This window comes from Pseudomonas sp. MPFS, assembly GCF_022537035.1.
Taxonomy (GTDB): Bacteria; Pseudomonadota; Gammaproteobacteria; order Pseudomonadales; family Pseudomonadaceae; genus Aquipseudomonas; species Aquipseudomonas sessilinigenes.
Map to the genome: position 1 here is coordinate 454,967 of NZ_CP066123.1, position 115,343 is coordinate 570,309.

Consider the following 115,343-nt stretch of genomic DNA (forward strand, 5'->3'; position numbering starts at 1 on the left):
TGCTTGCCTGCGCTGCCGTCCCCTGGAGGCGGCGGGGGGCCAGGAACCCTGGGTCAAGACCTTGCTCGAACAACTGCACAGCGATGGCGAGCGCCGTTGGTACGAAGAGGATCTGGTGCGCCAGGGGCTGGATCCATCCACGGTCCGCCGAGCATTCAAGCGCCATTTCGGGGTGACCTTCCTGGAAATGGCCCGGCTGCGGCGTATCGGCCGGGGCATGCAGCAGTTGGCTTCAGGGGAGCCGGTGATCGAGGCGCAGATCAGTGCCGGCTTCGATTCCGACAGTGGCTTTCGCCATGCGTTTGCCCGGCTTGCGGGCCAACCACCGTCGAACCTGCGTGGGCGTGAACTGCTCAAGGCCGATTGGTTGCAGACGCCTATCGGTGTGATGCTGGCCGTGGCCGATGCCCAGGTCCTGCATGTGCTGGAGTTTTTCGACCGCCCGGCCCTGGCGGGGGAGCTGCGCAAGTTGCAGGACAACAGTGGCTCGAGCATCGGCTTCGGACGCTTTGCCCCCATCGACCAGATCGAGGCCGAACTGCGCCGTTACTTTGCCGGTGAGCCGGTGTCTTTCCAGACACCATTGGCGATGCAGGCCTCGGCCTTCACCCGCACGGTATGGCAGGCCCTGCGGGCCATTCCCCTGGGCAGCACCTGCAGTTATGCCGGGTTGGCGCGGGATATCGGCTCGCCGACGGCGGCGCGCGCCGTGGCCCGGGCCAACGGTGCCAACCAGATCGCCATCGTCATCGCCTGCCATCGGGTGATCGGCGCCGATGGTTCGCTGACCGGTTATGGCGGAGGCCTGTGGCGCAAGCGCTGGCTGCTGGAGCACGAGCGACGGATGCATCTGGCTGGACGGGAACAGCCGGTGCTGGCCCAGGAGCCATTCAACGATGGGCGCGCAGCAGGAAGAAACTGATTTCCGGGCTTTGCTGCAGGACTTGCTCGCCCTCAAGGACCTGCACCGCCAGGCGATGAAGGCCGCGGTCGAGGTTCGACAGATGCAAACGCGGGCCACGGCCAGGGGCGCCGTGGGGTTCGCCATCCAGCAGCAGGCGCAGGCGATGGGGCGGTTGTAGCGGCGGGTGCAGGTCTACCCGGACGCTGAAGCTGCCGTTATTGGCCCGCAGCGCGCCCTGCTCCTGCACTCCGTTGAGCTGCAGGCGTTGGTAGGCCTGCCTTTGGCTGGTCTGGCAGGCGACCGGTGCCCTGTTCGAGGGCGGCCAGTCGCTGGATCCTCGGTCGCTGCTGGGGCGATGGCCGTCGGTGGGGTGATTGGGGGCCGCATCAGCTGGCAGCAGGGTTATCCACAGCAGCCACAAGGCAGCGATACGCATGGTCCGGATCCTCCTGGAGAGCCCTCAGCATAGGGGCGCACCGGGCAGGCGACAGGCCTGGTTAACCTTTGAACACACATAACTCGGCAGTGGCGCGGATCATCGCCAACTGACGCAGCGGCGCCATGTCGCCGGTGTGGTTGGCCCGGGCCAACCACTGCGGGCAGCGCGGGTCGGTACGGGAGGGGCTGAAGTCGGCCAGTTGCTGCAGCAGGCGTTCTTGTAACCGATCGAGTTGCGGGCGGATTTGCCCGGCCAGGTCCTGGCGTGGAGTATCCGGTGCCTGGCCTTGCAGGTGCCAGGTTGAAAGCCTGGCGTATTGCACCAGTTTGTTGGCCTCGATCTGCGCTGCGAAGAACTGCCCTACCGTGGTTTCATCCAGGCCGTGGCCGTTGGCCAGGGCCGAGGCCGCTGCGATCACCTGCTGTTCGCGAGGCCGGTCCTCCACAGCCTTGTGACTGTCCCATTTGCTCAGGGCCACTTGCTCGGCGATGTCCAGGCGTGCGGCGATGCTGCCCAGCAATGGAGCAAGGCTGGCCGGAGCATCGTCGGCCCGGGCCAGGCTGGCGAGCAGGGTGCAGGCCAGGGCGAGACACAGGTTCAAGGAAGATTTCATCGGCGGGCTCAAGGTTGGGAGGGGGAGGTTCATGATGCCCGCAAGCTGGCCGGAGGCACACGGAAAATCCCCGGGTATTTTCTACCGGGCATGAAAAAGGCCTCCCGAAGGAGGCCTTTCGATCACGCCGCTTGTGCGAGCGCTACCGGATCAGCAGCTGTAGTACAGCTCGTATTCCAGTGGGTGCACGAAGGTGCGAACCTTGATTTCTTCTTCGCTTTTCAGGGCGATGTAGGCGTCGATGAAGTCGTCGCTGAACACGCCGCCCTTGGTCAGGAACGCACGGCCCTTGTCCAGCTCTTCCAGGGCTTCTTTCAGGCTGCCGCAAACTTGTGGGATCTCTTTGGCCTCTTCAGGCGGCAGGTCGTACAGGTTCTTGTCGGCAGCATCGCCAGGGTGGATCTTGTTCTGGATACCATCCAGGCCGGCCATCAGCAGTGCCGCGAAGCACAGGTACGGGTTGGCAGCCGGGTCTGGGAAGCGTGCTTCGATACGGCGGGCTTTCGGGCTCGACACGTAAGGAATGCGGATCGAAGCGGAACGGTTGCGAGCCGAGTAGGCCAGCATTACCGGAGCTTCGAAGCCTGGAACCAGGCGCTTGTAGGAGTTGGTGGCCGGGTTGGTGAAGCCGTTCAGAGCCTTGCCGTGCTTGATGATGCCGCCGATGAAGTACAGGGCGGTGTCGGACAGGCCGGCATAACCTTCACCTGCGAAGGTGTTCTTGCCGTCTTTCCAGATCGACATGTGCACGTGCATGCCCGAGCCGTTGTCGCCGTACAGTGGCTTTGGCATGAAGGTGGCGGTACGGCCGTAGGCGTCGGCCACGTTGTGCACCACGTACTTCAGGGTCTGGGTTTCGTCGGCCTTCTTCACCAGGGTGTTGAACTTGACGCCGATTTCGTTCTGGCCGGCAGTCGCCACTTCGTGGTGGTGGACTTCGACGGTCAGGCCCATTTCTTCCAGTGCGTTGCACATGGAGGTACGGATTTCGTGGTCATGGTCGAACGGCGGAACCGGGAAGTAGCCGCCCTTGATGCCTGGACGGTGGCCCTTGTTGCCGCCTTCCACGTCCTGGTCGGACATCCACGAGCCTTGCTCGGAGTAGATCTTGAACATCGAGCCGGAGATGTCGGACTTGAACTTTACCTGGTCGAAGATGAAGAACTCAGGCTCCGGACCTGCGAATACGGTGTCGCCGATGCCGGTGGCCTTCAGGTGCTCTTCGGCGCGCTTGGCGATCGCGCGAGGGTCGCGGTCGTAGCCTTGCATGCTCGAAGGTTCGATGATGTCGCACACCAGGATCAGGGTCGGCTCTTCGGTGAACGGGTCCAGCACGGCGGTTTCGTCGTCCGGCATCAGGATCATGTCGGAGGCTTCGATGCCTTTCCAGCCAGCGATGGAGGAGCCGTCGAACATCTTGCCAGCTTCGAAGAAGTCTTCATCCAGCGCATCACGGGCCGGCATGGTCACGTGATGTTGAGTGCCCTTGGTGTCAGTGAAGCGCAGATCAATCCATTTGACGTCATGATCTTTGATGAGTTGAACCGACTTCGACATAGTGTCCTCCGGATGGCTTCGGGCTTGATGTTGGAGTGCCCTTAGAATGTGGGTAATGCCGGCGCGAATACTCTGCCATGGCAACCTGCCTCACAAGGGAGCAAATTGCATGCCAGTGCCCTGGGATGGGTTTTTTGCCCCAAAATCACGCTTTCTCCGCTTCAGGGGCAAGAGTGCCGGCATTTTGCGCACTGCAATGTAGCGCTTATTTGAATAAATGACCCGTTTTGGTGCATCGAAAACCTTCTGCACATTAACTGGTTAAACCTTGAGCAATTTCCGCTATAATCCGCGCCCCCCTTTTTCGGCTGACCCGGCGCACGCTGTTTTCATGAAACTAATCGTTAAAGTTTTCCCGGAAATCACCATCAAGAGCCGCCCGGTTCGGACGCGTTTCATCCGTCAGTTGGCCAAGAACATCCGTGCCGTGCTCCGTGACCTGGACCCGGCTGTGGTGGTCGATGGTGTGTGGGACAACCTCGAGCTGGAAACCGCCGTCACCGAGCCCAAGGTGCTCAAGGACATGACCGAGCGCCTGAGCTGCATGCCCGGCATCGCGCATTTCCTGCAGGTCGACGAGTACCCCCTGGGGGACTTCGACGACATCGTCGCCAAGTGCAAGCAGCACTTCGGCGAAGTCTTGGCGGGGAAGATTTTCGCTGTGCGCTGCAAGCGCGCCGGCAAGCATGAATTCAGTTCCATGGACGTGGAAAAGTACGTCGGTAGCCAGTTGCGCCGACAGTGCGGTGCCGCGGGAATCGACCTGAAAGCGCCGCAAATCGAAGTGCGGATGGAAATTCGCGACCAACGGTTGTTCGTGATCCACAGCCAGCACAATGGCATCGGCGGCTACCCGCTGGGCGCCCTGGAACAGACCCTGGTGCTGATGTCCGGTGGCTTCGACTCCACCGTGGCGGCCTACCAGATCATGCGTCGCGGCCTGATGGGGCATTTCTGCTTCTTCAACCTGGGCGGTCGTGCCCACGAATTGGGCGTGATGGAAGTCGCGCACTATATTTGGAAGAAGTACGGCAGCTCCCAGCGCGTGCTGTTCGTCAGCGTGCCATTCGAGGAAGTGCTGGGCGAGATCCTCGGCAAGGTCGACGACAGTCATATGGGCGTCATCTTGAAGCGTATGATGTTGCGTGCCGCCTCGAGCATCGCCGAGCGCCTGCATATCGATGCGCTGGTCACCGGCGAGGCGATTTCCCAGGTGTCCAGCCAGACCCTGCCGAACCTGTCGGTGATCGACTGCGTGACCGACAAGCTGGTGCTGCGGCCGCTGATCGCCAGCCACAAGCAGGACATCATCGACCTGGCCAACCAGATTGGCACCGCGGACTTCGCCAAGCACATGCCGGAGTACTGCGGGGTCATCTCGGTGAACCCCAAGACCAATGCCAAGCGCCATCGCGTCGAGCATGAAGAGAAAGAATTCGACATGGCCGTGCTCGAGCGTGCGATCGAGCGGGCCAAACTGGTGCCGATCGATCGAGTGATCGACGAGCTGGGCCAGGATGTTCAAGTTGAAGAGGTCAGCGAAGCGCTGGCCGGCCAGATCGTCATCGACATCCGTCACCCGGATGTCCAGGAAGATGAACCGCTGGAGCTGGCTGGCATCGAAGTCAAGGCGTTGCCGTTCTATGCGGTGAACGCACGCTTCAAGGAACTGGACCCTAACCGCCAGTACCTGCTGTATTGCGACAAAGGCGTCATGAGTCGCCTGCATGCTCACCATCTGCTCAGTGAGGGACATGCCAATGTGCGCGTTTATAGACCGAGCTAAATGCCCGGGGCTGTTCGCCTGTGGCTTGCGTCACCGGCCCCCCGACGCCGCCGTCAAGCTGTAACGGCAAGGCCTGAATCTATTGTTAATCGCTGCCAGCATTTGTCAGCACACCGAATCCTCTGATCGAGATACACAAGTGATCGAAAATCTACGCAACATCGCCATCATCGCCCACGTTGACCACGGTAAAACCACCCTGGTAGACAAACTCCTGCGTCAATCCGGCACCCTGGAGCGCAACGAGCTCAACGACGAGCGCGTGATGGACTCCAACGACCAGGAAAAAGAACGCGGCATTACCATCCTGGCCAAAAACACCGCCATCAACTGGAACGGCTACCACATCAACATCGTGGACACCCCCGGCCACGCCGACTTCGGCGGCGAAGTTGAGCGCGTAATGTCCATGGTCGACTCCGTGCTGCTGCTGGTCGATGCCCAGGACGGCCCGATGCCACAAACCCGCTTCGTGACCAAGAAGGCTTTCGAAGCCGGCCTGCGTCCGATCGTGGTGATCAACAAGGTCGACCGTCCGGGCGCGCGTCCTGACTGGGTTCTGGACCAGATCTTCGACCTGTTCGACAACCTGGGCGCCACCGAAGAACAGCTGGACTTCAAAGTCGTCTACGCCTCGGCCCTGAACGGCATCGCCGGTCTGGACCACACCGACATGGCCGAAGACATGACCCCGCTGTACCAGTCGATCATCGACAACGTGCCAGCGCCAAGCGTCGATCGTGACGGTCCGTTCCAGATGCAGATCTCTGCCCTGGATTACAACAGCTTCCTGGGTGTGATCGGCGTTGGCCGTATCGCCCGTGGTCGCGTCAAGCCGAACACCCCGGTCACTGCCATCGATACCGAAGGCAAGAAGCGCAACGGCCGTATCCTCAAGCTGATGGGTCACCACGGCCTGCACCGCGTGGACGTTGAAGAAGCCGCCGCTGGCGACATCGTCTGCATCAGCGGTTTCGACGAGCTGTTCATTTCCGACACCCTGTGCGACCCGACTGCTGTTGAAGCAATGAAGCCGCTGACCGTCGACGAGCCGACCGTATCCATGACCTTCCAGGTCAACGATTCGCCGTTCTGCGGTAAGGAAGGCAAGTTCGTGACCTCCCGTAACATCAAGGAGCGTCTGGACAAGGAGCTGCTGTACAACGTAGCCCTGCGTGTTGAAGAAGGCGACTCGGCCGACAAGTTCAAGGTTTCCGGCCGTGGTGAGCTGCACCTGTCGGTTCTGATCGAAACCATGCGTCGCGAAGGCTTCGAGATGGGCGTTGGCCGTCCTGAAGTGATCATCCGTGAAGTTGACGGCGTGAAGCAGGAACCGTTCGAGAACGTGACCATCGACATCCCTGAAGAATCCCAGGGCAAGGTGATGGAAGAAATGGGTCTGCGTAAGGGCGACCTGAGCAACATGGTTCCGGATGGCAAGGGCCGTGTACGCCTGGAATACAACATTCCAGCCCGTGGCCTGATCGGTTTCCGTAACCAGTTCCTGACCCTGACCAACGGTGCAGGCATCCTGACCTCGATCTTCGATCGCTACGCTCCGATGAAGTCCGGCCATATGTCCGGTCGTCAGAACGGCGTACTGGTATCGGTTGAGACCGGCAAGGCCCTGACCTACTCCCTGGAAACCCTGCAGGCGCGCGGCAAGCTGTTCGTCGAGCACGGCCAGGAAATCTACAACGGTCAGATCGTTGGTCTGAACAGCCGTGACAACGACCTGGGTGTGAACCCGACTAAAGGCAAGAAGCTCGACAACATGCGTGCTTCGGGCAAGGACGAGACCATCGCCCTGGTTCCGCCAGTTCGTTTCACCCTGGAACAGGCCCTGGAATTCATCCAGGACGACGAACTGTGCGAAGTGACTCCTAAGTCCATCCGTCTGCGTAAGAAGATCCTGGACGAAGGCGAGCGTACCCGCGCTGCCAAGAAAGCCAAGAACTGAGTCTTTAGTTCCGGCTGAATGAAAACGCCCCCGGCCTTGCGGCCGGGGGCGTTTTTTTATGCCTGGAGAAAACCTGTAGCCGCTGCCGGGTCCGCGAGGCTACGACTGGCCGCGCAGGGGCCATCAACCCAGGAGCCGCGTAACACGGCCGCAGTGGCTAATGCCAGTCAGTTGAGCGAGGTGATCCCCTGTAGGAGCAGCCGATCGCGGCCTCGCAAGCTCGGCGTCGGCTAGGACGGCGGTGGTGGCAGAGTTGTAGAGGGCGGGGGATCAGAAGCGTTCGAGGGTCCGGCTGCTGGTGTTGGTCGGACGCTCCAGGGGCTTTGGCTTGTAGGCGCAGTAGCCTGGGCGTGGGCCGACCTTGGGATGGTTGCGGCAGGTATCGGGGCGCTTGTCATAAATGGTGCACAGGCGGCTCTTGCGGTCCAGATACAGGCAATCGTTGTTGCTCATGCGCTGCAGGGTGAAGATTTCCGACTTCTGGTTGTAGCGCTCGACGATGCCTTCCTTTTGCAGGCGCTTGGCGATGTTCTTCGCCGGCTCGCCGCGTTCGAACTCATCGACCACGCCGATGCGGATCAGGTCCTTGATCTTCACTTCCACCGGCAGGGTGCAGCAGCTGGACATGCAGGAACCGCACATGGGCGCGGAATACTTGGCCCAGGTATCGAGACGGTCGATTTCCGCGGCGGCGATCAGGTTGGACTTCATCATCGAGGTGGTTTCCAGCATGTTTTCGGGGGCGCGCGATCATACCGGGACTGCTGGATTTTTGAACAACTTTGTGTCGGATTTTTCTTGGCATACGGCCGGCCAGTGCATGACGGCACAGGCCCTGCATCTTTTTTCCTATCGGTGCAGCCGCTCCTCTCGTTTGGTCGAGCCGTTTGCAATAGCGCCGAACCAGGGCCTTCGCTCCGTGTCAGACCGACTAGGCTCAGTCAATTCCATGCTCACTGTGTATCTCGTCAGAGGTCGTAACGATGACTCAGGAATCCCATGTTCGCGACACGCAGGTGGCGGCTTTTCGTGAAGCCGTCCTGACCAAACTCACCTACGCGGTCGGCAAGGACCCGGACCATGCCTTCGACCATGACTGGTTCGAAGCCATTGCCCTGGCTGCGCGGGACCACATGGTCGATCACTGGATGGATCACACCCGGCAGATCTATCGCCGGGGGCAGAAGCGGGTGTACTACCTGTCCCTCGAGTTCCTGATCGGTCGATTGCTGATCGATAGCCTGAGCAACCTCGGCTTGCTGGAAGTGGCGCAAGAGGCCCTGACGGACCTGGGGGTAGACCTGCAGCGCATCCGCCTGCTGGAGCCCGATGCGGCCCTGGGCAACGGTGGGCTGGGGCGCCTGGCGGCATGCTTCATGGAAAGCATGTCGAGCCTGGGTATCGCCGGCCATGGCTATGGCATTCGCTATGAGCACGGGCTGTTCCGCCAGGCCATCGTCGATGGCTGGCAACAGGAGCAGACCGAGCACTGGCTGGATTTCGGCAACCCCTGGGAGTTCGAGCGTCCCGAGGTGATCTACTCCATAGGTTTCGGCGGCGGTGTCGAGACCGTGGTCGACGAGAGCGGCGCGACCCGCCAGGTCTGGTGGCCGGCGGAAACCGTGCGGGCGGTGGCCTACGACACCCCGGTGGTGGGTTGGCGCGGTGCCAGCGTCAACACCTTGCGCCTGTGGCGTGCCCGGGCCATGGAGGAGTTGCACCTGGAGCGCTTCAATGCCGGCGACCACCTGGGGGCGGTCGCGGAGGTGGCCCGGGCCGAGAGCATCTCGCGGGTGCTGTACCCGGCCGACAGCACCGAAGCCGGGCAGGAACTGCGCCTGCGCCAGGAGTACTTCTTCGTCTCGGCGTCGTTGCAGGACCTGTTGCGCCGGCACAAGAACATGCATGACTCGGTGCTCAGCCTCGGCGAACACGCGGCTATCCAGCTCAACGACACCCACCCATCGATCGCCGTGGCCGAGCTGATGCGCCAGTTGGTGGACCTGCACGGCATCGCCTGGGACGCGGCCTGGCAGATCACCGTGGAAACCCTGGCCTACACCAACCACACCCTGCTGCCCGAGGCGCTGGAGACCTGGCCGGTGGGGTTGATGGAGCGCCTGCTGCCGCGGCACATGCAGATCATCTACCTGATCAATGCCCAGCACATCGACTCGTTGCGGGCCAAGGGCATGCACGATTTCGACGTGCTGCGGGCGGTGTCGCTGATCGAGGAGGACAACGGCCGCCGGGTACGCATGGGCAACCTGGCATTCCTCGGTTCCCACAGCGTCAACGGCGTATCCGGCCTGCATACCCAACTGATGCGCAGCACGGTGTTCTCCGAGTTGCACAAGTTGTATCCGGAGCGGATCAACAACAAGACCAACGGCATCACCTTTCGCCGCTGGCTGTACCAGGCCAACCCGCAATTGACCCAGATGATGCTGGAGGCCGTGGGCCCCGAGCTGCTGGACAATCCCGAGGAGCTGCTGCTGGGGATCGAGCCCTTTGCCGAGAAAGCGGCCTTTCGCAAGCAGTTCGCCGAGCAGCGCTTGCACAGCAAGCGGGCCCTGGCGGCGATCATCCACGAGCGCCTGGGTATTGCCGTCAACCCGGCGGCGATGTTCGATGTCCAGGTCAAGCGCATCCATGAGTACAAGCGCCAGTTGCTCAATCTGTTGCACACCGTGGCCTTGTACCAGGCGATCCGCGCCGAGCCGGAAACCGACTGGGTGCCGCGGGTGAAGATCTTCGCCGGCAAGGCCGCCGCCAGCTACCACCAGGCCAAGCTGATCATCAAGCTGACCAACGACATCGCCCGTACGGTGAACAACGACCCTACGGTGCGGGGCCTGCTCAAGGTGGTGTTCCTGCCCAATTACAACGTCAGCCTGGCGGAAAGCATCATTCCCGCGGCGGACCTGTCGGAGCAGATTTCCACTGCCGGCTTCGAAGCCTCGGGTACCAGCAACATGAAGTTCGGCCTCAATGGCGCCTTGACCATCGGCACCCTGGATGGCGCCAACGTCGAGATGTGCGAGCGGGTCGGCGCCGAGCACATGTTCATCTTCGGCCTCAGCGCCCAGCAGGTGGAGGCCCGCAAGCGCAATGGCGAATTCAGTGCCGGGCCGGACATCGCCGCCTCCCATCGCCTCAACGATGTGTTGCAGGCGATCCGTGGTGGCGTGTTCTCCCCGGACGATCCGTCGCGCTATACCGGCCTGGTCGACTCGCTGGTGGACTACGATCGATTCCTGGTCTGTGCCGACTTCGATGCCTATTGGAGTGCCCAGGCCCGGGTCGAGGAGCGCTGGCATGACTCCAAGGAGTGGTGGCGCTCTGCGGTGCTCAACAGTGCGCGGATGGGCTGGTTCTCATCGGACCGGACCATTCGTGAGTACGCCACGCAGATCTGGAAGGCCTTGGAGTGAGCCCCGGGGAATATCCGGAACTGTGAGCGAGGCCCAGCGTGCGCTGGGCCTTGTCGATATACTTGGCGGCGTTTTTTCCCCGGCTCGTGCCTTGGCGTTCGTGCCTGGCTTCCAAAGGGAATGGCGAGCCTTGCCGGCGCTGGTGCGAAGGCCGCATAAAAAGAAAGGCTGGATCTGTCCGTCAACGGGCTGTTTAGGGATGTCGACACATGCAATGGATGTTCATGTTGTTGGGGGTGGTGCTGGGGTGGGTAGTCGATGAGTCTTTCGGCGATGCCCTGATCGGTGCCTTTATCGGCCTGGCCATTGGCTTGGCTTTTCGCCTGGGCCTCCTGCACAAGCAGGTTGGCGAGCAGCAGCGCGAGCTGGAACGGGCCAAGGAGGCGCTGTCGAGTTTGGGCCAGCGCCTGGCGCTATTGGAGGCCGGCTCCAGCCCGCCCGCCGAGCCCGTGGTGCAGCCCGAGGCCAGCGCCAGCAGCGCGCCAGCTGCCGAGGCCACGAGCGATCTCGGCTTTGTGCCAGCCCCCGAGCCGACCCCGGAATTTGTTCTCGATGAGGTCCAGCCTGTGCAGCCATTGCCTGCTGCCGCGGACCTGGTCTGGGAGTTGCCTGCGACCGCCAAGCCAGCCACTTCCATGGCCAGCGAACCCTTGCCGGATTCGGTGTGGCAGCCACAACCGCAAGCGCGTGAGGCGCGTCCATCGACTGTGCCCGAGACCCATGAGCCCAACCTGATCGAGCGCGCCATCAGCGGCGCCCGCAATTGGCTATTTGGCGGCAATACCGTGCTGCGGGTCGGAGTCGTGCTGTTGTTCCTCGGCTTGGCATTCCTCCTGCGCTATGCCACCGAAGGCGTGGTGGTGCCCATCGAGTTGCGCTATGCCGGGGTCGCGGCCTGTTCCCTGGGCCTGCTGGGCCTGGGGTGGTGGCTGCGCCGACGTAACGGTGCCTATGCCCTGATGCTCCAGGGCACAGGGATCGCGGTGCTGTACCTGACGGTGTTCGCGGCCATGCGCCTGCACCCACTGCTCGATCCTTCCGCGGCGCTGGGGCTGTTGGTGGCGGTGACACTGTTCTCGGCGATCCTGGCCATCACCCAGGATGCCCTGGGGCTGGCCGCTGCGGCGGCCCTGGGCGGGTTTGCCGCACCGATCCTCACCTCCACCGGCGCGGGCAGCCATGTGGCCCTGTTCAGCTATTTCGCCCTGCTCAACGCCGGCATCCTGGCCATCGCCTGGTTCAAGGCCTGGCGCCTGCTCAACCTGATCGGTTTCGTGGGTACCTTCGGTATCGGCTTCGCCTGGGGCATGCGCTCCTACACTCCGGAACTGCTGTGGAGCACCGAGCCGTTCCTGATCCTGTTCTTCATCATGTACCTGGCTATTGGCCTGCTGTTCACCCGGCGCAAGTTGCTGGACATGAGCGATGCGCCGGCCGACGGCGATCGCCAGGCGCTGCTGCAATGGTCCGTGCGCAAGGGCGACTATGTCGATGGCAGCCTGCTCTTCGGCCCGCCATTGGTGGGTTTCGGCCTGCAGCTGGCGCTGGTCCAGCACCTGGAATTTGCCGCCTCCTTCAGCGCCCTGGCCCTGGGCCTGGTCTACATGGTGCTGGCACGCCTGCTGCTGGGGGGCCGGGCGGTGTTGCTGGGCGAGACCTGCCTGGCCCTGGGCGTGATTTTCGCCAGCCTGGCGATTCCCCTGGGGCTGGATGCGCGCTGGACCGCTGCGGCCTGGGCGGTCGAGGGCGCCGGGATCTTCTGGCTTGGCATGCGCCAGCAGCGTTCGCTGGCCCAGGCCTTCGCCCTGCTGCTGCAAGCAGGTTCGGCCGCGGCCTTCCTCGATTCAGTGCGTTTTGCCAGCACCAGCCTGCTGTCCGGTGCGCCCCTGGGGGCGCTGCTGCTGGGCGGGGCCTTGCTGTTCAGCTACGACCAGTTGCGGCGCACGCCGAAGGCCCTGTTGCCGAACTGGCTGAAGGAGGGTATCCGGCCGCTACTGGCGGTGGCGGGCCTGGGGTTCCTGTACCTGCTGGCGCCGCTGTTCTTCCTCACCCAGGGTACGGCCATCAGTTGGGCCCTGGCGGGGCTGGCGACCCTGTTCGTCGGCCTGCGCCTGCAGTCGCGGACGTTCCTGTTCAGCGCATTCGCCATCCAGTTGCTCGGTGGGGCATTGTTCCTGACGGGCCTCAAAGGTGCGGATGCCGGGGCCAATGGGGTGTTCGGTAGTGGCTGGAGCGGATTGATGAGCGCTTCGCTGATTGGCCTGGCGCTGATCGGCGGCATGCTGGTGGCATCGCGCGATGCCATGGTGCGCGACGATCCGCGCCTGTTGCGCGGCCTGTCGCTGGTGCTGCTGGCGGGGCTGGTGCTGATCAACCTGGCGGTGCTGTTCGTCCTGCCGTGGCGTACCGCCAGCGGTGTGTGGGCCGCCAGCGGCTTGCTGATCATCTGGCTGAGCCTGTACCTGCAGCAGCGGGTGAGCTTTGTCTTCGGCCTGGCCCTGCAGGTAATCGGTGGCAGCGCTTTCCTGTTGGCCGGTTCGGACTGGTTCCATGGCGCAGTGGCCGAAGGCGTGCGCCCCCTGGCCAATGGCGACTTCTGGACGCCGATGGTCCTGGCACTGGCAGCGCTGTTGGGCGCTTGGCGCCTGCAACGCGGCAACCATGGTTCGGCGTTCGACACCCTGGGCCTGGGGTACCTGGCCGACTTGCTGCTGGCCTGGGGCGCGTGCTGGTGGGCGTTCACCTGGACCAAGGAAGTGCTGCGCTTCGCTCCGGATCATTTGCAGCCGGCCCTGCTGTTGGCACTCGCCACGGCCAGCGTAGCGCTCGCGGCCTTGCTGGCGGTGCGCCTGCAATGGAAGTCCCTGGGCCTGTTGGGCAGCCTGCTGATCCCGGCTGGGGCCCTGGTGCTGATGGCTTCCTGGACCTTACGCTACCATCCGGCGGCGAACTTCGGCTGGCTGGCTTGGGCACTGCTGTTCGTCGTGCACTTCTTCAGCCTGCGGCGCTTGGCGAGTTTGCTGCCGGCCCGAGTGGCAAGCGTCGCTCATGTGCTGGGTTGCTGGCTGTTGATCGGCGTGCTGGCACTGGAGTTGCGTTATGGCCTGCTGTTGTTGTCCGAGCAGTACAACGCCTGGCGCTGGTTGGGCTGGGCGATCCTGCCGAGCCTGTATCTGGTGGCGATGGCGGTACCTCGCAACTGGCCATGGCCGGTGGGCAGTTACTCCCGGGAGTATCGCCTGTATGCCGCACTACCCCTGGCGGTGCTGATGCTTGGCTGGTTCTGGCTGGCCAACGTGTTCAGCGACGGGCGCGCCGAGCCATTGCCGTACCTGCCATTGATCAACCCGTTGGAGCTGGGGCTGCTGTTCGCCCTGTTCGGGGTCTATGTCTGGTCGCGCAGTGCGGTCCGGGAGCTGGCGATTCGCGGCGATTACGCCGAGCGTGGTGCGCAACTGGTGGCCGGGGTGTCGCTGTTCGCCTTCTTCACCGTGCTGGTCATGCGCGCGGCCCATCACTGGAGCGGGGTACCGTTCCATCCTGATGCGTTGTTGGAGTCGATGATGGTCCAGGCCGGGCTGTCCATTGTCTGGACCTTGATCGCCTTGAGCCTGATGATCGGCGGACATTTGCGTCATCGTCGCGAGGTCTGGCTGATCGGTGCGGCGCTGATTGCCGTGGTGGTGGCCAAGCTGTTCCTGGTGGAGTTGAGTAACCGTGGCGGGCTGGCACGCATTGTCTCGTTCATCGGTGTTGGAGTGCTGTTGCTGGTCGTGGGCTATTTCGCCCCGTTGCCGCCCAAGCGGGCGGAGGTCGAGCCTGAGGCTGGCAAATCGTTGAATGAAGGAGTGTCGTCTTGAGTCGTAAGTTGAGCCTGCGCTGGTGGGGGGCCATGGGCCTGTGTGTGGCGTTGTCCGCGATGGCCCAGGAGCGACCGGCGGACTTCAAGTCCCTGGTACCCTTGAGCCTGAGTGGCGAAGGCCCCTGGTATCGCCTGGAGCTGCCCCTGGGCGTGCAGTTGCGTGCCAGCCAGGCCGACTTGCGGGATGTGCGGGTGTTCAATGCCGCCGGTGAGCCCCAGGCCTATGCCCTGGCTCGCCAGCAGGCGCAGTCCACCGAGCAGCGCAACCTCAGTGCGGTGAAATGGTTCCCGCTGTACAACTCGGCGCAGGCCGGTGACAGCCCGCCCAGCGTGCGGGTGCAATCCAATGCCAATGGCACCCTGGTGCAAGTCCAGCCTTCGACCCAGCTGGAGGCGGGAGAGGAAGTGCTGCGCGGATGGCTATTGGATGCCAGCGCGATCAAGGCGCCGTTGCAGCAGTTGGTCCTGGACTGGGTCAGCGAACACGATGGTTTCCAGCGTTTCAGCATTGAAGCCAGCGACGATTTGCAGCATTGGCAGCCCTGGGGGGACGGCCAGGTGGCACGCCTGTCGTTCGCCGATGAACGGATCGAACAGCATGAAGTAGCCTTGCCCGGGCAGACGGCGCGCTACCTGCGCTTGTTGTGGCAGTCGCCGCAGGCAGCGCCGACGCTGACAGCCGCGCAGTTGCAAAGCAGCACTACCAGTAGCCAGCCATCGCCGCTGGCGTGGTCGCAACCGTTGGCAGGCAGTGTGGCCAAGCCGGGGGAGTACAGTTGGCAGTTGCCCATGGGGCTGAATGTCGAACGGGTACGAATCGAGCTCAAACAGGCCAACAGCCTGGCTCCGGCCAGGCTTTATGGGCGGCGTGAAAGCAGCTTGCCCTGGCAGCCCCTGGGTAATGGCTTGCTGTATCGCCTGACCCAGAATGGCCAGGATGTGCAGCACAATGAGCTGCAACTGCCAGGACAAACCGTGCAGCAACTCAAGCTGGTGGTGGACGAGCGGGGCGGTGGCCTGGGGGCCGAGGCGCCCAACCTGGAATTTGCCGTGCGCGGTGTGCAGCTGGTGTTCCTGGCTCGTGGCGACGGGCCTTTTACCCTGGCACTGGGCAATTCCGCGGCGAGTGCAGCCAACTTGCCGTTGTCCACCCTGATTCCCGACTACAGCCCGCAGCGCCTCAAGGACCTGGGCCAGGCCCGGGTCGATGGCGCGTCGCAACTGGTGCCCGTGGCGACCAAGGACCCGGTCGCGCCTGCGTCCGCAGGCCTTGACTGGAAGAAGATCGGCCTGTGGGCGGTATTGTTGCTGGGGGTGCTGGCCCTGGCGGGCATGGCCTTCAGTCTGCTGCGCAAGCCCGAGGGCAAGCCCTGAGCCTGGGCAAGGAGGTTTGTCCCGATTGAACGTCCCACGGGAACGGGCCTCCTTGCCATAATCCGACTACGCTCAAACCGGCGCCTGAACTCTATCTGCCAGTTCCCTGTCTCAGATGAGGAAATGCGCTTCGACTCGCGTTAAACTGCGCGGGTTTTTTAGCCCCCCATTCCTTCCGGAGCCTTCCATGTCCCGCGTTACCCTGAGTCGCTACTTGATTGAGCAGACCCGCAGCAACAACACTCCTGCCGATCTGCGCTTCCTGATCGAAGTGGTGGCGCGTGCTTGCAAGGAAATCAGCCATGCCGTGTCCAAGGGCGCCCTGGGCGGCGTACTGGGCAGCATGGGTACGGAAAACGTCCAGGGCGAAGTGCAGAAGAAGCTCGACGTGATCTCCAACGAGATCCTGCTCGAAGCCAACGAGTGGGGCGGCCACCTGGCTGGCATGGCGTCCGAAGAAATGGACAATGCCTACCAGATCCCCGGCAAATACCCCAAGGGTGCCTACCTGCTGGTATTCGACCCGCTGGATGGTTCGTCCAACATCGACATCAACGCGCCGGTCGGTACCATCTTCTCGGTACAGCGTTGCCCTAACGAATACCTGAGCCAGAACGAAGCCCTGAATGAAAAGGCCTTCCTGCAGCCGGGCTCCAAGCAAGTGGCCGCCGGCTACGCGATCTACGGTCCGCAGACCATGCTGGTGCTGACCCTGGGCGATGGCGTCAAGGGCTTCACCCTGGATCGCGAGATGGGCAGCTTCGTCCTGACCCACGAGAACATCACCATTCCTGAAAGCACCCAGGAATTCGCCATCAACATGTCCAACCAGCGTCACTGGGAAGCCCCGGTCAAGCGCTATGTGGATGAGCTGCTGGCCGGCGACACCGGTCCGCTGGAGAAGAACTACAACATGCGCTGGGTCGCCGCGATGGTGGCTGACGTGCATCGCATCCTGACCCGTGGCGGCCTGTTCATGTATCCGCGTGACAGCCGTGAACCGGAAAAACCCGGCAAGCTGCGTCTGATGTACGAAGCCAATCCGATGTCGTTCCTGGTGGAACAGGCGGGCGGCGCGTCCACCAACGGTCACCAGCGTATCCTCGACATCCAGCCTGAAGGCCTGCACCAGCGCGTAGCGGTGTTCCTGGGCTCCAAGGAAGAAGTGGCCCGGGTCACCGCCTACCACCAGGAGTAAATCATGAGTGAACCCTGGCAGCCTCTGCTCGATTGGTGGTTCGGCGATGCCCAGACGCCAGCGCAGATCGTGGCTGCCAAGGGTGGCTTGTGGTTTGGCAAGCGCGACAGCCAGGATCGTGAAGCGAAGGAGCGTTTTGGCGACCTGGTGGAGCAGGCCCTGGCTGGTGGTTTGACCGAGTGGGCGCAAAGCCCCCAAGGCTGGCTGGCCCTGGTGCTGTTGCTGGACCAGCTGCCGCGCATGATCCATCGCGACACCCCCGGGGCATTCTCCGGTGATGCCCGCGCCCAAGCCCTGGTGGCCCAGGGTATTGCCGCAGATTTCGATCGGCGCCTGACGCCCATGCAGCGCTGCTTCATCTACCTGGTGTTCGAGCATTGCGAGCACCTGGCGGTGCAGAACGAAGCCGTGTCGCGCTTGGCTGCCTTGCACGACGAGCAACCATTGCAGGACCGTCCGGTCTTCGCCAGCCAATTGGACTATGCCGAACGGCACCAGAAGATCATCGCTCGCTTCGGGCGCTTTCCCCACCGCAACGCCATTCTCGGGCGTGAATCCAGCGCCGAGGAACTGGCCTTCCTGCGCCAGCCCGGCTCAAGTTTCTAATCCCTCCCTGTAGCTGCTGCCCAGCGGCGAGGTTGCGCCAAGGCCCCAGGGCTTTGCGGCGCTTTTCCTGCCGAGGCGACTCCCGCGTCCCTGCGGGCCGTGTGCAGCTTGCGGCGGTGACACGAAGTGCAAAGGACGTCAGATCCTGAAGCTGCCCACCAGGTGTTGCAGGCGCTGGGCCTGTTGTTCCAGGTCGGCGCAGGCGCGCAGGGTGGCTTGCAGGTTCTCCACGCCTTCCTGGTTGAGGGTGTTGATCTGGGTGATGTCGACGTTGATCGACTCCACCACGGCGGTTTGCTCTTCTGTCGCGGTGGCCACCGACTGGTTCATGCCATCGATCTCGCCGATGCGCTGGGTCACGCTGCCCAGGCGCTCGCCGGCCTGATTGGCGATGCCGACGCTGCTTTCGCTCTCGCGCTGGCTTTCGGTCATGGTGCCTACGGCCTGGCGGGCGCCCACTTGTAGCTCCTCGATCATCTTCTGCACCTGCTGCGCCGAATCCTGGGTGCGGTGGGCGAGGTTGCGAACCTCGTCCGCGACCACGGCGAAACCGCGCCCGGCCTCACCGGCACGGGCGGCCTCGATGGCGGCATTGAGTGCCAGCAGGTTGGTCTGCTGGGAGATGCCGGTGATCACTTCGAGGATCTGGCCGATGTTCACGGTGTTGCTGTTGAGGGTCTCGATGTGTTCGCAGGAATTGCTGATCTTGGTCGACAGCTGGTGCATGGCGTCGATGGTCCGGTCCACCACTTGCTGGCCGTCCTGCGCCAGGTTGCGCGCTTCGCTGGAGTGTTGCGAGGCCAGGGCGGCGTTCTGGGCGATCTCCTGGGCAGCCGCGCCCAGCTGGTTGATGGCCGCGGCCACGCTGCTGGTACGCGAGGCTTGCTGGTCGGAATTGAGCATCGACGAATTGGAGGCGGCGACTACCCGCAAGGCGACTTCGTTGACCTGGCCGGTGGCCGAGGACACTTCGCGGATCGAACCGTGGATACGCTCGACGAAGCGGTTGAACGACAGGCCCAGGGTGCCGAATTCGTCATGGCCGTGGATCACCAGGCGTCGGGTCAGGTCGCCTTCGCCTTCGGCAATGTCATGCATCGCGCGCCCCATCAGGTGCAGGGGCTGCATCAGGATGCGGATCAGCATGCCCAGCAGGCCGATGATGATCACCACGGCAATGGCCATGGCGATGAGCGCCGAAGTTCGGAACTCGCTGAGCATGGCGAACGCGGTGTCCTGGTCCAGGACCAGGGCTACGTACCAGTTGGCCGAGGGCACGCCATCGATGTGGGTGAAGGAAATGAACTGGGCCTTGCCGCCCAGTTGCGCTTCCTTGAGGCCGGGGCTGATGTTGGGCGCGCCGTCCGGATAGGCTTCGGCCAGGCTCTTGAGCACCAGCTTGTTGTCCGGGTGGATCAGGATCTTGCCCTCGGCACTGACGATGAAGGCATGGCCGTGACCGCCGAAGTTCAGCGAGTTGATGATGGCGCTGATGCTCGACAGGTCGATGTCGGCCCCCGCGACGCCGATCATCCGGCCCTGGTGCTGCACTGGGGTGGCAACGGTGATGACCAGCTTGCCGGACGAGGCGGCGATGTAGGGCTCGGTGACGATGGTCTGCTGGGCGGTATTGGCCGCCTTGTACCAGCCACGGCTCCGGGGGTCGTAGTCGGCCGTGCGGTTGCCGGCTGGTACGGAGAACATTGCGCCGTCCTGGCCACCGAAGTAGGTGAGCTGGAAATTGCTGGTGTAGGCGGGCAGGCCGACACTGCGCTTGAGGCTGTCGGCGCCGCTGCCGTCCACGGCGACCTGCTGTGCCAGCGATTGCAGGAGCTGGATACGGCTTTCCAGCCAGGTCTGGATGTTGCGGGTGGTCAGGCTGCCCAGTTCTTGCATCGTTGCTTGGGTACTGCCGCGCAAGGCCTCGCGCTGACGGTAGTCATTGAACAGAATGAAACAGGCGAACGCGACGGCTACCACAAGGGCAGCGGCTAGCAGGATCTTGTGGCTGAACTTCATATTGCTGGTCATTAAGTGAACTACCGCGAGGGGCTGGTCAACGAGGGGCGTCAATTTGCCACAGTGGAGGGCTTTGCGCTGCAGTTATGTCGACTGGCCATCACTGAAGATGAGGCGAGAGAGTGGAATCCCGACGAACTGCCTATGGGGTTTCGAAGGTGGTTGATTTACGACGCAAATACCTGGGCTCCCGGCGAGAAATAGCGGGCCCTGCGGGGAACCAGATGGGGGTTTTCTCTTCTAAGCTTCTGGTTGGCTGACAGGCCTTCCCCCTTTCGTCCAGGAGTTCACCATGTCCCTGCGTTCCATCGCTCTGTTGTCGTTCTGCGTGCTACTGGCCGCGTGCAGCAAGGTCAATCAGGAAAACTATTCCAAGCTCTCGGCGGGCATGCCCAAGGCCGATGTCGAAAAACTTCTGGGCAAGCCGACCGACTGTTCCGGCGCACTGGGCATGTCCAGCTGTACCTGGGGCGATAAGAACAGCTTTATCAGCGTGCAGTATGCCGGTGAGAAGGTCCTGATGTTTTCCGGGCAAGGCCTGAAGTAAATCCGGGGCTTCGGGCCCACGGGAGAAAAATAATGATGCGTTTTGTTGTCACTCTTCTGGTCGGCCTGCTCTTGGCCGGCTGCGCCACGTCCCGGGACGATTCGCTGGCGCCCAAGACCGCTAACCATGTCGAGCTCAAGCGTTACCAGGGGACCTGGTACGAGCTGGCGCGCCTACCCATGTATTTCCAGCGTAACTGTGCTCAATCCGAGGCTCGCTACACCCTGTTGCCCGAGGGCTCGATGGCGGTGCTCAACCGCTGCCTGACCCCGGACTGGAAGTGGGAGGAAGCCCGAGGTACAGCGACGCCCCAGGTGCTGGGCAAGACCGACAAGCTCTGGGTTCGGTTCGACAACTGGTTCACCCGATTGCTGCCAGGGTCGATCAAGGGCGACTACTGGGTGCTGTATGTCAGCGACGACTACAAGACAGCGATCGTGGGCAATCCCAACCGTCGCTACCTGTGGTTGTTGTCGCGTACGCCGGAGGTCAATGAAACGGTGCGCGAGGAGTTGCTGAGCAAGGCTCGCCAACAGGGCTATGACACCACGCGGCTGATCTGGCGGGTATCGGACTCGGCCATGGCCAAGACCTCGAAGTAGTTCCTGGCCCCATGGGAGCCGATGGTTTTCATGGGCAATGGCCGGGTTGCCAGCATCTGCGGGCTTCCCGGCCGGTCAAGGGGTGAGCCTTGCCGAGTCAGGCCAGGAGGTCGCGCAGTACCTGGGTAAAACTGCGGCAGCTCTCTTCGTCCGCAGGATGCCGTCCGTCACGTACCACCCACTGGCCTCCCACCATGACGTCTCGCACCTGGCGATCACTGCCGGCAAACAGCCAGCGGTTGAGGATTGCGTCGCCATCGGCCGTGGCCAGGTAGGGGTCGTTGCCATCGAGCACCAGCCAGTCGGCGCGCTTGCCCACGGCGAGGGAGCCAATGGCCTGGCCCAGGGCCTGGGCACCGCCATCCAGCGCCGCGTCGTACAGGGTGCGCCCAACCATCGGCTGGTCGGCCCGGTACAAGCGGTTGCGTCGCTGGTCTCGCAGGCGCTGGCCATACTCCAGCCAGCGCAATTCCTCTACCACGCTGAGCGAGACATGGCTGTCGGAGCCGATGCCCAGGCGTCCGCCCTGGGCGAGGAAGTCCACCGCCGGGAAGATACCGTCGCCCAGGTTGGCCTCGGTGGTCAGGCACAGGCCGGCAATGGCCCGGCTCTGGGCCATGAGGCTGACTTCCTCGGGGTTGGCGTGGGTGGCATGGACCAGGCACCAGCGCTGATCCACCGCTACATGCTCATACAGCCATTGCAGGGGGCGACGGTTGCTCCAGGCCAGGCAATCCTCGACTTCCTTCTGCTGCTCGGCAATGTGGATATGCACCGGGCAATGGGTATCGCTGGCGGCCAGCACTTCGCTGATCTGTTGTGGCGTGACCGCGCGCAGGGAGTGGAAGCACAGGCCCAGTTGCTGGTTGGCCTGTCCGGCCAGCAGGGGTTGCAGTTGCTGTTGCAGCTTGAGGTAGCCCTCGGTGCTGTTGATGAAGCGGCGTTGGCCATCATTGGGAGCCTGGCCGCCGAATCCGGAATGGCTGTAGAGCACCGGCAGCAGGGTCAGGCCGATGCCGGTGCTGGCGGCGGCCTGGCTGATACGCCGCGACAGCTCGGCCGGGTCGGCGTAGGGTTGGCCGCTGGTGTCGTGGTGCACGTAGTGGAATTCGGCCACCGAGGTATAGCCGGCCTTGAGCATCTCGATATACAGCTGGCGGGCGATGATCTCCAGCTGCTCGGGACTGATCTTGCCCACCAGGCGATACATCAGGTCGCGCCAGGTCCAGAAGCTGTCATTGGGATTGCCGGCCACTTCCGCCAGGCCGGCCATCGCCCGCTGGAAAGCGTGGGAGTGCAGGTTGGGCATGCCCGGCAGCACGGGGCCCTTGAGTCGTTCCGCTCCCTCGGCGTCGGCGTTGGCCCGGATCTGGGTCAGCTGGCCGTCGGCACTGACTTCAAGACGTACATCATTGGCCCATCCATCAGGCAATAGCGCGCGTTCGGCAAAGAAGGCGGACATGGTTCGAGCACCCCATTGTGTGTTATTTGTATATACATATACAGACGTTTGCCTGCTCGGTAAACTCCGGCAAGCTAAGCTCTTGTCTCCAGGGACATCAGGCCCTGATCACTTTCACCGACCCACAAGGATTTCCCGTGCCGACCCCGACTGCCAACTCGCCGCTGGTCGCCCACCTGAGCGATAGTCCGGCGCCCTTGTATGCCCGCGTCAAGCAGATGATCACCCAGCAGATCGAGAGCGGAAACTGGCCGCCGCACTACCGCGTGCCGTCGGAAAGCGAGCTGGTCAGCCAGTTGGGTTTCAGCCGCATGACCATCAACCGCGCACTGCGCGAGATGACCGCCGAAGGCATGCTGGTACGCATGCAAGGCGTGGGTACCTTCGTCGCCGAGCCCAAGACCCAGTCGGCATTGTTCGAGGTGCACAATATCGCCGACGAGATCGCCTCCCGCGGTCATCGCCACACTTGCCAGGTCATCACCCTGGGCGAGGAGGCCGCCGGTTCCGAGCGTGCCCTGGCCCTGGACATGCGCGAAGGGCAGAAGGTCTTCCATTCGCTGATCGTGCATTTCGAGAACGACATCCCGGTGCAGATCGAGGATCGCTTCGTCAACGCCCTGGTCGCGCCGGAATACCTCAAGCAGGATTTCACCCTGCAGACTCCCTATGCCTACCTGTCCCAGGTCGCCCCCCTGACCGAGGGCGAGCATGTGGTCGAGGCGATCCTCGCCGAAGCTGAAGAATGCAAGCTCCTGCAAATCGAGCGGGGCGAACCCTGCCTGCTGATCCGTCGCCGTACCTGGTCCGGGCGCCAGCCGGTGACCGCCGCGCGGCTGATCCACCCCGGTTCCCGCCATCGCCTGGAAGGACGCTTTCACAAATGATCCAGTCCACCCTGTTACGTGCCGCCGATTATCCGCGCATGCCCTGGAAAAACGGCGGCGGCAGCACCGAGGAAATCACCCGGGACAGCGGAACCGGCCTGGAAGGCTTCGGCTGGCGGCTGTCGATCGCCGACATCGGCGAGTCCGGCGGATTCTCAAGCTTTGCCGGATACCAGCGAATCATCACCGTGCTGCAGGGGGCGGGCATGCAATTGTCGGTGGATGGCCAGGAGGGGCGGCCGTTGTTGCCGTTCGATCCCTTCGCCTTCAGCGGCGCCAGCCAGGTGAGCTGCAGCTTGCTGGGTGGGGCGATCCGCGATTTCAACCTGATCTACAGCCCCGAGCGCTACCTGGCACGCCTGCAGTGGTTCGACGGCCAACAGCGTTTCTTCACCCAGGCACACACTGTGCTGGTGTTCAGTGCCGCCGAGCAGGCGTGGGTGGACGTGACCGGCGCCACGGTGCAGGCCCTGGGGCGTTTTGACTGCCTGCGCCTGGACGGCAATGCCGGACTGCTCGAGATGGCCCTCGATGGGCACTGCTGCGTAATCGAACTCACCGCCCTTTGATTGAATCGGGCGCTGGCAGGTCAAGATACGACCTGCCAGCGTCATTCCCCCTCTCTCTATCTATATCCCTGCCGCCGCGCTTCGCCCCCTGGAACGAGGCGAGAAGAGTTGCGCCCGCTTATCTGGCAGAGGGGGCGCCAAAGGTTGTTTCTTGTGTGCACTCATCTGTTACCGAATGCCCCAAAAGGGCACGCAGGCCATTGCTGGTAACAGCTGTGGAGGAGGGTGGGCTATCCCCTGAGATTTTTTTCTTGCTCCGGCAAATGCTTGTCCTACAAGGCTTGCATGATCTTTTTGGAGGTTTGTCCAGTCGCTTCTGGTGGAGTTGGCCGCTTGATTGCATATGCTTGTATGTACAAGTAAATATGTGTGCGTAAGAGTCATTGGATCCTCTTCGCACCTTGGACTTATCGTCGAGGAGGTTTTCCGTGGCTGACAACAAATTCACCAAGTATCGGAACGTTGAAGTTCGTGCTGCACGTGGCAACAAGCTGACCGCCAAGAGCTGGCTGACCGAGGCGCCGCTGCGCATGCTGATGAACAACCTCGACCCTGAAGTCGCCGAGAACCCCAAGGAGCTGGTGGTCTACGGTGGTATTGGGCGCGCTGCGCGCAACTGGGAGTGCTACGACAAGATCGTCGAGGCCCTGACCCAGTTGAACGACGACGAAACCCTGCTGGTGCAATCCGGCAAGCCGGTCGGCGTGTTCAAGACCCACTCCAACGCCCCGCGGGTGCTGATCGCCAACTCCAACCTGGTACCGCACTGGGCCAGCTGGGAGCACTTCAACGAGCTGGACGCCAAGGGCCTGGCCATGTACGGCCAGATGACCGCTGGTAGCTGGATCTACATCGGCAGCCAGGGCATCGTCCAGGGCACCTACGAAACCTTCGTCGAGGCCGGTCGCCAGCACTACAACGGCAATCTCAAGGGCAAGTGGGTGCTGACCGCCGGTCTCGGCGGCATGGGTGGCGCACAGCCACTGGCGGCGACCCTGGCCGGCGCTTGCTCGCTGAACATCGAGTGCCAGCAGAGCCGCATCGACTTCCGCCTGAGCAGCCGTTATGTCGATGAACAGGCCAAGGACCTGGACGATGCCCTGGCGCGTATCGCCAAGTACACCGCCGAAGGCCGCGCCATCTCCATCGCCCTGTTGGGCAACGCGGCGCAAGTTCTCCCTGAACTGATCAAGCGTGGCGTACGCCCGGATATGGTCACCGACCAGACCAGCGCCCACGACCCGCTCAATGGCTACCTGCCAGCCGGCTGGACCTGGGAGCAGTACCGTGACCGCGCGCAGACCGATCCGGCCGCCGTGGTGAAAGCCGCCAAGCAATCCATGGCGGTGCATGTACAGGCGATGCTCGAGTTCCAGAAGCAAGGGATCCCGACCTTCGACTACGGCAACAACATTCGCCAGATGGCCAAGGAAGAGGGCGTGGCCAATGCCTTCGACTTCCCTGGTTTCGTCCCGGCCTACATTCGTCCGCTGTTCTGCCGCGGCATCGGTCCGTTCCGCTGGGCGGCGTTGTCCGGTGATCCGCAGGACATCTACAAGACCGACGCCAAGGTCAAGGAACTGATCGCGGACGATGCTCACCTGCACAACTGGCTGGACATGGCTCGCGAGCGCATCAGCTTCCAGGGCCTGCCGGCGCGTATCTGCTGGGTCGGCCTGGGCCAGCGCGCCAAGCTGGGCCTGGCCTTCAACGAAATGGTCCGGCGCGGAGAGCTGTCGGCGCCGATCGTCATCGGCCGCGACCACCTGGACTCCGGCTCGGTATCCAGCCCGAACCGTGAAACCGAATCGATGCAGGACGGTTCCGATGCCGTGTCCGACTGGCCGCTGCTCAATGCCCTGCTCAATACCGCCAGCGGTGCGACCTGGGTCTCCCTGCACCATGGCGGTGGCGTGGGCATGGGCTTCTCCCAGCACTCGGGCATGGTCATCGTCTGCGATGGCAGCGACGAGGCCGCCGAACGTATCGCTCGGGTACTGACCAACGATCCGGGCACCGGCGTCATGCGCCATGCCGATGCTGGCTACCAGATCGCGATCGACTGTGCCAAGGAGCAAGGCCTGAACCTGCCGATGATCACCGGCAAGTGACGCACCGGCGGTTCGCCGCCAGGACCAGGGAAGGAGCCGCCGTACCTTGCAGTACGGCGGCTCGGTCCGTGTAGCAGAGCTTTGACATGACAAAACTCCCCGGGAGAACAATAACGATGTCCACGGCCAGTGATAGCTCCAAACCCCTGATCGAGCGGCGGTCGATCAACTACATTCCCGAAGCCGAACGCCACGGCAAGCTCTACAGCCAGTTCACCCTGTGGTTGGGTGCCAATTTGCAGATCACCGCGATTGTCACCGGTGCCCTGGCCGTGGTGCTGGGCGGCGATGTGTTCTGGTCGCTGATCGGCCTGCTGATCGGTCAGTTGCTGGGCGGCGGTGTGATGGCCCTGCATGCGGCACAGGGGCCCAAGCTGGGCCTGCCGCAGATGATCTCCAGCCGGGTACAGTTCGGCGTCTACGGCGCGGCGATTCCGATCGTGCTGGTATGCCTGATGTACCTGGGCTTCACCGCCACGGGTACGGTGCTCTCCGGCCAGGCCCTGGGCCAACTGTTCGGTGTCAGTGACAGTGTCGGTATCCTGATTTTCGCCAGCGTCATCGTCCTGGTCACCGTGCTTGGTTATCGGGTGATCCATGTGATCGGGCGCATCGCCAGCGTCGTTGGCGTGATTGCCTTCGTTTATCTGTTCAGCCGCCTGATGAGCCAGACCGATGTCGGCGCGCTCCTGGAAATTCGTCACTTCAGCTGGAGCAGCTTCCTGCTGGCGGTGTCGCTCGCGGCATCCTGGCAGATCGCCTTTGGCCCCTACGTGGCGGACTACTCGCGTTATCTGCCGAGCCAGACCTCGTCGGTGAAGACCTTCCTTGCCGTGGGCGCAGGCTCGGTGGTGGGTGCGCAAGTGGCGATGATCCTCGGCGTGTTCGCCGCGGCCATGGCCAACGGGCAGTTCGCGGGGCGGGAAGTGGCCTACATCGTCGGCCTGGGCGGGAGCGGTGCCACCGCCGCGTTGCTGTACTTCAGCATCGCCTTTGGCAAGGTCACCATCTCGACGTTGAACTCCTACGGCAGCTTCATGTGCATCGCCACCATCATCAGCGGCTTCCGTGGCCACCTGGAGGTGACGCGCCTGCAGCGCCTGGTGTTCGTGCTGGTCATCGTTGGCGCCGCGACCCTGATCGCCCTGCTTGGGCAGCACTCGTTCCTGGGGGCATTCAAGTCTTTCATCCTGTTCCTGCTGGCCTTCTTCACACCTTGGAGTGCGGTGAACCTGGTGGACTACTACTGCATCACCCGTGAGAACTACGACGTACCCGCGCTGGCCGATCCCAAGGGGCGCTATGGCCGTTGGAATGTCCTGGGTATCAGCGTCTATGTGATCGGCGTGCTGGTGCAGCTGCCGTTCATTTCCACCAAGTTCTATACCGGACCGCTGGTGGACGCCCTGGGCGGGGTGGATATTTCCTGGATCATCGGCCTGGTGGTACCGGCGGCGCTGTACTACGTCTGTGCCAGGAAGTGGCACGGCTCGGTGCCTGAGCAGTTGATTCTGCCAGCAGAGCAGGGTGTGCCAGACCAGCAGAAGACCGCGACAACCCAGCACGCTGCTACGGTTTGAGTCCGCATGCAACGTGAGCGAAGCCCGGCGCTACTGACCGCCTCCAGTTCGATGGATGGTCAGCAGCGCCGTTTGCGCGATAGCCTTTCCAAGGGCCCGCAGCGCTTCCCGGAGACTGTTTCAAGACGCAATAAAAGGTTTTTTCATCAGCCAGCGTGCCAAGGCGCCACCCGCTCGACACAGCGGATGACGACGGATAACGGATGTTTCCGGAGCGACTGGCAGTTATTCCAAAACTCTCAGAAGGAACATGAATGTGACTGCGCTAAACCTGATTCCCGGTCAACTGAGCCTGGCCCAACTGCGGACCGTCTACCAACAGCCACTGACCCTGACCCTGGATGACAGCGCCTCGGCGCAGATCGATGCCAGCGTCGCCTGCGTCGAGCAGATCCTTGCTGAAAAACGCACGGCCTATGGCATCAACACGGGCTTTGGCCTCCTGGCCTCGACCCGTATCGCCAGCGCCGACCTGGAAAACCTCCAGCGCTCCCTGGTGCTGTCCCATGCCGCGGGCGTGGGTGCGCCCATCAGCGACGACCTGGTACGCCTGATCATGGTGCTCAAGGTCAACAGCCTGAGCCGAGGTTTTTCCGGTATCCGCCGCCAGGTGATCGACGCCCTGATCGCCTTGATCAATGCCGAGGTCTATCCGCATATCCCGCTCAAGGGGTCGGTGGGGGCTTCCGGCGACCTGGCGCCCTTGGCTCACATGTCCCTGGTGCTGCTGGGCGAAGGCAAGGCCCGCTACAAGGGGCAGTGGCTGGATGCCCCGGCGGCATTGAAGATCGCCGGCCTGACACCGCTGACCCTGGCGGCCAAGGAAGGGTTGGCACTGCTCAATGGCACCCAGGTCTCCACGGCTTTCGCCTTGCGCGGCCTGTTCGAAGCTGAAGACCTGTTCGCTGGTGCCCTGGTTTGTGGCGGCCTGACCGTCGAAGCGGTGCTGGGCTCACGTTCGCCCTTCGATGCGCGGATTCATACCGCCCGTGGCCAGCGTGGGCAGATCGACACCGCTGCCGCCTACCGCGCTCTGCTGGGCGAGAGCACTGAAGTCTCCACGTCCCACAAGAACTGCGACAAGGTCCAGGACCCGTACTCACTGCGTTGCCAGCCCCAGGTAATGGGTGCCTGCCTGACTCAATTGCGCCAGGCCGCCGAGGTGCTGGTGGTAGAGGCCAACGCTGTGTCCGACAACCCATTGGTGTTCGCTGCCGAAGGCGATGTGATTTCTGGCGGTAACTTCCACGCCGAACCCGTGGCCATGGCCGCCGACAACATGGCCCTGGCCATTTCCGAGATCGGCTCGCTGAGCGAGCGCCGCATCTCGCTGATGATGGACAAGCACATGTCCCAGTTGCCGCCGTTCCTGGTGGCCAATGGTGGGGTCAACTCCGGCTTCATGATCGCCCAGGTCACCGCTGCCGCCCTGGCCAGCGAAAACAAGGCCCTGGCGCACCCACACTCGGTGGACAGCCTGCCGACCTCGGCGAACCAGGAGGATCACGTGTCCATGGCCCCGGCTGCCGGCAAGCGCCTGTGGGAAATGGCCGAGAACACCCGCGGCATTCTCGCCGTGGAGTGGCTGGCGGCCTGCCAGGGCCTGGACCTGCGCGAAGGCCTGAAGAGCTCGCCAGCCCTGGAGCAGGCCCGCGCTACGCTGCGCGAGCAGGTGGCCTACTACGAGAAGGACCGTTTCTTCGCCCCGGACATCAACGCCGCCGGTGACTTGCTGGCTTCACGCTGCCTGACCAGCTTGCTGCCCGCTGGCCTGCTGCCGAGCCTGTAACGGCTGTCCGGGTTGCCGGCCAGCCCGACGCGGAACGTCTGCTTCAGCCACCCGCACCGTGGTGCGGGTGGCTGTCCATAACAATAAAAGGGACGAAGACATGCAATCACAAGAGAAAGGACTACGCCGCGGCCTGACGGCTCGTCACATCCGTTTCATGGCCCTGGGATCGGCTATCGGTACCGGGCTGTTCTATGGCTCCGCCTCGGCTATCCAGATGGCGGGCCCGGCAGTATTGCTCGCCTACCTGATCGGTGGTGCGGCGGTATTCATGGTCATGCGCGCCCTGGGGGAGATGGCGGTGCACAATCCGGTGTCCGGGTCGTTCGGGCACTACGCCAGCCAGTACCTGGGGCCGATGCCCGGTTTCATCCTGGGCTGGACCTACGCTTTCGAGATGCTGATCGTCTGCCTGGCGGACGTGACCGCCTTCGGCATCTACATGGGGTTCTGGTTTCCCGATGTCGAGCGCTGGATCTGGGTACTGTCCATCGTGCTGTTCATTGGCGGCTTGAACCTGTGCAACGTCAAGGTCTTCGGCGAGATGGAGTTCTGGCTGTCGCTGCTCAAGGTCGGGGCGATCGTGGCGATGATCCTCGGTGGCATCGGCATCATGTTGTTCGGCATTGGCAGTGCGAGCCAGGAACAGGCTACCGGGCTGAGCAATCTCTGGGCCCATGGCGGTTTCATGCCCAACGGTATTGGTGGGGTGATCGCTTCTTTCGCGGTGGTGATGTTCGCCTTCGGCGGCATCGAGATCATCGGGGTCACCGCTGGCGAGGCCAAGGACCCGCGACGGGTCATCCCCAAGGCCATCAATGCGGTACCGCTGCGCATCCTGCTGTTCTATGTGCTGACCCTCCTGGTACTGATGGCCATCTTCCCCTGGCCGCAGATCGGCACCCAGGGCAGTCCCTTCGTGCAGATATTCGATAGCTTGGGCATCAGCTCCGCCGCGACCATCCTCAACATCGTGGTGATCTCGGCGGCGATATCGGCCATCAACAGCGACATCTTCGGTGCCGGGCGCATGATGTACGGCCTGGCCCAGCAAGGGCAGGCACCCAAGGGGTTTGCCCAGGTCTCCAGGCATGGTGTGCCATGGATGACCGTGGTGGTGATGGCCGTGACCCTGTTGATCGGGGTGGTGCTGAATTACCTGATTCCGGAAAACATCTTCCTGCTGATCGCTTCCCTGGCCACTTTCGCCACGGTCTGGGTCTGGCTGATGATTCTCCTGACCCATGTGGCCATGCGCCGTTCCATGACGGCCGAGCAGGTGGCCCAGCTACAGTTCAAGGTGCCGTTCTGGCCCTGGGCTCCCGCAGCGGCCATTGCCTTCATGCTGTTCATCTTCGCGGTCCTGGGCTATTTCCCGAAAACCCAGGGCGCGCTGCTGGTGGGCGTGGTGTGGATCGTCCTGCTGGTGGTGGCCTACAAACTCTGGGTCAAGCCGGTGCCTGGATCGGTCGGCCCGGTCGATGGCCATTCTTCTTTACCTACTGATCATTAATGGAGGCCTGGATGAAAACTCTTTGGCAACACTGCAACGTCGCCAGCATGGCCCAGGGTAGCTACTCGATCATCGAGGACGCGGCCATCGTGACGTCAGGGGCGCACATCGAGTGGATCGGCCGACGCGAGCAGTTGCCGGCCGGCGACTACCAACAGGTCCACGACCTGGCGGGAGCCTGGGTGACTCCGGGATTGATCGATTGCCACACCCACACGGTATTCGGTGGCAACCGCAGCGGTGAGTTCGAGCAACGCCTGCAAGGGGTGAGCTATGCCGAGATCGCCGCTGCCGGTGGCGGTATCGCCAGCACCGTGCGGGCCACGCGTGCAGCCAGTGAGGAGGCGTTGTTCCTTAGCGCCCGCAAACGGCTGCTGAGTCTATTGCGCGATGGTGTTACCAGTGTCGAGATCAAGTCGGGTTATGGCCTGGACCTGGCCAGCGAACGCAAGATCCTGCGAGTCATTCGTCGGCTCGGCGAGGAACTGCCGGTCAGTGTGCGCAGCACCTGCCTGGCGGCCCACGCCCTGCCACCGGAATACGCCGAGCGTGCCGACGACTACATCGACCACATCTGCAACGAGATGCTCCCGGCCCTGGCGGCCGAGGGGCTGGTGGATGCCGTGGACGCATTCTGTGAATACCTGGCGTTCTCCCCGGCCCAGGTGGAGCGGGTGTTCATCGCCGCACAGAAGCTCGGGTTACCGGTCAAGCTGCACGCCGAGCAACTGTCGTCTCTGCACGGTTCGAGCCTGGCGGCCCGCTATCGAGCGCTGTCCGCCGATCACCTGGAGTTCATGACCGAGGAAGATGCCATTGCCATGGCAGCCTCCGGAACCGTGGCAGTGCTGCTGCCAGGGGCTTTTTACTTCCTGCGCGAGACCCAGCTGCCGCCGATGGACGCCCTGCGCAAGCATGGGGTGAAGATCGCCGTGGCCAGTGATCTCAACCCCGGGACCTCGCCGGCCCTGTCGGTGCGGCTGATGCTGAACATGGCTTGCACCTGTTTTCGCATGACGCCCGAGGAGGCGCTGGCCGGGGTCACCCTGCATGCGGCCCAGGCCCTGGGCATGGAGCGCAGCCACGGTTCGCTGGAAGTGGGCAAGGTGGCGGATTTCATTGCCTGGCAGATCGATCGTCCCGCCGACCTGGCCTACTGGCTGGGCGGCGACCTGGAAAAACGCGTCGTGCGCCACGGCGTCGAAGTGACTGTGTAGGAGAAGGCTTGTGGATAAGGTTCTGAACTTCAAACAAGGCCGGGTGCCGCTCTTGATCAGCATGCCCCACGCGGGTACGCGCCTGAGCCCGGCGGTGGCCGCCGGCCTGGTGCCCCAGGCGCAGAGCTTGCCGGACACCGACTGGCATATCCCGCGGCTGTACGAGTTTGCCCAGGCGCTGGGGGCCAGCGTGCTGGCGGCCGAGTACTCGCGTTTCGTCATCGACCTGAACCGGCCGTCCGACGACAAGCCGCTGTATGTCGGGGCCACCACCGGTTTGTACCCGGCGACCCTGTTCGATGGCGAGCCTCTGTTCGTCGAGGGCCAGGAGCCCTCGAAGGAAGAACGTGGGCAGTACCTGGAGCAGGTCTGGGGACCGTACCACCGCACCCTGCAGCAGGAGCTGGCGCGACTCAAGGCCGAGTTCGGCTATGCCTTGCTGTTCGATGCCCACTCCATCCGCTCGCTGATCCCGCACCTGTTCGACGGCAAGCTGCCGGACTTCAACCTCGGCACGTTCAACGGCGCCAGCTGCGATGCGCAGTTGGCCGGGCGCCTGGAATCGATCTGCGCGGGCCATGGCGACTACACCCATGTGCTCAACGGGCGCTTCAAGGGCGGGCATATCACCCGTCACTACGGCAATCCGGCCGAGCATGTGCATGCGGTGCAACTGGAGTTGGCGCAAAGCACCTATATGGAGGAGGTCGAACCGTTCCGTTACCGCGAGGACCTGGCAGCACCGACCCAGCTCGTGCTCAAGGAGCTGCTGCAAGGCTTGCTGGCCTGGGGACAGGAGCGTTACGGGCGCTGAGCGGTGTTGTGACAGCTTGCCGCTGATGCGAGCAGCGGCAGGCCCCTGGGGTTGATAGGCGAAGCCAACAACCCCATTTTTCTCAAGGACATGCTCATTGCGTAATTCGGGTTTATGATGCCGGACGGCAGCATAAATGAAGTCCCTTCAGGGATGATCCCGACCTCCACGGAGCGCGTAATGAAGACTTTGTACCCACAGATCAAACCCTATGCCCGGCACGATCTGGCCGTCGACGAACCCCATGTGCTGTATGTCGACGAAAGTGGTTCACCGGAAGGTTTGCCGGTGGTGTTCATTCACGGTGGCCCGGGAGCGGGCTGCGATGGTGCCAGTCGCTGCTACTTCGATCCGAACCTGTATCGCATCGTCACTTTCGACCAGCGTGGCTGCGGGCGCTCCAGTCCCCACGCCAGCCTCGAAAACAACACCACCTGGGACCTGGTAGCCGACCTGGAGCGGATCCGCGAGCACCTGGGCATCGACAAGTGGGTGCTGTTCGGTGGTTCCTGGGGCTCGACCCTGGCCCTGGCCTATGCCCAGACTCACCCCGACCGTGTACTGGGCCTGATTGTGCGCGGCATCTTCCTGGCCCGCCCCCAGGAGATCCAGTGGTACTACCAGTGCGGTGCCAGCCGCCTGTTCCCCGACTACTGGCAGGATTATGTGGCGCCGATCCCACTGGAGGAGCGTCATGACCTGGTCAGCGCTTTCCACAAGCGCCTGACCGGCAATGACCAGATCGCCCAGATGCACGCGGCCAAGGCCTGGTCCGGCTGGGAGGGCCGTACGGCGACCCTGCGCCCGAACCCTCTGGTGGTGGATCGCTTCTCCGAGCCGCAGCGGGCCCTGTCGATTGCCCGGATCGAGTGCCACTACTTCATCAACGATGCTTTCCTCGAACCCGACCAACTGATCCGCGACATGGGCAAGATCGCCCATCTGCCGGGGGTGATCATTCACGGCCGCTACGATGTGATCTGCCCCCTGGACAATGCCTGGGAACTGCACCAGGCCTGGCCCAACAGCGAGCTGCAAGTGATTCGCGACGCTGGCCACGCCGCATCCGAGCCGGGCATCACCGATGCACTGGTGCGCGCTACCGACCAGATGGCCCGGCGCCTGCTCGACCTGCCGCCCGAAGAAGCATGAAGGGCCTGTTGCAGCGCGTGGCCGGCGCGCGAGTGGAAGTGGCCGGTGAAATCGTCGGCTCGGTGGACCAGGGGCTGCTGGTGCTGGTGGCGGTGGAGCCTGGGGATACCCGGGCCAACGCCGACAAACTCCTGCATAAGCTGCTTAACTATCGGGTGTTCAGTGATGCCGAGGGCAAGATGAACCTGTCCCTGACCGATGTGCAGGGCGGTTTGCTGCTGGTCTCGCAGTTCACCCTGGCGGCGGATACCAAGAGCGGGTTGCGCCCGAGCTTCTCCACGGCGGCGCCTCCGGCTCTCGGCGAGGAGCTTTTCGACTACTTGTTAGTGAAGGCGCAACAGTTGCATGGCAAAGTGGCATCAGGGCGCTTCGGTGCGGACATGCAGGTGCATCTGGTCAATGATGGCCCGGTCACCTTCCTGTTACAGACTTGAAAGTGCCTGAAACATCTTTTTCCGTCGATTTGCTCCGGAAACTGCTGTTTTTCGCGATAAATACTTTGTTACCCCTGATGCGTTGTAACGCGGGCTACTAGATAATCGCGCGCTACGGGGATCAGCGTTCGTTGGTCCATTTTGACTTAAGTAGAGACTTGTCCACGGCCGTTTGGGGAATCATTTAGCCCCATCGGAGTCGGAACAATGCTCGCCAACCTGGCATGTAGATAGCTGGCCGTTGGTTTTTTGATCTGTTTTCGGCGAGGGTTGCTCGTGATTGTTAGTCCCTGTAATGCACCAAACTTGTTTGCCAAACGGTTACGAAACGCACTAGTGGCGGGCTCTGCGCTGTTCTGCCTGTTCGGTGCCGGCCAAATCATGGCATTCAATCTGGATGATGTGTCGTCCAAGGCCAAGGACCTGGCTGGGCAGAAGTACGAGGCTCCGCGCAGTAACCTGCCAACCGAATTTCGCGACATGAAGTTCGCGGATTATCAGAAAATCCGCTTCCTCACCGAAAAAGCCGAGTGGGCCGACCAGAAAACCCCATTCAAGCTGTCGTTCTATCACCAGGGCATGCACTTCGACACGCCGGTGAAGATCAACGAGATCAGCGCCAATAACGTTTCCGAGATCAAGTACGATCCGAACCGTTTCGACTTCGGTGACGTCAAGTTCGATCCCAAGGCCACCGAGAAGCTGGGTTATGCCGGTTTCCGCGTGCTGTACCCGATCAACAAGGCCGACAAGCAAGACGAGATCATGACCATGCTCGGCGCGAGTTACTTCCGCGTCGTCGGCAAGGGCCATGTCTATGGCTTGTCCGCCCGTGGCCTGGCAATCGATACCGCGTTGCCGTCTGGCGAAGAATTCCCGCGCTTCAGCGAGTTCTGGATCCAGCAACCCAAGCCTACCGACAAGCACCTGGTGATCTACGCCCTGTTGGATTCGCCTCGGGCCACGGGTGCCTACCGCCTGACCCTGCGTCCGGGTGCCGACACCATCGTCGACGTCAAGGCACGGGTGTTCCTGCGTGACAAGGTCGGCAAGCTGGGCCTGGCCCCGCTGACCAGCATGTACCTGTTCGGCGCCAACCAGCCGTCCAAGGTCCTCAACTACCGTCGTGAACTGCACGACTCCAGTGGCCTGTCGATCCATGCCGGCAATGGCGAGTGGATCTGGCGTCCGCTGAACAACCCGAAACACCTGGCCGTGAGCAACTTCTCGGTCGAGAACCCGCGCGGTTTCGGCCTGCTCCAGCGTGGCCGTGACTTCAGCCATTACGAAGACCTCGATGACCGCTACGACAAGCGTCCAAGTGCCTGGATCGAGCCTAAGGGCGACTGGGGCAAGGGCACCGTCGACCTGGTGGAGATCCCGACCGCGGACGAGACCAACGACAACATCGTGGCCTTCTGGAACCCGGAAAAGCAGCCTGAGCCTGGCCAACCGCTGGACTTCGCCTACCGCCTGCACTGGACCATGGACGAAGCGGCCCTGCACTCTCCTGACAGCGCCTGGGTCCAGCAGACCCTGCGTTCCACTGGCGACGTCAAGCAGTCCAACCTGATTCGCCAACCCGATGGCAGCGTTGCCTACCTGGTGGACTTCGAAGGCCCGTCCCTGGCGGCATTGCCGGAGAACGCCGATGTTCGCAGCCAAGTCAGCGTGGGCGACAACGCCGAGCTGGTGGAGAACAGCGTTCGCTTCAACCCGGAAACCAAAGGCTGGCGCCTGACCCTGCGGTTGAAGATCAAGGACCCAAGCAAGGCTACCGAGCTGCGTGCTGCGCTGGTGCGTGACATCCCGCAAGCCGAGCCGGCCAAGGCCTCGACGCCGAACTCCAACTCCTCCGTGGCCAAGGCTGACAAGCTTGCAGCCAAACAGCAGGAGAAAAAGGAGAAGGAGGCGGCCGCTGCGGCAGCTGCGGCGGCCAAGCAGGCTGAAGCCAAGCCAGCCAAGGACTCCAAGGATGCCAAGCATGCCAAGGACAAGGACGCCAAGGATCATAAAGACGCCAAGCAGCCTGCAGCTGCCGAGGCGGCCCCAGCCACACCGGAACCGGCCAAGACCGAGCAAGTCCTGACCGAGACCTGGAGCTACCAGTTGCCTGCCGATGAGTAACTCTCAACTACAGCCAGAGTCTCTCGCCGAGTACCTGGCTCATTTGCCCATGTCGGACCAGCAGCGCGCGGAACTCGCGGGCTGCAAGTCCTTCAGCGAACTGCACCAACGCCTGTCGTCCAAGGCCTTCGATGAACCCGCCGATGCCGCCCAGGCCTCGGTGGGCGAGCGCCTGGCCCTGAGCACCGCGGACGAACTCGGCGATGCCCAGATGCTGGGTGTCGATGCCCAGGGGCGGATCTGCCTCAAGGCAGCACCGCCCATCCGGCGTACCCGGGTCGTGCCTGAGCCATGGCGTACCAACATCCTGGTACGTGGCTGGCGGCGCATGACCGGGCGCACCAACCCGCCTGCACCGAAGAAGGACGAGCGCGTGCTGCCGGCTGCCCGCTGGCGCACCGTGGGTTCGATCCGGCGCTATATCCTGTTGTTGCTGATGCTTGGCCAGACCATCGTCGCCGGCTGGTACATGAAAGGCATCATGCCGTACCAGGGCTGGTCCTTCGTGGACCTGGAAGAAGTGGTGCACCAGCCATTGCTGCAGACCGCGCAGCAGGTCCTGCCCTACGCCTTGCAGACCAGCATCCTGATCCTGTTCGGCATCCTGTTCTGCTGGGTTTCGGCAGGCTTCTGGACCGCACTGATGGGCTTCCTGGAGTTGCTGACGGGTCACGACAAGTACCGTATTTCCGGGGCCAGTGCCGGCAACGAGCCTATTCCCGAGAATGCACGCACCGCGCTGGTGATGCCGATCTGCAACGAAGACGTGCCCCGGGTATTCGCCGGCCTGCGCGCGACCTTCGAGTCGGTAGCAGCCACTGGCGACCTGGATCGCTTCGACTTCTTCGTCCTCAGCGACAGTAACGACAGTGACATCTGCGTGGCCGAGCAGCAGGCCTGGCTGGACGTGTGCCGCGAGGCCAAGGGTTTCGGCAAGATCTTCTATCGTCGTCGCCGCCGTCGCGTAAAGCGCAAGAGCGGCAACCTCGACGACTTCTGCCGCCGCTGGGGCGGTGACTACAAGTACATGGTGGTGCTCGACGCCGACAGCGTGATGAGCGGCGAATGCCTGACCAGCCTGGTGCGCTTGATGGAAGCCACGCCGGATGCGGGGATCATCCAGACCGCGCCGAAGGCCTCGGGCATGGACACCCTGTATGCGCGCATGCAGCAGTTCGCTACCCGCGTCTATGGCCCGCTGTTCACCGCCGGCCTGCACTTCTGGCAGCTGGGTGAATCCCACTACTGGGGCCATAACGCGATCATCCGCATGAAGCCGTTCATCGAGCACTGCGCCCTGGCGCCGTTGCCGGGCAAGGGTGCGTTCGCCGGTGCGATCCTCTCCCACGACTTCGTCGAAGCGGCGTTGATGCGTCGTGCCGGCTGGGGCGTGTGGATCGCCTACGACTTGCCGGGCAGCTATGAAGAACTGCCGCCGAACCTGCTGGACGAACTCAAGCGCGACCGCCGCTGGTGCCACGGCAACCTGATGAACTTCCGCCTGTTCCTGGTCAAGGGCATGCACCCGGTGCACCGTGCGGTGTTCCTCACCGGGGTGATGTCGTACCTGTCGGCGCCGTTGTGGTTCTTCTTCCTGGTGCTGTCCACGGCTCTGCTGGCGGTCAACACGCTGATGGAGCCGCAGTACTTCCTGGAGCCTCGGCAGCTGTATCCGCTGTGGCCGCAGTGGCATCCGGACAAGGCCATCGCGCTGTTCTCCACCACCATCGTGCTGCTGTTCCTGCCCAAGCTGCTCAGCATCATCCTGATCTGGGCCAAGGGTGCGAAAGAGTTTGGCGGCAAGTTCAAGGTCACCCTGTCGATGCTGCTGGAGATGCTGTTCTCCATGCTGCTGGCGCCGGTGCGGATGATCTTCCACACCCGCTTCGTGCTGGCCGCGTTCCTCGGCTGGGCGGCGACCTGGAATTCGCCACAACGTGACGACGACTCCACGCCCTGGAGCGAGGCGGTCCGTCGCCACGGTCCGCAGACCCTGCTGGGCTTCTGTTGGGCGCTGCTGGTGATCTGGCTGAACCCCAGCTTCCTCTGGTGGCTGGTGCCGATCGTCGGCTCGCTGATGCTGTCGATCCCGGTATCGGTGATCTCCAGCCGCGTCGGCCTGGGCCTGAAGTCCCGTGACGAGAACCTGTTCCTGATCCCCGAGGAATATGCACCGCCCCAGGCGCTGCTGGCCACGGACCAGTACACCCACGAGAACCGCTGGCATGCGCTCAACGACGGTTTCGTCCGGGCCGTGGTGGATCCGCAGCAGAATGCCCTGGCCTGTGCCCTGGCTACCTCCCGCCACACCCAGGCCGAGCCGATCGAATGGTTGCGCCAGGAGCGGGTGCGTCATGCCCTCAAGGCCGGCCCGGCTGCGTTGAACAACAGCGAGCGCCTGGCGTTGTTGAGCGATCCGGTGGCCCTGGGACGCCTGCACCAACTGGTCTGGAGCGAGGGTCACGCCGAGTGGCTCGGCGCCTGGCGCCAGTCGGTGACCGCCGACCCCCATGCCCCGTTGTTGCCGTTGCAGCCGTTAGTCGCGGCGCCGCAACCGGCTTGAAGCCAACGCCCTTGAGCCTGTGCTCAAGGGCGTTTTGCTTTCTACCTTCCCGCCAGTCTCGTCCTACAACAAAAACCTTGTGCAAATGCCCGAGTGCGTTAGCATCGCACCCGCAAATTTCTGTGCGTGATCACCACGACCTGGTATCCGAAGGTTCGCCAACAATGGACTGCAACGCGCAGGCACCACAATAAAATGGCTTTCAGGGGACTTGAGATGAAGAAGTATTTTTCGCTGCTGCTGGCGGGGGCCGCAGCCATGTTGGCGGTCAGCACGGCCCAGGCCGGCGCTATCGACGACGCGGTCAAGCGCGGCACGCTGAAGGTGGGCATGGACCCGACCTACATGCCGTTCGAAATGACCAACAAGCGCGGTGAGATCATCGGTTTCGAAGTCGACCTGCTCAAGGCCATGGCCAAGTCCATGGGGGTCAAGCTGGAGATGGTCTCCACCGGCTACGACGGCATCATCCCGGCCCTGCTGACCGACAAGTTCGACATGATCGGCAGCGGCATGACCCTGACCCAGGAGCGCAACCTGCGCCTGAACTTCAGCGAACCCTTCATCGTGGTCGGCCAGACCCTGCTGATCCGCAAGGACCTGGAAGGCACCATCAAGTCCTACAAGGACCTGAACAGCGCCGACTACCGCATTACCTCCAAGCTGGGCACCACCGGTGAGATGGTGGCCAAGAAGCTGATCGCCAAGGCCAAGTACCACGGCTATGACAACGAGCAGGAAGCGGTGCTGGACGTGGTCAATGGCAAGGCCGACGCCTTCATCTACGATGCCCCGTACAACGTGGTGGCGGTGAGCAAGGTGGGCAACGGCAAGCTGGTATTCCTCGACAAGCCGTTCACCTACGAGCCGCTGGCCTTCGGCCTGAAGAAGGGCGACTACGACAGCATCAACTTCATCAACAACTTCCTGCACCAGATCCACGAAGACGGCACTTACGATCGGATCCACGACAAGTGGTTCAAGAGCACCGAGTGGCTCAAGGACATGGAATAACACTCGTTCACCCAGACCGGGCTGCCCCGCTTGCGGGCAAGCCTCGTTTCTACAGGTTTGCGCAATCCATGTAGGAGCGAGGCTTGCCGGCGAAGGCGGTGTCCCTGGCGACCCAGCATTCGGAATCCGCAAACCCAATGAAACAGAACAAAGCCCAATGGCCCTGGCACGTATTGACCGTGCTGGTGCTGGTCGGCCTGGCTGGCGCCCTGTACTACGCCACCTCGCTGATGTCCTATGAATGGCGCTGGAACCGCGTCCCGCAGTACTTCGCCTACCAGGCCGAGGAATCCCAGCGCGCGGCCGAGATTTCCACCGTCGCCGAGGTGGTGCGCAAGGGCGGCAAGGCTGAAGTCACCCTCAAGGGCGACTCCGGCAGCGAGCAGCACCTGAGCGTCGACGAGGGCAGCCTGCAGGTGGCCAGTGGCGACGATGTGGCCGAGGGCGACGTGATAGGCGTGACCCGGCACTGGGCGGCAGGGCCATTGCTGTGGGGCTTGTGGACCACCCTGTGGCTGTCGGTGGTGTCCGGCGTACTGGGCCTGGTCATTGGCCTGGCTACCGGCCTGTGCCGGCTGTCCAGCAACCCGACCCTGCGCGACCTGTCGGCCATCTATGTCGAACTGGTGCGCGGCACGCCGCTGCTGGTGCAGATCTTCATTTTCTACTTCTTCATCGGCACGGTGCTCAACCTGTCCCGGGAGTTCGCCGGGATCGCCGCGCTGTCGCTGTTCACCGGAGCCTACGTGGCGGAAATCGTCCGTGCCGGGGTGCAGTCCATTGCCCGTGGGCAGAACGAAGCGGCTCGCTCCCTGGGCCTGAGCGCCGGCCAGTCGATGCGCCATGTGGTGCTGCCCCAGGCCTTCAAGCGGGTGTTGCCACCGCTGGCCGGGCAGTTCATCAGCCTGGTCAAGGACACCTCGCTGGTGTCGGTCATCGCCATCACCGAACTGCTCAAGAGCGGTCGGGAAGTCATCACCACCTCGTTTTCGCCATTCGAGATCCTGTTCTGCGTGGCGGCCCTGTACCTGTTGATCAACCTGCCGCTGTCGAAGATGGCCAGCCGGCTTGAGCGGAGGCTCGCGCAAAGTGATTGAAGTCCGCGATCTGGTAAAAGTCTTCGACACCCGTGGCCAAGTGGTGCGCGCGGTGGACAACGTCACCACCCAGGTGGCCAAGGGTGAAGTGCTGGTGGTGATCGGTCCGTCCGGCTCCGGTAAATCGACATTCCTGCGTTGCCTCAACGGCCTGGAGACTTTCGACTCCGGTTCGGTGAGCATCGACGGCCTGCAACTGGCCGACCCCAGGACCGATGTAAACGCCTACCGTCGCGAGGTGGGCATGGTGTTCCAGCATTTCAACCTGTTCCCGCACATGACCGTGCTGGACAACCTCTGCCTGGCACAGAAGATCGTCCGCAAGCGCGGCAAGCAGGAGCGCGAGGCCAAGGCCCTGGCCTTGCTGGAGAAGGTTGGCATCGCCCACAAGGCCCACGAGTTTCCATCGCGGCTTTCCGGTGGCCAGCAACAGCGGGTGGCAATTGCCCGGGCCCTGGCCATGGAACCCAAGGTGATGCTGTTCGACGAGCCGACCTCGGCCCTGGACCCGGAAATGGTCGGCGAGGTACTGGACGTGATGAAGACCCTGGCGCTGGAAGGCATGACCATGGTCTGCGTGACCCATGAAATGGGCTTTGCCCGGGAAGTGGCGAATCGGGTGCTGTTCTTCGATCACGGCAAGTTGCTCGAAGATGCCGCGCCCGAAGTGTTCTTCAGTGCCCCCCAAGATCCCCGGGCCCAGGCCTTCCTGCGCCAGGTCCTGTAACCCGGCCTTGTAACCGCTGGAAGGCCCCTGGGGCCTCCTGTGTTGCCCGTACGCAGCGCCTTGTAGCCGCTGCCGAGCTTGCGAGGCTGCGACAAGGCCCGCAAGGCCTTCCAACGGTCGATCCGCCCCCGCAGGCTCTTTACCAGCCTGCGGCAGCGGCCACAGGGGTCAGACCTTGAACCGTCCCACCAGGCCTTGCAGGTGAATCCCCAGGCGCGCCAGTTCGGCGCTCGAGGCAGCGGTTTCCTCGCTGGCCGACGAGGTCTGCTCGGACACATCGCGCACGTTCAGCACACTACGATTGATCTCTTCGGCCACCGCGCTCTGTTGCTCAGCCGCGGCAGCGATCTGCTGGTTCATCGCCTGGATCGCCGAGACAGTACGGGTGATGTTGTCCAGCGATCCGCCCGCCCGGCGTGTCAGCTCGACGCTGCTGTCGGTGAGGCTGCGGCTGGTGTCCAGGGTGCTGGCCACCTGCTGGGTGCCGCTTTGCAGGCCCACGATCAGCTCGGCAATCTCCTCGGTCGATTGCTGGGTGCGCTGGGCCAGGCTGCGGACTTCGTCGGCCACCACCGCGAAACCACGCCCGGCCTCGCCGGCCCGGGCCGCCTCGATGGCAGCGTTGAGGGCCAGCAGGTTGGTCTGCTGGGCCACTGACTTGATCACGTCCAGCACACTGCCGATCTTGTCGCTCTCCTGCTTGAGATGGCTCATGGCCTCGGTGGAGTGGTCCACCTCGCTGGCCAGGCGTTCGATCTGGGCAATGGCTTCGCTGACCACTCGATCGCCTTCGCGGGCCTGCTGGTCGGCGGCCACGGCTGCTTCGGAGGCTTCTTCGGCGTTACGTGCCACCTCCTGTACCGTGGCGGCCATTTCGTTCATGGCGGTGGCCACCTGGTCGGTCTCGACCTTCTGGCTGTTGACCCCGGCGCTGGTCTGCTCGGTGACGGCGGAGAGCTGTTCGGCGGCGCTGGCGATCTGGGTCACGCCGTCGCTGATGCCGCCGATCAGTTCCCGCAGGCCTTGGGTCATGCGCTGCATGGCCTTTTGCAATTGGCCCAATTCGTCGCGTCGGTCCACCGCCAGGTTCTGGCTCAGGTCTCCGGATGCCACGCGCTCGGCGGCCTTCAGAGTCTGCTGCAGTGGCAGGACGATCTGCCGGGTGATGGCCCAGGCCGCGATCAGGCCGAAAACCAGGGCCAGTACAGTGGCAATCAGCAGCATGCTCCTGGCCTGGTTGGCGTCGGCATCGCGCTTGTGGGTCTGTTCGATGGTCAGTTGCTTGCTCAGGTCCATCAGGCGGTCGCCCTGGGCCGCCATGCGCTTGAGGGCGTCGGCACTGGCTTGTTCGGCGTCGCTGAAGGCACTGACAGCCACGCGGTAGGCCTTGAGCGAGTCGCTGGCCTGTTGCAGGTTGGCGATGTGCTGCTCGGGCAGCCGGGATGGCAGGCTGGCCAGGTTGCCCAGGGCATTGTCGATGGCATCCAGGGCGGGTTGCCTGGCATCGGCCTTGCCGCTGTAGGTGTAGCCGCGCACCTGGAAGCGCGCTTGCTGGATCAGCTTGGACAGATCGATGACGCTGTTGAACTGCGCCACGCTGTCGCCCTGCAGCAGGGATTTCTCGACCTCGCTCACTCGAGCCACGGCGTTGTCAGCCGTGGCGCCGAGCTGGGAGCGCGCGGTCTCGCGGCTGGCGGTGGCGCGGGTCATGTCGGTAAAGGCTTTCTGGTACCCGGCCACGGCGTCCAGTTGCTGGTCCACCAGGGCGATGCTTTCAGGTTGCTGCAGTTGTCCACGGGCGGCACGCAGCCCTTCGTCGAGCTGCTTGAGCATGTCGCTGACCGCAGCCGGGCCTTGCTCGCCATGGTTCATCTCGTAGGTGAGACGGGCGATGCGCAGGTCCTTGGTCATGGCGTTGAGCGAAGAGATGTTGCCCAGCTTGTCGCCGCGTTCGATCACCTGGCCCAGGCCGCTCCAGCCAGTGGCGGTGATCAGCAGGGTCAGGAGCAGTACCAGGCCGAAGCCGATGCCAAGCTTGCGGCTGACACTCACGTTCCCCAGGTTTCTGGCTAGCCAACGGTACATGCTGTGAACTCCCTTTTTAGCAATTTGGGCTTAACCATAGGCTATCGGCGAAAGCAGGGCTTTCTGTAACTGACTGGCGGGTTGCCACTACGACCGAAAAGTCAGGCTGGCCGCAGCCCGCGAGGTGTTGCGGACTTTAGAACAGGCGCGCTAGCAGGGCGGTGACGGCAGTCTCGACCCGCAGGATGCGCTCACCCAGTTGCACCGGTTGCAGGCCGGTCTTGCCCAGCAGGTCGATCTCGTAGGGAATCCAGCCGCCTTCCGGGCCGATGGCCAGGGTCACCGGCTGGTCCAGGTTGCGCGGGCAGGCTGGATACGGGCCGGGATGGCCGACCAGGCCCAGGGTGCCTTCGCTCAGGGCCGGCAGGCGGTCCTCGACGAAGGGCTTGAAGCGTTTCTCGATGACCACCTCGGGCAGGATGCTGTCGCGAGCCTGTTCCAGGCCGAGCACCAACTGCTGGCGAATGGCTTCGGGTTCGAGAAAAGGCGTTTGCCAGAAGCTTTTTTCCACCCGGTAGCTGTTGACCAGCACCAGCCGGGGCACGCCCATGGCCGCCACGGTCTGCAGCACTCGGCGCAGCATCTTCGGCCTGGGCAGGGCCAGGACCAGGGTCAGCGGCAGCTTGGCCGGTGGCGCTTGCTCCAGGGTCACTTGCAGCTCGGCCTCGGCAGGCTCCAGGCGCAGCACTTGGGCGCTGCCCATCAAGCCACCGATACGGCCCACCCGCAGGCTGTCGCCTACCGCCACGCGATGCACTTCTTGCATATGCACCAGGCGCCGGTCGCGCAGCACCACACGGTCGGCCGCGATGAAGTCGGCCTCCTCGAGCAACAGCAGGTTCACGCTTGGGTCGCTGGCGGCTGGTCGTTGTGGTCGTCGGCCGGGGTATCGTCCGACTGTGCGTCGCGTTTGCTGATCAGCCCGCCAAACAGCACGCCGATCTCGAACAGCAACCACATGGGTACGGCCAGCAAGGTCTGGGAGAAGATGTCGGGCGGGGTGAGGATCATGCCCACCACGAAGCAACCGATGATCACGTAGGGGCGGATTTTCTTCAGGTACTCCACGTTGACCACGCCGATCCACACCAGCAGTACCACTGCCACCGGGATCTCGAAGGCCACGCCGAAGGCGAAGAACAGGGTCATGACGAAATCGAGGTAGCTGGTGATGTCGGTCATCATTTCCACACCGGCCGGAGTGGCGGCGGCGAAGAACTTGAAGATCAGCGGGAACACCAGGAAATAGGCGAACGCCATGCCCACGTAGAACAGCAGGATGCTCGACACCAGCAGCGGCACGGCGATGCGTTTCTCATGCTTGTACAGGCCAGGGGCGATGAATCCCCAGATCTGGTGCAGGATCACCGGGATCGCCAGGAACAGCGAGACCATCATGGTCAGCTTCAACGGCGTGAGGAACGGCGAGGCAACGTCGGTGGCGATCATCGTCGCGCCTGCTGGCAGGTACTGGCGCAGTGGCGTGGAGACGATGGTGTAGATCTGCTGGGTGAAGGCGAACAACCCGGCGAAGATGATGAAGATCGCCGCTACGCAGCGCAGCAGGCGGGTCCGCAGCTCGGTGAGGTGCGACACCAGCGGCATGTGTTGGTCGTTCTCTGGAATATCGCTCATGGTGCTCGCGGCGGCAAAGTGGGGTCGTGGGGAGCCGCAGTGGCAGGTGCCGCCACTGGGGCAGCAGGCTCTGCGGTCGGCGTCGCAGGTGCTTCGGCCGGCGCAGCGGCTTCACCTGCAGGGGTGGCAGGCGTCGCTGCGACCTGTTCGGCTACCGGCTCCACGGGCGCTGGCTGTTGCTGGGTCGGGGCGAGGATTTTCCGCGCCTCCTGTTCCAGCGACAGGATGTGCTCGTTGTGCAGCTGCCGACGGATTTCGTCGGCGCCGATCTCACGTTCAACTTCCTGTTTTATCGCGTTGAAGCTGCGCTTGAGGCGACCGACCCAGAGGCCGGCGGTGCGCGCAGCGCCGGGCAGGCGCTCGGGGCCGAGCACCAGCAGGGCCACCAGGCCCACCAGCAGCAGTTCAGAGAAGCTGATACCAAACATTAGTCAGTGCTCACGAGTCTTTGCGGGTCGGCTCTTCGACTTTCTGCGCCTGCACATCGATGGTGTGCGGCTGGTTCAGCGGTGCGCCCTGCTGTGGCTGGGCTGGCTGGGCAGCTTGCGGAGCCGGTGGTACCACAGGTTCGGCCGGTTTTTCGTCGTCGTTCATGGCCTTGCGAAAGCCCTTGATCGATTCGCCGACGTCGGTGCCCAGGTTCTTGAGCTTCTTGGTGCCGAATACCAGTACCACGACCACCAGGATGACGATCCAGTGTTTCCAGTCAAAAATGCCCATGCTGCGTTTCCTCTTAGAAAATTGTTCAGGCGGACGGACGCGAGGCTTTCTCGACGTGCCCGGACAGGCCAAAGCGGCGGTCCAGTTCATCCAGTACGGCCTGGGGATGCTGCCCAAGTTGGGCCAGCATGACCAGGGTGTGGAACCACAGGTCAGCCGTTTCGTAGATCACATCGCTGCAGTCGCCGCTGGTGGCGGCGTCCTTGGCGGCGATGATGGTTTCCACCGATTCTTCGCCGACCTTTTCCAGGATCTTGTTCAGGCCCTTGTGGTACAGGCTGGCCACGTAGGAACTGTCGGCGGCGGCGTTCTTGCGCTCCTCCAGTACCTGGGCCAGACGGGTCAGGGTATCGCTCATGTCAGTGTCCTGCAGAATAAATCGCGTGCGGGTCCTTGAGGACCGGTTCGACGGTTTTCCACTCGCCATCTTCGTAGACGCGGTAGAAACAGCTGTGACGGCCGGTATGGCAGGCAATGTCGCCGATCTGCTCGACCATCAGGATGATCACATCGGCGTCGCAGTCCAGGCGCATTTCATGCAGCTTCTGCACATGCCCGGACTCCTCACCCTTGCGCCATAGCTTGCCACGCGAACGTGACCAGTAGATGGCACGCTGCTCAGCGGCGGTCAGGCCCAGGGCTTCACGGTTCATCCAGGCCATCATCAGCACGCGCCCGGTCTTGTGATCCTGGGCGATGGCCGGCACCAGGCCGTGCTCGTCCCATTTGATCTGGTCCAGCCAATCTTTCATTTTCGACTCCGACAACCGGGCTCGACCTGCTGGTGATGCCTCGGCGATTTCGACAGTTTGCCAGCAGGTCGCGCCACTGGCTATCGGCGAACGATCAGATACAAGCCCACCGCAATCATGATGCCAGCCGGCCAGTGTCCCAGCTCATGCAGTGGTCCGCCGGCGGCCAGGATCGCGCCGCCGCCCAGGTGGGCGGTACCGAGCAGGCGCAGGAACCAGTCGTCCTTGCGCCGCTTCCAGGGGGCTGGAGGATCGGCGGCATGGGGCTGTGACATGCGCTCGAGCAGGTCGCGGGTCATGTTGGCCAGGTGCGGCAACTGCTCGATCTGGCTGTGGATATTGCCCAGTACGGCCTTGGGGCTAACACGTTCGCGCATCCAGCGCTCGAGGAAGGGCTGGGCGGTGTTCCACAGGTCCAGTTCCGGGTACAGCTGGCGGCCCAGGCCTTCGATGTTGAGCAGGGTCTTCTGCAGCAGCACCAGCTGTGGCTGGACTTCCATGTTGAAGCGCCGGGCCGTCTGGAACAGGCGCATCAGCACTTGGCCGAAGGAAATATCCTTCAACGGTTTTTCGAAGATCGGTTCGCAAACGGTGCGGATCGCCGCTTCGAACTCGTTGAGTTTGGTTTCCGCCGGGACCCAGCCCGAATCGATGTGCAGTTGGGCCACGCGGCGGTAGTCGCGCTTGAAGAAGGCGAACAGGTTGCGTGCCAGGTAGTCCTGGTCTTCCGGGGTGAGGCTGCCGACGATGCCGCAGTCGATGGCGATGTACTGCGGGCTCCAGGGCTGTACGGTGCTGACGAAGATGTTGCCCGGGTGCATGTCGGCGTGGAAGAAACTGTCGCGGAACACCTGGGTGAAGAAAATCTCCACGCCACGCTCGGCAAGCATCTTCATGTCGGTGCGCTGGTCGGCCAGGGTCGCGAGGTCGGTGACCTGGATCCCGTAGATGCGCTCCATCACCAGCACTTTCGGCCGGCACCAGTCCCAGTAGACCTGGGGGACGTAGAGCAGTGGCGAGCCTTCGAAGTTGCGCTTGAGCTGGCTGGCATTGGCCGCCTCGCGCAGCAGGTCGAGCTCGTCGTAGATGGTCTTCTCGTAGTCGCTGACCACATCCACCGGGTGCAGCAGGCGGGCGTCGGCGGAGACCTTCTCCGCGGCCCGGGCGAGTATGAACAGCCAGGCCAGGTCCTGGGCGATGACCGGCTTGAGGCCCGGACGGATCACCTTGACGACTACTTCTTCGCCGGTCTTGAGCTTGGCGGCATGCACCTGGGCGACCGAGGCCGAGGCCAGGGGCTCGATGTCGAAGCGGCTGAACACGTCGCTGATCTTCTTGCCCAGCTGTTCTTCAATCAGGGCCACGGATTTTTTCGAGTCGAACGGCGGCACCCGGTCCTGCAGCAGCATCAGCTCGTCGGCGATGTCTTCCGGCAGCAGGTCACGGCGGGTGGAGAGGATCTGCCCGAACTTGATGAAGATCGGCCCCAGGTCCTGCAGCGCCAGGCGCAGGCGTGCGCCTCGGCTCAGCTCCAGTGGCTTGCGTGGGAACCAACGCCACGGCAGGGCGAAGCGCAGGGCCAGGAGGAACCAGGGCAGGGGCAGGGCAAACAGCAGGTCATCAAGGCGGTAGCGGATCACGACGCGCTGGATGCGCAACAGACGGCGGACGGCAAGCAGCTTCATGCGTTATCGCTTGGGTCAAGGGATCGGGAAAGGCGCTCGAAGCGCGCCTCTAGGCGTTCCAGGTCGAGTTTGGCCTGGTCCAGCTCGCGAAAGCGTGCCTCGGCTTCGCGCTGACCCACCAGGGTCCGCGACTCTTCGGCGAGGAATTCGGCGAGGTTCTGGTTGAGGCTGGCGAATCCCTGCTGGTACCAGCGTGCGCGACTGCGCACGTGGCCACTGAACAGCTGGGTCGCCACCGGGCCGAGCCAGCGCGAGAGTTCGTACTCCCAGTCCAGCTCGAGGTCCTGGAGAATGGCCGCCAGGTCCAGCAGCACGCCACTATCACCTTCCAGCTCGACCTGCGGGCTGTGCAGCACACCGGTCTTGTCCTTGCTCAGGGCCAGGCGCACCAGGCTCGAGGCCGGTGCACGCAGGGTGCAGTCAGGATCGGCGGCCCAGCGCGAGGCCAACATGAGGCCTTCATCGCTGGGCAGGATGAACAGCTGCAGCGCCGGGCCCTGGCAGTCCACGGCGATCACTTTGCCGGTCAGGTGCTGCAGGCGCGGCAAGGCCGTGCTGTCCAGGCGCAGCATCCGGTTGATGCCGGTCTCGACGCTGGCGAGCAGGCCGCTGAGCAGCATCAGGGCTTGATGCCGCGGTGCAGGGCGACGATGCCTGCGGTCATGTTGTGATAGGTCACGCGATCGAAACCGGCCTCGACCATCATCGACTTCAGGGTTTCCTGGTTCGGGTGCATGCGGATCGATTCGGCCAGGTAGCGATAGCTTTCCGAGTCGTTGGTGATCAGCTTGCCGGCCAGCGGCATGAAGGCGAACGAATAGGCATCGTAGACCTTGGACATCAGTGCGTTGGTCGGCTTGGAGAACTCCAGGACCAGCAGCCGGCCACCGGGCTTGAGCACCCGCAGCATCGAGCGCAGGGCGTCTTCCTTGTGAGTCACGTTGCGCAGGCCGAAGGCGATGGTCACGCAGTCGAAGTGGTTGTCCGGGAAGGGCAGTTTTTCGGCATCGGCCTGGACGAACTCGACGTTGCCGGCCACGCCCAGGTCCAGCAGGCGGTCGCGACCGACCTTGAGCATGGACTCGTTGATATCTGCCAGGACGACCTGGCCGGTAGGGCCTACCAGGTGGGAGAAACGCTTGGTCAGGTCGCCGGTACCGCCGGCGATGTCCAGCACGCGGTTGCCGGGGCGAACGCCCGACAGCTCGATCGTGAAGCGCTTCCACAGGCGGTGCATGCCACCGGACAGCACGTCGTTCATCAGGTCGTACTTGGCCGCTACCGAGTGGAATACCTCGGCGACTTTTTCCGCTTTCTGGCTCTCGGGAACGTTCTTGAAGCCGAAGTGAGTGGTGGGTTCGGCATCGCTGCCTTTGCGCTGGTCAGTCATATCGCTGTCACCAAAAGAGAATGCGGGACATTCTAATGCCGGTGGCGGTCTTTGTCTTGGCAAGCCTGAATGTAAGATAGCCATCCGCCGGGACGTTTTGACGCACATAGGGTCAAGATGTTTCAGGCAAGTCCCGAAACAGCAGGAGTCCTTAGATGGCCCGTATTAGTGTTGAACGTGCCCATGGCCTGGGTAAGCAGGTTGCCCGTGAGAAGGCCGATAAACTGGCGCAGAAACTTGCCGATCAATACGGCCTGCAACCGCAGTGGACGGGGGATACGCTGAATCTCAAGCGCTCCGGGGTCAAGGGCGCGGTGCATGTGGGCGATGAGTCGATTCGCATCGATGTGGAGCTGGGCATGTTGATGTCGGCCATGAGCGGCACCATCAAGGCGGAGATCGAAAAGGCCCTGGACAAGGCCCTGGCCTGAGTCCTTTGCCTGCGCCGGTGACGGCGCGCCCGGGCACTGCAAGGGTGCCCGGGGCGCATCGCCCGCCGATTGACTGGCGGAACCTGCGCGCAGGGTTTTATTGCATTCGTTAGGGTGCCGATTCTAATTTTTCTCTCTAGGTTGTGCCTCAAGCCCTCTTGTCGAGGGCAGTTCCTCAAACCTTCTGCGCGTGAGGTGCACCATGACCAAAGTAATTCTGAAGAAAAAAGTTGATGTTCGATCGACTGCTCTGAGCGAAGTCAAATCCTATGCCCGCAAGATCTGGCTGGCTGGTCTGGGCGCCTACGCCAAAGTCGGCCAGGAAGGCAGCGATTACTTTCAGGAGTTGATCAAGGCAGGTCAATCCGTTGAAAAGAAAGGCAAAAAAGCTGTCACTGAACAACTTGAAGCGGCCAATAGTCAGATAGATAGCGTCAAGGGGGATGTCAGCACGCTTAAAGGCCGGGTCGAAGTGCAGTTGGATAAAGTCGAGAAGGCTTTTGATACGCGCGTCGCCAGTGCCTTGAATCGCATCGGCATTCCGTCTAAACATGACGTTGAGACACTCTCTGCTAAGCTCGATGAGCTGACTGCATTGCTCGAACGTGTCGCGCGTAAACATTAAGGAGAACGGGATGGCTGGTAAAAAGAATACTGAAAAAGAAGGCAGCTCGTGGATCGGGAAAGTCGAAGAGTACTCCCGTAAAATTTGGCTTGCTGGTTTAGGCGTGTACTCGAAAATCGACTCTGACGGCAGCAAGCTTTTCGAATCCTTGGTCAAGGATGGCGAGAAAGCCGAGAAGCTGACCAAGAATGTAGTCGGCAAGAAAGTCGATGCCGCCAAGGACTCCGCGAACTCGGCCAAGTCGCGAATCAGCGACGTCAAGGACCGTGCCCTGGGCAAGTGGGATGAGCTGGAAGGGGCTTTCGACAAGCGCCTGAACAGCGCTATTTCGCGCTTGGGCGTCCCGAGCCGCAATGAAGTGAAGGCGCTGCATGACAAGGTCGATACCTTGACCAAGCAGATCGAGAAGCTCACAGGTGCCAAGGTTGCGCCGGTCGCGGCCAAGCCCGCAGCCGCCAAGCCCGCGGCCAAACCCCTGGCCAAGCCTGCAGCCAAACCAGCAGTCAAGGCGGCTGCGAAACCTGCTGCCAAGCCTGCAGCCAAGACCGCAGCCGCCAAGCCCGCGGCCAAGCCAGCAGCCAAGCCGGTTGCAGCAAAACCCGCCGCCAAGCCTGCGGCAAAACCGGCAGCAGCCAAGCCTGCCGCCAAACCCGCTGCGGCGAAAAAGCCAGTTGCCAAGAAGCCCGCTGCCAAACCTGCGGTCGCGGCCAAGCCCGCCGCGGCAGCGCCAGCGGTATCGGCCAGTTCGGCGAACTCCGTTGCCGCACCGGCTCCAGCGGTAACTCCAGCGGCCACATCGACCCCTGCGACGCCAAGCAGCCAGTCCTGATTCCATCAGGATGCAGAAACGCCCGGCCTGCGAAGACCGGGCGTTTTTTATTGGCGGGAGAAAGCCGGGTTACTGCTGTTCATCCAGGTAGCGCAGGGCCATCTGTTCCGTGGCCAGCTTGGCCGGTGGCAACAGATGCGGGGCGACCAGCATCATGATCTGGTAGACCACCAGGCGAACCTCGCCCTCGCGATCGAGAATCCGCTGGTAGTCCAGGGAGAACAGCAAGGTCATGGTGATCTGTTCCACCAACTGGCCCAGGGCCTGGGTGCCACTGACCAACTGCCCCATGGTCTTGAGCCGGGCCAGCAGCGAGGCGAGCGTACGCTTGAGGGCGTTGAGCAGGTTGCGAATGCCCTTGGCCAGCTTTGGCAGGCGTCCGGCCAGGTTGGACAAGTCCTGGAACAGGAAGCGGTAGTGGGCCAGGCGCTCGACGATCAGGTGCAGGAACAGCCAGTAGTCTTCCGCCTCCAGTTGTGCGTTGGACGGCGGGTCCAGCAGCGGCGTCAGTTCGCTCTGGAAGCGTTCGAACAGGCCGAGTACCAATGGCTCCTTGCCGTGGAAGTGGTAGTAGAGGTTGCCGGGGCTGATCCCCATTTCATTGGCTACCTCCATGGTGGAGACGTTGGGCTCGCCCTTCTGGTTGAACAACTGCAGGGCACATTCGAGTATCCGGTCGCGGGTCTTCATCCTGACTTCTTGTCGGTCCGTTTAGGTGCGGCTCCGCTCTGGAGCCGAAGGGCAAGGCGTTTCAGCGCACGCGTACGTAGGTGCCAGGGGCATCTTCCATGGGGGGGTACTTCTGGTTGCCCAATGTGGCCAGGGATTCGCGCTGCGTTCCCGAACGTGCCTGGACCCAGGCCAGCCATTGGCCCCACCAACTGCCGTCGACATGCTCGGCATCGTAGTACCAGGCTCGCGGGTCGCTGCTCAGCTTGGGGTTCTCCACGTAATTGGCCTTGGGGTTGCCGGGTGGATTGAGGATGCTCTGGACGTGTCCGCTGTTGGACAGCACGAAGCGTCGCTCGCCACCCAGCAGCAGGGTCGAGCGATAGACCGCATCCCAGGGGGTAATGTGATCGTTGATCCCGGCCACGCTGAAGCTGTCCACGGTGACTTTCTGCAGGTCGATCGGGGTCCCGCATACCTCCAGCCCCCCGACATGGCTCAACGGGTTGTGCTTGAAGAAGTCCAGCAGGTCGCCGTGCAGGGCGGCCGGCAGCCGGGTGCTGTCGTTGTTCCAGTAGAGGATGTCGAACACCGGCGGCTCCTTGCCCAGCAGGTAGTTGTTGATCCAGTAGTTCCAGATCAGGTCGTTGGGCCGCATCCAGGCGAATACCTTGGCCATGTCACGGCCGTCCAGGACGCCCTGTTGGTAGGAGCGGCGCTTGGCGGCCTCCAGGGTCTTCTCGTCGGCGAACAGGGTCGCCGGGCTGTCCAGCTGGCTGTCCAGCAGGCTCACCAGATAGGTCGCACTGGACACCCGGCGCAACTGCCGCTTGGCCTGCAGGTGGCCCTGCAAGGCGGCAATGGTCAGGCCCCCGGCGCAGGCGCCCACCAGGTTGACCTCGCGGCTGCCGCTGATGGAGCGCGCGGCATTCAGGGCTTCCTCGGCCGCTTCGACATAGCTCGACAGGCCCCACTCGCGGTGCCGTACATCCGGGTTGCGCCAGCTGACCATGAACACCTGCAGGCCGTTCTTCAGCGCGTACTGGACGAAGCTGTTGGTCGGGCTGAGGTCGAAGATGTAGTACTTGTTGACCTGCGGCGGCACGATCAACAGCGGCTTGGCGTACTGCTTCTCGCTCATGGGGCGGTACTGGATCAGTTCCAGCAGCTCATTGCGAAACACCACCGAGCCTGGGGTAACGGCCAGGTTCCTGCCGACTTCGAAGGCGTGCCTGGTCACCTGGTTGGGCAGCCCGTTGTTGTGCAGCAGGTCATCCACCAGGTTGCCGATACCGCGCACCACGCTGTTGCCGCCGGTGTTGAAGATCTCCTTGATGGCCAGCGGGTTGAGCAGCGTATTGGAGGGAGACACGGCATCGTTGAACAGGGAGAAGGCGAAGTGCGCACGAGCCCGGTCGTCCTCGTCCATGCCGCTGTCGTCGATCCAGTGCCGGACCTGTGTCTGCCAGCTCAGGTAGGCCTGCAATCCGCGCTTGTAGAAGGGGTTGAGGCTCCAGGCCGGGTCGGTGAAGCGGTTGTCCTTGGGGTTGGGTTTGTGCAGGGTCTCGCCCAGGAGTACCCGACCCAACTGATTGCCCAGGGCCAGGGTGTGGCGGACGCTGTGCAATGGGTTGCGCAGGCTATGGGCCGCGACGCTGCGCAAGGTGGAAAGCAGGTCACGGCCGCGCAAGCCGGTAATCGCGCTTTGTGCCGTGATATAGGTTGCAGGGGCGGGCAGCGCACCCTGCGCAGGCTTGTCTTGCATGAGTCAACACTCCTTCGTCAAACCACCAACAAGCAGACCAATTCAAGACAGATAACATAGTCGGTCCTGGCCCTTCCTGCGCGCGACGGTCCTGTCGACAGAGCTCTTTTATTTGGCCGGGTGTACTGGCAACGGGTGCGGATGCATCACTGCCCGCTGCCGCTCCTCCTGGAGGAACTTCATGATGATCGGGGCGACGGCCTCGGCCCGGGTGATGAGGAACAGATGGCCGTCGTCGATGATGTGCAACTGGGCGTTGGGGATGCGCCAGGCGAGCATGCGCATGTTGATCAGGGGAATCAGCGGGTCGTCGTCGCCGGCCAGCACCAGGGTCGGCTGGTGGATCTTGTGCAGCCAGTGGATGCTGGTCCAGCCCACTCCGGCGAATAGTTGCCAGTAGTAGCCCAGCTTGCCGGCCGAACGCACTTTCGCCGCATGTTCGGCCGCCAGGTTCGGGTCACGGCGGAAGGCCCCGCCGTAGATCAACGGTGCAATACGCATGACGTGGGAGGGCTGCACGTAGCGCCGTGGGCTGGCCATCATCCACAGCACCTTGGGTTTGCCGGGAACCATGAAGGCGCCGGCGGCGGTGGCTGCCAGTACCAGCTTCTTGCAACGCTCGGGGTAGTCGTAGGCGAACTGCTGGGCCAGGGCCCCGCCCCAGGACACGCCGACGGCATTGACCTGGCCATAGTCGAGGTAGTCGAGCATGCGCGCGGTGAGCTTGGCCAGGCCCGGAAAACGGTAGGGCCGGCTCGGTGTCGATGAGCCGCCGACACCGGGCACGTCGAAAGCGATGACTTCCAGGTCCGGGTCCAGGGCCTGGACGAAGGGGAACACCAGCTCCAGGTTGGCGCCGATGCCGTTGAAGATCAGCAATGGCGTCAAGTGAGGCTTGCCGGGACGTACCGCGGTGCGGATGGTCTGGCCATCCAGGTCGACGGTACGGAAGATGAAAGAGTGTGGCATGCCATAGCCCTGTGAATTGAACCGTTGGAGACGCCCTTGCTGGCGCGCTCCGGATTTCCCGAGGCCAGGCCTCATATCAAGAATAGGGCTTGGCGGCACTTTTGGTACCGCCGTGCTCGAGGCCCGATCAGCGTTCGTGGACGTAGGTGCCCGGCGATGCCTCGCCTGCCGGGTACTTCTTGCTGCCCAGGGTCTCGGGTGCCGGCTTCAGTTCTCCAGAGCGCTGTGCCTGCCAGGCTTGCCAGTGCAGCCACCAGGAGTCGGTGTGCTTGACCGAGTTCTCTTGCCATTGGTCGGGGCAGTCCGGGATCTCGGAGCTGGTCATGTAGCGCGCCTTGGGGTTGCCCGGTGGGTTGAGGATGCTCTGGATGTGCCCGCTGCTGGAGAGAACGAACTCCACATGGCCGCCGAACAGTTGCGCCGATTTGTAGCAGGACTTCCACGGCGTGATGTGGTCGTTGGTACCGGCCAGCGAGAAGATGTCGGCGCTCACCTGCTTCAGGTCGATCGGCGTGCCGCACACTTCCAGGGCATTGGCCCGGGTCAGTGGGTTGTTCTTGAACATCTCGATCAGGTCGCCATGGAACGCGGCAGGCAGGCGCGTGGTGTCATTGTTCCAGAACAGGATGTCGAACACCGGCGGCTCGTTGCCCAGCAGGTAGTTATTGACCCAGTAGTTCCAGATCAGGTCGTTGGGCCGCATCCAGGCGAAAACCTTGGCCATGTCACGGCCTTCGAGCACGCCAGCCTGGTAGGAGTGGCGCTTGGCGGCCTCCAGGGTCTGCTCGTCGACGAACAGTGCGACCTGGGTGTCCACAGTGGTGTCGAGCACGCTCACCAGCAGGGTCAGGGCGTTGACCTTCTTCTGGCCCAGTGCCGCATAGTGCCCTAGCAGCGCGGTACAGGTGATGCCGCCGGAGCAGGCGCCGAGCATGTTCACATCCTCGCTGCCGGTGATGGCGGTCACTACGTCGACCGCTTCCTTCAAGGCCTCGATGTAGGTGGACAGGCCCCACTCGCGCTGGGCCTTGGTCGGGTTGCGCCAGCTGACGATGAAGGTCTGCACGTTGTTGCGCAGGCAGAAGCGCGCCAGGCTCTTGTCCGGGCTGAGGTCGAAAACATAGAACTTGTTGATCTGCGGCGGCACCACCAGCAACGGGCGCTCATGCACCTGCTCGGTGATGGGCCGGTACTGGATCAGCTCCAGCACATCGTTGCGAAACACCACCGAACCTTCGCTGGTGCCCAGGTTCTTGCCCACTTCGAAGGCGTCCATGTTGACCTGGCTGGGCATGCCGCCGTTGTGCACCAGGTCCTTGGCCAGGTGGGACAAACCGTCCAGCAGGCTCTTGCCGCCGGTTTCGAAGAAGCGCTTGACCGCGGCGGGGTTGGCCGCGCTGTTGGTCGGGGCCATGGCTTCGGTCATCAGGTTGATCACGAAGTGCCCGCGGCTGATGTCCTGTTCGGAGAGGTTGCTATTGCCGATCCAGTCGTGAAGCTCCTTGCGCCACGCCAGGTAGGTTTGCAGGTAACGCCTGTACAGAGGGTTCTGGCTCCATGCCGGGTCGATGAACCGGCGGTCGTCGCTTTCGGGTTGCAGGCTCGACTTGCCGAACATCACGTTCTTCAGTTCGACGCCGAAATGGGCAACGTGCTTGACACTGTGGATGGGTTGTTTGATGGCCTGGGCAAGCACCATTCGAGCAGAGGTAAGCAGATCCTTTCTACGCAAGCCGATGACCGGATTGAGCCCCAGGGTGTTCTCCGAGGCTTGGCGTTTCAGGTCATCGTTATTCTTGTTACTCATCTACGACGCTCCATTGTCCTGAGACGAGTACCGGGCTTGCTGTGCAGTTACACAGCACGATGCCGGTACTACTGCTCGGGTGACCGTTATTTGCGCACCGCTGCTTCTATGTTCCGAAAGCTCTGCAGGGAACCTGCCAGATCCATTGGTTACCCGAGTTTATTTTTTTTCGCAAGCAGGCCATTCATTGACCATGCAGCCCTGCATTCAAACAGATGGAATTAGAAAATGCCCTCTAAACAGCCAGAGGCTTGAGCTAGAGCATCAGCTTGACGATAGACTCGTTCGGATCACGGGACTTTCCAGCGGCCTTGAGTTGCTCCAGGTAGTCGCTCCACAAGTCGTCCTGGCGCAGTGCCAATTGGTACAGGTAATCCCAGGTGAACAGTCCGCTGTCATGACCGTCGTCGAAGGTCAATTTCAGTGCGTACTGGCCGGCCGTTTCGATCTTGCTCAGGCCGACGCCGAGCTTGCCGAATTGCAGGATGGGGTTGCCGTGGCCCTGGACCTCGGCGGAGGGGGAATGCACCCGCAGGAATTCCGCAGGCAGGTGGTAGACCTCGTCCGGCCCGTAGGTCAGGGTCAGGGTCTTGGAGGCTTTGTGCAGGTTGATGCCGGTGGGCAGGCGGGCCATGGGCGTTCTCTCTTGAGCTTCAAGCTGCAAGCTTCAAGCTACGAGCAGGGAGATTCAAGCCATCGCGGATAAAACAGTAGCGAAGCGTTGCTGCAAGCGACGCGAATCAGCTTGTCGCTTGCAGCTCGCAGCTTGGCGCTTAGAGGATGTAGCGGGACAGGTCTTCGTTCTGTGCCAGCTCACCCAGGTGGCTGTTGACGTAGGCCGCGTCGATGCGGATCGGCTCCTCGCTGTGGGCGCTGGCCAGGTCGCCGGCGCTGAACGAGACCTCTTCGAGCAGGCGCTCGAGCAAGGTATGCAGGCGACGAGCCCCGATGTTCTCGGTCTTCTCGTTGACCTGGTAGGCGATCTCCGCCAGGCGCTTGATGCCTTCGTCGGCGAACTCGATGTCCAGGCCTTCGGTCTTGAGCAGCGCAGAGTACTGTTCGGTCAGGGACGCGTGCGGTTCCTTGAGGATGCGTTCGAAGTCCTCTGGAGTCAGGGCCTTGAGTTCGACACGGATCGGCAGGCGACCTTGCAGTTCAGGCACCAGGTCGCTCGGCTTGCTCAGGTGGAACGCGCCGGAGGCGATGAACAGGATGTGGTCGGTCTTGACCATGCCCAGCTTGGTGTTGACGGTGCAGCCTTCGATCAGCGGCAGCAGGTCGCGCTGCACGCCTTCACGGGAGACATCGGCGCCACCGACATTGCCGCGCTTGGCCACCTTGTCGATCTCGTCGATGAACACGATGCCGTGCTGCTCGACGGCTTCCAGGGCCTTGGCCTTGAGTTCTTCCTCGTTGACCAGGCGGCTGGCTTCTTCATCGCGCACCATTTTCAGTGCTTCCTTGACCTTCAGCTTGCGGGTCTTGCGCTTGCCCTTGCCCATGTTGGCGAACAGGCTCTGCAGCTGGTTGGTCATCTCTTCCATGCCAGGTGGCGCGGCGATCTCGACGCCCATGTTCTCGGCGACTTCGATCTCGATTTCCTTGTCGTCCAGCTGCCCTTCGCGCAGGCGCTTGCGGAACAGCTGGCGGGTGTTGGAGTCGCTGCTGGTCTGCGCGGCTTCCTCGGCAAAGCTGCTGACCCGGGCCTGGGGCAGCAGGGCGTCGAGGATGCGGTCCTCGGCGGCGTCTTCGGCGCGGTGGCGCACACGGACGATTTCCTGCTCGCGAAGCATCTTCAGCGCGGCGTCGGCCAGGTCGCGGATGATCGACTCGACGTCGCGGCCCACGTAGCCCACTTCAGTGAACTTGGTGGCCTCGACCTTGATGAACGGTGCATTGGCCAGCTTGGCCAGGCGGCGGGCGATTTCGGTCTTGCCCACGCCGGTAGGGCCGATCATCAGGATGTTCTTGGGGGTGACTTCAGCCCGCAGCTCGACAGGCAGTTGCATGCGCCGCCAGCGGTTGCGCAGGGCAATGGCCACGGCGCGCTTGGCGTCGTCCTGGCCGATGATGTGGCGATTGAGTTCGTGGACGATTTCGCGGGGTGTCATGGACATAGTAATTGGCGGTTCTCAAGCAGGAATGAATGCCGTGGCACGCCTGCCGCCTGGCGGCAGGCCCGAGCCGGAACAGGCTTATTCCGCGAGATCCTGCTCCTCGATGGTTTGAGTGTGGTTGGTGAATACACAGATGTCGCCGGCAATACCCAGGGCGGTCTCGACGATCTCGCGAGCCGACAGGTCGGTCTTTTTCAGCAGGGCGCTGGCAGCCGCCTGGGCGTAGGCGCCACCGGAACCCATGGCGATCAGGCCGTCTTCAGGTTCGACCACGTCGCCGTTGCCGGTGATGATCAGGGATGCATCCTTGTTGGCCACGGCCAGCATGGCTTCCAGGCGGCTCAGGGAGCGATCGGTGCGCCATTCCTTGGCCAGCTCGACAGCGGCGCGGATCAGGTGGCCCTGGTGTTTTTCCAGCTGGCCTTCAAAGCGTTCGAACAAGGTGAAGGCATCGGCGGTGGCCCCGGCGAAGCCTGCGATGACCTGGCCGTGGTACAGGCGGCGAACTTTCTTCGCATTGCCTTTCATCACGGTGTTGCCAAGGGAAACCTGGCCGTCGCCGCCCATGACGACTTTGCCGTGGCGGCGGACTGAAACGATGGTGGTCAAGGGGAAGTCTCCACGCAGCGGGGCGAAAGTGCCCAGATGGAAACTCATATGGGGGTGGTGCGAGGTTTTTCAACTGCAATGTGTGGAGAGAGACGAGTGGTGGGGCGTCCCGGGAGGAAGGGATAGCGGCTGTTTGGGGGGAACCCTGGGGCCGCGAGGCGGCCCGGAGGGAGCGAACTCCTTCGCCATAGGGTGTCAGCGGCTTTGACGCTGTTGTAACAGCAGGTTGCTGAAGCCGGCGCCTGCCAGTTGCTTCTGGGCAACGGTCAGTTGCTCGCGGTTGCTGAACGGGCCGACCAGTACTCGGTACCAGGTCTCCTCCTTGACGGTGCCGGACTCGACCGAGACCGACTGCCCCAGCAGGATGATTTGCGCGCGCACCTTGTCGGCATCGGCTTCCTTGCGGAACGAGCCGGCCTGGAGGAAGAACTTGGTGACCGGAGCCGCCTTGGCCACGGGGGGCGCTGGTGGCGGGGTGATGCCGGCGAGGGCGGCCTGGGCCCGGGCAGTATCGATCTTCGCCGCTTCCGCCGGGGTTACCGGGGTAGTTGGCACTGGCGGCACCTGTGGTGTCGGCAGGGTTTTTTCCGGTACGGCTTCAGGCGGCACAATGACTTCCGACTCCGGCAGCAGCGTATAGAAGTCGTACTTGGGCTTCACCGGCTGCTGTGGGCTGGGCGGAGTCTTGTTGGCCTCGGCAATCTTGGTGGCTTTCTGCTGCTCGATTTTCTCGCGCTTGACGCTGTCGCCACCCTTGCCGGGCTCGAGCTTCATCAGGAACACGATGAAGGCGCCGATGGTCAGGCCGATGGCCAACCACAACCAGCCCGGAATCGGCTTCTTGGCCGGAGGCTGGTAACGGCTGGCGCCACGCTTGGGTGCAGGTTTTTTCTTGGCAGCCAACTTACATTTGCTCCAGGACTTCGAGGCCCAGCAGTTCCAGACCTTGCTTGAGGGTACGCCGGGTCAGCTCGGTCAGGCGCAGGCGGCTATTCATCTGCTCGGGAGTCTCGGCTGCCAGGATCGGGCAGTTTTCGTAGAAGCTGGAGAACAGCCCGGCCACATCGTACAGGTAGCTGCACAGCACGTGGGGGGTGCCTTTTTCGGCGACGTTGTTGAGGGTCTCGCCAAACTGCGCCAGGCGTGCCGCCAGCTCCAGTTCCTGGGCGGCGTGCAGTTCGATCTTGCCCTGTACCTGGCTGAAGTCCTTGCCCAGCTTGCGGAACACGCCGGCAGCACGGGTATAGGCGTACAGCAGGTAGGGCGCGGTGTTGCCTTCGAAGTTGAGCATCAGGTCGAAGTTGAAGCTGTAGTCGCTGGTGCGGTGCTTGGACAGGTCGGCGTACTTCACCGAGTCGATGCCCACCACCTTGGCGATGCGGCGCAGGTCGGCTTCTGCCAGTTGCGGGTTCTTCTCCTTCACCAGGGCGTAGGCCCGCTCCTCGGCTTCGGTCAGCAGGTCGATCAGCTTCACGGTGCCGCCATCACGGGTCTTGAACGGGCGGCCGTCGGCGCCGTTCATGGTGCCGAAGCCCATGTGCTCCATGTCCATCGGATGGGTGACGAAGCCGGCCTTGTGGGCCACCGCGAACACTTGCTGGAAGTGCAGGGCCTGGCGCTGGTCGACGAAGTACAGGGCGCGGTCGGCCTTGAGCTTGCCGCTGCGGTAGCGCACGGCGGCCAGGTCGGTGGTGGCGTACAGGTAGCCGCCGCCGGCCTTGACGATGATCACTGGCAGAGGCTCGCCCTCGGCGTTCTTGAACTCGTCGAGGAACACGCACTGGGCGCCATTGCTTTCCACCAGCATGCCCTGGGCCTTGAGGTCGTTGACCACGTTGATCAGGTCATCGTTGTAGGCGCTCTCGCCCATCACGTCGGCCATGGTCAGCTTGACGTTGAGCAGCTCGTAGATCTTCTGGCAGTGGGACAGGGAGATGTCCTTGAACTTGCTCCACAGGGCCAGGCAGTCCGGGTCGCCGGCCTGCAGCTTGACCACCAGGCTGCGAGCGCGATCGGCGAAGGCTTCGGACTCGTCGAAGCGCTGCTTGGCGGCGCGGTAGAAGTTCTCCAGGTCCGACAGCTCGTCGCTGGTGATGGGGTTTTCTTCGAGGTACGCCATCAGCATGCCGAACTGGGTGCCCCAGTCGCCCACGTGGTTCTGGCGGATCACGGTATCGCCGAGGAACTCCAGGACCCGTGCCACGCCGTCGCCGATGATGGTAGAGCGCAGGTGGCCGACGTGCATTTCCTTGGCCAGGTTGGGCGCCGACATGTCGATCACGGTGCGTTGTGCCGGGCCGGCCTTGCGCACGTTCAGGTGGGCGTCGTCGAGGGCGGCGTCCAGGCGGGCAGCCAGGGCCTGGGTGTTCTGGAAGAAGTTGATGAAGCCTGGGCCGGCGATTTCCGCCTTGCTCAGGTTCTCGTCGGCCGGCAGGGCGGCGATGATCTTTTGCGCCAGATCGCGAGGCTTCATGCCGGCGGGCTTGGCCAGCATCATGGCGATGTTGCTGGCGAAGTCGCCGTGGGTCTTGTCGCGGGTGTTCTCGACCTGGATCGCCGGCGCCAGACCTTCTGGCAACACACCTTCGGCGACGAGTTGGGCGATGGCTTGCTGGATGAGCTGGCGAATGGTGTCTTTCATGGTCTTCTCTTTCGACCGCTGGCGCGGCGGCGCTTCGATGCGCAGGTGGAAAAACTGGGCATTATCCGTTGCCAGGGGCGGGTTGCCAACCTCTGGGGGGTGAGTGGCAGGCACCAGGCTTCAAGCAGCAAGGATCGGCAGGTTCTGCTTGCTGCTTAAACCAGGGGCTGCAGTTGGCCTGTCAGTACAGGTCGACGGGGTCCACATCCAGCGACCAGCGAACTTGTCGCCCGCTAGGCATCTGCTCCAGGGCCAGCAGCCAGCTGCTCAACAGGCGGTGGAGCGGGGCCCGGGCGCTGGCTTGCAGCAGCAGTTGAGCACGATAACGTCCGGCCCGGCGCTCCATGGGGGCGGGCACAGGCCCCAGCAGCTCGATGCCGCCCAGCTCCTGTTCGGCCAGCAGGCGCTCGGCTTCGCTGCAGGCTTCGTCCAGGAAAGCCTCGGCCTGGCCTGGCTTGTGGGCCTCGGCGCGCAGCAGTGCGAGGTGGGCGAAAGGTGGCAGGCCGGCGCTGCGCCGTTCGCTCAGGGCCTGCTCGGCGAAGGCGAAGTAGCCTTGCTCGGTCAGTTGTACCAGCAGCGGATGGTCGGCCAGGTGGGTCTGGATGATCACCTTGCCGGGCTCTTCGGCGCGCCCTGCGCGTCCCGCTACCTGGACGATCAGTTGTGCCATGCGTTCGCTGGCGCGAAAGTCCCCGGAAAACAGGCCGCCATCGGCATCCAGGATCGATACCAGGGTGACCCGGGGGAAGTGATGACCCTTGGCCAGCATCTGCGTGCCGACGAGGATGCACGGATGGCCTTTCTGGATGGTGGCGAACAGCTGGTTCATCGCGTCCTTGCGCGAGGTGCTGTCGCGATCCACCCGCAGTACCGGGTAGTCGGGAAACAGGATGGCCAGGCGCTCCTCTGCCCGTTCGGTGCCGGCTCCCACTGGCCGCAGGTCGACCTTGCCGCACTGTGGGCAATGCCGTGGCACACGTTCCACATGGCCGCAGTGATGGCAACGCAGTTCGCCCGAACGCTGGTGCACGGTCATGCGGGCGTCGCAGCGTTCGCATTCGGACATCCAGCCGCAGTCATGGCACAGCAGCGTCGGGGCGAAGCCGCGGCGATTGAGGAACACCAGGACCTGTTGCCCGGCGGCCAGGGTCTGGCCGATGGCTTGTTGCATGGGCCCGGAAATACCGCTGTCCAGTGGACGGCTCTTGACGTCCAGGCGCAGGAAACGCGGTGGTTTTGCACCGCCGGCCCGTTCATTCATGCGCAGCAGGCCATAGCGGCCGGTGTAGGCGTTATGCAGGCTTTCCAGGGATGGGGTGGCCGAGCCCAGGACGATCGGGATGTCTTCCTGGCGGGCGCGGACCAGGGCCAGGTCGCGAGCGTGGTAGCGCAAGCCTTCCTGCTGTTTATAGGAGCCGTCGTGCTCCTCGTCGATGATGATCAGCCCGGGATTCTTCATCGGGGTGAACAGCGCCGAGCGGGTGCCGATGATGATATCGGCCTCGCCGTCCCGGGCCGCCAGCCAGGCGTCCAGGCGCTCACGATCATTGACCGCCGAGTGCAGCAGGGCGATACGCGCATTGAAGCGTTGTTCGAAGCGGGCCAGGGTCTGGGGGCCGAGGTTGATTTCCGGGATCAGTACCAGGGCTTGCTTGCCGGCTTCCAGGGTTTCGCGGATCAGTTGCAGGTAGACCTCGGTCTTGCCGCTGCCGGTGACTCCTGCCAGGAGGAAGGCATGGTAGCTGTCGAACCCGGCGCGGATCGCTTCATACGCGGCGCGTTGTTCGCTGTTGAGCGGCAGTTCCGGCTGGGCCAGCCAGTGTTCGTGACGTGCTCCAGGGGCGTGCCTGCGTACCTCTATCTGCACCAGGTCCTTGGCCAGCAACAGGTCCAGGCTGTCCTTGCTCAGCATCAGCTTGCTCAAGAGCGCATGGGGGACGCCGTGGGGGTGTTGGGCCAGGGTGGCCAGGGCTTCTCGCTGGCGGGGGGCACGGGCTATTCGCGGATCGTCGAGGCGAGCGCCGGGCGCGACCGACCAGAAGCGTTCCTGGCGGGCCTCGGCCGGCTCACCCTGGCGCAGCAGCACCGGCAAGGCCCAGCTCAGGGTGTCGCCCAGGCTGTGCTGATAGTACTGGGCGGTCCACAGGCACAGCTTGAACAGGGCTGCTGGCAACGGTGGGGTGGGGTCCAGCAGGGCGAGGGCCGGCTTGAGCTTTTCCGCCGGGACTTCGCTGTGATCCGCTACCTGGACCAGGATGCCGATCATTTCCCTGCGCCCAAATGGCACTCGCAGGCGCATGCCTGGTTGCAACTGGCTGCGCAGTACCCCGGCTGGGGCGCGGTAGTCGAACAAGCGGCGCAAGGGCGAAGGCAGGGCTAGGCGCAGGATGGCGTCGGGCACGCGGGGAGGTCTCACAGGGCGGGCAGTCGGTAGGTTTTGGAGCCTAACAGACGAGCGCAGGGGTGTCCTGCACAAGCGTGGGCACCTGTTCACGGGTGCAGGCTGTCGATTCCGGGTAGGGGGCGGCGCGGGCTGTCAAGGTGGTGGAGGGTTTTTCTGATGGAGGGCAGTCAGGATCTCTTGCGCGATTGATGGGGTCTGGTAGAATCCGCGCCCTAATTCGTGCGGTATTCAACAATAGTGTTGGGTGGCGGCACGCTAGCCTGAGGAATACATCATGAAAGCCGATATCCATCCAGTATACGAAGCCATTACCGCTACTTGCAGCTGCGGTAACGTCATCGAAACTCGCTCCACCCTGGCCAAGCCTCTGAGCCTGGACGTGTGCAACGAGTGCCACCCGTTCTACACCGGTAAGCAGAAGACTCTGGACGTTGGCGGTCGTGTCGACAAGTTCAAGTCGCGCTTCGGTGCTTTCGGCGCAACGAAAAAGGCCTGAGGCTGATCGTTCTGGAAAGCCGATACCGACTTTCCTCGCTGATGAAAAAGGCGTCCCTAGTGGGCGCCTTTTTTGTGCCTGCGATTTGGCTGACAGCCGCCCAGGCGTTTTGCCCAGCCCCGGCTCCGGCGTCATTGACTCCTGCGGTGGTGGCGCGAGTGGTGGACGGTGACACCCTGCGTCTCAAGGACGGCCGCAGCGTACGCATGATCGGCCTCAATGCACCGGAGTTGGCCGCAAAGGGACGTTTGGCCGAGCCGTTGGCCGTGGCGGCACGTAGGCGCCTGGAGCAACTGGTCGCGCACAATGGTGGTCGGGTTGGCCTGGTGCCCGGTCGCGAGAGGTTCGATCGCTATGGGCGGACCCTGGCCCATGTCTATGGCGCCAATGGCGTGAACTTCGAAGCCCGGTTGATTGCCGAGGGGCTCGCCTACCATATCGCCCTGGCGCCGAATGTCGCATTGGTCGCCTGCCAGCAAGCTGCTGAAAACCATGCGCGCAGGGCCAGGCTAGGGCTTTGGCGGCGTTCGCCTGTACTGAAACCGGAGCAGATTCGCTCCTCGGGTTTTGCCGTGCTGAGCGGGCGGGTAAGTGGGGTGAAACGTAATCGCAACGGGGTTTGGATCACATTGCATGGGGCGGTTGTATTACGCATTGCACCCAATATCCGTGGCCGCTTCCCCCCTGAGCGGCTCAAAGGCCTTGTCGGGCGCCGCGTCGAGGCTCGTGGCTGGGTTGTGGATCGTCATCAGCGGGGGCGTTCCTCGCTGCCGCTTGCGCGCTGGATGATCTCGATCAAAGACCCTTCGATGCTGAGATTGCTCTGATGACGAATAAATTGTAGACATTTTTTATTTGGATTGTGAACAGTTGAAGGCCTTGCGGGCCGCGGCTCTTGGCCCAAAGTCGTAGGCTACGGGCCTTGACAGGGGTGACTGGCCAGTCTTGTGGGGACTATGCGACACGCGTATCCTCGGCGGTCCGTCTGTCCAACAGTAAAAGCGGAATGCCCACATGTCTGATTTGAAAACTGCCGCTCTCGAATATCATGCCAATCCTCGTCCAGGGAAGCTGAGTGTCGAGCTCACCAAGGCCACTGCTACCGCTCGTGATCTGGCGCTGGCCTACAGCCCCGGCGTAGCCGAACCGGTACGTGAAATCGCTCGCGACCCGGAGCTGGCCTACAAGTACACCGGCAAAGGCAACCTGGTTGCCGTCATTTCCGATGGCACCGCTATTCTGGGCCTGGGCAACCTCGGCCCGCTGGCCTCCAAGCCGGTGATGGAAGGCAAGGGCGTACTGTTCAAGCGTTTCGCCGGCATCGATGTGTTCGACATCGAAGTCGACTCCGAAAGCCCGCAAGCCTTCATCGATACCGTCAAGCGCATCTCCATCACCTTCGGTGGCATCAACCTGGAAGACATCAAGGCGCCTGAGTGCTTCGAGATCGAGCGCGCCCTGATCGAGCAGTGCGACATTCCGGTATTCCACGATGACCAGCACGGTACCGCCATCGTGACCGCGGCCGGGATGATCAATGCCCTGGAAATCGCCGGCAAGACCCTGGCCGATGCCAAGATCGTCTGCCTGGGCGCCGGTGCTGCCGCCATCTCCTGCATGAAGCTGCTGGTGAGCATGGGTGCGCAGATCGAGAACATCTTCATGGTTGACCGTACCGGTGTGATCCACTCCGGCCGTGACGACCTGAACCAGTACAAGGCAGTGTTCGCCCACGCTACCGACAAGCGCACCCTGGCCGACGCCCTGAAGGGTGCCGATGTGTTCGTTGGCCTGTCCGGTCCGAACCTGCTGAGCGCCGAAGGCCTGAAGTCCATGGCGTCGAACCCGATCGTGTTCGCCTGCTCCAACCCTGATCCGGAAATCTCCCCGGAGCTGGCCCATGCCACTCGCGACGACGTGATCATGGCCACTGGCCGTTCGGACTACCCGAACCAGGTGAACAACGTACTGGGCTTCCCGTTCATCTTCCGTGGTGCCCTGGACGTTCGCGCCAAGCGCATCAACGAAGAGATGAAGATCGCGGCGGCCATCGCCCTGAAGGACCTGGCCAAGCTGCCAGTGCCTCAGGAAGTCTGCGATGCCTACGGCGGACAGGCGCTGGCGTTCGGTCGTGAGTACATCATTCCCAAGCCAATGGATGCCCGCCTGATCACCGTGATCTCCGATGCCGTGGCCAAGGCCGCCATCGAGACTGGCGTGGCCACCCTGCCGTATCCGAAGAACTATCCGCTCAAAAGCGTGAACGACGTGTTCAACGGCTAATTGCAGCCCATAAAAAACCCGGCCATCGAGCCGGGTTTTTTTATGGGGAAGTTTCAAGCTTCAAGCGGCAAGGGTTCCTGGTCGCTTGAAGCGCGTAGCTTGCGCTGCTGTTCTAGAACAGGTCGATCGGAGCGGCCTCGTCTGCCGGTAGTGGACTGCCAGGGGCCACGCCATTGCCCAGCTCGTTGACCGAGGGTGGGGTGTCTTCGCTCTTGAACAGCTCGAAGTAGGCGTTTGGCGTCCCGGGGGTAGCGGCGCGGCCACTGACCGGGTCGACACGCAGGCTGAGGATGCCTTCCGGCTCGGGTTGGGTGTGGGGTGGCTTGCCCTTGAGGGCGGCGCCCATGAAGTTCATCCAGATCGGCAGGGCCACGGTGCCGCCATACTCGCGGCGCCCCAGGCTTTCCGGTTGGTCGAAGCCGGTCCATACCGTGGTGACGTAGTCGGCGTTGTAGCCGGAGAACCAGGCGTCCTTGGAGTCGTTGGTGGTACCGGTCTTGCCGGCCAGGTCCGAGCGGCCCAGGGCCAGCGCGCGGCGGCCGGTGCCCAGCTTGATCACGTCCTCGAGCATGCTGTTGAGGATGTAGGTAGTACGCCCGTCGATAATTCGTTCTGCAGTCACCGGCGCCTGGGCGGCTGGCTGGACTGGAGTTTCGCCGGTCGCGGTGTTGATCGTGAAGCCGTTCTCCGGCGCAGCGATACCACTGCTGGCAGTATCGCCAGTGGGGGCGCTGGGCGGGTTGGCGCTGAACAACAGCTCACTGTTACGGCTTTCGATCTTGTCGATGATGTAGGGGGTGATCTTGTAGCCGCCGTTGGCAAAGGTGCTCCAGCCGGTGGCGATCTCGATCGGCGTCAGGGTCGCTGTGCCCAGGGCCAGGGACAGGTTGCGCGGCAGGTCCTGCTTGTTGAAGCCGAACTTGCTGATGTAATCGATGGTGCGGTCGACCCCCATGCTTTGCAGCAGGCGGATCGATACCAGGTTGCGTGATTTGTACAGCGCCTCACGCATGCGAATCGGACCCAGGAACGTGTTGTTGTCGTTCTTCGGCCGCCAGACCTTGTCCAGGTATTCGTCGACGAACACGATCGGGGCGTCGTTCACCAGGCTGGCCGGGGTGTAGCCATTGTCCAGGGCGGCACTGTAGACGAATGGCTTGAAGCTCGAGCCGGGTTGGCGCTTGGCTTGCGTCGCGCGGTTGTAGTTGCTCTGCTCGAAGGCGAAGCCGCCGACCAGTGCGCGGATGGCGCCGTTCTGTGGGTCCAGGGTCACCAGGGCGCCCTGGGCGACCGGGATCTGGCTGAACTTCAGAGAATTGTCTGCCTGGCGCTGTACGCGTACCAAGTCGCCGATCTGGGTCACGTCCGCAGGTTGGCGAGGCGAGGGGCCCATGCTGTTGGTGTTGAGGAACGGGCGGGCCCATTTCATGCTTTCCCAGGCCACATGTTCCTGGCCGTTGCGGGTCAGTACCTCAATGCCATTCTTCTCGACCTGGGTGACGATCGCTGGCTCCAGCCCGCTGATGGTCCGCTGTTTGGTCAGCTCGTTGGCCCAGGCTGCCTGGGTCTTGCCGGGCAGGCGCGATTCCGGGCCGCGATAGCCGTGGCGCTGGTCGTAGGTCATCAGCCCTTCATGGACCGCGGTATTGGCCATTTCCTGCAGGTCGCTGGGAACCGTGGTGGTCACCCGGAAACCTTCGGTGTAGGCGTCGCTGCCATAGCGGCCGACCATCTCGGCGCGGGCCATCTCGGCGATGTACGGTGCGCTCACTTCCGGAGTCGGTACGTGATAGCTGGCATTGAGGGGTTCGTTGACCGCCTCGGTGTAGGCCGCCTCGGTGATCTTGCCCAGCTTGTACATGCGCCCCAGGATCCAGTCGCGACGCTCCTTGCTGCGCGCCGGGTTGGCCAGGGGGTTGAAGCGCGAAGGGGCCTTGGGCAGCCCGGCGATCATCGCCATCTGTGCCAGGCTCACATCGCGGATGGATTTGCCGTAGTACACCTGTGCCGCTGCCTCGATCCCGTAGGCACGGTTACCCAGGTAGATCTTGTTGACATACAGCTCGAGGATCTCGTCCTTGGTCAACTGGCGCTCGATCTGCAGGGCCAGTAGGATCTCCGTCGCCTTGCGCGAGAAGCTGCGCTCGCTGGTGAGGAAGAAGTTCTTGGCCACCTGCATGGTGATGGTGCTGCCGCCGGACTGGATGTGCCCGCTCTTGACCAGTTGAGTGGCCGCCCGCATCAGGCTGCTGGGGTCGACGCCGTAGTGGTTGGCGAAGTTATCGTCTTCAGCACTTAGTAACGCATTGATGAAGTTCGGGGGAATTTCGGCGAAACGTATGGGATTACGTCGCATCTCGCCAAATTCTGCGATCAATTTTCCGTCGCTGCTGTACACCCGCAGGGGGATTTGCAACTGGATGGTTCGCAGGGCCTCTACCGACGGCAAGCCAGGACTAAGATAGAGAAACGCGCCGGAGAGGGCGAGGAGCAGCCCGCAGAACGCCGCTACGATGGACCACCCGAAAAACTTCAGCAGACGAATCAAGGCTTTTGGATTTCCAGAGAAAGGAATGAATTAGGCGTCGGGGTATTCATGATGATCAGGACCGACCCACGCAGCGGGTAAACGCGGAAAAAAACGCGGGCATTATAAGCATTTTCCTCCGGGATCGTCATTTGCCCGTCTGTCAAGACTCGACGCATGGACATAACGTCGCTCAGGGAATCCGTAAGTTACGGATAGTCATAGGGAATTGGCCGTGCTTGGACTCTTCAGGAAAAAGTCGAGTTCCCTGTTAGGGATCGATATCAATGCGACTGCCATCACGGTTCTAGCCTTGAGTCGCCAGGGGGCAGGCTACCGGGTCGAGGCCTTTGCCCGAGAGCCTCTATTGCCTGGCGTGGTGCAAGGCCGGCAAATCGTTGATCCCGAGGCCTTGGGCATGGCCTTGCTCAGGGCCTGGAGCCGCAGTGGCAGTCGCCTTCGGGACAGCGTAGTGGCGGTGCCGGGGGAGGCGCTGATCAGCAAGCTGATAGAAGTGCCGGCGGGGCTCTCCGACGAAGAACTGGAGAACCAGATTGCCCTGGAAGCGAGCCAGTACATTCCTTATGCCCTGGAGGACGTTGCGCTCGATTTCGAGGTGCAAGGGACGGTGCCGGGAAACTCCCGACGGGTTCAGGTGCTGCTGGTGGCTTGTCGCAACGAGCAGGTCGAGTCCCTGGAGGCGGTGCTGGCTCTGGCAGGCCTGCGTGCCCGGGTGGTGGACAGCGAGCCTCTGGCCCTGGAGCGAGGCCTGGCGCTAACGATCGCCAAGGCGTTGCCGCAAGCCTCCCTGGCCTTGCTGGATCTGGGGGCGGACATCAGTACGTTCAGCGTGATGCGTGGGCAACGGGTCATTTATGGCCGAGAGCAGCTGTTTGGCAGCCGCCAGTTGATGGAGGCCCTTGGTCGACACCATGGCCTGACCCTGGACGAGGCATTGCTGGCGCAGCGCAAGGGCTGCTTGCCCCAAGGCTGCAACGAGGACGTGTTGCAACCGTTTGGGTTGCAGGTGCAGGAGCAGGTGGTCCTTGCCCTGCAGCAGTTTTTCGCTTCAGCGCAGCAGCAGCAGCCCCTGGACTTGCTGTTGTTGGCTGGTACGGCCAGTGCCCTGGATGGCCTGGCCCGGGCTGTGGAGCAGTGCTCGGGGGTTGCCGCGGCGATCGCCGATCCTGTTCGCAATATGTCGGTCAGCCACCGGCTGGACAGCCAGCAACTCGCTGACCAGGCACCGGGTTTGTTGCTTGCCTGCGGCCTAGCCTTGAGAGGGCTGTACTGATGACCCGGATCAACCTCTTGCCCTGGCGCGAGGCTGCCAGGGAGCTGCGGCGTCGGCGTTTTCTCGGGGCTCTGGCCGTGACGGTGATGCTGGGTGGTGGGGTGGTCTTGCTGGCGGATGCCTATATCGCCCGGGCGATCGAGCGATTGCACCTGCGTAATCAATACCTGGAGCAGGCCTCGACCCTGCTGGACCAGCGGATTGCCGATGTCGAGGCGCTCAAACTGCAACGCCAGCAGTTGCTTGAGCGCTTCAGGGTTGTCGAGGAATTACAGCGCAGTCGTGCCTCTGGCGTGCGGGTCTTCGAGCAGTTGGCCCGCAGCTTGCCCGAAGGTGCTTACCTGACCGAAATCGATCAGCAGGGCGAAAGCCTGGGTATCAGTGGTGTCGCGCGGGCCAATGATCGGATCTCCGAACTGTTGCGCAATCTGCAAGCCAGCGATGGATTTGCCGCACCGGCGCTGACTGAGGTGAAGAATGTCGCGCAGATGGGGCGTCAGCCGAGCAATCTGTTTCGACTGAATGTGCAGCAAGTTCCAGTGATGGAGCTTGGGCCATGAATCACTGGCTTGGGGCGATCCAGGCAGGCGGCTTCGATTGGCGAACGTTGGATCTGGGCAACCCCGGCGCTTGGCCCGAAGCGCTCAAGGGGGTACTGCTGATCTTGTTGATGTGCCTGGTCCTGGCGGTGGGCCAGGTTTTCTATCTGGGGGCGGGGCAGGAGCAGTGGAAGCAAATGCGCCAGGAACATGTTCGTCTCAAGGCGCGGATTGCTGGCAAGTTTCGCCAGGCTGGTAGCCTGGATTCTTGGCGAGAGCAGGTGGCGCTTGTACGGGAAAACCTGGATCGGGCGCTGGAGCAATTTTTTCAGGGGGCCGAGATCCCGGGACTGCTGGAGGACATCAGTCGCCTGGGACAGGATGCAGGCCTGGTGTTCGAAGCGATCAGCCTGCGGCCGGGGGTGTCCCGGCAATTCCTTGTCCAGCTGCCAATCCAGATATCCGTGGTGGGCGGTTATCACGAACTGGCGACATTCGCTGCTGGCCTGGCGGGGCTACCGCGTATGGTCACTCTGCATGATCTTCGTATCAGTCCCGTGGAGGGTCATGAACCCGTGCGCCTGCGCATGAATGTCGAGGCGCGGATCTACAGGCTTGCAAAACAGGACTCGCACCCATGAAGGGTGGGCACTGGTTACTGGGTGGATTTTGCCTGTGTCTTTGGGGGTGTGAGGGCGCTGCGGGCTTCGCCGATCTGGATGCTTATCTGGATGAAATGCGTCGACAAGCACCTGCCGCGGTCGATTCTGTTCCACCTCTTCGTTCATTCCCGGTGCTTGCCTATGGCGCGGGTGCATTGCGCGACCCATTCCAGCCGCTATCCGACGACCTGCTCGCCAGCCAACGGCTGATCGGGGCCCGTCGGTCTGAGCCGGGTCGGGTCTTGCATCCGCTTGAACAGCTGGACATCGAGCAGTTGCAGATGGTCGGGACTTTGTCCGGTGTTGCCGGGAACTTCGTCCTGCTGCGCGGTGCGGGAGTCGTTTATCGATTGCAGGTCGGCGATTACCTGGGGCGCGACCAGGGGCGGATCATTGCCATCGGCGACCTGCAGGTGGATGTGCTGGAGGTGGTTGCCGACGGTCTGGGGGGCTGGCTGGAGCGATCACGGACGCTGCTGTTGAAAAAACACTCTTAGTGAGATCGGGGAAATGAACAGGATTGTTCCAGTCTGGGGGCTATGGCTGTGGTTGGTGTTCTGGGCTTTGCCGGCAGGTGCCATGTCTGGGGAAGTGGGGGCGGTCTACCACGGCGAAAAGCTCTCGCTGAATTTCCAGGACATCGAAGTACGCTCGGTCCTGCAGCTGATTGCCGATTTCACCGGTCTGAACCTGGTGGCCAGCGACACCGTGCAGGGCAGCATCACCTTGCGTCTGAAGGGCGTGCCCTGGGACCAGGCGCTGGACCTGGTGCTCAAAACCAAAGGCCTGGACCAGCGGCGGATTGGCAATGTGCTGCTGGTTGCGCCAGCGGAGGAGATCGCGGCCCGGGAGCTCCAGGAGCTGGAGTCGCAGAAGCAACTGGAGGACCTGGCGCCTTTGCGACGGGAGCTGTTACAGGTGAACTACGCCAAGGCCGCGGATATTGCCAGGCTGTTCCAGTCTGTAACGGGGGCAGAGGAGCGCATCGGCGAGCGCGGTTCCATCAGTGTCGATGAGCGGACCAACAACATCATTGCCTACCAGAACCAGGAGCGTCTCGATGAGCTGCGGCGGATTGTCAGGCAGCTTGATATTCCGGTGCGCCAAGTGATGATCGAAGCGCGGATCGTCGAGGTCAACGTCGATTATGACAAGGGCCTGGGTGTGCGCTGGGGAGGATCGGTGCAGAAGAGCGGGCGTTGGAACCTGTCCGGAGTCCAGGGCCGTCCCAGTGGCTCGACGACCATCGGTGCGCCAGGCAGTAGTGGCACCCTCGCGCCTTTTGTCGACCTGGGGGGGCGTCACCAGTAACTCGGGCCTGGGGATTGCCTATATCACCGATAACGTCCTTCTGGATTTGGAGCTGACGGCCATGGAGAAGAGTGGCAACGGTGAGATCGTTTCCCAGCCCAAGGTGGTGACCTCCGACAAGGAAACAGCAAGGATTCTCAAGGGCACCGAGATTCCCTATCAGGAGGCCAGCTCCAGCGGTGCCACCTCGGTATCGTTCAAGGAGGCCTCGCTGTCTCTGGAGGTCACCCCGCAGATTACCCCGGACGATCAGGTGGTCATGGAGGTCAAGGTCACCAAGGATGAGCCGGACTACCTGAATAAGGTTCAGGAAGTACCACCCATCAGGAAAAACGAGGTCAATGCCAAGGTGCTGGTCAGCGACGGGCAGACGATCGTCATTGGCGGTGTTTTCTCCAATACGCAAAGCAAGGTTGTAGATAAGGTGCCATTTTTGGGCGATGTACCGTATCTTGGCCGCTTTTTCCGGCGTGACGTGGTGTCGGAGAAAAAATCCGAGCTGCTGGTATTTCTCACTCCGCGTATCATGAACAACCAGGCGATTGCTGCGAGTCGTTGATTCTGTGCGAAATTTGATACTTGTTGGGCCCATGGGGGCTGGAAAAAGCACCATCGGCCGCTTGCTGGCCAAAGAGCTGCGCCTGCCATTCAAAGATTCCGATAAGGAAATTGAACTGCGCACAGGTGCGAACATCCCGTGGATCTTCGATAAGGAAGGTGAGCCGGGTTTTCGTGACCGTGAGCAGGCGATGATCGCTGAGCTGTGCGGCAATGATGGGGTCGTCCTGGCCACCGGTGGTGGCGCCGTGATGCGCGAAGCCAACCGTCGGGCGCTGTTCGCTGGAGGGCGCGTGGTCTATCTGCATGCCTCGGTGGAGCAACAGGTGGGGCGCACTTCCAGGGACCGCAATCGTCCCCTGCTGCGAACGGCTGATCCGGCCAAGACACTGCGCGACCTGCTGGAAATCCGTGATCCGCTTTATCGGGAAATCGCCGACCTGGTGGTGGAAACCGATGAGCGGCCACCGCGATTGGTGGTGCTGGACATCCTGGAGCGTCTGCAGCAGCTGCCACCCCGTTAATACACCGGGTGAAATACGCTATTCTCGGCGTCGCGCCAGGCCCTCAAAGTGTGGCGCAGAGCTATCGGGCTGCGTCAGATGAACAGACGAGGCCCATCGTCAATAAAAGGCAGGATGCCTGCTTCCATCTTCGTGGGGACACATGCAGACACTTAAGGTCGACCTAGGCGAGCGCAGCTACCCGATTCATATTGGTGAAGGACTGTTGGACCGGCCAGAACTCCTGGTGCCGCATATCGCCGGTCGACAAGTGGCGATCATTTCCAATGAGACCGTCGCGCCCCTCTACCTTGAGCGTTTGACTCGCACCCTGGCGCAGTTCGCAGTGATCTCGGTGGTCTTGCCCGATGGCGAGGCCTACAAGAACTGGGAAACCCTGCAGCTGATTTTCGACGGTCTGCTGACTGCCCGCCATGACCGCCGTACCACGATCATCGCCCTGGGGGGCGGGGTAATCGGTGACATGGCCGGCTTCGCCGCTGCCTGCTACCAGCGTGGCGTCGACTTCATCCAGATTCCCACCACCTTGTTGTCCCAGGTGGACTCCTCGGTGGGAGGCAAGACCGGAATCAACCACCCGTTGGGCAAGAACATGGTGGGGGCCTTCTACCAGCCGAACGTGGTGCTGATCGACACCGCCAGCCTCAAGACCCTGCCGGGCCGCGAGTTGTCGGCGGGGTTGGCGGAGGTCATCAAGTACGGCCTGATCTGCGACGAGCCATTCCTGGGTTGGCTGGAAGAGAATGTCGATCGCCTGCGAGCCCTGGACCAGCAAGCCCTGACCTACGCCATCGAGCGCTCCTGCGCAGCCAAGGCCGCCGTGGTCGGGGCTGATGAGCGTGAATCGGGGGTGCGGGCCACCCTCAATCTCGGCCACACCTTCGGCCATGCCATCGAGACCCATATGGGCTATGGCGTGTGGCTGCATGGCGAGGCGGTGGCTGCGGGCACCGTAATGGCCCTGGAAATGTCCGCGCGCCTGGGCTGGATCACCAGCCAGGAGCGTGACCGTGGCATTGCCCTGTTCCAGCGGGCAGGCTTGCCGGTGATTCCGCCCGAGGAGATGACCGAGGCGGATTTTCTCGAGCACATGGCAATTGATAAAAAAGTGATCGACGGTCGTTTGCGTCTGGTATTGCTGCGCCGAATGGGCGAAGCCGTAGTCACCGACGACTATCCGAAAGAGGTTTTACAGGCCACGCTGGGGGCGGACTACCGCGTCCTGGCTCAGCTTAAAGGTTGATAAGATCCAATGACTAGTTTGCACGCGGACGAGGCGTTCCTCGGCCATTACCAGTTGAGCCACGACCCTTTCGCTCCCCGGGTTCCCGGCTTCAAATTCTTTCCTGCCCAGCGCAAGCCCGTATTGGGGCAATTGCATCACCTGGCTCGCTACAGTCAGTTGCTACTGGTGGTCACGGGGCCCCAGGGTAGCGGCAAGACCTTGCTGCGCCAGGCCTTGGTCGCCAGCACCAACAAGCAATCGGTACAGAGCGTGGTGGTTTCCGCCCGTGGCGCTGGCGATGCCGCTGGTGTATTGCGCCAGGTGGCGCAGGCACTGAATGTGGCCCAGGCCGAGATCGGAGCGATCCTGGCCCAGGTGGTGCAGCTCGCCCTGACGGGGCAGGAAGTCTACCTGCTGGTCGATGATGCCGAGCAACTTGACGAGTCTGCCCTAGAGGCCCTGCTGGCCCTGGCAGCGGGCGCACCGGAAGGGCGTCCCCATGTCTTCCTGTTCGGCGAGTCGTCGCTGATTGCGGTGCTGGACCAGTTCAGTACCGATGAGGAGCGATTCCACGTCATCGAACTGCAGCCCTATACCGAAGAAGAGACCCGGGAATACCTGGCCCAGCGTCTCGAGGGCGCGGGGCAAGGCATCGAACTTTTTTCCGCAGATCAGATCAGTGATATTCACGAAAGCTCCGATGGCTGGCCGGGCAACATCAACCAGGTCGCCAGGGATGCAATGATCGAAGCCATGATCGCCAGCCGCTCTGCGGTAAAGCGTCCAAGTATGGGGTTCAACATGCCTAAGAAACACGTATTGGCCATTTCCGCGGTAGTGGTTGTGGCCGTGGCGGCAGCCTGGCTGATGCCTGGGCGCGGCAAGGCGCCTGCAACCGGCACGCCGGCCAACGAGCAGGCGCAACTGCCGCTGGGGCAGGCGCCCAATGCCAATGGCGGCCCGGCTGTAGAGTTCGCCGGTTCGTCGCAACCGATGCCACTGCCGCTGGTCGGCCAGTCGCAACCGGTGATGCGTGGGCCTCTGGCCGAAGCCGCAGGTGGTATCACCGAAGGCGACGATGGGGTGCCTGTGCCGGGTTCGAGCGCCGTTCCACCAACGGTAACGACGACTGCACCACCGGCTGGCGTACCGGCTGGCCCGGCCGCCACTCCGGCGCCACGTCCTACTCCGGCCCCTGCTCCAGCTCCAGCACCGACCCAGGTGGCCGCCGCCAAGCCAGCCCCAGCGCCCAAGCCTGTGGAGAAGCCTGTGGCCGCCAAGCCTGCTCCGGCGCCCAAGCCCGCTGAGAAGCCGCTGACCGTAGCCAAGGCCGCCACCGGTGGCAGTTGGTACGCCGGCCAGGCACCCGGTAACTATGTGGTGCAGATCCTGGGGACCAGCTCGGAAGCCACCGCGCAGAGTTTCGTCAAGGAACAGGGCGGCGAATACCGCTACTTCAAGAAAGTCCTCAACGGCAAGCCGCTGTATGTGATCACCTACGGCAACTTCGCAAGCCGCGATGCAGCGGTCAGCGCTATCAAATCCTTGCCAGCGAAGGTTCAGGCTGGTAAACCTTGGCCTCGCACTGTCGCCAGCGTTCAACAAGAACTCGCAACAGCCCGCTGAAGATTCGGCGGCCTTACCCAGGCCGCCTCTCCAGGCAACCTCAAATTTCCGCATCGGCATGCTGCCCTACAGGCCGCGTGCCTTGTGGTGTCTGCGTCACAGTAGTTTTTGAGTCGCTGCAGTCAAAGACAAAACTTTTTGACTAGCACAGCGTATCGCTTTAAAACGTTCATAAATGCGACACGAATTTGCGACAAATCGTCGCCAAATTTGTGGGGCTATGTGTCGGTGTGTACAATGACCTCCCTTTTGCCCCTGCAAAGTCGGCGTACGTTCGACGTGGAAGGTAACAGGTTGAATTGAAAAGAAATTTGCCTCGATAAGAGGCAGCCTGGTGAGAAAGTGTCTATGAAAGCAGGTCTGTACCAACCCGATGAATTTAAGGATAACTGTGGTTTCGGCCTGATCGCCCATATGCAGGGCGAACCCAGTCATACCCTGTTGAAAACGGCCATCGAGGCCCTGACCTGTATGACCCACCGCGGTGGGATCAATGCGGATGGCAAGACCGGCGACGGTTGCGGTCTGCTGATACAAAAACCCGATCTGTTCCTGCGCGCCGTCGCCAAGGAGCACTTCGGGACCGACCTGCCCAAGCAGTACGCCGTGGGCATGGTGTTCTTCAACCAGGATCCGGCCAAGGCCGAAGCCGCGCGGGAGAACATGAACCGCGAGATCCTGGCCGCCGGCCTGCAACTGGTGGGCTGGCGCAAGGTGCCGATCGACACCAGCGTGCTCGGGCGCCTGGCCCTGGAGCGCCTGCCACAGATCGAGCAGGTATTCATTGGCGGTGAAGGCCTGAACGACCAGGACTTCGCCATCAAGCTGTTCAGCTCCCGCCGTCGTTCCTCGGTGGCCAACGCCGCCGATACCGACCACTACATCTGCAGCTTTTCCCACAAGACCATCATCTATAAGGGCCTGATGATGCCGGCGGACCTCGCCGCCTTCTATCCGGACCTGGGTGACGAGCGCCTGCAGACCGCGATCTGCGTGTTCCACCAGCGCTTCTCCACCAACACCCTGCCGAAGTGGCCGCTGGCCCAACCCTTCCGCTTCCTTGCCCACAACGGCGAGATCAACACCATCACCGGTAACCGCAACTGGGCGGTGGCTCGTCGTACCAAGTTCGCCAACGACCTGATTCCCGACCTGGAAGAGCTGGGCCCGTTGGTCAACCGCGTGGGTTCCGACTCCTCGAGCATGGACAACATGCTCGAGCTGATGGTCACCGGCGGCATCGACCTGTTCCGCGGCGTGCGCATGATCATTCCGCCGGCCTGGCAGAACGTCGAGACCATGGACGCCGACCTGCGTGCGTTCTACGAGTACAACTCCATGCACATGGAGCCCTGGGACGGCCCGGCCGGCGTGGTCATGACCGACGGTCGCTACGCGGTCTGCCTGCTGGACCGCAACGGCCTGCGCCCGGCGCGCTGGGTCACCACCAAGAACGGCTTCATCACCCTGGCCTCGGAAATCGGCGTCTGGAACTACCAGCCCGAGGACGTGATCGCCAAGGGCCGGGTCGGCCCGGGCCAGATCTTCGCCGTGGACACCGAGACCGGGCAGATCCTCGACACCGACGCCATCGACAACCGCCTCAAGTCCCGTCATCCCTACAAGCAATGGCTGCGCAAGAATGCCCTGCGCATCCAGGCCACCATGGAAGACAACGACCACGGTTCGGCCTTCTACGACGTCGATCAGCTCAAGCAGTACATGAAGATGTACCAGGTCACCTTCGAAGAGCGTGACCAGGTGCTGCGTCCATTGGGCGAGCAGGGCTACGAGGCAGTGGGCTCCATGGGCGACGACACGCCAATGGCCGTGCTGTCCCAGCGCGTGCGCACCCCCTACGACTACTTCCGCCAGCAGTTCGCCCAGGTCACCAACCCGCCGATCGACCCGCTGCGCGAAGCCATCGTCATGTCCCTGGAGATCTGCCTCGGTGCCGAGCGCAATATCTTCCAGGAGTCGCCGGAGCATGCCTCGCGGGTGATCCTCAGCTCGCCGATCATTTCCCCGGCCAAGTGGCGCTCGCTGATGAACCTCGATCGTCCAGGCTTCGAGCGGGCGATCATCGATCTCAACTACGACGAGAGCGTCGGCCTCGAAGCGGCCATCCGCAACGTCGCCGACCAGGCTGAGGAAGCCGTGCGCTCCGGTCGGACTCAGGTAGTGCTCAGTGACCGTCATATCGCCCCGGGCAAGTTGCCGATCCACGCCTCCCTGGCCACCGGTGCGGTACACCATCGCCTGACCGAAAAGGGCTTGCGCTGCGACTCCAACATCCTGGTGGAAACCGCCACCGCCCGCGATCCGCATCACTTCGCCGTACTGGTCGGCTTTGGTGCTTCCGCCGTTTATCCGTTCCTGGCCTACGAAGTGCTGGGTGACCTGATTCGCACCGGTGAAGTGCTGGGCGACCTCTATGAGGTGTTCAAGAACTACCGCAAGGGCATCACCAAGGGCCTGCTCAAGATCCTGTCGAAGATGGGCATCTCCACCATTACGTCCTACCGTGGTGCGCAGTTGTTCGAGGCCATTGGCCTGTCCGAGGAAGTCTGCAACCTGAGCTTTCGTGGCGTGCCGAGCCGGATCAAGGGGGCGCGTTTCGTCGATATCGAGGCCGAGCAGAAGGCCCTGGCAGCCGAAGCCTGGAGCCCGCGCAAGCCGATCCAGCAAGGCGGCCTGCTGAAGTTCGTCCATGGCGGCGAGTACCACGCCTACAACCCGGATGTGGTCAACACCCTGCAAGCAGCCGTACAGCAGGGCGACTACGCCAAGTTCAAGGAATACACCGCGCTGGTGGACAACCGCCCGGTGTCGATGATCCGCGACCTGTTCCAGGTCAAGACCCTGGAGCAGCCGCTGGACCTGGGCGAAGTCGAGCCCCTGGAAGCGATCCTCAAGCGTTTCGACTCCGCGGGCATCTCCCTCGGTGCGCTGTCGCCGGAGGCCCACGAGGCCCTGGCCGAGGCGATGAACCGCCTGGGCGCGCGCTCCAACTCCGGCGAGGGCGGTGAAGACCCGGCCCGCTACGGCACCATCAAGAGTTCGAAGATCAAGCAGGTGGCTACCGGCCGCTTTGGCGTGACCCCGGAGTACCTGGTCAACGCCGAAGTGCTGCAGATCAAGGTGGCCCAGGGCGCCAAGCCCGGCGAAGGCGGCCAGTTGCCCGGCGGCAAGGTCAATGGCCTGATCGCCAAGCTGCGCTATGCGGTTCCGGGCGTGACCCTGATCTCGCCGCCACCGCATCACGACATCTACTCCATCGAAGACCTGTCGCAGCTGATCTTCGACCTCAAGCAGGTCAATCCCCAGGCACTGGTTTCGGTGAAACTGGTGGCTGAGGCCGGGGTCGGCACTATCGCCGCTGGCGTGGCCAAGGCCTATGCCGACCTGATCACCATCTCCGGCTACGACGGCGGTACCGGTGCTTCGCCGCTGACCTCGATCAAGTACGCCGGCGCTCCATGGGAACTGGGCCTGGCCGAGACCCACCAGACCCTGCGCGGCAATGACCTGCGCGGCAAGGTCCGGGTACAGACCGACGGCGGCCTGAAGACCGGCCTGGACGTGATCAAGGCGGCCATCCTCGGCGCCGAGAGCTTTGGCTTCGGTACCGCGCCGATGATCGCCCTGGGTTGCAAGTACCTGCGCATCTGCCACCTGAACAACTGCGCCACCGGCGTCGCCACCCAGAACGACAAGCTGCGCAAGGACCACTACATCGGTACCGTCGATATGGTGGTGAACTTCTTCACCTACGTGGCCGAGGAAACCCGTGAGTGGCTGGCCAAGCTGGGCGTGCGTTCGTTGCAAGAGCTGATCGGTCGTACCGACCTGCTCCAGGTACTCGAAGGCCAGACCGCCAAGCAGCAGCACCTGGACCTGACCCCATTGCTGGGCAGCGACCACATTCCGGCGGACAAGCCACAGTTCTGCCAGGTGGACCGCAACCCGCCGTTCGACCAGGGCCTGTTGGCCGAGAAGATGGTCGAGATGGCGCGTGCGGCCATCAACGACAAGAGCGGTGCCGAGTTCGAACTGGATATCTGCAACTGCGACCGCTCCATCGGCGCGCGGATTTCCGGCGAGATCGCCAAGGTCCACGGCAACCAGGGCATGGCCCAGGCGCCGATCACTTTCCGCTTCAAGGGCACTGCGGGCCAGAGCTTCGGCGTGTGGAACGCCGGTGGCCTGAACCTCTACCTGGAAGGCGACGCCAACGACTACGTGGGCAAGGGCATGACCGGCGGCAAGCTGGTGATCGTTCCGCCCAAGGGCAGCGCCTACAAGACCCAGGACAGTGCGATCGTCGGCAATACCTGCCTCTACGGCGCCACGGGCGGCAAGCTGTTCGCCGCCGGCACCGCGGGCGAGCGTTTCGCCGTGCGCAACTCCGGTGCCCACACCGTGGTGGAAGGCACCGGCGATCACTGCTGCGAATACATGACCGGTGGCTTTGTCTGCGTGCTGGGCAAGACCGGCTACAACTTCGGCTCAGGCATGACCGGTGGTTTTGCCTACGTGCTCGACCAGGACAACAGCTTCGTCGACAAGCTGAACCATGAACTGGTGGAGATCCAGCGCATCACCGGCGAGGCGATGGAGGCGTACCGCAGCCATCTGCAACGCGTGCTGGGCGAGTACGTCGAAGAAACCGGTAGCGAATGGGGCCGCGAGCTCTGGGAAAACCTGGACGACTACGTACGGCGCTTCTGGCTGGTCAAGCCGAAGGCGGCGAACCTGAAGAACCTGCTCTCCAGCACCCGGGCCAACCCGCAATAAAAGCAGCAGCAAGTGGCAAGCCTCAGGCTGCAAGCGAAGCAGTTCGAGGTTTGCCCGGCTCAAGTGATCGTCTTGCGGCTTGCAGCTTATAGCTTGCAGCTGCTGTTAAGAGGTTTTGAAAAATGGCTGAACGTCTGAATAACGACTTCCAGTTCATCGATGTCGGGCGCAAGGATCCGAAGAAGAAACTGTTGCGTCAGCGCAAGAAAGAGTTCGTGGAAATCTACGAGCCCTTCAAACCCCAGCAATCGGTCGAGCAGGCCCATCGCTGCCTGGGTTGCGGCAATCCGTATTGCGAATGGAAGTGCCCGGTGCACAACTTCATTCCCAACTGGCTCAAGCTGGTGGCCGAGGGCAACATCCTGGCCGCCGCCGAGCTGTCGCACCAGACCAACACCCTGCCGGAAGTCTGCGGCCGCGTATGCCCGCAGGACCGCCTGTGCGAAGGTGCCTGCACCCTCAATGACGGCTTCGGCGCGGTAACGATCGGCTCGGTGGAGAAGTACATCACCGACACCGCCTTCGCCATGGGCTGGCGCCCGGACATGTCCAAGGTCAAGCCCACCGGCAAGCGCGTGGCGATCATCGGTGCCGGCCCGGCGGGCCTGGGCTGTGCCGACGTGCTGGTGCGTGGCGGCGTAACCCCGGTGGTGTTCGACAGGAACCCGGAGATCGGTGGCTTGCTGACCTTCGGTATCCCCGAGTTCAAGCTGGAGAAGACCGTGCTGAGCAATCGGCGCGAGGTCTTCAGTGGCATGGGCATCGAGTTCCGCCTCAACACCGAGGTGGGCAAGGACGTGACCATGGAGCAACTGCTCGCCGAGTTCGATGCAGTGTTCATGGGCATGGGCACCTATACCTACATGAAGGGTGGTTTTGCCGGCGAGGACCTGCCGGGGGTGTACGACGCGCTGGATTTCCTGGTGGCCAACGTCAACCGCAACCTGGGCTTCGAGAAGTCGCCGGAAGACTTCGTCGACATGAAGGGCAAGAAGGTCGTGGTGCTCGGCGGTGGCGACACCGCGATGGACTGCAACCGCACCTCCATCCGCCAGGGTGCCAAGTCGGTGACCTGCGCCTATCGCCGTGACGAGGCCAACATGCCCGGCTCGCGCAAAGAGGTGAAGAACGCCAAGGAAGAGGGCGTGAAGTTCCTCTACAACCGCCAACCCATCGCCATCGTCGGTGAAGACAAGGTCGAAGGCGTGAAGGTGGTCGAGACCCGTCTCGGCGAACCGGACGCCCGTGGTCGTCGTAGCCCCGAGCCGATCCCGGGTTCCGAGGAGATCATTCCGGCCGATGCCGTGGTCATCGCCTTCGGTTTCCGCCCGAGCCCGGCGCCCTGGTTCGAGCAGTTCCAGATCCAGACCGACAGCCAGGGCCGCGTGGTCGCGCCGGAGCAGGGCCAGTACAAGCACCAGACCAGCAACCCGAAGATCTTCGCCGGTGGCGACATGGTGCGTGGTTCCGACCTGGTGGTGACGGCGATCTTCGAAGGGCGTAACGCCGCCGAAGGCATCCTCGACTACCTGGGCGTCTGACGGCGCCAGCGGCAAGCATCAAGCTATCAGCTGCAAGCTCAAGGCCACGGCGCTTGCGGCTTGCAGCTTGAAACTTGGTGCTGCTTGTATGTGACAAATTGCCCCTATAGATAAAAGGCACGGCTCGTGCCGTGCCTTTTATGTCGCGCTCTGAGAAAATGCCCCCACTTTTTTTCCGGATGCCGACATGACTGCCCTGAAGAACGACCGTTTCCTCCGTGCCCTGCTCAAGCAACCCGTAGACGTCACCCCGGTGTGGATGATGCGTCAGGCCGGGCGCTACCTGCCTGAATACCGCGCCAGCCGCGCCAACGCCGGCGACTTCATGAGCCTGTGCATGAATCCTGCGTTCGCCTGCGAAGTCACCCTGCAGCCCCTGGACCGTTATCCACAGCTGGATGCGGCGATCCTCTTCTCCGACATCCTGACCATCCCCGATGCCATGGGCCAAGGCCTGTACTTCGAGACCGGTGAAGGTCCGCGCTTCAAGAAAGTGGTCAGCACCCTGGCCGACATCGAGGCCTTGCCGATCCCCGATCCGCACAAGGACCTGGGTTACGTGATGGACGCGGTCAGCACCATCCGCCGCGAACTCAACGGCCGTGTACCGCTGATCGGTTTCTCCGGCAGCCCCTGGACCCTGGCGACCTACATGGTCGAGGGCGGTTCGTCCAAGGACTTCCGCAAGTCCAAGGCCATGCTCTACGACAACCCACAAGCCATGCACCTGCTGCTGGACAAGCTGGCGCAGTCGGTCACCGCCTACCTCAACGGCCAGATCAAGGCCGGCGCCCAGGCGGTGCAGATCTTCGACAGCTGGGGTGGCAGCCTCTCGGCAGCGGCCTACCAGGAGTTCTCCCTGGCCTACATGCGCAAGATCGTCAGCGGCCTGATCCGCGAGCATGAAGGACGCAAGGTGCCGGTGATCCTGTTCACCAAGGGCGGCGGCCTGTGGCTGGAAAGCATTGCCGATGCCGGCGCGGACAGCCTGGGCCTGGACTGGACCTGCGATATCGGCGAAGCCCGGCGCCGGGTCGGTGCCAAGGTGTCGCTGCAAGGCAACATGGACCCTACCGTGCTCTACGCCAACCCGGAGGCGATCCGCGCTGAAGTCGCGCGCATCCTCGCCAGCTACGGCAAGGGCAGCGGCCACGTGTTCAACCTGGGCCATGGCATCACGCCGGAAGTGAACCCGGAACACGCCGGCGCCTTCCTGCGGGCAGTGCACGAGCTGTCGGCGCAGTACCACGAGTAACCGCACCTGCTGCGATCGAGCCCGGCCTTGGCCGGGCTTTTTCTTGCGAGTGAAAAGGCCAGGGCGCCGATTAAGTTTCAATTCAGCCTGGGTGGTTAACCTTGTCTGCATCGAAACCCAGAATGGATCACTGCCATGAAAACCCGTTACCTCGTCCTCTTGCTCGCCCCGCTGTTCAGCACCGCTGCCCTGGCCACCGGCTATACCGGCCCCGGGGCCCAGGCAGTCACTACCGTTGCCGCGGTCAAGGATGCTTCGGACGACACCCCGGTGGTGCTCCAGGGTTATGTCACCAAGAAGCTGGATAACGACGACAAGTACGAATTCAAGGATTCCAGCGGCACCATCACCGTCGAGATCGACGACGAGAACCTGCCAGCGGTGGCCTTCAACGAGAAGACCCTGGTCAAGCTCACCGGTGAGGTGGAGAAGGGCTTGATGAAGCGCGAGATCGACGTCGACCTGGTGGAAATCCTCAAGTAAGCCGCTCGCTCGTTCCACGCGATACCGATGCCGGCGCCCGACCTTGCAGATGCTCTGCAGGAACCGGGCGCCGGCATGCTCGTCTTGGGCTCAGGATGCTGCCAGGGGTTGCAGCTTGGCCAGCTTCAAGGCCGCCAGTAGGGCCACCAGCAGCAGGGCGCCGATGAACAGGCCGATGCCGTTCCAGCCCGCCATGTGCCAGAACACCCCGCCCGCGGTGCCGGCGATGCTCGAGCCGGCGTAGTAGCTGAACAGGTACAGCGATGAGGCCTGGCCCTTGGCCTTGGTGGCGCGGCGGCCGATCCAGCTGCTGGCCACCGAATGCGCGCCGAAGAAACCGAAGGTGAACACCAGCATGCCGATGATCACCACCGGCAGCGACTCCAGCAGGGTCAGGGCCAGGCCGGCGAGCATCAGCACGATGGTGGCCCAGAGCATCTTGCGCCGCCCCAGGCGATCGGCCAGGGCGCCGACTTTGGCCGAGCTGTAGATCCCCGACAGGTACACCACCGACAGCAGGCCGACGAACGCCTGGTCCATGTGGTACGGCGCGGCCAGCAGGCGATAGCCGATGTAGTTGAACAGGGTGACGAAGGCCCCCATCAGCACGAAGGCCTCGAGGAACAGCAGCGGCAGGCCGGCATCGCGAAAGTGCATGGTGAAGCCGTCCAGCAGGCTGCGTGGGTGCAGCGAGCGTGGGCGGAAGTTACGTGACTCAGGCAGGATGCGCCAGAACACCGCGGCGGCGATCAGCGCCAGGGCACCGATCACCAGCATCGCCGTGTGCCAGCTGACGAAATCGATCAGCACCCCGGTGATCAATCGCCCGCTCATGCCGCCGATGGCGTTGCCGCCGATGTACAGGCCCATGGCCAGGCCGATGTGCTGGGGGTGGATCTCCTCGCTCAGGTAGGTCATGGCCACCGCCGCGAGCCCGCTCAGGGACAGGCCTACCAGGGCACGCATCACCAGCACGCCATGCCAGCTGGGCATCAGGGCGCTGGCAATGGTGCACAGGGCCGCGGCCAAGAGGGCCGCTACCATCACCGGCTTGCGCCCGATGCGATCGGAAATCGGCCCGGTGACCAGCAGGCCGACAGCCAGCAAGGCGGTGGAGACCGACAGCACCAGGCTGCTCTGGGCCGCGTTGATGGAGAATTCCCGGGACAGCAGCGGCATCATCGGTTGCACGCAGTACAGCAGGGCGAAGGTGGCGAAACCGCCGGAGAACAGGGCCAGCACCGTGCGCATGAACATCGGCGTGCCTTTCTCGATATAGGCGTCGTTGAGTTGGGCGACCACCTCATCCAGGGGCGTGGAGGGAATTTCGTGGGCAAGCGGGGCGACAGCGGATTTCACGGGGACCTCGGGGGGAACGCAGCCGGTCAGGCAATGAAAAAAGCATATAGCTGGCTAATGATTCTTTCCAATATATTGTTCGACCTGTTTGATAGGTTTTACGACTCAATGGAGCCTTCATGGAATTGCGTCATCTGCGCTACTTCATCGCCGTGGCCGAGGAGCTGCATTTCGGCCGCGCGGCCCAGGTCCTGGGCATCTCCCAACCGCCTTTGAGCCAGCAGATCCAGGCCCTGGAGCAAGAGATCGGCGCACGCTTGTTCGAGCGCACCAATCGTCGGGTCGAACTCAGCGAGGCCGGTCGGCTGTTCCTCGAAGAGGCCCGCCTCGCGCTGGCCCAGGTAGACAAGGCAGCTGACGTGGCCCGGCGCGCGCAGTTGGGCGAACTGGGCGAGTTGAAGATCGGCTTCACCTCCTCGGCGCCCTTCAACTCGACGATTCCCCAGGCGATCTTCGCCTTTCGCCAACGTTTTGCCGCGGTACACCTCAAGCTCAAGGAAATGAGCAGCACCCAGGTGGCCGAGGCGCTGGTGGACCAGGCCATCCAGGTCGGCATCATGCGACCCTTGCCCCTGCCGGATTCGCTGTCGGTGGTGGAGCTGTTGCGCGAGCCGCTGGTGGCGGTGCTCAGTTCCAAGCACCCGCTGGCCGAGGGGCGCGAAGAAGGCCTGTACCTGTCCGAGCTGGCCCACGAGCCCTTCGTGTTCTTTCCCCGCAGCTATGGCAGCGGCTTGTACGCCCAGTTGCTGAACCTGTCCCGGGATGCCGGGTTCACCCCGCATTTCGCCCAGGAGGCTTCGGAGGCCATGACCATCATCGGCCTGGTGGCCGCGGGCCTGGGCGTCTCGGTGTTGCCGGCGTCCTACCAGCGCATGCGCATCGATGGCGTGGTCTATCGCCGGTTGCTGGACCCGGAGGCGATGACGGCGGTGTGGCTGGTTCAGCGCAAGGACCAGTGCTCGCCCATGGCCAAGGCCTTTGTCGAACTACTCACGCGCAAGACCGGGGCCATGCCCTGAAGGGCTATTGGCGCGGGGCGGTGTTTGCAGCAACACCAGGTCGCCGCGCAGCGCTACGCCGGCCATCAACACTCCGGCGTGGCATTCGTAGGTGTTGAGGTCCTTGCGCACACGGTGCTTGTAGTAGCTGACGATATTGGTCACGGCGTTGGCGCCGACCCGCTTGGCTTCGGCCTGCAGGGTAATCAGGGCCGATTGCAGGGCCCATTCGCAGGCAGCGATATCGCTCTTGTTGAAGGCATTGGTCTTTTTGTTGGTGGCCCGTTCGATCGCCTTGACCTGCAACACCGCCGGGTGCGGGTTGCCCGCCAGGTAGAAACTCACGCTGCCGTCCAGGCGCCCGGCACGCAGGGCATCGGACACTACGCTCTCGAAGGGCATGTACATCAGGTTGGTGGCCCAGCTGTCAGGGCTGAAGACGGATAACAGGGCCAGGGCAATCAGCGCTTTCACTTGCATGGTCGGCTCCTTGACGGATGTGAAAGGCAAGCCGTCATGGCGCGTCGGCCCGCTGTTGCGAGTGTAGACGCTGATCGATCTTGTAGCTGCTGCCGAGCAGGCGAGGTTGCACCCTGGCCGTCAGGCCTTCAGGGGTCGCAGGCTTACGCCCGCGTTGTGCCCGTGCGCAGCCTCGCTGGCGCTCGACAGCGGCTACAGGGGGTCATTGGGCCGCGGGAAAGGCCTTGGTCGAGTTGGACAGTTGTTGCGCGGTGCGCTGGTTCTGGCCGTCGCGCAGGTCCCGCAGGATGCCCTTGTCCAGCAGGCGTACCCAGCGGATGTAGTTCTTGTGGATCTTGCCGTCCTTGTAGTCCAGCTCGCGGCTGTCGCGGTAGACGATCTTGTAGTGGCTGGCGGAATACTGGATATCGATCTTCGCGTAGAACTGCTGGCGTACGGTGATATCCGCCTGGATCAGGTCGGGGCCGATTTGCTGCACGGTCCACTTGCGGGCTACCAGGTTCTTCAGGATCGCCTGTTTGACTTGCTCATGGTCGGCCTGGATGGTGGCCGGGATGTTCCGGTTGGGGGTGTACATCGGCTTGCTGGTGCAGGCTGCGGTGCCCAGCAGGGCGAGGACGGTCAAGGTGGCGCGAAGCAGGGAAGACATTCCATTTTCTCCAGTGGGGTCAGGACCAGCGACGGAAGATCAACGAGGTGTTGACGCCGCCGAAGGCAAAGTTGTTGTTCATCACGTATTCATGGCTCATGGCACGCAGGCCACCCTGCAGGTAGTCCAGCTCGCCGCAGCGAGGGTCGACCCGGTCCAGGTTGCAGGTGTGCACGTACAGGTCGCGGTTGAGCATCTCGATGCTGAACCAGGACTCCAGGGCCCCGCAGGCGCCCAGGGTGTGGCCGAGGAAACTCTTCTGCGAGCTGATGGGCATGCGGCTGCCGAACAGGCTGCTGGTGGCCTGGGTCTCGGCGATATCGCCCTGTTCGGTGGCGGTGCCATGGCCATTGACGTAGCCGATGGCGGCGGGCGCCAGGGCGGCGTCCTCCAGCGCCAACTCCATGGCCCGGCGCATGGTGGCCTGCTCCGGGCGGGTGGTGTGCTGGCCATCGGCGTTGCTGCCGAAACCGACGATTTCCGCGTGGATCCGCGCACCCCGGGCCAGGGCGTGCTCCAGCTCTTCCAGGACCAGCATGCCGCCGCCTTCGCCGATCACCAGGCCGTCGCGATCGCAATCGTAGGGCCGCGGGCTGCTGTGGGGCGCGTCATTCTTCAGGCTGGTGGCATACAACGCATCGAACACCATGGCTTCGGTGGGGCACAGCTCTTCGGCGCCGCCGGCGAGCATCAGCGGCAGGCGGCCGAACTTGATTGCCTCATAGGCATAGCCGATGCCCTGGCTGCCGCTGGTGCAGGCGCTGGAGGTGGGGATCAGGCGCCCGGTAAGGCCGAAGAAGATGCTGATATTGGCCGCCGTGGTGTGGGGCATCATGCGCACGTAGGAGTTGGCGTTGAGCCCTTCGGCCACCGAGTTCAGCAGCATGTTGCCGAAGGCCTTGATCTCGTCCGTGCTACCGGTGGACGAGCCGCAGGCCACACCCATGCGCCCATCCTTGATCGAGGGGTCGCCCAGCAGCCCGGCATCGGCCAGTGCCTGTTCGGCGGCGCCGACCGCGAGCCGCGAGACCCGGCCCATGCTGCGCAATTGCTTGCGGGTCCAGTGCCCGGGCACGAGGAAATCGTCGATGGGGCCAGCCAGGCGGGTATTGAGTTCGCTGAACCTGTCCCATTCGTCCATGCGCCGGATCCCGCTGCGGTTGGCGGCGAAGCGCTCGACGATGCTGGCCCAGTCGTTGCCCAGGGAAGTGATGCCGGCCATGCCGGTGACGACCACGCGTTTCATCAGCACAGGCCCCCGTTCACCGCCAGTACCTGGCGGGTGATGTAGGCGGCTTCGGCGGACATCAGGAAGTTCACCGCGCCGGCCACCTCTTCCGGGGTGCCCATGCGCTGCGCCGGGATCATCTTCAGCAGTTCTTCCACCGGCACGTTTTCGTCCAGCATGGCGGTGTCGATCAAGCCCGGGGCCACGCAGTTGACGGTGATCTTGCGCTTGCCCAGTTCGATGGCCAGGGCCTTGGCGGCGCCGATCAGGCCGGCCTTGGACGCGCTGTAGTTGACCTGGCCACGATTGCCGATCAGTCCCGAGACCGAGGTGATGCAAACGATGCGGCCAGGGGCGCGGCGGCGGATCATCGGCATCATCACCGGGTGCAGGACGTTGTAGAAACCATCGAGGTTGGTGCGCAGCACCTGGTCCCAGTCCTCTTCGCCCAGGGCCGGGAAGGCACCGTCGCGAGTCAGGCCGGCGTTGAGTACCACGCCGTAATAGGCGCCATGGGTCTCGACATCGGCTTCCAGTACGGCCTTGCAGGCCGCGCGGTCGCAGACGTCGAATTGCAGGATGCGGGCCTTGCGGCCCAGGGCCTGGACCTCGACCTGGACGGCTTCAGCTTCGCTGCGGCCGCTGCGGCAGTGCAGCACCAGGTCATAGCCGGCCTGGGCCAGACGCAGGGCGATGGCGCGGCCGATGCCACGGCTGGAGCCGGTGACCAGTACGGAGTCAGTCATGACGGGGTTCCTGTAGAGGGGGCAGGTGTTTCCTGCAGGTAATCGGAGACCTGGGGCGGACGGAACACGTTCAGGCGTGCGCTGGCGGTGATGCCGGGCCCATCCAGGTGGCACTCGAACACACCCATGCCGTTGTCGTCCTCGAGGGAGCGCAAGGCATGGATCTGCAGGATGCTGCCGACCGGGAAATGTTCGACATTGCACTGGAATTTGCGGGTGCCCAGGAGGAAGCCCAGTTCCACTGCCTGGCCCTGTTGGCGGGCGCGGCAGCCCGCGTAGGCCGCGACGCTCTGGGCCATCAGCTCGATGCCGACCCATGCCGGCAGGCTGCCGTCGGGGCGGTTGAACAGGCCGCCGGGGCGAACCTCCAGGCGCGTGTGGATCTGTTCTTCATCGAAGTCCAGGACGTGGTCGATGAGGATCATGTCCCCGGCATGGGGCAGCAGTTCGGCGAGGGGCCAGTCAATCATGGGGCACCTCCGATAATCAGGCTGACGTTGTTGCCGCCGAAGGCGAAGGAGTTGCTCATCAGGCGGCGCGGTAAGTGGACGTCCAGGCGGTCGGCTGCGGTCACCCAGCGCAGTGCTGGCAGGGCCGGATCGGCCTGGTTGTCCCAGACGTGGGGCGGCAAGGCCCGGGCGGGATTGTCGGGGCTCAAGGCCAACCAGCAGAACGCCGCTTCAAGGGCTCCGGCGGCACCCAGGGTATGGCCGCTCATGGGTTTGGTCGAAGAGCAGGGCACGCCATCGGGAAACAGCTGCGCCACGGCCAGGCTTTCCATGGCGTCGTTGTGTTGGGTGGCCGTACCGTGCAGGTTCAGATAGCCGATCTGTCCCGGTTCCAGCCCGGCGCTGCGCAGGGCCTGGCGCATGGCTTGCAACGCGCCGCGACCATCGGGGGCCGGCGCGGAAATATGGTAGGCATCGCAGCTGGCACCCGCGCCCAGCAGGGCGCTGGAAGACCCGGGCGTGGGCTCCCGGGTCATCAGGAACAGCGCTGCTGCCTCCCCGATGTTGATGCCGTTGCGATGCTGGGAAAACGGGTTGCAACGCTGGCCGGATACCGCCTCCAGGGCTGAGAAACCGTTGAGGGTGAGTTTGCACAGGCTGTCGACACCGCCGCACAACACCGCGTCGCAGACCCCAAGGTCCAACAGGCGCCGGGCGCTGAGCAGGGCCCGGGCACTGGAGGTGCAGGCGGTGGAGATCACATAGGCCGGACCGCTCAGTTGCAACCAGTCGGCGAGAAAGTTTGCCGGTGCCCCCAGCTCTTGCTGGCGATAGTCGTAGTCTGCGGGGAGCTTGTGGTCCTGCAGGTAACGGGCGATTCCCTGGCTGGCTTCGTCGATCCCCGAGGTGCTGGTGCCCAGGACGATACCGATGCGGGCCTGGCCATAGCGCTGGATGGCCCGGTGGATGTCATCCTCGATCTGTAGCGTGGCCTCCAGCAGCAACTGGTTGTTGCGACTGCGGTGAGCCTCCTGGCCGGCCGGCATGTCGGCCAACGGCCCCTGTATCGCTGCCACCGGCAGGCTGCGACCGGGTACCCATCGGGGCTCCTCGCGCATCCCGGAGCAGTCCCCGGAAAACAGGCTGCGGGCGACTTCACGGCGATTGCGTCCCAGGGCGCAGATCACTCCCAGGGCATTGAGATAAGCGGTCATGGCGTGGCCTCGGCGCTCAACGCGGTGATGTGGTAACGCGGGCCGTCCGTTAGCTCCAGGGTGAAATCCAGCGCCTGTCGATAGTCGACCTGCCAGCGTGGCTCCAGGCGACGCTGGCTGCCCTGTTGGTGGGCATTAGGGTAGCTGTCGGACAATTGCTCCCCGGGCGTCAGGGCGAACAGCAGTGCGGCGAACAGCTCCCGAGCTTGCGGATTGGGCGGCAGCAGGCCGTCGGCCTGCCACTGTCCTGCTACCAGGCGCTGGCGTGCCAGGGGAATGCCCAGGGGGTCCATCAACGACCAACGCAGGGCCTGGCCCTCGGCCTGGACCACCAGCAGCCAGTCCTGGCTCTGGTCCTGGAGTTGTCGCTGCACATGCAGTTGCAACGGCAATGGCAGCGAGGGCGTGTGCTCGGGTAGCGGCGCCCGGCTGGCGCACGCGCCCAGCAACAGGAGACAACCGAGCAGCAGGGCACGGATCATGCGGATGGACCTTGCTCGTCGACAGGGGGATCGAGTGGCTTGCGGGCCACGACATTGACCAGGGTTTCCTCGCGCTGGCCCACCGGCGGCGGCTGGCGCAGGCCAAGGCGTTCCAGCAGACCGAAGTCCTTGGCCCGACTCCACCACAGGTAGGGATAGGACACGTTGTCCTGGGTGAACTCGAAACCTTGCCGGGCAATCATCTGCAGGTACTGACCGGCGCTTTTTTGTACGTGCATCGGGTGGCGGAACAGCCAGCGAATCACCCAGGTGTCGATATAGGCCTCGGTGGATTCGGCGAACAGCAGGTAGCCACCGGGCTTGAGCACCCGATAGAACTCGGCCAGGGCTTTTTCCTGTTCCACCAGGTGGTGGAAGGTCTGGTGGCAGAACAGCAGGTCGACGCTGGCGTCCGCCACTTTCAAGGTGGCGCAATCGCTACCGATCAATTCCACTTCCCACTGCTGGCGCCGGGCTTCCTCGGCGCTGAGCTTGAGGCTATGGGGGTCGGCATCGACACCGATCAGGCGCTTGGGCGCGAACACCTGGTGCAGGTACTGGAAGGACTTGCCCTGGCCGCAGCCGGCATCCAGCAGCACCGGGTTGCGCGGCGGCTCGCCATCGAACAGTGAGCGCAGATCGTTGATAGCCACCCGCAGCACATGGTGCTGCCAGGTATGGCTGCGCAGGAACCAGAAACCGAAGCGGGTTTCCTCGACGTAGCTGTCGCTCAGGAACTGCGGGTTCTGGCCATTCATGCGCAAGCCCTCGCACAGACTTGCGACAGCGCCTTGAGCCGGCGGCGCGGTTCGCTGACGAAGGGATTGCGGGTATCCCAGGCATAGCCGGCGAGGATCGAGCTGATCATGCGGCGGATCTCCTGGGAGCTGCCCGGGTGGTAGATCACATCCTGGAAGGTGCCGGCGTACCAGCCCTCGACGTAGCAGCGGAAAGTGTCCACGCCGCGCTTGAGCGGTTCGGCGAATTCCTCTTCCCAATCCACGCTCTGGCCTTGCAACTGACGGTGCAGCACGCTGGCGGCCATGCTCGCCGAGCGCATGGCGATGGTCACGCCCGAGGAGAACACCGGGTCGAGAAATTCCGCGGCATTGCCCAGCAAGGCGAAGCCCGGGCCGTGCAGGGTACTGACATTGGCCGAGTAGCCACCGATGGTCCGGGCCGGGGTGTCCCACTCGGCGTTTTGCAGGACCCTGGCCAGGCTCGGGGTCTGGGCAATGAAGCCGCGCAGGCAGGCATCCAGGTCGCTATCGCGCCCGGCGAAGTGAGACTCGGCGGCGACCACGCCCACCGAACAGCGCCCGTTGCTGAAGGGAATGCTCCAGAACCAGATGTCGCGGTGTTCCGGATGGGTGGTGATGAGGATCTTGTTGCGATCGAAGTGCTCGCAGTCGATGCGATCCTCGATATGGGTGAACACCGCCCGGCGTACCGGGAAGTTCGAGGGGGCCTCCAGTTGCAGCAAGCGTGGCAAGACCCGGCCGTAGCCACTGGCATCGAGGATGAAGTCGGCCTCGATACGGTACTGGCTGCCGTCTTCGCGGCGACATTCCAGCTGTGGTTGTGCTCGCTCGATGTCCACCGCGATGACTTCCTGTCCATAGCGGATCTGTACCCCTTGCAGGGCCGCCTGGTCGGCCAGCAACTGATCGAAGTCGGCCCGCTGGACCTGGAACGTGGTGGGCTTGCCATTGCTGAAGGTGTCGCCGAAATCGAAGGTACTGTAGTGCTCGCCCCAGGCGAAGGCCGCGCCGTTCTTGAGCTGGAAACCGGCGTCCTGAACGGCCTCGAGCATGCCGGCCTCCTCGACGAAGTCCAGGCAGTGGGACAGCAGGCTTTCGCCGATGGAGAAACGTGGGAAATGTTGGCGCTCGACGATCAGTACGTCGTGGCCCTGGCGCTTGAGCAGCGCGGCCGCGATGGCCCCTGAAGGGCCGGCACCGATCACCACGACCTGGCGACGTTCCATTTCAACTGTTGGCACTAGGGCTCCTTGCCGGTTTGGCGATGTTCAGATTCGAGGAGGCCACGTTCTGCGTGGCCGGAGGTATTCGGTGCAGGCCGGCCAGGGCCGGTAGCAGGGTGGCGATCAGGCCCATGAGCATCAGCGCGAAGTACAGCGCCGGGCTGATCAGTTGCTGTTGCAGCAGCAGGTTGAGAAACACGATCTCGCTCAGGCCGCGGATGTTCAGCAGCAGGCTTTCGTGCCAGCGCCTGGCACCTTCGAAAGACGCGCCGGCCCAGCTCAGGCCCAGCCAGTTGCCCAGCAGCTTGCTGGCGATCGGCAAGAGCAGCAGCGCCAGCAGTTGCACCCAGCCCAGACTGTCCATGGCCCCATGGACATCGATCTGCACGATGCCAAAGGTCAGGATCAGCGGGATGGCGACAAAGGTCTGCAAGCGTTCCATCCAGGCTGCCTTTAACGGCAGCGCCAGCGGTAGCTTGAGGGCCGCCATGCACAGCAGGTAGCCGATACCGAATATCAGGGCATTGAGCCGGTAGTGCTCGGCGACCACCAGCAGGCCGAAGAAGCCCAGGCTGTAGACCATGGAGTGGCGCAGGCCGAGGCGACGCAGCAGCAAGGGCAGGCAGGCGCCGGCCAGGGGCAGTAGCAGGTTGTTCAGCTCCAGGCTGCCCTGGGCCAGGGCGAACAGGCTCCAGCAGGTCAGGTCGATGAGGATCGCGGCCTGCACCAGGCGCCGGGTGGCCCGGGCCGGGTACTGGATATGCCGCAGGTACAGGTAGAGCACCGGAATGGCGGTAATGGCGAACAGCAAGCCCAGCGCCAGGGTGCCCAGCCAGGGTTGCTTCGGTATTAGCCAGGTGGCTGCGGCCAGGCCGCAGGCAAAGGGGAGGCAAAAGCTCGGGAGGGCGATCTTCAGGCTCTGGCGATCCAGGCGCAGGTCGATGACATCGCTCAGGATATGTCCCAGCAGCAGGGCAAAGCCCAGGCTATAGGAGTGCTTGAGCCACGACGGCGCCACCAGTTGCGCACCACTGAGCCCCCAATGGGGCTCGACCCAAAGCAGCATCAGCAGAGGCAGGCCGAAGGTCGCCAGCAGTAGCTGGCTGACGATCGGAATCAGGCCCAGGCGTCGGCCGATGTGCGTGGCCAGGGCGAACAGGGCCAGGACCAGCAGCCAGAACAGGAGGATCAGCACGTTGGTTGCTCGGTGGTGGCTCCCGGATGCGCCCCGTGGCCGGCCCAGGGCGCGAGGATGAAGCTGAACGCCAGCCCCAGGCTCACGGCAAGGCCGAAGTTGCTCACCGCCGGGGTACTGGAGATGGCCAGCAGGCCGAACGACAGCCAGGTCGTCAGGGCTGCCAGCAAGGTACCCAGCAGGCTCACCGCGGCGCCGCCGATCTGCTCGCGCATGAGAATCGCGTAGTCGACGCTGATCGCGGTCACCAGCAACAGGCCGAACAGGCTGAACAGTGTCAGGGGTTGTCCCAGCCAGCCGAGGCTGGCCAGGCTGCACAGGGCCGCCAACAGTGGCAGGGCCACCAGGCGCAGGGCGCCACCGATACCGAAAGGCAGGATCAGCAACAGCACGATCAGTACGCAGGAGGCCAGCTTGAGCTCGGCGGCGCTGACCTGGGTGGCCGCGAACACCCGGTTCAGCTCGCCCAGGCGGTCGACCAGCTGCACTCCGGGCAAGTCGTCGCTCTGCACCCGCAGCAGGGCCGCGTCATTGAGGCCCTGCAGGCTGACCATCGCTGCTACGCCATCGCTCGTTGCTCCCAGCCATAGCGGTCGGTAGGGCTCGGCCAGGGGACCGGCGAGGGCACTGTCGATGTCTTCCACGGGCAACTGTTGCAGCGCTTGGAGTTCGGCCTGCAAGGCGTGTTCCGGTACGCCCAGCTCCAGCAGTGGCTGCCAGAAGCCGGGCAGCTTGCCGAGTGCCGCACGCACGCGCTGTTGGTCCTCGGGAGGGCTGAGTAACTGGTTCAGGCCCAGGTAGCCCTTGAGCTTGCCCAGGCTGACCAATGCCTGGAGGCGCTCATCCAGGGCGTTCAGGCGCTCCAGGAGTTGCTGCTGGTCGCTCGCCCGCACCAGGAAGAACTGGCTGGTGGGCTGATAGCCGGTGATCCGCACGATGGCCTGGGCCTCTTGCAGCAGTTGTGGCGGCGCGCTCACCCACTGGCGGATATCGTTCTTGCTCTGGAGTTGCCACAGGCCGGCGGCACAGAACAGCCCCAGCAGGACCAGCAAGATCGGGCTCGGCACTCGCGCCAGTAGCGCAGCGCGGAGGCGGAGCAGGGCTTCGGCGACCTGCAGTGGCCAGCGTGCCGGGCGTGGCTCGACATGCTTGAGCAGCGCCGGCAGCAGGCACACCGCCGACAGGTAGGCCCCCAGCAGGCCAGCGGCGGAAAACACAGCGATCTGGGTCAGGGCCGGGAAGGGGGTCCAGGCCAGGGCCAGGTAGCCGATGCAACTGGTGACCAGGCTCAGGGTCAGGCCCGGCACGGTCAGGCGCAAGGCCGGCCAGCTGCGCCAGGGATTCAGGCTCCAGCTCTTGGACAGGTAATGCAGGGGATAGTCGACGGCGACCCCGATCAGGCTCGAACCCAGGACCAGGGTCATGACATGCATGTGGCCGAACAGGGCAACGCAGGCCACGGCACCGAACGACATGCCCACCAGCACCGGGACAAAGGCCAGCAGCGCGCGCCAGCGACGAAAGGCCAGGAGCAGCAGCGCCAGGATACCCAGGGTCGCACCACCGCCGACCCAGGTGATTTCCCGCGAGGCTTGTTGTTGTCCGTTGGCGGCATACAGCAAGCCGCTGGCGGCCAATAGCTGCACCTGCTGCGTGGCCGCTTGCTCGCGGCTGTGCTGCAGCAGTTCGGCCACTTGCAGGGGCAGTTGCATGTCGAAAGCGTTGCCGCCGGTATGGGCGCGCAGCAACACCCAATGCTTGCCATCGGCCTCGGCCACCAGGGCACCGCTGCCGACGTCCAGCTGTACCGCACCGTGTTGCGGCTGATTGTTCTGGATGCGCCCGGTCAGGCCCAGCCAGTCATCCTGGCTGGGTACCAGGGTGAAGCCGGCGAAGGGGTCGAACAGGCTCTGTACCCGTTGCCGGATGAAGGCCTGGGGCTGTTCGAGCAGCTGTTGGCGATCCTTGGCCGAGAGCATCGCCAGGCGGCCTTGCAGCAGTTGCTTGCGCAGCGCCGGCAGGTCGGCTTGCAGGTTCCACTGGACCTTGTCGAACAGGCCGCTGGCTTGCCACTGCTCGCCCAGCTCTCGGGCCATGTCCAGCGCCCGTTGGCGTTCGGTATGCCCCACCAGTACCAGGATCTCCCGGTTCAACGGCTCCTGCATACGTTGTTCGGCCTGGAGCTCCAGGGCGTCGGGAGCCGTGCCAGGCACCAGCTCCATGAGATCGGCCGACAGCGGCGCGCCATGGCGCCATTGCCAGGCACCCAGGGCCAGGACCAGCGCCAGCAGGATCAGGAAGCATCGCGGTAACCAGCGCTCACTCGGCAAAGTCATGTTGCTCCGTGTCACTCAGGGGCTGGGCGCTGGTGCTGTCCTGCATGGTCATCACCGTGCGGTCGCCCTGGGTCTCCAGCAGTTCGATGCGCTGCACCAGGCTGCCGCCCTCGATGTTGATCTGGGTGAAGATCTGCTGGAGCAGCAGCGAGCGAGGAATCAGCTGCAACTGCCAGGCTTGCGCGCTGCCTTGCAACTTGAGTTCGAAGTCTCGTTGCAGGCCGCTGCTGTCACCTTGCAGGACGGCGAGGAACAGGCGGTTCTGTTCGGCCCCGGCGCTCTTGCCCGGCAGCATCTGCCAACCTGCGCCGTCGCGTCGGGCGATGCCCTTGGGCGTCATGCGGTAGTCCTGCTGCAGTGGTGTTTGCAACAGCCACAGCAGGCCATGGTTCCTGGCCAGGACGAAGTGGCCCTTGCTGGTCAGTGGCTGGGCCAGGGCCCGCAGGTGTTTTTCCTGGATGAAGCGGCCATGGATCACCTCCGGCCGCGCTAGCTGGTCGCTCAGCTGTTGCAGATCGAAGGCCTGGGCCTGGGAGGACAGGCCCAGCACCAGCAGGCAGGCCAGTAGCAAGGGTTTGCAGAAATTCATGGCAGCAGGCGCTCCACGGCGTCGGTGAATACCTTGGGTGAAGCCAGCTGCATTTCCCGGCTGGCGATGTCCACGGCCACTTGCACCGAACTGGCGCGGGTCAGGCGTTCGCCGCTGGCCTGGTCGGTGATCAGGTAGTTGATCTTCAGGCGGTGCTCCCATTCCACCAGGCTGGCGCGCACGTTCAGGGTCTGGCCGAACACCGCGCCACGCACGTAGCGCAATTGCAGGTCGATCACCGGCCAGGCGTAGCCGGAATCGCGCATTTGCTCGTAGTTGTGCCCGAGCTTGTCCAGCAGGGCACAGCGGGCGACCTCCAGGTACTTGACGTAGTGCCCGTGCCAGACCACGTGCATGGTGTCGATGTCGAAGAACGGCACCAGGATCTGGGTATCGGCATATATCGCTCCCTGGCTACGCATGCAGCCTCCAGTGCCGGTTGGCGATGCGTTGCAGGCACAGGCGCAATTCGCCTTCCAGGGCCCGGTCCTCGATCACCGGGGGGAAGTCCTCGGCCAGTTGCCGCTGCATGGTCGCGAGGGCCGGAGGCAGGGGCCGGGCATCGGCTTCTCGGCTGCGCAGCCAGACGCCCTGGTTGGCGGCCAGCAGGCTCGCGGCGGCCACTTGTTCGGTGAGTTCCAGCACACGAATGGCGTCCCGGGCGGCGATGGTGCCCATGCTCACCTTGTCCTGGTTGTGGCATTCGGTGGAGCGCGAGAACACGCTGGCCGGCAGGGTGTTCTTCAAGGCTTCGGCCGTCCAGGCGCTGGCGCCGATCTGTACCGCCTTGAAACCGTGGTTGAGCATCGCTCGCTCAGCGCCCGCGCCAGACAGGTTGCTCGGCAGGCCATGGTTGTAGCGCACGTCCACCAGCAGTGCCAGTTGGCGGTCGAGCAGGTCGGCAACGTTGGCCACCAGGTTCTTCAGGCTGTCCATGGCGAAGGCGATATGCCCGCCGTAGAAGTGCCCGCCGTGGAGTACGCGCTCGGCCTCGGCATCGATGATCGGGTTGTCGTTGGCGCTATTGAGCTCCGTCTCGATGAACGAGCGCAGCCAGCCCAGGCTGTCGCCCAGCACGCCCAGTACATGGGGCGCGCAGCGCAGGGAATAGCGGTCCTGGAGGCGGTGCAGGGGCGCAGCAGGCGCGTCTATCGCCAGGTCCTGGCGCAACCAGGCTGCCACTTGCATCTGCCCCGGATGGGGCTTGGCAGCAAACAGGCGTTCATCGAAGTGCTCTGGATTGCCTTGCAGGGCCACCACGTTCAGCGCCGTGATACGGGTTGCCAGGTGCAGCAGGTAGTCCGCGCGAGCGAAAGCCAGGCAAGCCAGGCCGGTCATCACTGCCGTGCCGTTCATCAGCGCCAGGGCTTCCTTGGGTCGCAGTACCAACGGCTCCCAGCCCAGCTCGCGGTGGACGTCGGCCGACTCGCGGCGTTCGCCACGAAACAGCACCTGGCGTTCGCCGGACAAGGTCGCGGCCACGTAGGACAGCGGCGTCAGGTCGCCGCTGGCGCCCACCGAGCCCTCTTCCGGGATCAGCGGCAGGACGTCCTGGTCGAGGAAGGCTTGCAGGCGTTCCAGCAGTTCCACGCGGACCCCGGAGACGCCTTGGCACAGTGACTGCAAGCGAGCGGCGAGGACGGCGCGGGTGGCCTGTGGATCGAGCAGTTGGCCAAGGCCGCAGCCGTGGAAGGTGTACAGATGGCGGGGCAGGGCCTCGACATGTTCCAGTGGCACCGCCACCACGCATGAGTCGCCATAGCCGGTGGTCACGCCGTAGATCACCCCTTCCTTGTCCAAGAGGGAGTCGAGGAACTGCGCACCCTTGGCAATGCCCCGGCGCCAGTCGGCGTCGCTTTGCAGGCGCGTCGGTACCTGGCGGTTGGCCAGGGCCAGCACGTCTTCGATGCGCAAGGGGTGTTCGCCGAAGGTTACCGGCTCATGGGTCGAGGTTGTCATCGGTTTTCCAGAATGGGTAGAAGTTGAACCATTGTTGCGGGGCTTTTAGGCAGTATTGGCCCAGGCGCTCGGCGTAGCGGGCGGTCCACTGGGCGATCACTTGCTGGCGGTCGCTGCGCTTCCACTGCACGGCTTGGGCAAAGGGTTCGAGGATCACCTGGTAACGGCCCTGGTGCTTGAGGCACAGCAGCAGGTTGACCGGGCACTTGAGCAGTCCGGCCAGCAGCCAGGGGCCCTGGGGAAAGGCCGCGGGGTGGCCGAGAAAGTCCACCCGCACATTGCGTCCGCCATGCAGGGGGACGCGGTCGCCGGCGATGGCCAGCCATTCGCCGCGCTCCAGGCGTTGGCTCAGTTGCAGCATGGTCGCCGGGTCCAGCTCGCTGACCTGGATCAGCCGCAGGTTGCTGGCCCCGACCTCGCCCAGAAGGCGGTTGAAGCGCTCGGCGTGCCGAGTGTGCACCAGGACGTTCATGGTCACTTGCTCGCCAAGCTCGGCCAGCGCCCGGCAGACTTCCAGGTTGCCCAGGTGCGCGCCCACCAGCAGTTGGCCACGCTCGCTGCGCAGTTGCTGGCGTAGGTCGGCCGGATCGACGATCTCGATCTGTTCCAGGCGCAGCTTGCCGTTCCATACATCGAGCTTGTCCAGCAGGGCATCGGCAAATGCCATGAACTGGCCGAACACCCGACGCTGGCTGGGCAGCAGGTCGTCGCGCCCGGCAAAGCGGGCCAGGCGCTCCTGGTACTGCCAGATACTGCGGCGGGCGCTGCGTCCGAACAGGAAGAAATAGAACACGATGGCGTACAGCAGCGGGCTCAGCACACGGCGTCCCAGGACCCGTACGCCGAAGGCGGTGAGCTTCATCAGCCAGAAGCTGCCGCGCTCGCGATGCTCGGCCCAATGCCTGCTGGAGGGTTCCTGGCTCATGGACGCCACCGGCGCCAGAGGATCAGCGGCAAGCGCACCAGCATGCCGAAGAACAGCTTGGCGTGCATTTTGGAAATCAGCGCGTTGTCGTGCCACAGGCGAAAGTGCGAGAGGCCGTCCTGGGGATAGTGGACCCGGGTCGGCAGCCAGAGCATGGCCTGGTTGCGCCAGGACAGGCGCACGAGAATCTCCGGGTCGAAATCCATGCGCCGGCCCAGTGCCACGGAGTCGAGCAGCTCCAGGGTCGGGGCCAGCGGGTAGACCCTGAAGCCGCACATGGAGTCGGGAATCTGCAGCGACAGGCTGTTGATCCAGACCCAGATGTGGGTCAGGTAGCGGGCATACAAGCGCCCCTTGGGCACGCTGGCGTCGTACTGTGGATAACCGCAGACCAGGGCCTGGGGCGCAAGGCGTGAGTGCTGGATGAAGTTATCCACATCCGTCAGGTCGTGCTGGCCATCGGCATCCACTTGCAGGGCATGGCTGAAACCCAGGTGCGCCGCCTCCCGCAGCCCGGCCATGACCGCGCCGCCCTTGCCCTGGTTGATCGCCAGGCGGACCAGGAACACCTGCTCGCGACCTGCCAATTGTTCCAGTACTGCGGCGCATGGCTGGCTGCTGGCATCGTCCACCAGGACGCAAGGCACCCCCCGGGCCAGGAGCGCCTCCACGACCGCTGGTACGGCGGTTTCATGGTTGTAGACCGGAATCACCGCACAAGGGTTATGCACAGGCGTGCTGGCCGATGATTTATCCACAGGCTGGCTCCAGGACAATACGTCCACTGGAGCAGGGGGCGCCGTCATTGAGGTAGGCGAAGTACAGCTTCTGCCGTTGGGCGTCGAAGCGCAGGTGCAGTTCGATGCGATCGCCCGGGCGGACCAGTTGCTGGAACTTCAGCACTTCCATGCCGGCAAAGCGTTCCGGCAGCTCAAGCAACTGCTGGCCCAGGGCCAGGGCCCAATCCACTTGCACCACCCCAGGCAGGACCGGGGTCAGGGGGAAGTGGCCGCTGAAGTAGGCCAGGTCCGGGGGAATGGCCAGTTGCAGGCGCCATTCGTCTGCATGGCGTACCCGCTCCAGCACTTCGGGGTGCTGCGGGCGCGGTGCCTCAAGCAGGGCCTGGACCTGCGCCTGGGGGAGCTTGCCCTGGGCGTTGAGTGGCAATTGGCGGAGCAGGCGCCAGCGTCGAGGCAGGGCCAGGGCTTCGCAATGTTGCGCCAGGTGCTGGCGCAGGGCCTGGGTCAGGTTGCGCCGGCCCTGGTTGCGCAAGGCGTGGAGGCCCGGCTCGCTCAGTACCAGCAGGGCACCCAGGTAGGCGCGGTTTTCCTCGATCACCCCCAGCCGTGCTTCCGCGACCCAGGCATGGCGTTCCAGGGCCTGCTCCAGCATGGGCAGGGAAATGCGTTTTTCCTCCAGCTTGACGATGCGGTCCAGGCGACCCAGCAGTTCGAAGCGGCCATCGGTGGCAATCCGTGCGGCGTCGGCGCTGTGCTCGACATGCCCGGCTGGCAGGTAGGGCGAGGTGATCAGCAGGGCTCCGTCGGCATCCAGGCTCAGGCCGACCTCGGCGAACGGCTGCCACAGCGCCTGGCCCTGGCGCCAGGCAATGCCGCCGGTTTCCGAACTGCCGAGGATCTCGGTGGGCCATTGTCCCAGCCGTTGTTGCAGGCTGCTGGCCGCATCCGCCGGCAAGGCGCCGCCGGAAGAGAACACCCGCCGCACCTGGCTCAGGGCCGGCCAGTCGAGATTGTCGCCCATGCGCTTGAGCAGGGCGGGGCTGGCGACCCAGGCAAACGCCGGGCACTCGCGGCTGGCTCGCTGCAGGTCCTCGGGGAAAGGCAACTGGCGCCGCATGAACGGGCGTCCGGCGCACAGCGGCCAGAGCACGCGAAACAGCAAGCCATAGATGTGTTGGGTGGCGACACTGCCAATGATCCAGGCCTGGCCAAGGTCGTTGCCCCAGAGTCGCTCCAGGGCCTGCACTTCATTGGCCAGTTGTCGCAGGGTCTTGTCGATGCGCTTGGGTTCGCCGCTGGAGCCCGAGGTGCACAGGCTCAGTCGACAACGGTCGAGATCGAGTTCGGTCGCAGCCAGCGGGCTGGCCTGCATCGGTTGCCAAGGGGTGTCGTGGTCGGTCAGCCACAGGTCGACATCCGCCGCCCAGCGCTGGCGGGTCTGGGCTTGCAGGTCGGCCGGCAGCAACACACTGGCCCCGGCGCGCCAGGCACCGAGCAGGGCCACCGCCAGTTCCACGGCATCTTCCAGGTAGATCGCTACCCGCTTGATGCCGCGTTGTTCCAGGGCTGCGGCCAGGCTCAAGGCCTGTTCCTGCAGGCGCTGCAGGTCGATGCCGGGATGGGCGCTGACCGGCCGTGGGCTGTGCGTCTTGAGCAGCAGTTGCTCAAGGGGAATCCAGTTCATCTACGGCCTCGTACCCGTTGTCGTAAAAGCCATTCAATGGCAAACAGCAAGCCCATCAACCCATAGGCGATCAGGCCGTTGTACAACGTCCACCAACTCAGCGGTGCCCAGAGCGTCAGGGCGGCGGCGAGCGCGCCATTGCAGAGGAAGAACAGGCTCCAGGCGATGGTTACCTGGCGGGTGTAGCGTATGGCTTTCTCCGGCAGGTCCGGTTCGCTGAGGCGGGCCAGGCGCTCGGCCACTGGCGGTCCGTACTTCAGGCTGAGGCCGAAGAGGCCGAGCATGAAGCTGCTGATCAGTACCGGGTACCAGCGCAGTAGCCCGGGGTGATCGAACCACGCCAGCAGCAGGCAGAAGATAATGGCCATGGCCGCCATCCACCGGCTGCCGCGATCGCGTCCGCCCGTCAAGGCACGGGCCAGCCACAGGCTGCCCAGCAACAGGCCGAACTGCCATGGCGCGAAATGCTCCATGCCCAAGTACACGGCGAAGGGGTAAAGCAGGCCGGCCAGCAACAAGCCCAGGCCGATCAGTCGGCTCATGCCGCCGGCTGGACCAGGCGATACACCGCCTCGACCACATCGTTGACGGTACGCACCGACTTGAATTCCTCGGCGGCGATTTTCTTGCCGGTCTGGCGCTTGATGTGGTCGATCAGGTCGACGGCGTCGATGCTGTCGATTTCCAGGTCCTGGTACAGGTTGGACTCCAGGCTGATGCTGGCGGGCTCCAGCTCGAAGAGCTCGACCAGGGCGTCGCGCAGGGTGTTGAAGATGTCGTCACGGGTTTGCATGGTCGGTTCTCAAGCTGCCTGTTTTGCGCTGACGAACGCCGCAAGGCTCGCCACGTTGCTGAAATGGTTGCGGGTGTCCTTGGCGTCGGCATCGATCTTGATGCCGTACTTCTTCTGGATCGCCAGGCCCAGCTCCAGGGCGTCCACCGAGTCCAGGCCGAGGCCTTCGCCGAACAGCGTCTGCTCGTTGTCGATGTCCTGGGCACTGATGTCTTCCAGGCCCAGGGCGTCGATGATCAGCAGTTTGATTTCAAGAATCAGGTCCGGGTGTGTATCGCTCATCTCTGGCGAGCTCCTTGGTGAAATAGTGGTGCAAGTGCTCATTGAGCTTGCGCGAAGCCTGGGGCGCGGGCCCCTGGGCTGCAAAGGTCTGTGGGTCTATATCGGCACCGACGTGAAAACTGAAGTGCACGCGGCGCTGCGGGATTCGGTACCAGGGTTCGGCCTTGGTCAGGGTGCTGGGGCTGACCTTGATCACCACCGGGGTGATCACTCTGGCACCGCGCAGGGCGATTGCCGCGGCTCCCCGATGAAAGGTCGGGGCCTGGCCTGGCTGGGTGCGGGTGCCTTCAGGGAAGACGATCAGCGTCTGGCCTTCGTGCAGTGCCTGGGAGGCGCCATCGAGCATGTCCAGGCTGCCATCGTTGCTGATGTACTGTGCGGCGCGCACCGGGCCCCGGGTGAAGGGGTTGTTCCAGAGGCTTTCCTTGACCACGCAGTTGGCATCGCGGACCAGGCCGATCAGGAACACCACGTCGATCAGCGATGGGTGGTTGGCGATGATCATTTGTCCCGGGCGTCCGAGCTGTTCGGCGCCCTGGACGTCATGGGTGAGCACCCCGCTGCGCGCCATGAAGCGGATGAACAGCCAGAACAACCGGCTGACCGTCTTGCGCGCACGCAGGCGCTGGCGCCGGGCATCGCCGGGCAGGCAGGCAAGCAGGGGGAAAATCACCAGGCGCAGGCATAAACCACCTAGTCCGAACAGTGCGAAGCTCAGGGCCGTGGCCAGCAGGCGCCAGAGATAGGCGTCGCGGCCCTTGGTGCCTACCGGTTGCGTTGCCAGGTCCATACGCGACTCATCCAGGCATGTTGGCATTGATGCTGCGCACCGATCAGGGCGCGCAACAGGTTCAGGGCGTGGGGCCAGGGAGCCCTGGGGAGCTGGCCATCGTGGTGGCCCAGGGACAGTTGCCAGTCGTCGCCCGGGGTCAGCAGCAAGCCCAGGGCGTAGGGAAATGGCACGTCGTCGATCCAGTCGGCGTACACGGGCGGTGGTTGTTCCTCGGCAATCACCAGCAGCACGTGGGGGGCGCCCTCGGACAGCAACGCCGCGGCTTCCAGCAGGCCGTGCTCAAGGCCGTCGCCGGCGGCCGCCAGGGCCGACATCTCGCTGGTTTCGCCGCGCATGATGGACCACAGGCCGATCACTGCGTTGTGCACCGAAAGGCTGAACTGCGTGGGGGACAGCGGCTGTTCGGCGGCCAGGTCGCTGAGAATCTCGAAGGTCCGCGGGGTTTCGCCGTGACGGGAAATGAACACCAGGGGCAGTTGCTCAAGGCCTTCGGCCAGGGGCCAGCCCACGCTGAACGCCATGCGCGCCAGGCGGCTGAGACGGCGCCGCTGCATGGCGGGCAGGAAGGACACGTCGGGGGCACTATCGCTGGTTTCGGGCAGGGCCGGATGTTGGCCCCATGCCTGCCAGGCGTCCACGCTTTCGAGCCCGGGGGCCCAAGCACGCCATTGGGCGATATTGAACTTGATCAATTGGTTCATCCCGCCCCTGCGGGCTTCCTTGATGTGGTGCAGTGCTTGGAAATACTGACTGACCGGGGGACGCGAGTGCGTCGGTGGCGCGCATTATCCCGGTGCGACTGGCTTGTAGCAAATGCTGGTTGGGCTGTTGGTCGCAAATCGAGGCGATGGTGCCGTGTTCGTTGATGTCGTTTTGCCGCTATTGGCTTTCTGCCTCGGGCTAGCGCTCCGCCAGGCCCCGGGCCGGGCCGAGGATCTTGTGTTGCCGAGGTAGCTAAGCGGCTGCGGGGGCTACTACACTCGGGGATCTTTGATACACGGAGGTTTTGACATGCGGCGTGTGGTGTTCAATCAGAAAGGTGGCGTGGGCAAGTCCAGTATTGCCTGCAATCTGGCGGCGGTCAGCGCCAGCGAGGGTTATCGCACCTTGCTGGTGGACCTGGATGCCCAGGCCAACTCGACCCAGTACCTCACCGGCTTGACCGGCGAGGACATTCCGATGGGGATCGCCGACTTCTTCAAGCAGACCCTGTCCTCTGGCCCGTTCTCCAAGAAGAACCAGGTGGATATCTACGAGACGCCGTTCGACAACCTGCATGTGGTGACCGCCACGGCCGAGCTGGCGGACCTGCAGCCCAAGCTGGAGGCCAAGCACAAGATCAACAAGCTGCGTAAGTTGCTCGACGAGTTGTCCGAGGATTACGAGCGGATCTACCTCGACACCCCGCCTGCCCTGAATTTCTACGCGGTATCGGCGTTGATCGCGGCCGATCGTGTGCTGATTCCTTTCGATTGCGACAGTTTTTCCCGCCAGGCCCTGTACGGCCTGCTGGCTGAGATCGAGGAGTTGAAGGAAGACCACAACGAAGCGCTCGAGGTCGAGGGCATCGTGGTCAATCAGTTCCAGGCCCGGGCCAGCCTGCCGCAACAGATGCTCGACGAACTGATTGGCGAGGGCCTGCCGGTGCTGCCGGTGTACCTGGCCAGTTCGGTGCGCATGCGTGAATCACACCAGGCCAGCCTGCCGCTGATCCATCTCGACCCACGGCACAAGCTGACCCAGCAGTTCGTCGACCTGCACCACCTGCTGGAAAACGCCTGACCCTGCTGTTGCCGTGAATGCAAGGCTTTGGCCGGCGCTCACGGCGTTCTCTCAAATCCCGTGGCTGCGCAACCAGCCGATCAACTGTGGCAAGGGCAGGGCACCGCTTTGCCGCGCCACCTCCCGGCCATTCTTGAACAGGATCAGGCTTGGAATCGAGCGAATGCCCAGTTGCGCCGAAAGTTGCTGGTTGGCTTCGCTGTCCAGCTTGGCCAGGCGGCATTTGCCGCTCAATTGCGCGGCGGCTTGCTGGAAGGTCGGCGCAAAGGATTTGCACGGCCCGCACCAGTCTGCCCAGACATCCACCAGCAACGGCAGGTCGCCCTTGATCTGGCTGGCGTAGTCGCCCTGTTTCAAGTCAAAGGGTTTGTCCAGCAACACCTCGGCCTTGCAGCGCCCGCACTTGGGATGGTCCCCCAGGCGCTCGGCGGGGATGCGGTTGAGGCCGTTGCAATGCGGGCAGGGGATCAACAGTGGGTCGGTCATGGTCGGGTTCCGGGTCAGTGGCCAATGGCACCTATCTGGAGTCGTGGCGCGGATTTATCAAGCCGCCGGGCTGGTGGTTGCATCCGCTCACATATCGGCGGGCAGTCGGTGCTGCGCAATCTCTAGTCTTGCCAGAAGGCGGACCGTCGGTCCGACCGACTGCATAGCGTATTGCTATGGTCGGATTTGCTGATTAGCCTCGATAGCAACATGCGATAGGGAGGTTGCATGCATATCATCACCGCAAAACGCATCTGGCAGGCCAAGGAGCAGTGGCCGCAGACCGCACGAGCGCTGGATACCTGGTATCGCAAGGCCAAGGGCGCCAGGCCAGAGGACTTTTCCGATATGAAGGCGTTGTTTCCGGCGGTCGATAAGGTCGGGCGCTTCCATGTCTTCGACATCGGCGGCAACAAGCTGAGGTTGATCGCCCTGGTGCGCTATGGAGTCCAGCGGCTCTACATCAGGCATGTATTGGACCACGCCAGCTACGACAAGGGGCTGTGGAAGGAGGAAATAGAATGAGCGTACTGGTCAGCCAGGCGGCGGAGCACTGGCAATTCGTCGCGCCGCTGCTGCGCAAGCCCAGGACTGAGGCCGATTACGATGCTCTGGCCCTGGCCCTGGATGAATTGCTGGACATCATGGGCGAGGATGAGGCTCATCCGCTGGCCTCACTGGTGGACATCATCGGTGATTGGATCGAGGCCTATGACGAAGAGCATCGGCCGATACCTCCCGTCAGTGGCGTGGAGGTCTTGCGCTCGTTGATGCACGAGCACGGCCTGACCCAGAGCGACCTGCCCGGGGTCGGGGCGCAATCGGTGGTTTCCGAAGTGCTGAGTGGCAAGCGCCAGCTCAACCTGCGGCAGGTGCGCTGGCTGTCCGAGCGCTTCAAGGTGGCAATGGAGGTGTTCGCCTGACTCAGGACGAACAGCTGATCTCCAGGTGCTTGCCCCAGTCCGGCGGCCGCTTGGCGTAGTTGTCCATGCCGGGCTGTGCTTCGAACGGTCGGCTCAGTACCTGGTGCAGGCGCCGCACTTCGCTGTAGTCGCCCGATTCCGCGGCTTCGATGGCCTGTTGCGCCAGGTAGTTGCGCAAGACATACAGCGGATTGACCGCGTGCATGCGCACCCGGCGCTGTTCCTGGCCCTGCTGCGGATCGCGGGCTACCCGCGCCACGTACGACTCGGCCCAGGCATCGAAGCCCTTGAGATCGACGAAGTCGTCACGCAACTGCGCCACGGCCAACTCCGACTCTGTGTCCCCCAGGCGGCGGAAGAACAGGCTGTAGTCCACGGCGCTGCCCTGCATCAGTTGCAGCAGCCGTTCCACCAGTTGCTGGTCGGCGTCCTCGGCTTGGGTCAGGCCCAGGCGCCGGCGCATCAGGTCCAGGTAGTGGGCCTGGTACAACGGCAGGAACAGGCCCAGCGTTTCACGCAGGTCGTCAACCGCAATCAATGGGGTCAGGGCCTGGGCCAGGGCGCTGAGGTTCCATTGGCCGATGGGCACCTGGTTGCTGAAGGAGTAGCGACCCTGGTCATCGGAGTGGTTGCAGATGAAGTGGGCGTCGAAGTCGTCGAGGAAGGCGAAGGGGCCGAAGTCGAAGGTGATGCCCAGGATCGACATGTTGTCGGTGTTCATCACGCCGTGGCAGAAGCCATAGGCCTGCCATTTGGCGATCAGCTCGGCATTGCGCTCGACGACCTCGCGAAACATCGCCAGGTAGGGCTGGGGGTGTTCGCGGCATTCGGGGAAATATTGCGCCAGCACGTGTTCGGCCAGCTGGGTGTGCTGTTCGGACTTGCGCGTGTAGTAGAAATATTCGAAATGCCCGAAGCGGATATGACTGGGCGCCAGGCGCAGGACCATGGCGCCGCGCTCTTGCTTCTCGCGCCACACCGGGGTGTCCGAGCCGATGACGCACAGCGCCCGGCTACTGGGAATGCCCAGGGCATGCAGGGCCTCGGAGGCGAGGAACTCGCGGATCGAGGAGCGCAGCACCGCGCGCCCGTCGCCCATGCGCGAGTAGGGCGTCTGGCCGGCACCCTTCAGGTGCAGGTCCCAGTATTGGCCGGCATCGTTGCGTACTTCCCCTAGCAGCAAGCCGCGACCATCTCCCAGCTGGGGGTTGTAGGAGCCGAACTGGTGCCCGGAATAGACCATCGCCCGAGGTTCGGCCTCGGCCCACAGCTTGTGTCCGCCGAACAGCTCGGCGAACACCGGGCTTTCGGCGACGGCGGGGTCCAGGTCCAGCAGGGCCATGGCTGCCGGGCTGGCCACCACCAGGCGCGGGTTGTCCAGGGGCTCGGGCAGCACATGGGTCGAGAAGGCGTCGCCCAGGCGGGCGAAACGATTGTCGAATGTCAGTTCGTCGAGGGCTTTCAACGGCCATCTCCCAGCAGAATGTCCGAGTATTCTGCTGGGCAAAGCCGTTCGCGTCGAGTTCGCCGGGCGTTAGGGTGCTGGCTTTTCCGGCGCTGGTGGGTCTTGGGGCTTCTCCGGGCCGATGGGCACCATCTTGTACTCCTGGCCTTGGAGATTCTTGAGATAGACCTCCATCTGCCGGAACGAGATGTTGATGTGCTGCTTCTTGAACTCGCGGCTGATGAAGCGGTTGACCTCGTCGATCACCGGGTTGCGGTCGCCCAGTTCGCGCACGTGCATGCGCAGTTCGTGGTCCAGGGTGCTCTCGCCGAAACTGAGGAAGTACACCTGGGGCTCCGGCTCCTTGAGCACCCGTGGGTTCTCCCGGGCGGCCTTGAGCAGCAGTTCCTTGACCAGGTCCAGGTCCGAGCCGTAGTCCACGCCCAGCTTCAAGGTCACGCGGGTGATGGTGTCGGTCAGCGACCAGTTGACCAGTTGCCCGGTGATGAAGGTCTGGTTCGGGACGATGATGTCCTTGCGGTCGAAATCGGTGATGGTGGTGGCGCGGATGCGGATCCGGCTCACTGTGCCCGACAGGTTGCCGATGGTGATGGTGTCGCCGATCCGTACCGGTCGCTCGAACAGGATGATGATGCCGGAGATGAAGTTGGCGAAGATCGCCTGCATGCCGAAACCCAGGCCTACCGATAGCGCGGCCACCAGCCATTGCAGCTTGTCCCAGCTGACCCCGAGGGTCGACAGGGTGGTGACGAAACCGATCCCGGCGATGGCATAGGAGAGCAAGGTGGTGGTGGCGTACGCGCTGCCCTGGGCCAGGTTCAGCTTGGACAACACCAGCACTTCCAACAGGCCCGGCAGGTTGCGCGCCAGGGCGAAGGTGATGCCGACGATGATCAGCGCGCCGATCAAGTCGCCGATGCTGATGGGCACCATGCTCATGTTGGCACCGGTGCCGCTGGTGTACTCGTAGAGGGTCACCCGGTCGAGGTAGGAGAACACCGAGATCAGGTCGGCCCAGACCCAGTACAGGGCGACCATGAAGCCACCCAGCAGGGCCAGGCGAATCAGGCGCAGGGACTGTTCGTTGACCTTCTCGATGTCCATGGTCGGTTCTTCGACCACCGCCTCGCCGTTTTCCCCGGCCTCCTTGGCTGCCTGGCGCTTGCTCAAGGCGCGCTGGTAGGCCAGGCGCCGCGCCGCGACGGCCAGGCCACGGACGAAGGTGGCCTCGACCACCAGCCACAGCATCAAAAGGTACAGGGTGTTGATCAGGCGATCGCTGAGCTTCAGCGCGGTGTAGTAGAAGCCGAAGCACACGGCAATGAACAAGGCGATCGGCAGCAAGGTGAACAGCACGCCGACAGCCTTGCGGAACAGCGAGGCGTTTTCATGGGTCGGGCTGCTCAGCAGCAGGCGGCTGAGCAACCAGGCCATCAGGGCATAGCAGGTCAGCACCACGGCGATGCCCAATACATCTTCGGCCAGGGCCGCGGGTTGCAACTCGGCCACCGTGACCACCGCCACCAGGGCCAGGACCACCAGGCCCAGGCGACGGATCCAGCCACGCAGGAATTCCACCTGGGGTTTTTCCCAGCGGAAATGCAACTCGGCCACACCACCGGGAGCGAGGATCCGGTAGGCGGTGTAGAACACCAGCCAGGCCTGGGCGATCTGCAGCAGTGCGGCGCCGAGGGTGGCGTTCTGTCCCCGGGCGTCGATCTGCAGGGCGTAGCCGCACAGCGCCAGGCCCAGGGCCAGGGGCATCGCCAGCAGGACGTTGACCAGGATCGCCAGGGGCGTGTGCCACTGGCTGTCACGTTTGAAGTGGCCGATATCCTTGTGCACCTTGCTCAGGCGCGCATACAGGCTCTTGCGCCGCCACAACAGGGCGCCGATCAACAGCAGCAAGGGCAGGAACAGCAAGGGCTGTTGCACCAGTGCGTCGATCAGCTCGCTGAAGCTCGAGGCCCAGGGCAAGTTGTTGACCTGATACTGCAAGCGATCGGGCACCTGGCGCAGCCATGTGGTGTCCAGTGGCTTGTTGCTGGGGATCCAGAACATCTGCTCGTCGAGGGTCGAGCGCAAGGTCTGGGTGGTGCTGAGCAACTGCTTCTGGTTCAACTGCAGGGTAATGGATTCGTTGAGCAGCGCGCTCAATTCGCGGTTCAGGCGGTCCAGCAGGTCGACCCGGGTATTGGCCAGTTCCAGCAAGGTCTTGCGCAACTGCGGGGTGACTTGCTCGGGCGGCTGGTTCTTGAGCAGGTTGTCGACGTAGGCGGTGGGGCTACTGAGCTGCTCGCGCTGCTGGCTGACCTCAAACTGGTAGAGGCGGATATCGGCGATATTGTTCGCCAGGTCGCGGTCGACTTTCAGCCGGGGCAGGGCCTGTTTCTGCTTGTAGAGGATCTTGGACAGCAACAGGCTGCCCTTGAGCACGCTGATCTGCTCGTCCAGCGCCGCGGCGACCTGGGTCACGTTGTCCAGTTGCTGCTTGGTCTGCAGGTTGCGCTGGGTCTGTTCGTTGAGTTGGTCGGTGAAGTGCAGCAAGTAGTCGGAGGCTTCGAGATTGAAGGCGCTCTCGGTGGCCAGCAGGCTGCTACCGCCGGCTTTCTGCGCTTCGATGGACTGCTGGGTGACCGTCTCCTGGGACTGGGCCAGGCGCTTCTGGTTGATCAGGGTCTGCAGATCCTGGGTTTCCTGCTCCAGGCGCGCGATCTTTTCCACCAGCAGGTCGTGCTGGCTGCTGCCCAGGTCCTGCAGTTGGCTGTTGCCTGCCAGCTCTTGGCGACGCAGCGGGATCAAGGCATTGATCGCCGCCAGTTCGGCATTGAGCAGGTTGCGCTGGTCGTTGCTCAGCAGCTTGCCGTTGTCCTTGCCGGCCTTGAGGATGGTGTTGATCTGCAGGATCCGCGTCTGGCCGTTACTGATCTCGGCCTGGGCCCGTTCGGGGCGAGTCTGGGCACTGATGGTCAGGCTGTTGGCCTGGGCCAGGGCTTTTTGCAGTTCACCCTGGGCGGTGGTGCGCTCGGCCAGCAGTTGCTCCAGCTGTGTCACGCTCAGCGCGGCATAGCGTTGGGTTACCGGCACCACCTTGCTGGCCTTGAGGCGCTCCAGCTCGCGCTGGTTTTCCAGGGTCTGGCGCGGAGCGCTGGCCAACTGTTGCTTGAGTTCCGGCAGGCGCTGCTCGTAGTCCTGCTGGTTAGCCAACTGATTCAGGGTGTTCTGCAGGAGCGTCTGCAGGGCCTTCTGATCGGCCTCGGAAAGCTTGCGCTCGGCGATCTTGTCCAGGCTTTGCTGGACCGCCTCGGCGCTGGGCGGCTCGCCGCCCTGTGCGGCGCCGACGGAGAGACTCAGGCCCAGCAGGGCAATCGCGAAAATTTTACGCAGGGTCGGCATAGAGGTCGGTCGAGCAAGCAAGTAGGAATGGGGGAATGCGTCGGTAAAAATCTGACGCGTTTCCGAGTTTAGAGGAAGAGTCCGGGGCCGGGTCGACTTCCTTCGGGGAATCTGACGCCGACTTTGCCGATCTTGTTCCCGTCCATCACCGCGACGGTCCAGGTGGTGTTGTTCCACTCCACCTGGTCACCGACC

The 115,343-nt window shown here is 63.3% G+C and carries 100 protein-coding genes and 1 pseudogene (2 of these 101 running past the window's edge); 47 read left to right on the forward strand and 54 right to left on the reverse strand.

Annotation, left to right across the window (positions count from 1 at the left end; genetic code table 11):
* Positions 1-922, forward strand: partial view of a trifunctional transcriptional activator/DNA repair protein Ada/methylated-DNA--[protein]-cysteine S-methyltransferase gene (locus I9018_RS01995; RefSeq protein ID WP_241108615.1) — the 3' portion only. 212 nt of this gene lie to the left of the window's left edge; the window shows 922 of its 1,134 coding nt (coding positions 213-1,134); its start codon lies beyond the left edge, outside the window; its stop codon occupies positions 920-922.
* Here I9018_RS01995 and I9018_RS02000 read toward each other — a convergent pair.
* The 3 genes from I9018_RS02000 to glnA all read right to left on the reverse strand — a co-directional run bounded on the left by I9018_RS02000 (position 891) and on the right by glnA (position 3,513).
* Complete coding sequence (locus I9018_RS02000; protein ID WP_241108616.1) at positions 891-1,340, reverse strand: DUF4124 domain-containing protein; 450 nt, start codon at positions 1,338-1,340, stop codon at positions 891-893. The genes I9018_RS01995 and I9018_RS02000 overlap by 32 nt on opposite strands.
* 61 nt (positions 1,341-1,401) lie before the next feature.
* On the reverse strand, positions 1,402-1,956 hold the full coding sequence (locus I9018_RS02005) for a chorismate mutase (RefSeq protein WP_068589413.1): 555 nt from the start codon (positions 1,954-1,956) through the stop codon (positions 1,402-1,404).
* A gap of 150 nt (positions 1,957-2,106) precedes the next feature.
* Positions 2,107-3,513, reverse strand: coding sequence for a glutamate--ammonia ligase (glnA, locus tag I9018_RS02010; RefSeq protein ID WP_053132545.1), 1,407 nt, complete (start codon positions 3,511-3,513; stop codon positions 2,107-2,109).
* Between the two features lie 331 nt (positions 3,514-3,844).
* On the opposite strand from glnA, the gene thiI reads away from it, so the two are divergent.
* Together thiI and typA are read left to right on the forward strand one after the other, a co-directional pair.
* The gene (gene thiI / locus I9018_RS02015) at positions 3,845-5,299 is read left to right on the forward strand and encodes a tRNA uracil 4-sulfurtransferase ThiI (protein WP_241108617.1); all 1,455 of its coding nucleotides are present in this window, start codon (positions 3,845-3,847) and stop codon (positions 5,297-5,299) included.
* A 139-nt stretch (positions 5,300-5,438) separates the two neighbouring features.
* On the forward strand, positions 5,439-7,259 hold the full coding sequence (gene typA, locus I9018_RS02020; protein WP_068589407.1) for a translational GTPase TypA: 1,821 nt from the start codon (positions 5,439-5,441) through the stop codon (positions 7,257-7,259).
* Positions 7,260-7,529: 270 nt separating this feature from the next.
* Here typA and I9018_RS02025 read toward each other — a convergent pair whose 3' ends face one another.
* A complete protein-coding gene (locus I9018_RS02025) occupies positions 7,530-7,973 on the reverse strand; it encodes a YkgJ family cysteine cluster protein (protein ID WP_068589404.1) in 444 nt (147 codons plus the stop codon).
* A 269-nt stretch (positions 7,974-8,242) separates the two neighbouring features.
* Here I9018_RS02025 and I9018_RS02030 point away from each other — a divergent pair, with 269 nt between their 5' ends.
* From I9018_RS02030 to I9018_RS02050, 5 genes are all read left to right on the forward strand, one after another.
* Positions 8,243-10,693, forward strand: coding sequence for a glycogen/starch/alpha-glucan phosphorylase (locus I9018_RS02030; RefSeq protein WP_241108618.1), 2,451 nt, complete (start codon positions 8,243-8,245; stop codon positions 10,691-10,693).
* 209 nt (positions 10,694-10,902) lie between these two features.
* Positions 10,903-14,553: a DUF2339 domain-containing protein gene (locus tag I9018_RS02035; protein WP_241108619.1), complete on the forward strand. Its 3,651-nt coding sequence runs from the start codon at positions 10,903-10,905 to the stop codon at positions 14,551-14,553.
* Positions 14,550-15,929 (forward strand): DUF3999 domain-containing protein, encoded by a 1,380-nt coding sequence (locus tag I9018_RS02040; protein WP_241108620.1) that lies wholly within the window; start codon positions 14,550-14,552, stop codon positions 15,927-15,929. Before I9018_RS02035 ends, I9018_RS02040 begins: the two co-directional genes overlap by 4 nt.
* 187 nt (positions 15,930-16,116) lie before the next feature.
* Positions 16,117-17,127, forward strand: coding sequence for a class 1 fructose-bisphosphatase (locus tag I9018_RS02045; protein ID WP_068589392.1), 1,011 nt, complete (start codon positions 16,117-16,119; stop codon positions 17,125-17,127).
* A 3-nt stretch (positions 17,128-17,130) separates the two neighbouring features.
* The gene (locus I9018_RS02050) at positions 17,131-17,733 is read left to right on the forward strand and encodes a DUF924 family protein (RefSeq protein ID WP_241108621.1); all 603 of its coding nucleotides are present in this window, start codon (positions 17,131-17,133) and stop codon (positions 17,731-17,733) included.
* 138 nt (positions 17,734-17,871) lie between these two features.
* On the opposite strand, the gene I9018_RS02055 is transcribed toward I9018_RS02050, so the two are convergent.
* Entirely contained in the window at positions 17,872-19,764 is a 1,893-nt protein-coding gene (locus I9018_RS02055; RefSeq protein WP_217884166.1) for a methyl-accepting chemotaxis protein, read from the reverse strand.
* A 280-nt stretch (positions 19,765-20,044) separates the two neighbouring features.
* Here I9018_RS02055 and I9018_RS02060 point away from each other — a divergent pair, with 280 nt between their 5' ends.
* A complete protein-coding gene (locus I9018_RS02060) occupies positions 20,045-20,299 on the forward strand; it encodes a hypothetical protein (RefSeq protein ID WP_068589378.1) in 255 nt (84 codons plus the stop codon).
* A gap of 32 nt (positions 20,300-20,331) precedes the next feature.
* Positions 20,332-20,901: a lipocalin family protein gene (locus I9018_RS02065; RefSeq protein WP_241108622.1), complete on the forward strand. Its 570-nt coding sequence runs from the start codon at positions 20,332-20,334 to the stop codon at positions 20,899-20,901.
* Between the two features lie 97 nt (positions 20,902-20,998).
* Here I9018_RS02065 and I9018_RS02070 read toward each other — a convergent pair whose 3' ends face one another.
* Positions 20,999-22,363, reverse strand: coding sequence for a formimidoylglutamate deiminase (locus I9018_RS02070; protein ID WP_241108623.1), 1,365 nt, complete (start codon positions 22,361-22,363; stop codon positions 20,999-21,001).
* A 218-nt stretch (positions 22,364-22,581) separates the two neighbouring features.
* On the opposite strand from I9018_RS02070, the gene hutC reads away from it, so the two are divergent.
* The 15 genes from hutC to I9018_RS02145 all read left to right on the forward strand — a co-directional run bounded on the left by hutC (position 22,582) and on the right by I9018_RS02145 (position 41,957).
* Positions 22,582-23,250, forward strand: coding sequence for a histidine utilization repressor (gene hutC, locus I9018_RS02075; RefSeq protein ID WP_241110101.1), 669 nt, complete (start codon positions 22,582-22,584; stop codon positions 23,248-23,250).
* Positions 23,247-23,819, forward strand: coding sequence for a HutD family protein (locus I9018_RS02080; protein ID WP_241108624.1), 573 nt, complete (start codon positions 23,247-23,249; stop codon positions 23,817-23,819). Before hutC ends, I9018_RS02080 begins: the two co-directional genes overlap by 4 nt.
* A gap of 428 nt (positions 23,820-24,247) precedes the next feature.
* The gene (hutU, locus tag I9018_RS02085; RefSeq protein ID WP_241108625.1) at positions 24,248-25,930 is read left to right on the forward strand and encodes a urocanate hydratase; all 1,683 of its coding nucleotides are present in this window, start codon (positions 24,248-24,250) and stop codon (positions 25,928-25,930) included.
* Between the two features lie 116 nt (positions 25,931-26,046).
* On the forward strand, positions 26,047-27,510 hold the full coding sequence (locus I9018_RS02090) for a cytosine permease (protein WP_068589360.1): 1,464 nt from the start codon (positions 26,047-26,049) through the stop codon (positions 27,508-27,510).
* A 250-nt stretch (positions 27,511-27,760) separates the two neighbouring features.
* On the forward strand, positions 27,761-29,299 hold the full coding sequence (gene hutH / locus I9018_RS02095) for a histidine ammonia-lyase (RefSeq protein WP_241108626.1): 1,539 nt from the start codon (positions 27,761-27,763) through the stop codon (positions 29,297-29,299).
* A 100-nt stretch (positions 29,300-29,399) separates the two neighbouring features.
* Positions 29,400-30,812, forward strand: coding sequence for an amino acid permease (locus tag I9018_RS02100; protein ID WP_068589357.1), 1,413 nt, complete (start codon positions 29,400-29,402; stop codon positions 30,810-30,812).
* 11 nt (positions 30,813-30,823) lie between these two features.
* Positions 30,824-32,029 carry an imidazolonepropionase gene (gene hutI, locus I9018_RS02105; RefSeq protein WP_241108627.1) on the forward strand — a complete coding sequence of 402 codons (1,206 nt, stop codon included), beginning with the start codon at positions 30,824-30,826 and terminating at the stop codon, positions 32,027-32,029.
* Between the two features lie 10 nt (positions 32,030-32,039).
* A complete protein-coding gene (gene hutG / locus I9018_RS02110) occupies positions 32,040-32,843 on the forward strand; it encodes an N-formylglutamate deformylase (protein ID WP_068589351.1) in 804 nt (267 codons plus the stop codon).
* A 180-nt stretch (positions 32,844-33,023) separates the two neighbouring features.
* Positions 33,024-33,995: a prolyl aminopeptidase gene (pip, locus tag I9018_RS02115; RefSeq protein ID WP_124345552.1), complete on the forward strand. Its 972-nt coding sequence runs from the start codon at positions 33,024-33,026 to the stop codon at positions 33,993-33,995.
* A complete protein-coding gene (gene dtd / locus I9018_RS02120; protein WP_068589346.1) occupies positions 33,992-34,429 on the forward strand; it encodes a D-aminoacyl-tRNA deacylase in 438 nt (145 codons plus the stop codon). Before pip ends, dtd begins: the two co-directional genes overlap by 4 nt.
* 276 nt (positions 34,430-34,705) lie before the next feature.
* Entirely contained in the window at positions 34,706-36,556 is a 1,851-nt protein-coding gene (locus I9018_RS02125) for a glucan biosynthesis protein G (RefSeq protein WP_124345553.1), read from the forward strand.
* Positions 36,549-39,119: a glucans biosynthesis glucosyltransferase MdoH gene (gene mdoH / locus I9018_RS02130; protein ID WP_241108628.1), complete on the forward strand. Its 2,571-nt coding sequence runs from the start codon at positions 36,549-36,551 to the stop codon at positions 39,117-39,119. The genes I9018_RS02125 and mdoH overlap by 8 nt, the downstream gene beginning before the upstream one ends.
* A 216-nt stretch (positions 39,120-39,335) precedes the next feature.
* Positions 39,336-40,133, forward strand: a complete 798-nt coding sequence (locus I9018_RS02135; protein WP_068589340.1) for a transporter substrate-binding domain-containing protein — start codon at positions 39,336-39,338, stop codon at positions 40,131-40,133.
* Positions 40,134-40,270: 137 nt separating this feature from the next.
* Positions 40,271-41,230, forward strand: a complete 960-nt coding sequence (locus tag I9018_RS02140; RefSeq protein WP_068589588.1) for an amino acid ABC transporter permease — start codon at positions 40,271-40,273, stop codon at positions 41,228-41,230.
* Entirely contained in the window at positions 41,223-41,957 is a 735-nt protein-coding gene (locus I9018_RS02145; protein ID WP_068589338.1) for an amino acid ABC transporter ATP-binding protein, read from the forward strand. Before I9018_RS02140 ends, I9018_RS02145 begins: the two co-directional genes overlap by 8 nt.
* A gap of 168 nt (positions 41,958-42,125) precedes the next feature.
* Here I9018_RS02145 and I9018_RS02150 read toward each other — a convergent pair whose 3' ends face one another.
* The 10 genes from I9018_RS02150 to ubiE form a co-directional block, all read right to left on the reverse strand.
* Positions 42,126-44,042: a methyl-accepting chemotaxis protein gene (locus I9018_RS02150; protein ID WP_241108629.1), complete on the reverse strand. Its 1,917-nt coding sequence runs from the start codon at positions 44,040-44,042 to the stop codon at positions 42,126-42,128.
* A 136-nt stretch (positions 44,043-44,178) separates the two neighbouring features.
* Positions 44,179-44,886, reverse strand: coding sequence for a 16S rRNA (uracil(1498)-N(3))-methyltransferase (locus I9018_RS02155; protein WP_068589334.1), 708 nt, complete (start codon positions 44,884-44,886; stop codon positions 44,179-44,181).
* Positions 44,883-45,677 (reverse strand): twin-arginine translocase subunit TatC, encoded by a 795-nt coding sequence (gene tatC / locus I9018_RS02160; protein ID WP_068589331.1) that lies wholly within the window; start codon positions 45,675-45,677, stop codon positions 44,883-44,885. Before tatC ends, I9018_RS02155 begins: the two co-directional genes overlap by 4 nt.
* Positions 45,674-46,105 (reverse strand): Sec-independent protein translocase protein TatB, encoded by a 432-nt coding sequence (gene tatB, locus I9018_RS02165; protein WP_241108630.1) that lies wholly within the window; start codon positions 46,103-46,105, stop codon positions 45,674-45,676. Before tatB ends, tatC begins: the two co-directional genes overlap by 4 nt.
* A gap of 10 nt (positions 46,106-46,115) precedes the next feature.
* On the reverse strand, positions 46,116-46,397 hold the full coding sequence (locus I9018_RS02170) for a twin-arginine translocase TatA/TatE family subunit (RefSeq protein WP_068589324.1): 282 nt from the start codon (positions 46,395-46,397) through the stop codon (positions 46,116-46,118).
* 25 nt (positions 46,398-46,422) lie between these two features.
* Positions 46,423-46,755, reverse strand: coding sequence for a phosphoribosyl-ATP diphosphatase (locus tag I9018_RS02175; protein ID WP_068589321.1), 333 nt, complete (start codon positions 46,753-46,755; stop codon positions 46,423-46,425).
* A 1-nt stretch (position 46,756) separates the two neighbouring features.
* Positions 46,757-47,149, reverse strand: coding sequence for a phosphoribosyl-AMP cyclohydrolase (gene hisI / locus I9018_RS02180; protein ID WP_068589318.1), 393 nt, complete (start codon positions 47,147-47,149; stop codon positions 46,757-46,759).
* Positions 47,150-47,229: 80 nt separating this feature from the next.
* Positions 47,230-48,834, reverse strand: coding sequence for a ubiquinone biosynthesis regulatory protein kinase UbiB (ubiB, locus tag I9018_RS02185; RefSeq protein WP_241108631.1), 1,605 nt, complete (start codon positions 48,832-48,834; stop codon positions 47,230-47,232).
* Complete coding sequence (locus tag I9018_RS02190; RefSeq protein ID WP_241108632.1) at positions 48,831-49,454, reverse strand: SCP2 domain-containing protein; 624 nt, start codon at positions 49,452-49,454, stop codon at positions 48,831-48,833. Before I9018_RS02190 ends, ubiB begins: the two co-directional genes overlap by 4 nt.
* Positions 49,454-50,224, reverse strand: coding sequence for a bifunctional demethylmenaquinone methyltransferase/2-methoxy-6-polyprenyl-1,4-benzoquinol methylase UbiE (gene ubiE / locus I9018_RS02195; protein WP_068589310.1), 771 nt, complete (start codon positions 50,222-50,224; stop codon positions 49,454-49,456). The genes I9018_RS02190 and ubiE overlap by 1 nt, the downstream gene beginning before the upstream one ends.
* Before the next feature lie 155 nt (positions 50,225-50,379).
* Between ubiE and I9018_RS02200 the strand changes: the two genes are divergently transcribed.
* From I9018_RS02200 to I9018_RS02210, 3 genes are all read left to right on the forward strand, one after another.
* Positions 50,380-50,655 carry a polyhydroxyalkanoic acid system family protein gene (locus I9018_RS02200; RefSeq protein WP_241108633.1) on the forward strand — a complete coding sequence of 92 codons (276 nt, stop codon included), beginning with the start codon at positions 50,380-50,382 and terminating at the stop codon, positions 50,653-50,655.
* A 202-nt stretch (positions 50,656-50,857) separates the two neighbouring features.
* Complete coding sequence (locus I9018_RS02205) at positions 50,858-51,280, forward strand: phasin family protein (protein ID WP_083235673.1); 423 nt, start codon at positions 50,858-50,860, stop codon at positions 51,278-51,280.
* Between the two features lie 10 nt (positions 51,281-51,290).
* Positions 51,291-52,109: a phasin family protein gene (locus tag I9018_RS02210; protein ID WP_241110102.1), complete on the forward strand. Its 819-nt coding sequence runs from the start codon at positions 51,291-51,293 to the stop codon at positions 52,107-52,109.
* A gap of 69 nt (positions 52,110-52,178) precedes the next feature.
* On the opposite strand, the gene I9018_RS02215 is transcribed toward I9018_RS02210, so the two are convergent.
* From I9018_RS02215 to I9018_RS02260, 10 genes are all read right to left on the reverse strand, one after another.
* The gene (locus I9018_RS02215) at positions 52,179-52,799 is read right to left on the reverse strand and encodes a TetR/AcrR family transcriptional regulator (RefSeq protein ID WP_068589298.1); all 621 of its coding nucleotides are present in this window, start codon (positions 52,797-52,799) and stop codon (positions 52,179-52,181) included.
* 61 nt (positions 52,800-52,860) lie between these two features.
* Positions 52,861-54,543, reverse strand: coding sequence for a class II poly(R)-hydroxyalkanoic acid synthase (phaC, locus tag I9018_RS02220; protein ID WP_241108634.1), 1,683 nt, complete (start codon positions 54,541-54,543; stop codon positions 52,861-52,863).
* Positions 54,544-54,651: 108 nt separating this feature from the next.
* Positions 54,652-55,512: a poly(3-hydroxyalkanoate) depolymerase gene (gene phaZ, locus I9018_RS02225; RefSeq protein WP_068576316.1), complete on the reverse strand. Its 861-nt coding sequence runs from the start codon at positions 55,510-55,512 to the stop codon at positions 54,652-54,654.
* Positions 55,513-55,639: 127 nt separating this feature from the next.
* Positions 55,640-57,319, reverse strand: a complete 1,680-nt coding sequence (gene phaC, locus I9018_RS02230; protein WP_068605710.1) for a class II poly(R)-hydroxyalkanoic acid synthase — start codon at positions 57,317-57,319, stop codon at positions 55,640-55,642.
* A 256-nt stretch (positions 57,320-57,575) separates the two neighbouring features.
* Complete coding sequence (locus tag I9018_RS02235; protein WP_068576308.1) at positions 57,576-57,953, reverse strand: DUF971 domain-containing protein; 378 nt, start codon at positions 57,951-57,953, stop codon at positions 57,576-57,578.
* A gap of 139 nt (positions 57,954-58,092) precedes the next feature.
* Positions 58,093-59,436 (reverse strand): ATP-dependent protease ATPase subunit HslU, encoded by a 1,344-nt coding sequence (gene hslU / locus I9018_RS02240; RefSeq protein WP_068576306.1) that lies wholly within the window; start codon positions 59,434-59,436, stop codon positions 58,093-58,095.
* A 78-nt stretch (positions 59,437-59,514) separates the two neighbouring features.
* Positions 59,515-60,045 (reverse strand): ATP-dependent protease subunit HslV, encoded by a 531-nt coding sequence (gene hslV / locus I9018_RS02245; RefSeq protein WP_007968352.1) that lies wholly within the window; start codon positions 60,043-60,045, stop codon positions 59,515-59,517.
* Positions 60,046-60,240: 195 nt separating this feature from the next.
* Positions 60,241-60,948, reverse strand: a complete 708-nt coding sequence (locus I9018_RS02250) for an SPOR domain-containing protein (RefSeq protein WP_068576304.1) — start codon at positions 60,946-60,948, stop codon at positions 60,241-60,243.
* 1 nt (position 60,949) lies between these two features.
* Positions 60,950-62,686, reverse strand: coding sequence for an arginine--tRNA ligase (argS, locus tag I9018_RS02255; protein WP_241108635.1), 1,737 nt, complete (start codon positions 62,684-62,686; stop codon positions 60,950-60,952).
* Positions 62,687-62,867: 181 nt separating this feature from the next.
* Positions 62,868-65,087 carry a primosomal protein N' gene (locus I9018_RS02260; RefSeq protein WP_068576299.1) on the reverse strand — a complete coding sequence of 740 codons (2,220 nt, stop codon included), beginning with the start codon at positions 65,085-65,087 and terminating at the stop codon, positions 62,868-62,870.
* A gap of 277 nt (positions 65,088-65,364) precedes the next feature.
* On the opposite strand from I9018_RS02260, the gene rpmE reads away from it, so the two are divergent.
* From rpmE to I9018_RS02275, 3 genes are all read left to right on the forward strand, one after another.
* Positions 65,365-65,586, forward strand: coding sequence for a 50S ribosomal protein L31 (gene rpmE / locus I9018_RS02265; RefSeq protein WP_011058815.1), 222 nt, complete (start codon positions 65,365-65,367; stop codon positions 65,584-65,586).
* Between the two features lie 41 nt (positions 65,587-65,627).
* A complete protein-coding gene (locus I9018_RS02270; RefSeq protein ID WP_241108636.1) occupies positions 65,628-66,413 on the forward strand; it encodes a thermonuclease family protein in 786 nt (261 codons plus the stop codon).
* Positions 66,414-66,600: 187 nt separating this feature from the next.
* A complete protein-coding gene (locus I9018_RS02275) occupies positions 66,601-67,869 on the forward strand; it encodes a malic enzyme-like NAD(P)-binding protein (RefSeq protein WP_068576296.1) in 1,269 nt (422 codons plus the stop codon).
* 112 nt (positions 67,870-67,981) lie between these two features.
* Here the strand turns inward: I9018_RS02275 and I9018_RS02280 are convergent, their stop codons facing one another.
* Positions 67,982-70,417 carry a penicillin-binding protein 1A gene (locus tag I9018_RS02280; protein ID WP_241108637.1) on the reverse strand — a complete coding sequence of 812 codons (2,436 nt, stop codon included), beginning with the start codon at positions 70,415-70,417 and terminating at the stop codon, positions 67,982-67,984.
* 214 nt (positions 70,418-70,631) lie between these two features.
* On the opposite strand from I9018_RS02280, the gene pilM reads away from it, so the two are divergent.
* The 12 genes and pseudogenes from pilM to I9018_RS02340 all read left to right on the forward strand — a co-directional run bounded on the left by pilM (position 70,632) and on the right by I9018_RS02340 (position 86,211).
* On the forward strand, positions 70,632-71,690 hold the full coding sequence (pilM, locus tag I9018_RS02285) for a type IV pilus assembly protein PilM (RefSeq protein ID WP_277398090.1): 1,059 nt from the start codon (positions 70,632-70,634) through the stop codon (positions 71,688-71,690).
* Complete coding sequence (locus tag I9018_RS02290; protein ID WP_241108639.1) at positions 71,690-72,250, forward strand: PilN domain-containing protein; 561 nt, start codon at positions 71,690-71,692, stop codon at positions 72,248-72,250. Before pilM ends, I9018_RS02290 begins: the two co-directional genes overlap by 1 nt.
* On the forward strand, positions 72,247-72,870 hold the full coding sequence (gene pilO / locus I9018_RS02295; protein WP_241108640.1) for a type 4a pilus biogenesis protein PilO: 624 nt from the start codon (positions 72,247-72,249) through the stop codon (positions 72,868-72,870). Before I9018_RS02290 ends, pilO begins: the two co-directional genes overlap by 4 nt.
* Positions 72,867-73,388 carry a pilus assembly protein PilP gene (locus tag I9018_RS02300; protein WP_241108641.1) on the forward strand — a complete coding sequence of 174 codons (522 nt, stop codon included), beginning with the start codon at positions 72,867-72,869 and terminating at the stop codon, positions 73,386-73,388. The genes pilO and I9018_RS02300 overlap by 4 nt, the downstream gene beginning before the upstream one ends.
* A 112-nt stretch (positions 73,389-73,500) precedes the next feature.
* Positions 73,501-74,761, forward strand: a pseudogene (locus I9018_RS02305) (type IV pilus secretin PilQ family protein); the annotation flags it as partial.
* Positions 74,762-74,765: 4 nt separating this feature from the next.
* On the forward strand, positions 74,766-75,284 hold the full coding sequence (gene aroK / locus I9018_RS02310) for a shikimate kinase AroK (protein ID WP_068576283.1): 519 nt from the start codon (positions 74,766-74,768) through the stop codon (positions 75,282-75,284).
* Positions 75,285-75,426: 142 nt separating this feature from the next.
* Positions 75,427-76,527 (forward strand): 3-dehydroquinate synthase, encoded by a 1,101-nt coding sequence (gene aroB, locus I9018_RS02315; protein WP_068576281.1) that lies wholly within the window; start codon positions 75,427-75,429, stop codon positions 76,525-76,527.
* Positions 76,528-76,536: 9 nt separating this feature from the next.
* A complete protein-coding gene (locus I9018_RS02320; RefSeq protein ID WP_124345566.1) occupies positions 76,537-78,135 on the forward strand; it encodes an AAA family ATPase in 1,599 nt (532 codons plus the stop codon).
* Positions 78,136-78,483: 348 nt separating this feature from the next.
* Positions 78,484-82,932, forward strand: a complete 4,449-nt coding sequence (gene gltB / locus I9018_RS02325) for a glutamate synthase large subunit (RefSeq protein ID WP_241108642.1) — start codon at positions 78,484-78,486, stop codon at positions 82,930-82,932.
* 122 nt (positions 82,933-83,054) lie between these two features.
* Positions 83,055-84,473 (forward strand): FAD-dependent oxidoreductase, encoded by a 1,419-nt coding sequence (locus I9018_RS02330; protein WP_124345568.1) that lies wholly within the window; start codon positions 83,055-83,057, stop codon positions 84,471-84,473.
* Positions 84,474-84,660: 187 nt separating this feature from the next.
* Positions 84,661-85,728, forward strand: coding sequence for a uroporphyrinogen decarboxylase (gene hemE / locus I9018_RS02335; protein ID WP_068578682.1), 1,068 nt, complete (start codon positions 84,661-84,663; stop codon positions 85,726-85,728).
* Positions 85,729-85,863: 135 nt separating this feature from the next.
* Positions 85,864-86,211 (forward strand): NirD/YgiW/YdeI family stress tolerance protein, encoded by a 348-nt coding sequence (locus I9018_RS02340; protein WP_241108643.1) that lies wholly within the window; start codon positions 85,864-85,866, stop codon positions 86,209-86,211.
* 90 nt (positions 86,212-86,301) lie between these two features.
* On the opposite strand, the gene I9018_RS02345 is transcribed toward I9018_RS02340, so the two are convergent.
* A complete protein-coding gene (locus I9018_RS02345; protein ID WP_068578678.1) occupies positions 86,302-87,570 on the reverse strand; it encodes an MFS transporter in 1,269 nt (422 codons plus the stop codon).
* 119 nt (positions 87,571-87,689) lie between these two features.
* Between I9018_RS02345 and I9018_RS02350 the strand changes: the two genes are divergently transcribed.
* Entirely contained in the window at positions 87,690-88,589 is a 900-nt protein-coding gene (locus tag I9018_RS02350; protein ID WP_068578677.1) for a LysR family transcriptional regulator, read from the forward strand.
* On the opposite strand, the gene I9018_RS02355 is transcribed toward I9018_RS02350, so the two are convergent.
* The 22 genes from I9018_RS02355 to I9018_RS02460 all read right to left on the reverse strand — a co-directional run bounded on the left by I9018_RS02355 (position 88,557) and on the right by I9018_RS02460 (position 107,797).
* Positions 88,557-89,048 (reverse strand): excinuclease, encoded by a 492-nt coding sequence (locus I9018_RS02355; protein WP_124345569.1) that lies wholly within the window; start codon positions 89,046-89,048, stop codon positions 88,557-88,559. The two genes, I9018_RS02350 and I9018_RS02355, sit on opposite strands and share 33 nt — an antisense overlap.
* Positions 89,049-89,250: 202 nt before the next feature.
* Positions 89,251-89,697, reverse strand: a complete 447-nt coding sequence (locus I9018_RS02360) for a hypothetical protein (protein ID WP_241108644.1) — start codon at positions 89,695-89,697, stop codon at positions 89,251-89,253.
* A 19-nt stretch (positions 89,698-89,716) separates the two neighbouring features.
* Positions 89,717-90,943: a beta-ketoacyl-ACP synthase gene (locus I9018_RS02365; protein ID WP_068578669.1), complete on the reverse strand. Its 1,227-nt coding sequence runs from the start codon at positions 90,941-90,943 to the stop codon at positions 89,717-89,719.
* Positions 90,943-91,671 carry a 3-oxoacyl-ACP reductase FabG gene (gene fabG / locus I9018_RS02370; RefSeq protein ID WP_068578667.1) on the reverse strand — a complete coding sequence of 243 codons (729 nt, stop codon included), beginning with the start codon at positions 91,669-91,671 and terminating at the stop codon, positions 90,943-90,945. The genes I9018_RS02365 and fabG overlap by 1 nt, the downstream gene beginning before the upstream one ends.
* A complete protein-coding gene (locus tag I9018_RS02375) occupies positions 91,668-92,141 on the reverse strand; it encodes a hotdog family protein (protein ID WP_068578665.1) in 474 nt (157 codons plus the stop codon). The genes fabG and I9018_RS02375 overlap by 4 nt, the downstream gene beginning before the upstream one ends.
* The gene (locus I9018_RS02380; RefSeq protein WP_241108645.1) at positions 92,138-93,334 is read right to left on the reverse strand and encodes a beta-ketoacyl-[acyl-carrier-protein] synthase family protein; all 1,197 of its coding nucleotides are present in this window, start codon (positions 93,332-93,334) and stop codon (positions 92,138-92,140) included. The genes I9018_RS02375 and I9018_RS02380 overlap by 4 nt, the downstream gene beginning before the upstream one ends.
* Positions 93,331-93,816 carry a DUF3261 domain-containing protein gene (locus I9018_RS02385; protein WP_124345572.1) on the reverse strand — a complete coding sequence of 162 codons (486 nt, stop codon included), beginning with the start codon at positions 93,814-93,816 and terminating at the stop codon, positions 93,331-93,333. The genes I9018_RS02380 and I9018_RS02385 overlap by 4 nt, the downstream gene beginning before the upstream one ends.
* Complete coding sequence (locus tag I9018_RS02390; protein WP_241108646.1) at positions 93,813-94,574, reverse strand: class I SAM-dependent methyltransferase; 762 nt, start codon at positions 94,572-94,574, stop codon at positions 93,813-93,815. The genes I9018_RS02385 and I9018_RS02390 overlap by 4 nt, the downstream gene beginning before the upstream one ends.
* A complete protein-coding gene (locus I9018_RS02395; RefSeq protein WP_241108647.1) occupies positions 94,571-95,818 on the reverse strand; it encodes an NAD(P)/FAD-dependent oxidoreductase in 1,248 nt (415 codons plus the stop codon). The genes I9018_RS02390 and I9018_RS02395 overlap by 4 nt, the downstream gene beginning before the upstream one ends.
* Positions 95,805-96,995, reverse strand: a complete 1,191-nt coding sequence (locus I9018_RS02400; protein ID WP_241108648.1) for a sodium:proton antiporter — start codon at positions 96,993-96,995, stop codon at positions 95,805-95,807. The genes I9018_RS02395 and I9018_RS02400 overlap by 14 nt, the downstream gene beginning before the upstream one ends.
* Complete coding sequence (locus I9018_RS02405) at positions 96,989-99,331, reverse strand: MMPL family transporter (protein WP_241108649.1); 2,343 nt, start codon at positions 99,329-99,331, stop codon at positions 96,989-96,991. The genes I9018_RS02400 and I9018_RS02405 overlap by 7 nt, the downstream gene beginning before the upstream one ends.
* Positions 99,315-99,920 carry an outer membrane lipoprotein carrier protein LolA gene (locus I9018_RS02410; protein WP_241108650.1) on the reverse strand — a complete coding sequence of 202 codons (606 nt, stop codon included), beginning with the start codon at positions 99,918-99,920 and terminating at the stop codon, positions 99,315-99,317. The genes I9018_RS02405 and I9018_RS02410 overlap by 17 nt, the downstream gene beginning before the upstream one ends.
* Positions 99,917-100,342: an acyl-CoA thioesterase gene (locus I9018_RS02415; RefSeq protein ID WP_068578649.1), complete on the reverse strand. Its 426-nt coding sequence runs from the start codon at positions 100,340-100,342 to the stop codon at positions 99,917-99,919. Before I9018_RS02415 ends, I9018_RS02410 begins: the two co-directional genes overlap by 4 nt.
* Positions 100,335-101,879 carry an aromatic amino acid ammonia-lyase gene (locus I9018_RS02420; RefSeq protein WP_241108651.1) on the reverse strand — a complete coding sequence of 515 codons (1,545 nt, stop codon included), beginning with the start codon at positions 101,877-101,879 and terminating at the stop codon, positions 100,335-100,337. The genes I9018_RS02415 and I9018_RS02420 overlap by 8 nt, the downstream gene beginning before the upstream one ends.
* Positions 101,860-102,804: a glycosyl transferase gene (locus tag I9018_RS02425; protein WP_241108652.1), complete on the reverse strand. Its 945-nt coding sequence runs from the start codon at positions 102,802-102,804 to the stop codon at positions 101,860-101,862. The genes I9018_RS02420 and I9018_RS02425 overlap by 20 nt, the downstream gene beginning before the upstream one ends.
* On the reverse strand, positions 102,801-103,535 hold the full coding sequence (locus I9018_RS02430) for a glycosyltransferase family 2 protein (protein WP_124348310.1): 735 nt from the start codon (positions 103,533-103,535) through the stop codon (positions 102,801-102,803). Before I9018_RS02430 ends, I9018_RS02425 begins: the two co-directional genes overlap by 4 nt.
* Before the next feature lie 19 nt (positions 103,536-103,554).
* Positions 103,555-105,228 carry an acyl-CoA synthetase family protein gene (locus I9018_RS02435; RefSeq protein WP_241108653.1) on the reverse strand — a complete coding sequence of 558 codons (1,674 nt, stop codon included), beginning with the start codon at positions 105,226-105,228 and terminating at the stop codon, positions 103,555-103,557.
* Positions 105,225-105,770, reverse strand: a complete 546-nt coding sequence (locus tag I9018_RS02440; RefSeq protein ID WP_124345577.1) for a hypothetical protein — start codon at positions 105,768-105,770, stop codon at positions 105,225-105,227. Before I9018_RS02440 ends, I9018_RS02435 begins: the two co-directional genes overlap by 4 nt.
* The gene (locus I9018_RS02445; RefSeq protein ID WP_068578636.1) at positions 105,767-106,021 is read right to left on the reverse strand and encodes an acyl carrier protein; all 255 of its coding nucleotides are present in this window, start codon (positions 106,019-106,021) and stop codon (positions 105,767-105,769) included. The genes I9018_RS02440 and I9018_RS02445 overlap by 4 nt, the downstream gene beginning before the upstream one ends.
* A 9-nt stretch (positions 106,022-106,030) precedes the next feature.
* Positions 106,031-106,303 (reverse strand): phosphopantetheine-binding protein, encoded by a 273-nt coding sequence (locus I9018_RS02450; RefSeq protein ID WP_068578634.1) that lies wholly within the window; start codon positions 106,301-106,303, stop codon positions 106,031-106,033.
* Complete coding sequence (locus I9018_RS02455) at positions 106,272-107,093, reverse strand: lysophospholipid acyltransferase family protein (RefSeq protein WP_241108654.1); 822 nt, start codon at positions 107,091-107,093, stop codon at positions 106,272-106,274. Before I9018_RS02455 ends, I9018_RS02450 begins: the two co-directional genes overlap by 32 nt.
* Complete coding sequence (locus I9018_RS02460) at positions 107,069-107,797, reverse strand: beta-ketoacyl synthase chain length factor (protein ID WP_241108655.1); 729 nt, start codon at positions 107,795-107,797, stop codon at positions 107,069-107,071. The genes I9018_RS02455 and I9018_RS02460 overlap by 25 nt, the downstream gene beginning before the upstream one ends.
* 310 nt (positions 107,798-108,107) lie before the next feature.
* On the opposite strand from I9018_RS02460, the gene I9018_RS02465 reads away from it, so the two are divergent.
* Positions 108,108-108,878 carry a ParA family protein gene (locus I9018_RS02465; protein WP_068578628.1) on the forward strand — a complete coding sequence of 257 codons (771 nt, stop codon included), beginning with the start codon at positions 108,108-108,110 and terminating at the stop codon, positions 108,876-108,878.
* A gap of 51 nt (positions 108,879-108,929) precedes the next feature.
* Here I9018_RS02465 and trxC read toward each other — a convergent pair whose 3' ends face one another.
* Positions 108,930-109,364, reverse strand: a complete 435-nt coding sequence (trxC, locus tag I9018_RS02470; protein ID WP_241108656.1) for a thioredoxin TrxC — start codon at positions 109,362-109,364, stop codon at positions 108,930-108,932.
* A gap of 228 nt (positions 109,365-109,592) precedes the next feature.
* Between trxC and I9018_RS02475 the strand changes: the two genes are divergently transcribed.
* Entirely contained in the window at positions 109,593-109,889 is a 297-nt protein-coding gene (locus tag I9018_RS02475; RefSeq protein WP_022640299.1) for a type II toxin-antitoxin system HigB family toxin, read from the forward strand.
* Positions 109,886-110,287, forward strand: coding sequence for a transcriptional regulator (locus I9018_RS02480; RefSeq protein WP_068578624.1), 402 nt, complete (start codon positions 109,886-109,888; stop codon positions 110,285-110,287). Before I9018_RS02475 ends, I9018_RS02480 begins: the two co-directional genes overlap by 4 nt.
* A gap of 1 nt (position 110,288) precedes the next feature.
* Here I9018_RS02480 and selO read toward each other — a convergent pair whose 3' ends face one another.
* The 3 genes from selO to I9018_RS02495 form a co-directional block, all read right to left on the reverse strand.
* The gene (gene selO / locus I9018_RS02485) at positions 110,289-111,752 is read right to left on the reverse strand and encodes a protein adenylyltransferase SelO (RefSeq protein WP_241108657.1); all 1,464 of its coding nucleotides are present in this window, start codon (positions 111,750-111,752) and stop codon (positions 110,289-110,291) included.
* Between the two features lie 69 nt (positions 111,753-111,821).
* Positions 111,822-115,148, reverse strand: a complete 3,327-nt coding sequence (mscK, locus tag I9018_RS02490) for a mechanosensitive channel MscK (RefSeq protein WP_241108658.1) — start codon at positions 115,146-115,148, stop codon at positions 111,822-111,824.
* A gap of 68 nt (positions 115,149-115,216) precedes the next feature.
* Positions 115,217-115,343, reverse strand: the end of a protein-coding gene (locus I9018_RS02495; protein ID WP_068578618.1) for a potassium/proton antiporter. 1,616 nt of this gene lie beyond the right edge of the window; 127 of the gene's 1,743 nt are visible here — the last part of the coding sequence; its start codon lies beyond the right edge, outside the window; it ends in the stop codon at positions 115,217-115,219.

Coding starts and splice junctions, on each gene's coding strand:
- I9018_RS02000 (WP_241108616.1), bottom strand. CDS start 1,340: ATGCGTATCGCTGCCTTGTGGCTGCTGTGGATAACCCTGCTGCCAGCT.
- I9018_RS02005 (WP_068589413.1), bottom strand. CDS start 1,956: ATGAAATCTTCCTTGAACCTGTGTCTCGCCCTGGCCTGCACCCTGCTC.
- glnA (WP_053132545.1), bottom strand. CDS start 3,513: ATGTCGAAGTCGGTTCAACTCATCAAAGATCATGACGTCAAATGGATT.
- thiI (WP_241108617.1), top strand. CDS start 3,845: ATGAAACTAATCGTTAAAGTTTTCCCGGAAATCACCATCAAGAGCCGC.
- I9018_RS02025 (WP_068589404.1), bottom strand. CDS start 7,973: ATGATGAAGTCCAACCTGATCGCCGCCGCGGAAATCGACCGTCTCGAT.
- I9018_RS02030 (WP_241108618.1), top strand. CDS start 8,243: ATGACTCAGGAATCCCATGTTCGCGACACGCAGGTGGCGGCTTTTCGT.
- I9018_RS02035 (WP_241108619.1), top strand. CDS start 10,903: ATGCAATGGATGTTCATGTTGTTGGGGGTGGTGCTGGGGTGGGTAGTC.
- I9018_RS02045 (WP_068589392.1), top strand. CDS start 16,117: ATGTCCCGCGTTACCCTGAGTCGCTACTTGATTGAGCAGACCCGCAGC.
- I9018_RS02050 (WP_241108621.1), top strand. CDS start 17,131: ATGAGTGAACCCTGGCAGCCTCTGCTCGATTGGTGGTTCGGCGATGCC.
- I9018_RS02055 (WP_217884166.1), bottom strand. CDS start 19,764: ATGACCAGCAATATGAAGTTCAGCCACAAGATCCTGCTAGCCGCTGCC.
- I9018_RS02060 (WP_068589378.1), top strand. CDS start 20,045: ATGTCCCTGCGTTCCATCGCTCTGTTGTCGTTCTGCGTGCTACTGGCC.
- I9018_RS02065 (WP_241108622.1), top strand. CDS start 20,332: ATGATGCGTTTTGTTGTCACTCTTCTGGTCGGCCTGCTCTTGGCCGGC.
- I9018_RS02070 (WP_241108623.1), bottom strand. CDS start 22,363: ATGTCCGCCTTCTTTGCCGAACGCGCGCTATTGCCTGATGGATGGGCC.
- hutC (WP_241110101.1), top strand. CDS start 22,582: ATGATCACCCAGCAGATCGAGAGCGGAAACTGGCCGCCGCACTACCGC.
- I9018_RS02080 (WP_241108624.1), top strand. CDS start 23,247: ATGATCCAGTCCACCCTGTTACGTGCCGCCGATTATCCGCGCATGCCC.
- I9018_RS02090 (WP_068589360.1), top strand. CDS start 26,047: ATGTCCACGGCCAGTGATAGCTCCAAACCCCTGATCGAGCGGCGGTCG.
- hutH (WP_241108626.1), top strand. CDS start 27,761: ATGAATGTGACTGCGCTAAACCTGATTCCCGGTCAACTGAGCCTGGCC.
- I9018_RS02100 (WP_068589357.1), top strand. CDS start 29,400: ATGCAATCACAAGAGAAAGGACTACGCCGCGGCCTGACGGCTCGTCAC.
- hutI (WP_241108627.1), top strand. CDS start 30,824: ATGAAAACTCTTTGGCAACACTGCAACGTCGCCAGCATGGCCCAGGGT.
- pip (WP_124345552.1), top strand. CDS start 33,024: ATGAAGACTTTGTACCCACAGATCAAACCCTATGCCCGGCACGATCTG.
- dtd (WP_068589346.1), top strand. CDS start 33,992: ATGAAGGGCCTGTTGCAGCGCGTGGCCGGCGCGCGAGTGGAAGTGGCC.
- mdoH (WP_241108628.1), top strand. CDS start 36,549: ATGAGTAACTCTCAACTACAGCCAGAGTCTCTCGCCGAGTACCTGGCT.
- I9018_RS02135 (WP_068589340.1), top strand. CDS start 39,336: ATGAAGAAGTATTTTTCGCTGCTGCTGGCGGGGGCCGCAGCCATGTTG.
- I9018_RS02140 (WP_068589588.1), top strand. CDS start 40,271: ATGAAACAGAACAAAGCCCAATGGCCCTGGCACGTATTGACCGTGCTG.
- I9018_RS02150 (WP_241108629.1), bottom strand. CDS start 44,042: ATGTACCGTTGGCTAGCCAGAAACCTGGGGAACGTGAGTGTCAGCCGC.
- tatC (WP_068589331.1), bottom strand. CDS start 45,677: ATGAGCGATATTCCAGAGAACGACCAACACATGCCGCTGGTGTCGCAC.
- tatB (WP_241108630.1), bottom strand. CDS start 46,105: ATGTTTGGTATCAGCTTCTCTGAACTGCTGCTGGTGGGCCTGGTGGCC.
- I9018_RS02170 (WP_068589324.1), bottom strand. CDS start 46,397: ATGGGCATTTTTGACTGGAAACACTGGATCGTCATCCTGGTGGTCGTG.
- I9018_RS02175 (WP_068589321.1), bottom strand. CDS start 46,755: ATGAGCGATACCCTGACCCGTCTGGCCCAGGTACTGGAGGAGCGCAAG.
- hisI (WP_068589318.1), bottom strand. CDS start 47,149: ATGAAAGATTGGCTGGACCAGATCAAATGGGACGAGCACGGCCTGGTG.
- ubiB (WP_241108631.1), bottom strand. CDS start 48,834: ATGAAGCTGCTTGCCGTCCGCCGTCTGTTGCGCATCCAGCGCGTCGTG.
- I9018_RS02190 (WP_241108632.1), bottom strand. CDS start 49,454: ATGCTGCTCAGCGGCCTGCTCGCCAGCGTCGAGACCGGCATCAACCGG.
- ubiE (WP_068589310.1), bottom strand. CDS start 50,224: ATGACTGACCAGCGCAAAGGCAGCGATGCCGAACCCACCACTCACTTC.
- I9018_RS02200 (WP_241108633.1), top strand. CDS start 50,380: ATGGCCCGTATTAGTGTTGAACGTGCCCATGGCCTGGGTAAGCAGGTT.
- I9018_RS02205 (WP_083235673.1), top strand. CDS start 50,858: ATGACCAAAGTAATTCTGAAGAAAAAAGTTGATGTTCGATCGACTGCT.
- I9018_RS02210 (WP_241110102.1), top strand. CDS start 51,291: ATGGCTGGTAAAAAGAATACTGAAAAAGAAGGCAGCTCGTGGATCGGG.
- I9018_RS02215 (WP_068589298.1), bottom strand. CDS start 52,799: ATGAAGACCCGCGACCGGATACTCGAATGTGCCCTGCAGTTGTTCAAC.
- phaC (WP_241108634.1), bottom strand. CDS start 54,543: ATGCAAGACAAGCCTGCGCAGGGTGCGCTGCCCGCCCCTGCAACCTAT.
- phaZ (WP_068576316.1), bottom strand. CDS start 55,512: ATGCCACACTCTTTCATCTTCCGTACCGTCGACCTGGATGGCCAGACC.
- phaC (WP_068605710.1), bottom strand. CDS start 57,319: ATGAGTAACAAGAATAACGATGACCTGAAACGCCAAGCCTCGGAGAAC.
- I9018_RS02235 (WP_068576308.1), bottom strand. CDS start 57,953: ATGGCCCGCCTGCCCACCGGCATCAACCTGCACAAAGCCTCCAAGACC.
- hslU (WP_068576306.1), bottom strand. CDS start 59,436: ATGTCCATGACACCCCGCGAAATCGTCCACGAACTCAATCGCCACATC.
- argS (WP_241108635.1), bottom strand. CDS start 62,686: ATGAAAGACACCATTCGCCAGCTCATCCAGCAAGCCATCGCCCAACTC.
- rpmE (WP_011058815.1), top strand. CDS start 65,365: ATGAAAGCCGATATCCATCCAGTATACGAAGCCATTACCGCTACTTGC.
- I9018_RS02270 (WP_241108636.1), top strand. CDS start 65,628: ATGAAAAAGGCGTCCCTAGTGGGCGCCTTTTTTGTGCCTGCGATTTGG.
- I9018_RS02275 (WP_068576296.1), top strand. CDS start 66,601: ATGTCTGATTTGAAAACTGCCGCTCTCGAATATCATGCCAATCCTCGT.
- I9018_RS02290 (WP_241108639.1), top strand. CDS start 71,690: ATGACCCGGATCAACCTCTTGCCCTGGCGCGAGGCTGCCAGGGAGCTG.
- pilO (WP_241108640.1), top strand. CDS start 72,247: ATGAATCACTGGCTTGGGGCGATCCAGGCAGGCGGCTTCGATTGGCGA.
- I9018_RS02300 (WP_241108641.1), top strand. CDS start 72,867: ATGAAGGGTGGGCACTGGTTACTGGGTGGATTTTGCCTGTGTCTTTGG.
- aroB (WP_068576281.1), top strand. CDS start 75,427: ATGCAGACACTTAAGGTCGACCTAGGCGAGCGCAGCTACCCGATTCAT.
- I9018_RS02320 (WP_124345566.1), top strand. CDS start 76,537: ATGACTAGTTTGCACGCGGACGAGGCGTTCCTCGGCCATTACCAGTTG.
- gltB (WP_241108642.1), top strand. CDS start 78,484: ATGAAAGCAGGTCTGTACCAACCCGATGAATTTAAGGATAACTGTGGT.
- I9018_RS02330 (WP_124345568.1), top strand. CDS start 83,055: ATGGCTGAACGTCTGAATAACGACTTCCAGTTCATCGATGTCGGGCGC.
- hemE (WP_068578682.1), top strand. CDS start 84,661: ATGACTGCCCTGAAGAACGACCGTTTCCTCCGTGCCCTGCTCAAGCAA.
- I9018_RS02340 (WP_241108643.1), top strand. CDS start 85,864: ATGAAAACCCGTTACCTCGTCCTCTTGCTCGCCCCGCTGTTCAGCACC.
- I9018_RS02350 (WP_068578677.1), top strand. CDS start 87,690: ATGGAATTGCGTCATCTGCGCTACTTCATCGCCGTGGCCGAGGAGCTG.
- I9018_RS02355 (WP_124345569.1), bottom strand. CDS start 89,048: ATGCAAGTGAAAGCGCTGATTGCCCTGGCCCTGTTATCCGTCTTCAGC.
- I9018_RS02360 (WP_241108644.1), bottom strand. CDS start 89,697: ATGTCTTCCCTGCTTCGCGCCACCTTGACCGTCCTCGCCCTGCTGGGC.
- I9018_RS02365 (WP_068578669.1), bottom strand. CDS start 90,943: ATGAAACGCGTGGTCGTCACCGGCATGGCCGGCATCACTTCCCTGGGC.
- fabG (WP_068578667.1), bottom strand. CDS start 91,671: ATGACTGACTCCGTACTGGTCACCGGCTCCAGCCGTGGCATCGGCCGC.
- I9018_RS02375 (WP_068578665.1), bottom strand. CDS start 92,141: ATGATTGACTGGCCCCTCGCCGAACTGCTGCCCCATGCCGGGGACATG.
- I9018_RS02380 (WP_241108645.1), bottom strand. CDS start 93,334: ATGACCGCTTATCTCAATGCCCTGGGAGTGATCTGCGCCCTGGGACGC.
- I9018_RS02385 (WP_124345572.1), bottom strand. CDS start 93,816: ATGATCCGTGCCCTGCTGCTCGGTTGTCTCCTGTTGCTGGGCGCGTGC.
- I9018_RS02390 (WP_241108646.1), bottom strand. CDS start 94,574: ATGAATGGCCAGAACCCGCAGTTCCTGAGCGACAGCTACGTCGAGGAA.
- I9018_RS02405 (WP_241108649.1), bottom strand. CDS start 99,331: ATGACTTTGCCGAGTGAGCGCTGGTTACCGCGATGCTTCCTGATCCTG.
- I9018_RS02410 (WP_241108650.1), bottom strand. CDS start 99,920: ATGAATTTCTGCAAACCCTTGCTACTGGCCTGCCTGCTGGTGCTGGGC.
- I9018_RS02415 (WP_068578649.1), bottom strand. CDS start 100,342: ATGCGTAGCCAGGGAGCGATATATGCCGATACCCAGATCCTGGTGCCG.
- I9018_RS02420 (WP_241108651.1), bottom strand. CDS start 101,879: ATGACAACCTCGACCCATGAGCCGGTAACCTTCGGCGAACACCCCTTG.
- I9018_RS02425 (WP_241108652.1), bottom strand. CDS start 102,804: ATGAGCCAGGAACCCTCCAGCAGGCATTGGGCCGAGCATCGCGAGCGC.
- I9018_RS02435 (WP_241108653.1), bottom strand. CDS start 105,228: ATGAACTGGATTCCCCTTGAGCAACTGCTGCTCAAGACGCACAGCCCA.
- I9018_RS02440 (WP_124345577.1), bottom strand. CDS start 105,770: ATGAGCCGACTGATCGGCCTGGGCTTGTTGCTGGCCGGCCTGCTTTAC.
- I9018_RS02445 (WP_068578636.1), bottom strand. CDS start 106,021: ATGCAAACCCGTGACGACATCTTCAACACCCTGCGCGACGCCCTGGTC.
- I9018_RS02450 (WP_068578634.1), bottom strand. CDS start 106,303: ATGAGCGATACACACCCGGACCTGATTCTTGAAATCAAACTGCTGATC.
- I9018_RS02455 (WP_241108654.1), bottom strand. CDS start 107,093: ATGGACCTGGCAACGCAACCGGTAGGCACCAAGGGCCGCGACGCCTAT.
- I9018_RS02460 (WP_241108655.1), bottom strand. CDS start 107,797: ATGAACCAATTGATCAAGTTCAATATCGCCCAATGGCGTGCTTGGGCC.
- I9018_RS02465 (WP_068578628.1), top strand. CDS start 108,108: ATGCGGCGTGTGGTGTTCAATCAGAAAGGTGGCGTGGGCAAGTCCAGT.
- trxC (WP_241108656.1), bottom strand. CDS start 109,364: ATGACCGACCCACTGTTGATCCCCTGCCCGCATTGCAACGGCCTCAAC.
- I9018_RS02475 (WP_022640299.1), top strand. CDS start 109,593: ATGCATATCATCACCGCAAAACGCATCTGGCAGGCCAAGGAGCAGTGG.
- I9018_RS02480 (WP_068578624.1), top strand. CDS start 109,886: ATGAGCGTACTGGTCAGCCAGGCGGCGGAGCACTGGCAATTCGTCGCG.
- mscK (WP_241108658.1), bottom strand. CDS start 115,148: ATGCCGACCCTGCGTAAAATTTTCGCGATTGCCCTGCTGGGCCTGAGT.